Annotated in this window: 107 protein-coding genes, 6 tRNA genes, 3 rRNA genes and 1 riboswitch (1 of these 117 running past the window's edge); of the genes, 71 read left to right on the top strand and 45 right to left on the bottom strand. The window is 33.8% G+C overall.

Features of this window, described 5'->3' with window-relative positions; genetic code table 11:
* The 12 genes from dnaA to scpA all read left to right on the top strand — a co-directional run bounded on the left by dnaA (position 1) and on the right by scpA (position 10,790).
* On the top strand, positions 1-1,428 hold the full coding sequence (dnaA, locus tag ABTV69_RS00005; RefSeq protein ID WP_379697162.1) for a chromosomal replication initiator protein DnaA: 1,428 nt from the start codon (positions 1-3) through the stop codon (positions 1,426-1,428).
* An 8-nt stretch (positions 1,429-1,436) separates the two neighbouring features.
* The gene (locus ABTV69_RS00010) at positions 1,437-1,904 is read left to right on the top strand and encodes a low molecular weight protein-tyrosine-phosphatase (RefSeq protein ID WP_433833131.1); all 468 of its coding nucleotides are present in this window, start codon (positions 1,437-1,439) and stop codon (positions 1,902-1,904) included.
* A gap of 62 nt (positions 1,905-1,966) precedes the next feature.
* Positions 1,967-2,680 carry an SAM-dependent methyltransferase gene (locus ABTV69_RS00015; protein WP_433833133.1) on the top strand — a complete coding sequence of 238 codons (714 nt, stop codon included), beginning with the start codon at positions 1,967-1,969 and terminating at the stop codon, positions 2,678-2,680.
* A gap of 23 nt (positions 2,681-2,703) precedes the next feature.
* Positions 2,704-3,156: an energy transducer TonB gene (locus ABTV69_RS00020; protein WP_433833135.1), complete on the top strand. Its 453-nt coding sequence runs from the start codon at positions 2,704-2,706 to the stop codon at positions 3,154-3,156.
* Positions 3,157-3,192: 36 nt separating this feature from the next.
* Positions 3,193-4,320 carry a methionine aminotransferase gene (locus ABTV69_RS00025; RefSeq protein WP_433833137.1) on the top strand — a complete coding sequence of 376 codons (1,128 nt, stop codon included), beginning with the start codon at positions 3,193-3,195 and terminating at the stop codon, positions 4,318-4,320.
* Positions 4,321-4,396: 76 nt separating this feature from the next.
* Positions 4,397-5,278 (top strand): SDR family oxidoreductase, encoded by an 882-nt coding sequence (locus tag ABTV69_RS00030; RefSeq protein WP_433833139.1) that lies wholly within the window; start codon positions 4,397-4,399, stop codon positions 5,276-5,278.
* Positions 5,279-5,541: 263 nt separating this feature from the next.
* On the top strand, positions 5,542-6,150 hold the full coding sequence (gene udk, locus ABTV69_RS00035; RefSeq protein ID WP_433833141.1) for a uridine kinase: 609 nt from the start codon (positions 5,542-5,544) through the stop codon (positions 6,148-6,150).
* 229 nt (positions 6,151-6,379) lie between these two features.
* The gene (locus tag ABTV69_RS00040; protein ID WP_433833143.1) at positions 6,380-6,712 is read left to right on the top strand and encodes an FtsB family cell division protein; all 333 of its coding nucleotides are present in this window, start codon (positions 6,380-6,382) and stop codon (positions 6,710-6,712) included.
* A gap of 14 nt (positions 6,713-6,726) precedes the next feature.
* Positions 6,727-8,091, top strand: coding sequence for a methylmalonyl-CoA mutase subunit beta (locus tag ABTV69_RS00045; protein ID WP_433833145.1), 1,365 nt, complete (start codon positions 6,727-6,729; stop codon positions 8,089-8,091).
* A 41-nt stretch (positions 8,092-8,132) separates the two neighbouring features.
* Positions 8,133-8,369 carry a hypothetical protein gene (locus tag ABTV69_RS00050; protein WP_223703991.1) on the top strand — a complete coding sequence of 79 codons (237 nt, stop codon included), beginning with the start codon at positions 8,133-8,135 and terminating at the stop codon, positions 8,367-8,369.
* On the top strand, positions 8,359-8,523 hold the full coding sequence (locus ABTV69_RS00055) for a hypothetical protein (RefSeq protein WP_433833148.1): 165 nt from the start codon (positions 8,359-8,361) through the stop codon (positions 8,521-8,523). The genes ABTV69_RS00050 and ABTV69_RS00055 overlap by 11 nt, the downstream gene beginning before the upstream one ends.
* A 140-nt stretch (positions 8,524-8,663) precedes the next feature.
* Positions 8,664-10,790 carry a methylmalonyl-CoA mutase gene (scpA, locus tag ABTV69_RS00060; RefSeq protein WP_433833150.1) on the top strand — a complete coding sequence of 709 codons (2,127 nt, stop codon included), beginning with the start codon at positions 8,664-8,666 and terminating at the stop codon, positions 10,788-10,790.
* A 39-nt stretch (positions 10,791-10,829) separates the two neighbouring features.
* Here the strand turns inward: scpA and ABTV69_RS00065 are convergent, their stop codons facing one another.
* The 4 genes from ABTV69_RS00065 to dapF form a co-directional block, all read right to left on the bottom strand.
* The gene (locus ABTV69_RS00065) at positions 10,830-11,468 is read right to left on the bottom strand and encodes a peptidoglycan-binding protein LysM (RefSeq protein WP_433833152.1); all 639 of its coding nucleotides are present in this window, start codon (positions 11,466-11,468) and stop codon (positions 10,830-10,832) included.
* Positions 11,469-11,953: 485 nt separating this feature from the next.
* Positions 11,954-12,994: an endolytic transglycosylase MltG gene (gene mltG / locus ABTV69_RS00070; RefSeq protein WP_433833154.1), complete on the bottom strand. Its 1,041-nt coding sequence runs from the start codon at positions 12,992-12,994 to the stop codon at positions 11,954-11,956.
* 10 nt (positions 12,995-13,004) lie between these two features.
* Positions 13,005-13,538: a GNAT family N-acetyltransferase gene (locus ABTV69_RS00075; protein WP_433833156.1), complete on the bottom strand. Its 534-nt coding sequence runs from the start codon at positions 13,536-13,538 to the stop codon at positions 13,005-13,007.
* Between the two features lie 83 nt (positions 13,539-13,621).
* A complete protein-coding gene (gene dapF, locus ABTV69_RS00080) occupies positions 13,622-14,404 on the bottom strand; it encodes a diaminopimelate epimerase (RefSeq protein ID WP_433833158.1) in 783 nt (260 codons plus the stop codon).
* A gap of 161 nt (positions 14,405-14,565) precedes the next feature.
* On the opposite strand from dapF, the gene ABTV69_RS00085 reads away from it, so the two are divergent.
* Positions 14,566-15,966, top strand: coding sequence for a trypsin-like peptidase domain-containing protein (locus ABTV69_RS00085; protein ID WP_433833160.1), 1,401 nt, complete (start codon positions 14,566-14,568; stop codon positions 15,964-15,966).
* A gap of 201 nt (positions 15,967-16,167) precedes the next feature.
* A complete protein-coding gene (locus ABTV69_RS00090; RefSeq protein ID WP_433833162.1) occupies positions 16,168-17,616 on the top strand; it encodes a glyceraldehyde-3-phosphate dehydrogenase in 1,449 nt (482 codons plus the stop codon).
* Positions 17,617-17,674: 58 nt separating this feature from the next.
* Here ABTV69_RS00090 and ABTV69_RS00095 read toward each other — a convergent pair whose 3' ends face one another.
* Positions 17,675-18,133 carry an Lrp/AsnC family transcriptional regulator gene (locus ABTV69_RS00095; protein ID WP_207294966.1) on the bottom strand — a complete coding sequence of 153 codons (459 nt, stop codon included), beginning with the start codon at positions 18,131-18,133 and terminating at the stop codon, positions 17,675-17,677.
* A 201-nt stretch (positions 18,134-18,334) separates the two neighbouring features.
* Between ABTV69_RS00095 and ald the strand changes: the two genes are divergently transcribed.
* Complete coding sequence (gene ald, locus ABTV69_RS00100; RefSeq protein WP_433833164.1) at positions 18,335-19,453, top strand: alanine dehydrogenase; 1,119 nt, start codon at positions 18,335-18,337, stop codon at positions 19,451-19,453.
* 127 nt (positions 19,454-19,580) lie between these two features.
* Here ald and pafA read toward each other — a convergent pair whose 3' ends face one another.
* The 6 genes from pafA to ABTV69_RS00130 all read right to left on the bottom strand — a co-directional run bounded on the left by pafA (position 19,581) and on the right by ABTV69_RS00130 (position 26,717).
* Positions 19,581-21,200: an alkaline phosphatase PafA gene (gene pafA / locus ABTV69_RS00105; RefSeq protein ID WP_433833166.1), complete on the bottom strand. Its 1,620-nt coding sequence runs from the start codon at positions 21,198-21,200 to the stop codon at positions 19,581-19,583.
* A gap of 367 nt (positions 21,201-21,567) precedes the next feature.
* Positions 21,568-21,677: ribosomal RNA gene (gene rrf, locus ABTV69_RS00110) — 5S ribosomal RNA — on the bottom strand.
* A 152-nt stretch (positions 21,678-21,829) separates the two neighbouring features.
* Positions 21,830-24,712 (bottom strand): 23S ribosomal RNA (locus ABTV69_RS00115).
* 130 nt (positions 24,713-24,842) lie between these two features.
* A tRNA-Ala gene (locus tag ABTV69_RS00120) sits at positions 24,843-24,916 on the bottom strand.
* An 87-nt stretch (positions 24,917-25,003) separates the two neighbouring features.
* Positions 25,004-25,077: transfer RNA gene (locus tag ABTV69_RS00125), tRNA-Ile, on the bottom strand.
* Between the two features lie 126 nt (positions 25,078-25,203).
* Positions 25,204-26,717: ribosomal RNA gene (locus ABTV69_RS00130) — 16S ribosomal RNA — on the bottom strand.
* The 16S, 23S and 5S rRNA genes sit together here with 2 tRNA genes alongside, the layout of an rRNA operon.
* A 1,049-nt stretch (positions 26,718-27,766) precedes the next feature.
* On the opposite strand from ABTV69_RS00130, the gene thrS reads away from it, so the two are divergent.
* From thrS to ABTV69_RS00190, 12 genes are all read left to right on the top strand, one after another.
* Positions 27,767-29,713 carry a threonine--tRNA ligase gene (gene thrS / locus ABTV69_RS00135; RefSeq protein ID WP_433833168.1) on the top strand — a complete coding sequence of 649 codons (1,947 nt, stop codon included), beginning with the start codon at positions 27,767-27,769 and terminating at the stop codon, positions 29,711-29,713.
* 16 nt (positions 29,714-29,729) lie between these two features.
* Positions 29,730-30,284: a translation initiation factor IF-3 gene (gene infC / locus ABTV69_RS00140; protein ID WP_095931668.1), complete on the top strand. Its 555-nt coding sequence runs from the start codon at positions 29,730-29,732 to the stop codon at positions 30,282-30,284.
* 98 nt (positions 30,285-30,382) lie between these two features.
* Positions 30,383-30,580: a 50S ribosomal protein L35 gene (gene rpmI / locus ABTV69_RS00145; protein ID WP_008464950.1), complete on the top strand. Its 198-nt coding sequence runs from the start codon at positions 30,383-30,385 to the stop codon at positions 30,578-30,580.
* A 180-nt stretch (positions 30,581-30,760) separates the two neighbouring features.
* Positions 30,761-31,105, top strand: coding sequence for a 50S ribosomal protein L20 (rplT, locus tag ABTV69_RS00150; protein WP_008464948.1), 345 nt, complete (start codon positions 30,761-30,763; stop codon positions 31,103-31,105).
* Between the two features lie 109 nt (positions 31,106-31,214).
* Positions 31,215-32,024 (top strand): hypothetical protein, encoded by an 810-nt coding sequence (locus ABTV69_RS00155; RefSeq protein ID WP_433833170.1) that lies wholly within the window; start codon positions 31,215-31,217, stop codon positions 32,022-32,024.
* Between the two features lie 52 nt (positions 32,025-32,076).
* Positions 32,077-32,649: a Crp/Fnr family transcriptional regulator gene (locus ABTV69_RS00160; RefSeq protein WP_433833172.1), complete on the top strand. Its 573-nt coding sequence runs from the start codon at positions 32,077-32,079 to the stop codon at positions 32,647-32,649.
* Positions 32,650-32,728: 79 nt separating this feature from the next.
* Positions 32,729-33,163, top strand: coding sequence for a carboxymuconolactone decarboxylase family protein (locus ABTV69_RS00165; RefSeq protein ID WP_433833174.1), 435 nt, complete (start codon positions 32,729-32,731; stop codon positions 33,161-33,163).
* Between the two features lie 422 nt (positions 33,164-33,585).
* Complete coding sequence (locus ABTV69_RS00170; RefSeq protein WP_433833176.1) at positions 33,586-35,058, top strand: tetratricopeptide repeat-containing sensor histidine kinase; 1,473 nt, start codon at positions 33,586-33,588, stop codon at positions 35,056-35,058.
* Positions 35,055-36,839 (top strand): hypothetical protein, encoded by a 1,785-nt coding sequence (locus ABTV69_RS00175; RefSeq protein ID WP_433833178.1) that lies wholly within the window; start codon positions 35,055-35,057, stop codon positions 36,837-36,839. The genes ABTV69_RS00170 and ABTV69_RS00175 overlap by 4 nt, the downstream gene beginning before the upstream one ends.
* Before the next feature lie 25 nt (positions 36,840-36,864).
* Positions 36,865-38,610: a hypothetical protein gene (locus tag ABTV69_RS00180; RefSeq protein ID WP_433833180.1), complete on the top strand. Its 1,746-nt coding sequence runs from the start codon at positions 36,865-36,867 to the stop codon at positions 38,608-38,610.
* Positions 38,611-38,618: 8 nt separating this feature from the next.
* Positions 38,619-39,287, top strand: a complete 669-nt coding sequence (locus ABTV69_RS00185) for a response regulator (RefSeq protein WP_433833182.1) — start codon at positions 38,619-38,621, stop codon at positions 39,285-39,287.
* A gap of 380 nt (positions 39,288-39,667) precedes the next feature.
* A complete protein-coding gene (locus ABTV69_RS00190; RefSeq protein ID WP_433833184.1) occupies positions 39,668-40,471 on the top strand; it encodes an endonuclease/exonuclease/phosphatase family protein in 804 nt (267 codons plus the stop codon).
* Position 40,472: 1 nt separating this feature from the next.
* Here the strand turns inward: ABTV69_RS00190 and ABTV69_RS00195 are convergent, their stop codons facing one another.
* From ABTV69_RS00195 to tgt, 10 genes are all read right to left on the bottom strand, one after another.
* Positions 40,473-41,732 carry an asparagine synthetase B gene (locus ABTV69_RS00195; RefSeq protein WP_433833186.1) on the bottom strand — a complete coding sequence of 420 codons (1,260 nt, stop codon included), beginning with the start codon at positions 41,730-41,732 and terminating at the stop codon, positions 40,473-40,475.
* A 344-nt stretch (positions 41,733-42,076) separates the two neighbouring features.
* Positions 42,077-42,742, bottom strand: a complete 666-nt coding sequence (locus ABTV69_RS00200) for a response regulator transcription factor (protein WP_433833188.1) — start codon at positions 42,740-42,742, stop codon at positions 42,077-42,079.
* Between the two features lie 114 nt (positions 42,743-42,856).
* Positions 42,857-43,648 carry a sensor histidine kinase gene (locus tag ABTV69_RS00205; RefSeq protein ID WP_433833190.1) on the bottom strand — a complete coding sequence of 264 codons (792 nt, stop codon included), beginning with the start codon at positions 43,646-43,648 and terminating at the stop codon, positions 42,857-42,859.
* Between the two features lie 30 nt (positions 43,649-43,678).
* The gene (locus ABTV69_RS00210) at positions 43,679-44,314 is read right to left on the bottom strand and encodes a hypothetical protein (RefSeq protein WP_433833192.1); all 636 of its coding nucleotides are present in this window, start codon (positions 44,312-44,314) and stop codon (positions 43,679-43,681) included.
* A 16-nt stretch (positions 44,315-44,330) separates the two neighbouring features.
* A complete protein-coding gene (locus tag ABTV69_RS00215) occupies positions 44,331-44,681 on the bottom strand; it encodes a hypothetical protein (RefSeq protein WP_433833194.1) in 351 nt (116 codons plus the stop codon).
* A 129-nt stretch (positions 44,682-44,810) separates the two neighbouring features.
* A complete protein-coding gene (dnaB, locus tag ABTV69_RS00220; protein ID WP_433833196.1) occupies positions 44,811-46,355 on the bottom strand; it encodes a replicative DNA helicase in 1,545 nt (514 codons plus the stop codon).
* 140 nt (positions 46,356-46,495) lie between these two features.
* Positions 46,496-47,449 carry an acetyl-CoA carboxylase carboxyltransferase subunit alpha gene (locus ABTV69_RS00225; RefSeq protein WP_433833198.1) on the bottom strand — a complete coding sequence of 318 codons (954 nt, stop codon included), beginning with the start codon at positions 47,447-47,449 and terminating at the stop codon, positions 46,496-46,498.
* A gap of 112 nt (positions 47,450-47,561) precedes the next feature.
* Complete coding sequence (locus ABTV69_RS00230; protein WP_433833200.1) at positions 47,562-48,452, bottom strand: DMT family transporter; 891 nt, start codon at positions 48,450-48,452, stop codon at positions 47,562-47,564.
* Positions 48,439-49,527 (bottom strand): LptF/LptG family permease, encoded by a 1,089-nt coding sequence (locus tag ABTV69_RS00235; protein WP_433833202.1) that lies wholly within the window; start codon positions 49,525-49,527, stop codon positions 48,439-48,441. The genes ABTV69_RS00230 and ABTV69_RS00235 overlap by 14 nt, the downstream gene beginning before the upstream one ends.
* Positions 49,528-49,630: 103 nt before the next feature.
* On the bottom strand, positions 49,631-50,761 hold the full coding sequence (gene tgt, locus ABTV69_RS00240) for a tRNA guanosine(34) transglycosylase Tgt (RefSeq protein WP_109190358.1): 1,131 nt from the start codon (positions 50,759-50,761) through the stop codon (positions 49,631-49,633).
* Between the two features lie 394 nt (positions 50,762-51,155).
* On the opposite strand from tgt, the gene ABTV69_RS00245 reads away from it, so the two are divergent.
* From ABTV69_RS00245 to ABTV69_RS00255, 3 genes are all read left to right on the top strand, one after another.
* Entirely contained in the window at positions 51,156-51,458 is a 303-nt protein-coding gene (locus tag ABTV69_RS00245) for a hypothetical protein (RefSeq protein ID WP_433833204.1), read from the top strand.
* 248 nt (positions 51,459-51,706) lie between these two features.
* Positions 51,707-52,558, top strand: a complete 852-nt coding sequence (locus ABTV69_RS00250) for a transketolase (RefSeq protein ID WP_433833206.1) — start codon at positions 51,707-51,709, stop codon at positions 52,556-52,558.
* A gap of 74 nt (positions 52,559-52,632) precedes the next feature.
* Complete coding sequence (locus ABTV69_RS00255) at positions 52,633-53,586, top strand: transketolase family protein (RefSeq protein ID WP_433833208.1); 954 nt, start codon at positions 52,633-52,635, stop codon at positions 53,584-53,586.
* A gap of 214 nt (positions 53,587-53,800) precedes the next feature.
* On the opposite strand, the gene ABTV69_RS00260 is transcribed toward ABTV69_RS00255, so the two are convergent.
* Positions 53,801-54,997: an FKBP-type peptidyl-prolyl cis-trans isomerase gene (locus ABTV69_RS00260; protein WP_433833210.1), complete on the bottom strand. Its 1,197-nt coding sequence runs from the start codon at positions 54,995-54,997 to the stop codon at positions 53,801-53,803.
* A gap of 79 nt (positions 54,998-55,076) precedes the next feature.
* Between ABTV69_RS00260 and ABTV69_RS00265 the strand changes: the two genes are divergently transcribed.
* On the top strand, positions 55,077-55,472 hold the full coding sequence (locus ABTV69_RS00265; protein WP_433833212.1) for an RNA-binding S4 domain-containing protein: 396 nt from the start codon (positions 55,077-55,079) through the stop codon (positions 55,470-55,472).
* Between the two features lie 132 nt (positions 55,473-55,604).
* Positions 55,605-56,105: a phosphoribosyltransferase domain-containing protein gene (locus tag ABTV69_RS00270; protein ID WP_433833214.1), complete on the top strand. Its 501-nt coding sequence runs from the start codon at positions 55,605-55,607 to the stop codon at positions 56,103-56,105.
* On the opposite strand, the gene ABTV69_RS00275 is transcribed toward ABTV69_RS00270, so the two are convergent.
* Entirely contained in the window at positions 56,097-56,615 is a 519-nt protein-coding gene (locus tag ABTV69_RS00275; protein WP_433833216.1) for a shikimate kinase, read from the bottom strand. The genes ABTV69_RS00270 and ABTV69_RS00275 overlap by 9 nt on opposite strands.
* Before the next feature lie 126 nt (positions 56,616-56,741).
* Here ABTV69_RS00275 and ABTV69_RS00280 point away from each other — a divergent pair.
* The 3 genes from ABTV69_RS00280 (at position 56,742) to ABTV69_RS00290 (ending at position 57,054) form a co-directional block, all read left to right on the top strand.
* Positions 56,742-56,814: transfer RNA gene (locus tag ABTV69_RS00280), tRNA-Lys, on the top strand.
* Positions 56,815-56,854: 40 nt separating this feature from the next.
* A tRNA-Lys gene (locus tag ABTV69_RS00285) sits at positions 56,855-56,927 on the top strand.
* 44 nt (positions 56,928-56,971) lie between these two features.
* Positions 56,972-57,054: transfer RNA gene (locus ABTV69_RS00290), tRNA-Leu, on the top strand.
* A 93-nt stretch (positions 57,055-57,147) separates the two neighbouring features.
* Here the strand turns inward: ABTV69_RS00290 and ABTV69_RS00295 are convergent.
* Positions 57,148-57,912, bottom strand: a complete 765-nt coding sequence (locus ABTV69_RS00295) for a hypothetical protein (RefSeq protein ID WP_433833218.1) — start codon at positions 57,910-57,912, stop codon at positions 57,148-57,150.
* 308 nt (positions 57,913-58,220) lie between these two features.
* Here ABTV69_RS00295 and ABTV69_RS00300 point away from each other — a divergent pair.
* The 9 genes from ABTV69_RS00300 (at position 58,221) to ABTV69_RS00340 (ending at position 65,905) form a co-directional block, all read left to right on the top strand.
* Positions 58,221-58,293: transfer RNA gene (locus ABTV69_RS00300), tRNA-Lys, on the top strand.
* Positions 58,294-58,421: 128 nt separating this feature from the next.
* Complete coding sequence (locus ABTV69_RS00305) at positions 58,422-59,138, top strand: hypothetical protein (protein ID WP_433833220.1); 717 nt, start codon at positions 58,422-58,424, stop codon at positions 59,136-59,138.
* Between the two features lie 131 nt (positions 59,139-59,269).
* Entirely contained in the window at positions 59,270-59,770 is a 501-nt protein-coding gene (locus ABTV69_RS00310; RefSeq protein WP_433833222.1) for a tetratricopeptide repeat protein, read from the top strand.
* Positions 59,771-59,985: 215 nt separating this feature from the next.
* Positions 59,986-60,885, top strand: coding sequence for a MerR family transcriptional regulator (locus tag ABTV69_RS00315; protein ID WP_433833224.1), 900 nt, complete (start codon positions 59,986-59,988; stop codon positions 60,883-60,885).
* 39 nt (positions 60,886-60,924) lie between these two features.
* Entirely contained in the window at positions 60,925-62,391 is a 1,467-nt protein-coding gene (locus ABTV69_RS00320; protein WP_433833226.1) for a phytoene desaturase family protein, read from the top strand.
* 3 nt (positions 62,392-62,394) lie between these two features.
* Entirely contained in the window at positions 62,395-63,234 is an 840-nt protein-coding gene (locus tag ABTV69_RS00325; protein WP_433833228.1) for a phytoene/squalene synthase family protein, read from the top strand.
* A 119-nt stretch (positions 63,235-63,353) separates the two neighbouring features.
* Complete coding sequence (locus ABTV69_RS00330) at positions 63,354-63,794, top strand: sterol desaturase family protein (protein WP_433833230.1); 441 nt, start codon at positions 63,354-63,356, stop codon at positions 63,792-63,794.
* A 58-nt stretch (positions 63,795-63,852) separates the two neighbouring features.
* On the top strand, positions 63,853-64,320 hold the full coding sequence (locus tag ABTV69_RS00335) for an SRPBCC family protein (RefSeq protein WP_433833232.1): 468 nt from the start codon (positions 63,853-63,855) through the stop codon (positions 64,318-64,320).
* A 289-nt stretch (positions 64,321-64,609) separates the two neighbouring features.
* The gene (locus tag ABTV69_RS00340; protein ID WP_433833234.1) at positions 64,610-65,905 is read left to right on the top strand and encodes a cryptochrome/photolyase family protein; all 1,296 of its coding nucleotides are present in this window, start codon (positions 64,610-64,612) and stop codon (positions 65,903-65,905) included.
* Positions 65,906-66,204: 299 nt separating this feature from the next.
* Here the strand turns inward: ABTV69_RS00340 and ABTV69_RS00345 are convergent, their stop codons facing one another.
* Positions 66,205-67,509 carry an ABC1 kinase family protein gene (locus ABTV69_RS00345; protein ID WP_433833236.1) on the bottom strand — a complete coding sequence of 435 codons (1,305 nt, stop codon included), beginning with the start codon at positions 67,507-67,509 and terminating at the stop codon, positions 66,205-66,207.
* Complete coding sequence (locus ABTV69_RS00350; RefSeq protein ID WP_433833238.1) at positions 67,506-68,168, bottom strand: TetR family transcriptional regulator C-terminal domain-containing protein; 663 nt, start codon at positions 68,166-68,168, stop codon at positions 67,506-67,508. Before ABTV69_RS00350 ends, ABTV69_RS00345 begins: the two co-directional genes overlap by 4 nt.
* Before the next feature lie 98 nt (positions 68,169-68,266).
* Between ABTV69_RS00350 and ABTV69_RS00355 the strand changes: the two genes are divergently transcribed.
* Positions 68,267-69,178 carry a TIGR01777 family oxidoreductase gene (locus ABTV69_RS00355; RefSeq protein WP_433833240.1) on the top strand — a complete coding sequence of 304 codons (912 nt, stop codon included), beginning with the start codon at positions 68,267-68,269 and terminating at the stop codon, positions 69,176-69,178.
* A gap of 3 nt (positions 69,179-69,181) precedes the next feature.
* Here the strand turns inward: ABTV69_RS00355 and ABTV69_RS00360 are convergent, their stop codons facing one another.
* The 4 genes from ABTV69_RS00360 to rmuC all read right to left on the bottom strand — a co-directional run bounded on the left by ABTV69_RS00360 (position 69,182) and on the right by rmuC (position 72,633).
* Entirely contained in the window at positions 69,182-69,748 is a 567-nt protein-coding gene (locus ABTV69_RS00360) for a YceI family protein (protein WP_433833242.1), read from the bottom strand.
* Between the two features lie 242 nt (positions 69,749-69,990).
* Complete coding sequence (locus ABTV69_RS00365) at positions 69,991-70,386, bottom strand: VOC family protein (RefSeq protein ID WP_433833244.1); 396 nt, start codon at positions 70,384-70,386, stop codon at positions 69,991-69,993.
* A 42-nt stretch (positions 70,387-70,428) separates the two neighbouring features.
* Entirely contained in the window at positions 70,429-70,977 is a 549-nt protein-coding gene (locus ABTV69_RS00370) for an acyl-CoA thioesterase (protein WP_433833246.1), read from the bottom strand.
* Between the two features lie 282 nt (positions 70,978-71,259).
* Positions 71,260-72,633, bottom strand: coding sequence for a DNA recombination protein RmuC (gene rmuC / locus ABTV69_RS00375; protein ID WP_433833248.1), 1,374 nt, complete (start codon positions 72,631-72,633; stop codon positions 71,260-71,262).
* Between the two features lie 184 nt (positions 72,634-72,817).
* Here rmuC and ABTV69_RS00380 point away from each other — a divergent pair, with 184 nt between their 5' ends.
* The 5 genes from ABTV69_RS00380 (at position 72,818) to ABTV69_RS00400 (ending at position 76,927) form a co-directional block, all read left to right on the top strand.
* Positions 72,818-73,693 (top strand): protease complex subunit PrcB family protein, encoded by an 876-nt coding sequence (locus ABTV69_RS00380; RefSeq protein WP_433833250.1) that lies wholly within the window; start codon positions 72,818-72,820, stop codon positions 73,691-73,693.
* A gap of 7 nt (positions 73,694-73,700) precedes the next feature.
* Positions 73,701-74,102, top strand: coding sequence for a hypothetical protein (locus tag ABTV69_RS00385; RefSeq protein ID WP_433833252.1), 402 nt, complete (start codon positions 73,701-73,703; stop codon positions 74,100-74,102).
* A gap of 126 nt (positions 74,103-74,228) precedes the next feature.
* Positions 74,229-74,705 carry an RNA polymerase sigma factor gene (locus ABTV69_RS00390; protein WP_433836648.1) on the top strand — a complete coding sequence of 159 codons (477 nt, stop codon included), beginning with the start codon at positions 74,229-74,231 and terminating at the stop codon, positions 74,703-74,705.
* Entirely contained in the window at positions 74,702-76,372 is a 1,671-nt protein-coding gene (locus ABTV69_RS00395) for a hypothetical protein (RefSeq protein ID WP_433833254.1), read from the top strand. Before ABTV69_RS00390 ends, ABTV69_RS00395 begins: the two co-directional genes overlap by 4 nt.
* Positions 76,373-76,417: 45 nt before the next feature.
* A complete protein-coding gene (locus ABTV69_RS00400) occupies positions 76,418-76,927 on the top strand; it encodes a MepB family protein (RefSeq protein ID WP_433833256.1) in 510 nt (169 codons plus the stop codon).
* Between the two features lie 46 nt (positions 76,928-76,973).
* Here the strand turns inward: ABTV69_RS00400 and ABTV69_RS00405 are convergent, their stop codons facing one another.
* From ABTV69_RS00405 to ABTV69_RS00415, 3 genes are all read right to left on the bottom strand, one after another.
* Complete coding sequence (locus ABTV69_RS00405; protein WP_433833258.1) at positions 76,974-80,411, bottom strand: choice-of-anchor J domain-containing protein; 3,438 nt, start codon at positions 80,409-80,411, stop codon at positions 76,974-76,976.
* 308 nt (positions 80,412-80,719) lie between these two features.
* The gene (locus tag ABTV69_RS00410) at positions 80,720-81,472 is read right to left on the bottom strand and encodes an SDR family NAD(P)-dependent oxidoreductase (RefSeq protein ID WP_433833260.1); all 753 of its coding nucleotides are present in this window, start codon (positions 81,470-81,472) and stop codon (positions 80,720-80,722) included.
* A 155-nt stretch (positions 81,473-81,627) separates the two neighbouring features.
* Positions 81,628-82,002: a hypothetical protein gene (locus tag ABTV69_RS00415; protein WP_433833262.1), complete on the bottom strand. Its 375-nt coding sequence runs from the start codon at positions 82,000-82,002 to the stop codon at positions 81,628-81,630.
* A 394-nt stretch (positions 82,003-82,396) separates the two neighbouring features.
* Here ABTV69_RS00415 and ABTV69_RS00420 point away from each other — a divergent pair, with 394 nt between their 5' ends.
* Together ABTV69_RS00420 and ABTV69_RS00425 are read left to right on the top strand one after the other, a co-directional pair.
* Complete coding sequence (locus tag ABTV69_RS00420; RefSeq protein WP_433833264.1) at positions 82,397-82,969, top strand: pseudouridine synthase; 573 nt, start codon at positions 82,397-82,399, stop codon at positions 82,967-82,969.
* A 60-nt stretch (positions 82,970-83,029) separates the two neighbouring features.
* Positions 83,030-83,488 (top strand): tRNA (cytidine(34)-2'-O)-methyltransferase, encoded by a 459-nt coding sequence (locus tag ABTV69_RS00425; protein ID WP_433833266.1) that lies wholly within the window; start codon positions 83,030-83,032, stop codon positions 83,486-83,488.
* A gap of 160 nt (positions 83,489-83,648) precedes the next feature.
* Here ABTV69_RS00425 and ABTV69_RS00430 read toward each other — a convergent pair whose 3' ends face one another.
* From ABTV69_RS00430 to ABTV69_RS00440, 3 genes are all read right to left on the bottom strand, one after another.
* Positions 83,649-84,425, bottom strand: coding sequence for an ABC transporter ATP-binding protein (locus ABTV69_RS00430; protein WP_433833268.1), 777 nt, complete (start codon positions 84,423-84,425; stop codon positions 83,649-83,651).
* A gap of 126 nt (positions 84,426-84,551) precedes the next feature.
* Positions 84,552-85,517: an iron chelate uptake ABC transporter family permease subunit gene (locus ABTV69_RS00435; RefSeq protein WP_433836650.1), complete on the bottom strand. Its 966-nt coding sequence runs from the start codon at positions 85,515-85,517 to the stop codon at positions 84,552-84,554.
* A 62-nt stretch (positions 85,518-85,579) separates the two neighbouring features.
* Positions 85,580-86,722, bottom strand: coding sequence for an ABC transporter substrate-binding protein (locus ABTV69_RS00440; RefSeq protein ID WP_433833270.1), 1,143 nt, complete (start codon positions 86,720-86,722; stop codon positions 85,580-85,582).
* Positions 86,723-86,816: 94 nt separating this feature from the next.
* Between ABTV69_RS00440 and ABTV69_RS00445 the strand changes: the two genes are divergently transcribed.
* From ABTV69_RS00445 to ABTV69_RS00480, 8 genes are all read left to right on the top strand, one after another.
* Complete coding sequence (locus ABTV69_RS00445; RefSeq protein ID WP_433833272.1) at positions 86,817-87,179, top strand: DUF5522 domain-containing protein; 363 nt, start codon at positions 86,817-86,819, stop codon at positions 87,177-87,179.
* A gap of 102 nt (positions 87,180-87,281) precedes the next feature.
* Entirely contained in the window at positions 87,282-87,791 is a 510-nt protein-coding gene (gene cobU / locus ABTV69_RS00450; RefSeq protein WP_433833274.1) for a bifunctional adenosylcobinamide kinase/adenosylcobinamide-phosphate guanylyltransferase, read from the top strand.
* Between the two features lie 149 nt (positions 87,792-87,940).
* Positions 87,941-89,620, top strand: coding sequence for a nicotinate-nucleotide--dimethylbenzimidazole phosphoribosyltransferase (gene cobT / locus ABTV69_RS00455; RefSeq protein WP_433833276.1), 1,680 nt, complete (start codon positions 87,941-87,943; stop codon positions 89,618-89,620).
* 65 nt (positions 89,621-89,685) lie between these two features.
* Complete coding sequence (locus ABTV69_RS00460; protein WP_433833278.1) at positions 89,686-90,117, top strand: transposase; 432 nt, start codon at positions 89,686-89,688, stop codon at positions 90,115-90,117.
* Positions 90,118-90,525: 408 nt separating this feature from the next.
* On the top strand, positions 90,526-91,323 hold the full coding sequence (locus ABTV69_RS00465) for an adenosylcobinamide-GDP ribazoletransferase (protein ID WP_433833280.1): 798 nt from the start codon (positions 90,526-90,528) through the stop codon (positions 91,321-91,323).
* A complete protein-coding gene (gene cobC, locus ABTV69_RS00470) occupies positions 91,308-91,838 on the top strand; it encodes an alpha-ribazole phosphatase (protein ID WP_433833282.1) in 531 nt (176 codons plus the stop codon). Before ABTV69_RS00465 ends, cobC begins: the two co-directional genes overlap by 16 nt.
* A gap of 69 nt (positions 91,839-91,907) precedes the next feature.
* Positions 91,908-92,114: riboswitch (cobalamin riboswitch) on the top strand.
* A gap of 27 nt (positions 92,115-92,141) precedes the next feature.
* Positions 92,142-93,995 (top strand): TonB-dependent receptor plug domain-containing protein, encoded by a 1,854-nt coding sequence (locus ABTV69_RS00475; RefSeq protein WP_433833284.1) that lies wholly within the window; start codon positions 92,142-92,144, stop codon positions 93,993-93,995.
* A 4-nt stretch (positions 93,996-93,999) separates the two neighbouring features.
* Positions 94,000-95,058 (top strand): YncE family protein, encoded by a 1,059-nt coding sequence (locus tag ABTV69_RS00480; RefSeq protein ID WP_433833286.1) that lies wholly within the window; start codon positions 94,000-94,002, stop codon positions 95,056-95,058.
* An 83-nt stretch (positions 95,059-95,141) separates the two neighbouring features.
* On the opposite strand, the gene ABTV69_RS00485 is transcribed toward ABTV69_RS00480, so the two are convergent.
* Positions 95,142-96,602 (bottom strand): S41 family peptidase, encoded by a 1,461-nt coding sequence (locus tag ABTV69_RS00485; RefSeq protein WP_433833288.1) that lies wholly within the window; start codon positions 96,600-96,602, stop codon positions 95,142-95,144.
* Positions 96,603-96,769: 167 nt separating this feature from the next.
* On the opposite strand from ABTV69_RS00485, the gene ABTV69_RS00490 reads away from it, so the two are divergent.
* From ABTV69_RS00490 to ABTV69_RS00510, 5 genes are all read left to right on the top strand, one after another.
* Positions 96,770-97,279: an RNA polymerase sigma factor gene (locus ABTV69_RS00490; RefSeq protein WP_177212268.1), complete on the top strand. Its 510-nt coding sequence runs from the start codon at positions 96,770-96,772 to the stop codon at positions 97,277-97,279.
* Positions 97,266-97,727 (top strand): hypothetical protein, encoded by a 462-nt coding sequence (locus ABTV69_RS00495; RefSeq protein WP_433833290.1) that lies wholly within the window; start codon positions 97,266-97,268, stop codon positions 97,725-97,727. The genes ABTV69_RS00490 and ABTV69_RS00495 overlap by 14 nt, the downstream gene beginning before the upstream one ends.
* Before the next feature lie 15 nt (positions 97,728-97,742).
* Complete coding sequence (locus tag ABTV69_RS00500; protein ID WP_433833292.1) at positions 97,743-98,270, top strand: DUF4252 domain-containing protein; 528 nt, start codon at positions 97,743-97,745, stop codon at positions 98,268-98,270.
* Positions 98,271-98,272: 2 nt separating this feature from the next.
* Positions 98,273-98,812 carry a DUF4252 domain-containing protein gene (locus tag ABTV69_RS00505; RefSeq protein WP_433833294.1) on the top strand — a complete coding sequence of 180 codons (540 nt, stop codon included), beginning with the start codon at positions 98,273-98,275 and terminating at the stop codon, positions 98,810-98,812.
* A gap of 308 nt (positions 98,813-99,120) precedes the next feature.
* Entirely contained in the window at positions 99,121-99,648 is a 528-nt protein-coding gene (locus ABTV69_RS00510; protein ID WP_433833296.1) for a hypothetical protein, read from the top strand.
* Positions 99,649-99,718: 70 nt separating this feature from the next.
* Here ABTV69_RS00510 and carB read toward each other — a convergent pair whose 3' ends face one another.
* Entirely contained in the window at positions 99,719-102,574 is a 2,856-nt protein-coding gene (carB, locus tag ABTV69_RS00515; protein WP_433833298.1) for a carbamoyl-phosphate synthase large subunit, read from the bottom strand.
* 145 nt (positions 102,575-102,719) lie between these two features.
* Positions 102,720-102,881, bottom strand: coding sequence for a 50S ribosomal protein L34 (rpmH, locus tag ABTV69_RS00520; RefSeq protein ID WP_008464848.1), 162 nt, complete (start codon positions 102,879-102,881; stop codon positions 102,720-102,722).
* Positions 102,882-103,050: 169 nt separating this feature from the next.
* On the opposite strand from rpmH, the gene ABTV69_RS00525 reads away from it, so the two are divergent.
* On the top strand, positions 103,051-103,566 hold the full coding sequence (locus tag ABTV69_RS00525) for a DUF2892 domain-containing protein (protein WP_111424580.1): 516 nt from the start codon (positions 103,051-103,053) through the stop codon (positions 103,564-103,566).
* A 319-nt stretch (positions 103,567-103,885) separates the two neighbouring features.
* On the opposite strand, the gene ABTV69_RS00530 is transcribed toward ABTV69_RS00525, so the two are convergent.
* The gene (locus ABTV69_RS00530) at positions 103,886-104,545 is read right to left on the bottom strand and encodes an alpha/beta hydrolase (RefSeq protein ID WP_433833300.1); all 660 of its coding nucleotides are present in this window, start codon (positions 104,543-104,545) and stop codon (positions 103,886-103,888) included.
* A 291-nt stretch (positions 104,546-104,836) separates the two neighbouring features.
* Between ABTV69_RS00530 and ABTV69_RS00535 the strand changes: the two genes are divergently transcribed.
* The gene (locus tag ABTV69_RS00535; RefSeq protein ID WP_433833302.1) at positions 104,837-105,139 is read left to right on the top strand and encodes a GNAT family N-acetyltransferase; all 303 of its coding nucleotides are present in this window, start codon (positions 104,837-104,839) and stop codon (positions 105,137-105,139) included.
* On the opposite strand, the gene ABTV69_RS00540 is transcribed toward ABTV69_RS00535, so the two are convergent.
* The 3 genes from ABTV69_RS00540 to ABTV69_RS00550 all read right to left on the bottom strand — a co-directional run bounded on the left by ABTV69_RS00540 (position 105,136) and on the right by ABTV69_RS00550 (position 109,623).
* Positions 105,136-106,566 (bottom strand): anion permease, encoded by a 1,431-nt coding sequence (locus ABTV69_RS00540; RefSeq protein ID WP_433833304.1) that lies wholly within the window; start codon positions 106,564-106,566, stop codon positions 105,136-105,138. The two genes, ABTV69_RS00535 and ABTV69_RS00540, sit on opposite strands and share 4 nt — an antisense overlap.
* 21 nt (positions 106,567-106,587) lie before the next feature.
* Positions 106,588-107,757, bottom strand: coding sequence for a porin (locus ABTV69_RS00545; protein ID WP_433833306.1), 1,170 nt, complete (start codon positions 107,755-107,757; stop codon positions 106,588-106,590).
* Positions 107,758-107,988: 231 nt separating this feature from the next.
* Positions 107,989-109,623, bottom strand: a complete 1,635-nt coding sequence (locus ABTV69_RS00550; protein ID WP_433833308.1) for an ABC-F family ATP-binding cassette domain-containing protein — start codon at positions 109,621-109,623, stop codon at positions 107,989-107,991.
* 243 nt (positions 109,624-109,866) lie between these two features.
* Between ABTV69_RS00550 and ABTV69_RS00555 the strand changes: the two genes are divergently transcribed.
* Positions 109,867-110,316, top strand: a complete 450-nt coding sequence (locus ABTV69_RS00555; protein WP_433833310.1) for a PepSY-like domain-containing protein — start codon at positions 109,867-109,869, stop codon at positions 110,314-110,316.
* Between the two features lie 246 nt (positions 110,317-110,562).
* On the opposite strand, the gene ABTV69_RS00560 is transcribed toward ABTV69_RS00555, so the two are convergent.
* Together ABTV69_RS00560 and ABTV69_RS00565 are read right to left on the bottom strand one after the other, a co-directional pair.
* Positions 110,563-111,738: a GlmU family protein gene (locus ABTV69_RS00560; RefSeq protein ID WP_433833312.1), complete on the bottom strand. Its 1,176-nt coding sequence runs from the start codon at positions 111,736-111,738 to the stop codon at positions 110,563-110,565.
* Positions 111,739-111,898: 160 nt separating this feature from the next.
* Positions 111,899-112,153, bottom strand: a complete 255-nt coding sequence (locus ABTV69_RS00565; RefSeq protein WP_007804523.1) for a type B 50S ribosomal protein L31 — start codon at positions 112,151-112,153, stop codon at positions 111,899-111,901.
* Between the two features lie 250 nt (positions 112,154-112,403).
* Here ABTV69_RS00565 and ABTV69_RS00570 point away from each other — a divergent pair, with 250 nt between their 5' ends.
* The 3 genes from ABTV69_RS00570 to ABTV69_RS00580 form a co-directional block, all read left to right on the top strand.
* On the top strand, positions 112,404-112,934 hold the full coding sequence (locus tag ABTV69_RS00570; protein WP_433833315.1) for a DUF4199 domain-containing protein: 531 nt from the start codon (positions 112,404-112,406) through the stop codon (positions 112,932-112,934).
* An 8-nt stretch (positions 112,935-112,942) separates the two neighbouring features.
* A complete protein-coding gene (locus ABTV69_RS00575) occupies positions 112,943-113,899 on the top strand; it encodes a glycosyltransferase family 2 protein (protein ID WP_433833317.1) in 957 nt (318 codons plus the stop codon).
* Positions 113,900-114,011: 112 nt separating this feature from the next.
* A protein-coding gene (locus tag ABTV69_RS00580) for a phospho-sugar mutase (protein ID WP_433833319.1) crosses the window boundary here: on the top strand, positions 114,012-115,343 show its 5' portion. The gene runs 396 nt beyond the window's last position; the window shows 1,332 of its 1,728 coding nt (coding positions 1-1,332); it begins with the start codon at positions 114,012-114,014; the stop codon falls past the right edge of the window.

Consider the following 115,343-nt stretch of genomic DNA (forward strand, 5'->3'; position numbering starts at 1 on the left):
ATGACTAAAACTGCTCAATCGGTATGGGAAAACTGTTTGTCCTTTATAAAGGATAATATTCAAGACCAAGCATATAAAACTTGGTTCGAACCAATCAAATCAGTTGAGCTAACCGATAACGCATTATACATTCAGGTTCCAAGTAAATTTTTCTACGAGTGGCTAGAAGAACACTACGTAAAATTATTGAAAGTTGCGCTTACCAAAGAACTGGGAAAAAACGCAAAGTTACTCTATAAAATTAAAATGGAGAACACTTATGGCAACAAACAGCCGTTTACCGAGCAGCTGCCAAGTGCCAACAGAGTGCCAATGAAACCGCAAGAGGTTGATGCTCCGTTTAAAAACCTAAATCCTGAGCTAAAAAATCCGTTTGTAATTCCTGGAATTAGAAATTTAAAAATTGAGTCTCAGTTAAATCCGAATTACAGTTTTGACAATTTCTTAGAAGGAGACTCTAACCGTTTGGCTCGTTCTGCAGGTATGGCAGTTGCTAACAAGCCAGGAGGAACTTCTTTTAATCCACTATTGATTTTTGGAGGAGTTGGTTTAGGAAAAACACACTTAGCACATGCTATAGGTGTAGAAGTAAAAGATAAGTATCCAGAAAAGACCGTTTTATATATTTCTGCTGAGATTTTTACACAGCAATACATTGATTCTGTTAAAAAGAATAATCGTAATGATTTTATTCATTTTTATCAGTTAATCGATGTTTTAATTATTGATGATGTTCAGTTCTTATCTGGAAAATCAGGAACGCAAGATGTATTCTTCCATATTTTCAACTATTTGCACCAAAACGGAAAGCAAGTAATCTTAACTTCAGACAAAGCTCCTGTTGACATGCAGGATATCGAACAAAGATTATTGTCTCGTTTCAAATGGGGATTATCTGCAGAATTGCACCAACCTGATTACGAAACTCGTATCTCAATCTTAAAAAACATTTTGTATCGAGATGGCGTAGAAATGCCAGAAGATATTTTAGAATATGTTGCTCGTAACATCAAATCTAATGTTAGAGAACTTGAAGGTGCCATTATCTCTTTAATCGCTCAGTCTTCTTTCAACAAAAAAGAAGTTACAATTGATTTGGCAAAAAGCGTTGTAGAGAAATTCGTTAAAAACGTAAAAAGAGAAATTTCAATCGATTATATTCAAAAAATCGTTTCAGATTATTTCCAGTTAGATATTGAAACACTTCAATCTAAAACCAGAAAGAGGCACGTTGTACAAGCAAGACAATTAGCAATGTTCTTTGCTAAAAAATTCACAAAAGCTTCTTTGGCCAATATTGGTTCGCAAATTGGAGATCGCGATCACGCAACTGTTCTTCATGCATGCAAAACAGTCGACAATTTAGTTTCTACAGACAAACAATTCAAAAAGTTTGTTGAAGACATCAATAAAAAACTAACGCTTTAAGACGCGCCATGCCTGTAAAAATCTTAATGGTTTGTTTAGGGAATATCTGTAGATCTCCTTTAGCAGAAGGAATTTTAGCTTCTAAATTACCTAAAGATAAATTCTTAGTCGATTCGGCTGGAACAGGTTCTTGGCATATTGGACATTGTCCTGACAAACGCTCTATCGAAGTCGCTAAAAAAAATGGCATTAACATCAGCGCACAAAAAGGAAGACAAATTCAGGTTTCTGATTTTGATAAATTTGATTATATCTATGTAATGGACAATTCAAATTTTCGCGATGTTATTCATTTAGCCAAAACTCCAGAACATAAAAACAAAGTCCGTTTGATTTTAAACGACTTATTTCCAAACGAAAATGTTGACGTTCCCGATCCCTATTATGGTTCTGCAAACGGTTTTGACAACGTTTACCAAATGTTGGACGAAGTAACGAATCTAATTGCAGATCAACTTCTTAAAAAACACTCCTAATTCGATTCAATTGTTTCTAAAAAAGAAATAATTGAATTTTTTAATTTTAAACAAAACACATTATGAAATCTTTCGGAAAACTATATTTAATTCCAACTACAATGGGCGAAAGCGATCCGATGGATGTTTTACCACAATCCGTTAGAAGAACGATAGAAGTTATCGACCATTATATTGTTGAAAACGACAAAACGGCTAGAAAATCTATAAAAGCAGTTTATCCAGAAAAAAAACAATCTGAATTGGTTCTTTTTACTTTAAACAAAAGAACCGAAACCAGCGAACACAATGATTTCATAAAACCTTTATTAGAAGGAATAAATATGGGATTAATGAGTGAAGCTGGCTGCCCAGGCGTTGCAGATCCAGGTGCTGCGATTGTAAAATTGGCTCACGAAAAAGGAATTCAAGTTGTGCCTTTAGTTGGGCCTTCTTCTATCCTACTAGCCATGATGGCTTCTGGAATGAATGGTCAAAGCTTTACTTTCAACGGATATTTACCAATTGACAAAGACGAGAAAAAATCTGCAATTCGTCATTTTGAGAAATTATCTTATGATAAAAATCAATCGCAATTATTCATTGAAACTCCATACAGAAACAATAAACTGATTGAAGATCTTTTACAAATTTTAAGTCCTTCAACTCATCTTTGCATTGCGGCAGATATTACACTTCCAACAGAATTCATTAAAACCATGAAAGTTTCGGATTGGAAAAAGTTAAAAATTGACATTGATAAGCGTCCTGCGATTTTTATTATTCATAAAATGTAAACCAAATTAAAATCATCATTATTATGAAAAAACTTTTAATTCTGATTTTAATCTGCATTACTCAGAGCACAATTTCTCAATCTAAAGAAAACAAGAAAGCGCCTGATAATTTAAAAGATAATCTAAAAAATTATGAAGAGGAAGAAATCATTTTTGATGAAAATCACGTTTATAATAGTTTCGGATTAGAAATTACTCCTAGCTTTCCGGGAGGAAAAGCAAAACTCTATCAATTTATAGATGACAACTATAAAAAATCAAATAAAAAGCCAACTCATCAAGGAAAACTATTTGCTACATTTATTATCGAAAAGGATGGATCATTAAGTGATATAAAAGTTCTCCGCGATATTGGATTTGGCACCGGAGAAGAATTAATAAGAGTTTTGAAATTATCTCCTAAATGGAAACCTGGAAAACAAAACGATAAAGAAGTTAGAACGTTATATTCAATTGTAATTCCTGTACAACTATAAGATTTAATTCTTGTCTTTCCCTAATCACACTTTATCATGAGCAAACTCCCAAACGTAACCACAAGCATTTTTACGGTAATGTCAAAAATGGCAGCCGAATACAATGCGATAAATCTTTCTCAAGGATTTCCAAACTTCCCTGTTGATGAAAGATTGACTGATATTGTAGCGAGATTAGCTAAAGAAAACGTTCACCAATATACACCAATGGCAGGTTATCCTCCGTTGATGAACAAAATTGCGACGTTAACTCAGAGTTCTTATAATCGAACAATAAATCCTGACACAGAACTTTTGGTTACGGCTGGAGCTACACAAGGAATTTTTACCACTATTTTGGCTTTAGTAAAAGAAAATGACGAAGTAATTATTCTTGATCCGAGTTACGATTCTTATGAATCTCCCGTTTTACTTTGCAAAGCTAAACCTGTTAGAGTACCGCTGAATGACGATTACACCCCAAATTGGGAACGAATTGAAAAAGCATGTTCTGCTAAAACCAGAATGATGATTATCAATAATCCGCATAATCCTACTGGCAAAATTTTAACTGAAAATGATTTTGTTCAGTTAAAAAATTTGCTTGAAAAATACCCTGACATTATTATTCTGTCTGATGAAGTTTACGAATACATCACTTTCGAAGAAAAACATATTTCTGCGCATACCAAAGATTTTCTTTTAGATCGTTGCGTGATGGTTTCTTCTTTTGGAAAATCGTTTCACATCACAGGCTGGAAAATTGGCTATACTATTGCACCAGAACATTTAATGAAAGAAATCAAGAAAGTGCATCAATTTTTGGTTTTCAGTGTAAACAGCATTTCACAATTTGCTATTAGCGAATATTTAGATGTTGTTGATGTGACTCTTCTTGGGAAATTCTATCAAGAAAAAAGAGATTATTTTCAGAAATTGCTTCAAAACAGCCGTTTCGAACTAAAACCTTGCGAAGGAACTTATTTTCAAGTTGCTTCGTATGCGAACATTTCAAATGATGATGATGTTATTTTCTGCAAAAATCTAATTATAAATCACGGAGTGGCTGCAATACCAATTTCTACCTTCTACTCCGATCATAAGGATCAAAAATTAATTCGCTTTTGTTTCGCTAAAGACAATTTCACTTTAGAAGCTGCAGCTAAAAAATTATGTGAAATATAAAATTTTTCAAAATTTTATAACATTATTATGCGCGCATCCTATTTTATTTAACTAATATTGCAAAAAAAGAAAAAGTATGAGCTACACAGATAAAATGTTACGTGATGATGCTTTAAAAGGCAAAGTCATTGTCGTTACAGGCGGCGGAAGTGGTTTAGGTAAAGCTATGACTAAATATTTTCTCGAATTAGGAGCTCAAGTAGCGATAACTTCTAGAGATCTAGAAAAGTTAAAAACTACAGCTGCCGAATTAGAAAGCGAAACTGACGGAAAATGTTTGCCGCTTCAATGTGATGTTCGTCATTACGAAGAAGTAGAAAACATGCTTCAGGAAACTTTAAAAGTTTTCGGCAAAGTAGATGTTCTTTTAAATAATGCGGCAGGAAATTTTATTTCTCCAACAGAGAGATTATCTGCAAATGCATTTGATACTGTGATTGATATCGTACTTAAAGGTTCTAAAAACTGTACGCTAGCTTTTGGAAAACACTGGATTGATACCAAACAAACTTCAGCAACGATTTTAAATATTGTAACAACTTATGCTTGGACAGGATCTGCTTATGTTGTTCCTAGTGCTACGGCAAAAGCGGGAGTTTTAGCAATGACAAGAAGTCTTGCGGTAGAATGGGCAAAATACGGAATTCGTTCGAATGCTATTGCTCCAGGACCATTTCCAACAAAAGGAGCTTGGGACAGATTATTGCCGGGAGATCTTTCAGAAAAATTTGACATGGCTAAAAAAGTGCCATTAAAAAGAGTTGGAGATCACCAAGAATTGGCAAATTTAGCTGCTTATTTAGTTTCTGATTTTTCATCTTATATCAATGGAGATGTAATCACGATTGACGGAGGCGAATGGCTAAAAGGCGCTGGACAATTCAACTTATTAGAAGCAATTCCAGAAGAACTTTGGGATCAGCTTGAAATGATGATAAAAGCAAAAAAGAATAAATAATTACAAGTGCTTACTAAATTCAGAATATTTTTTAAAACTATACTGATTGCACGAAATCCCGAAGGTTTACTTTCGGGATTTTTTTTAAAATAAAAACAAACATTTTAACCATATAAGCAATATAAGTTCAGTTAAATAGCGTTTTACTTAAAAATTTTTCCGCTTAAATTTACTTATATTACTTATATGGTTTAAAACAGATAATATGTTTAGCGATTCAGTTAAATTATTATTTTTGCGAAACAAATTATAACATCAAATTTATGCTCATTATAGGAATTGCAGGAGGAACAGGTAGTGGAAAAACAACAGTAGTACACCAAATCATGAACGAATTGCCACATACAGAAGTTGGGGTAATTTCTCAAGATTCTTATTATAAAGAAACTACCAATTTGTCTTTTGACGAAAGAGCATTAATCAATTTTGATCACCCGAGAGCTATTGATTTTGAATTGTTGGTAAAACATTTAAAAGCGTTAAAAGCAGGCGAAACTATCGACCAGCCTGTTTATTCTTTTATTCAGCATAATAGAACTGACGACACCGTTTCGACACATCCGAGAAAAGTAATGATTGTAGAAGGAATTCTAATCCTAACCAATCCAGAATTAAGAGATATGTTCGACATTAAAGTCTTCGTTCACGCAGATTCTGATGAAAGATTAATTCGTCGTTTAAAAAGAGATATTTCAGAACGCGGACGCGATATTGATGAAGTTTTAAACCGTTATCAAAGTACTTTAAAGCCTATGCACGAGCAATTTATCGAGCCATCAAAAGCTTTTGCAGACATTATAATACCAAACGACAAATACAATACGGTAGCAATTGATGTAGTTCGGGCTGTAATTAATCAGAGAATTTCATAATTTTTATCGTAAATTTAAACCATAATAATTAGGAGCTGATTGCTTCGCCAGTTCGCTTCGCTTGTGTCCCGCTTTCGCCTTTATCTTTTTATGGTCTCGTTAAAGGAACGAGACCATAAAAAGGATATCGGCTCAAACGAAGTTCACTGAACACAAATAAAAAATAAAATCAGTGAAGTAATCGACGCTAGAGACAACACTCAAATTCAAAAAGATATATTCGTTTAAAATGAAATTTAAAAATCCATACAAAGACAAAAAATGGTTCAAATACCTAGGAAACAAATACGTTTGGGTTTTGCTTTTTTTTATAGTTTGGATGTTATTTCTAGACAATTACTCCTATTTTGATCATCGCTTTTTAGATGAACAAATTCATGAGCTTCAGGATAATAAAAAGTATTATCAGGAAGAAATCAGAAAAGATCAAGAGCAGATCAAACAGCTCAAAAATCCAGAACAAATTGAGAAATACGCCCGCGAAAAGTATTTCATGAAAAAAGATAGTGAAGATATTTACATCATACAATTTGAAGGAGACACCATTCAAAACAAAGAATAATCAAACAAAATACAATGGCCACTAACCTATTCGACGATTTTAATCCGATTTCATCCAAACAATGGAAACAAAAAATTCAGTTTGAATTGGATGGAGCCGATTACAATCAGACTGTTATTTGGAATTCTCCAGAAGATATTCAGGTAAAACCTTTTTATCATATTGACGAATTTACAAAAGCAGCAAATGTAAATACGCAAGCCTCAGATTTTAAAATCTGCCAAAATATTTTTGTTTTCGATGTCGAAAAATCTATCGAACGCGCTTTAAACACTTTAGAAAGAGGTGCAGAAAGTCTTCGCTTTACGATTCAAAATAATAAAATTGATATTGAAAAATTATTAAACAATCTTCCTTTAGAAAACAAAACCGTTTACTTTAATTTCAGTTTTATCTCAATCGATTTCGTTAAAAAATTAGATACAATTTCGATTCGAAAAAAAGCTAATTTTTATTGCGATTTTGATCCTATTGGCCAATTAGCAAGAGAAGGAAATTGGTTTACAACTTCAGAAAAAAACAATTTTGAAACTCTAGATTTACTTTTTAAAAATACAACTAATTTACATTTACTATCTGTAGATTTAGGATTGTATCAAAATTCGGGTGCAAATATCACACAACAAATTGCTTACAGTTTAGCTCATGCAAACGAATATCTAAACCGTTTCTCTGGCACTGCAAAATCTATAGTTTTTCAAGTTTCTGTTGGAACCAATTATTTCTTCGAAATTGCTAAACTTCGTGCGCTTAGAATGCTTTTTGATTTAATTGCTTCTGAATACAATTCAAAAATCAAATGTCATTTATTAGCAACGCCAACCAAACGCAATAAAACCATTTACGATTACAATGTAAATATGTTGCGTACGACAACAGAATGTATGTCAGCAATTTTGGGAGGTGCAGATGCAATTGCCAATTTACCTTATGATGCTTTATACCACAAAGACAATGAATTTGGAGATCGAATTTCCAGAAACCAGCTTTTGATTTTAAAACATGAAAGTTATTTCGATAAAGTAAATAATCCAGCAGACGGAAGTTATTATATTGAAAGCCTAACCATGCAATTGGCTGAAAAAGCTTTGGCTTTATTTAAAGATATCGAAGCAAACGGAGGTTTCTTGAAACTTTTGAATGACGGAACAATCAAAAAGAAAATTCAAGAAAGCGCCAATAAAGAACAAGAGTTATTCGATTCTAAAAAAGAAATTTTATTAGGCACCAATAAATATCCGAACAAAGAAGACAGAATGAAACACGATTTAGAATTGTTTCCTTTTGTAAAAATAAAACCAAGAAAAACATTAATTACGCCAATAATTGAAAAAAGATTGGCAGAGAAAATGGAGCAAGAGCGATTAGAATTGGAATAAAACCAACTCCTATCACTATATTTAATACAAACTAAATAATTATGGAAGCCATTAGACAAATTATATCCGTTAAAAATCATTCTGTAACTGTTGTCTTGCCAGATGATTTTACGGCAGATAAAGTAGAAGTAATTATCTTACCAGTTCAAAATGATGAATATCAAGTTCCTCAATGGCAAATTGATCAAGTTAGAGAAAGAACGGAAAACTATTTAAAAAATCCAAAGAATGTTACAGACATTGATGATTTTTTAAAAGAAATTGAAGATGAGTTATAAAATAGTTATTCTTGAAGAAGCTAAAGCGGATTATAAAGAGTCATTATTATTTTATAAAGATTTAAATCCAAAATTAGCTATCAGATTTAATGATTCTTTTAAGAGAAGTATTGCATTTATTTCAAAGATCCATTCTATTTCAAATAAAATATGATAATACTAGAATCATCTTTTTTAAAACTTTTCCTTACGCTATACACTACACTATTTATGAAGATACAATAGTTATCAAATCTATTTATCATACATTTAGGAACAGTGAATTGAACCAATTTTAAACAATAATATTTACAATTGAGAAAAGACCTTAAACATATTACACTTCAAAATCAAAAGCCGAAAGATGAAAGTCAAGAAAACTTGACAGATAACTTTACGACCGCTGAAGGAATTGAAATCAAAAGAAATTATTCGGAGAAAGATATCGAAGACTTAGAATTTCTTGATTTCGGGGCTGGTTTTGCACCAAACTTACGTGGACCTTACGCTACAATGTATGTGAGACGCCCGTGGACTATTCGTCAATATGCAGGATTTTCTACAGCAGAAGAAAGTAATGCTTTTTATAGAAAAAATTTAGCGGCGGGTCAAAAAGGACTTTCTATTGCTTTTGATCTTCCAACACATCGCGGTTACGATTCAGATCATGAAAGAGTTGTCGGCGATGTTGGAAAAGCAGGAGTTGCGATTGATTCTGTTGAAGATATGAAAGTGCTTTTCGATCAGATTCCGTTAGACGAAATGTCAGTTTCTATGACCATGAATGGCGCTGTTTTACCTATCATGGCTTTTTATATTGTTGCAGCTGAAGAACAAGGCGTTGCTCCAGAAAAATTAGCAGGAACAATACAAAATGACATTTTAAAGGAGTTTATGGTACGAAATACTTATATCTACCCTCCAACTCCTTCGATGAAAATTATCGCCGATATATTTGAATTTACGAGCAAAAAAATGCCAAAATTCAATTCGATCTCTATCTCTGGTTATCACATGCAGGAAGCAGGCGCAACGGCAGATATTGAATTGGCATACACCTTGGCAGATGGTTTAGAATACATTAGAACCGGATTATCGACTGGAATGACGATTGACGATTTTGCTCCTAGATTATCTTTCTTCTGGGCAATCGGGATGAATCATTTTATGGAAATTGCCAAAATGAGAGCTGGACGTATGATTTGGGCTAAATTGCTAAAACAATTCAATCCAAAAAGTGATAAATCTCTTGCTCTAAGAACGCATTGCCAAACTAGCGGATGGAGTTTGACCGAACAGGATCCTTTTAATAATGTGGCAAGAACTTGTATTGAAGCTTCAGCAGCAGTTTTTGGAGGAACTCAATCTCTTCACACCAATGCTTTAGACGAAGCCATTGCACTTCCGACAGATTTCTCTGCAAGAATTGCCAGAAATACTCAAATATTCCTTCAGGAAGAAACCAAAATGACTAAAACGGTAGATCCTTGGGCTGGTAGTTATTATGTTGAAAGTTTGACCAATGACATCGTTGAAAAAACATGGAAGCTAATTGAAGAAGTAGAAGAGTTGGGCGGAATGACAAAGGCAATTGAAGCTGGAATTCCGAAACTTCGAATTGAAGAAGCTGCGGCGAGAAAACAAGCCAGAATAGACAGCGGACAAGACATTATTGTCGGCGTAAATAAATATCGTTTAGAAAAAGAAGATCCATTAGACATTTTAGATGTAGACAATCAATTGGTTCGCAAGCAACAAATTGAACGTCTTGAAGAAATAAAACGAACAAGAGATTCTGAAAAAGTAAATAAGTCACTAGAAAAATTAATCTATTGTGCGCAAACGGGAGAAGGAAACTTATTAGAAAATGCAATTGAAGCTGCCAGAAACAGAGCAACATTAGGCGAAATCAGCAATGCATTGGAAACTGTTTTCGGCCGTTTTAAAGCACAAATTAAATCTTTTAGCGGAGTGTATAGTGCAGCAATAAAAAATGACGAGAATTTTGAAAAGGCAAAACAACTAGCAGATGTTTTTGCTAAACAAGAAGGAAGACGCCCTAGAATTATGATTGCTAAAATGGGACAAGACGGTCACGACCGAGGCGCAAAAATAGTCGCAACAGGTTACGCCGACGTAGGTTTTGATGTTGATATAGGTCCATTATTTCAAACTCCAGCAGAAGCTGCAAAACAAGCAGTAGAAAATGATGTTCACATCTTAGGAGTTTCCTCTCTTGCCGCTGGACACAAAACTTTGGTTCCGCAAGTTATAGAAGAACTTAAAAAACACGGACGAGAAGATATTATGGTAATTGTAGGCGGTGTAATTCCGTCTCAGGACTATCAATTCCTATTTGATGCAGGAGCAGCCGCTGTCTTCGGACCTGGAACTAAAATAAGCGAAGCTGCTATAAAAATTTTAGAAGCTTTAATAGATTAAAAAGAAAATCCCTTTTGTAAGGGATTTTTCTTTTTTCATTTAGTCGTTTACTGTTGCGTTACTATCTGCTTCTATAAAAGATAGATCGTAACCTGCAAAATCTCTCATATAGCTTTTCAAAGAAGTTCCAAAAGCATCTCTAAAATGTCTGCTTCCTTTGTTTTTGAAAAAATTCTTTACAGAACCTGCACCACCTAAATGCGCCGCAGCTAAAATTCCAGATTCGGTAATTTCAATACCACTGATGATTTTGCCTTCATACTTTTGAATTTCGTAACGTAAAATCCATTTGTTTTTGGCTAACAAAGCCATGAAAGCTTTTTCTTGTAGAGCAGGATCTTTTAAAAAGGCTTTATTATCATTAATTCCGATTGCTCTTAAAGCTTTAGAACCAAATTGATATTTCCCCATATAACCAAGAGAATTTACTAGTCTGTATTGCCCTTGCGATTCTTTAAAAGCTACTGCTTCTTTAAATCCTATAAGATGATTTCCTGTGTATGGGACGTTGGTGTTTGGATAATCATCCTTTTCTTTTGATGGAAAAATATATTCTGATCCATCTGTTTTTTCAATTAAAAACCAAGGTTTGGTTTCTTTTTCTGAGGGAATAAATCCCAAACTTAAAAATGTAATAATAACGACTAAACTCGCATAAAAATACCATTTCTTTATCATAAATTGTTTTTCTTCAAGACACTGTCACTCTCTTGAAATTTCTACGGTGCAAAGATAAGGCTTTTTCGAAATATGCTAAAAACCAGCTATTTAACATTTTTAGAGAAAAATATAGATTCGCTTTAATCCCAATTATACCAATGGATTCGGAAAGATTTTAAGTCCATTTTTTTTGTTCTAAAAACTGAAAAATGAGTTCAAAAAAAATCGCATTTTATATAAATTTTAAGCAAATTTCACTAAAAAGAAAGAATAAACTTACTCAAAAATCATCATTTTTCATGCAAATCTTGGAAAGCTCTTTTTGAATTTTATAAAATTCATCATTAAAAAATGTTTATTTTTTTATTAAGCTAAACCGAAAATCATACAAAATAGCAATTCAATAATTTTTCATTTTTGAGCACATTTTTAAATTTAAAAAGAAACAAAAAACCGAAGTTAAATGTACTTCGGTTTTAAATATTTTAAAGTGTTTAAAAATTTTATCTTGTTACTCCTTGACTAGCGATCCAATCTGAGTATTTTTTTGCATTTACATTATGTTCTGCCAATGTTGCCGCAAATTCGTGATATCCGAAACGGTCAACACTTGCGCAGAAATAAATAAAATCGTTTTTCTCTGGGTTTAAAACTGCTTCCAAAGCCGTAATATCAGGCATCGCAATTGGCCCAGGAGGAAGTCCTTTATTTACATAAGTATTATACGGAGATCTCATTACCAAATCGTTATAAAAAACTCTTTTTATCACTTGATCAAAATCGTTGTCTCTTAATTTTAAAGCATAAATAACTGTTGGATCTGCTTGCAAAGGCATTTCTAAACGTAAACGGTTTAAATAAACACCGGCAATACGAGGTCTTTCGTCTTTTTTAACTGATTCTTTATGAACAATTGAAGCTAAAATAGTAGCTTGAACTGGAGTTAAACCTTGTTTTTTTGCTTTTTCAATTCTTTCAGGCGTCCAGAAATTGTGATACTCTTTAATCATTTTATCACGGAATTTCTCTGCAGAAGTATTCCAATAAATTTCGTACGTATTCGGAATAAACATTGCAAAAACGTTTTCTTCATTGAATCCGTTTGCTGCTAAGAAAGTCGAATCTTTGATTGCTTTCATTAATGATAAACTATCGGCTTCGATTTCTTTACCAATTCTTCCAGCAAAATTCTCTAAACGCTCCTGATTATTGAAGACTAATTTTACAGGAATATTGGAACGCATTGCTCGCACTAAGTCGATGTTGTTCATGTCTTTCTTTAAAAGAAAACGACCCGATTTTACATTTTCTGGATAATCTCTTTTTTCTGCAACCATTTCAAAGTTGTCGAAATTCTTTACGTAAGGTGCTAAAATCTTTTTTACATCTGCATAACTAGCATCTGTTGGCACATAAACATATACCTCTTTTTCTTCAAATTTAGTATTAGAACTAAAAATTTTACTGATTAAAATAAAACCATAAACCAGCAAAACTGAAATTATGGCTACGGCACTTATTGTGATTATTTTTTTTAGACTCAAAGCTTAAGTTTTAAATTTGTTTATTAATTAGCTGAAAAATTGCTTCATCATGATAGTGGTTATGATACAAAATCCAGTCTTTTTTTATTCCGATTTTCTTAAAACCAAATTTAGTAAAAAGTGCAATACTCGCTACATTTTGTACGCCAATATTTGCATACAATTGATGGAGATTTAAATTGGTAAAAGAATAGTTAATTAAAAGCTCTAAAGCCTCAGAACCAATATTTTTCCCTTGATTTTCTTCTTTCTGAATTACAATGCCAATCCCTGCCCTATTATTTCTAGGGTCAAATTCAAACAAATCAATCAACCCAATCGCAGGAAAATCTTCATCTTGACAAATAGCCAAACGAAGCTGTTTTGCCTCATAAATATCTTGATGTGCATTTTCTAAATATTGTTTAATCAAAAAACGGCTGTAAGGAGTTTGCGTATTGCTAACTTCCCAGATATTCTCATCATTTTCTATAGAATAGATGAACTCTAAATCTTGAGGTTCAAGTGCACGCAAATAAATCGATTCGCCTTTTAATGTTATCATTTACAATTTTAGATTTTTGATTGCAGATTTTAGATTTCGTTTGGATTTTGGATTTTGGGATTTAAAAACTTGGGATTTAATTACTAAATCTCAATTGTTCCCTTAAATACAAATTTTGCAGGTCCTGTCAAGAAAACATTAGTGTAACCGTCATTATCTTTATCAAAAGAAACAACTAATTTTCCGCCTTCAACATTTAAGTTTATTGAAGTCTTATCGGTTTCACCAATTGCATTCATAGCAATTGCAACGGCTGTAGCACCAGTTCCGCAAGCAAGAGTTTCGTCTTCAACACCTCTTTCGTAAGTTCTTAAAGAAAAAGTATCGTTATCCACTTTTTTCACAAAATTGATGTTGCTTCCTTTTTCTCCATACAATTCTCCGTAACGAATTGCGGCTCCGTTTTCTTTTACATTATAATGTTCCAAATCGTCTACAATTTGAACATGGTGAGGCGAACCTGTATTTAGGAAAGTATAAGAATCTTTTTTCTGGATTTCGTTTACATCAATCATTTGCAACGAAACAATCGAATCGGCATTTACAGAAGCATGGTGTAATCCGTCAGTTGCTATAAAAGTCGTTTTATCATCAATAACTCCCAATTGATTGGCAAAAGCAACTAGACAGCGACCGCCATTTCCGCACATCGAACTTTGATTTCCGTCAGAGTTGTAATACACCATTCTAAAATCGGTTTCAGAATCATTTTCTAGAAGAATTAATCCGTCAGCTCCAATTCCGAAACGTCTGTCACACAGACGCTCAATAAGTTTCACATTCTCTTTTGGAAAGAAATTAGAACGGTTATCAATCATTACAAAATCGTTTCCGGTACCTTGATATTTATAAAATTCTATTTGCATTTTTTAGTTGTTAGAAATACAAAAGTACGAACTATTAATTAATGAAATGTTAATCATTGTTAAAGAGCGTTAAACCATTTTTACAAATAATTTTTTGAAGTATTTTTACGTTAAATAAAACATGAAACATAAATTCTAATAACTTAATTACAAATTCTAATATGAAAAGATTTTCAGCCTTATTTTTAGTGTCATTGTTAAGTGGTGCTATTACTCTTGGTGCTTACAAGTTATTATTTGAAAGCAACAATTCTTTTTTTGGAAAAGGAAATTCTGTTGTAACTCTTGCCCCTAACTCTTACGGAAAAAATGTTGGTTTAGGAGCTGAAATACTAGATTTTACCGAAGCCGCAGACAAAACAATTCATACCGTTGTTCACGTAAAAAATGTTTCGAGAAGAACTGTCAGTAACCCAATGCTGGAGTTTTTCTACGGATATGGCGGACAACAACAGCAAGAACAAGTAGGAACTGGTTCTGGAGTAATTATTTCTGAAGACGGATATATCGTGACTAACAATCACGTAATCAAGGATGCTACAGATATCGAAATTACTTTAAACAACAAAAAATCATACAAAGCGAAGTTAATTGGTACTGATTCTAAAATGGACATCGCCCTTTTAAAAATCAATGCCGACGAGAAACTTCCTTACACTGCCTTTGCAAACTCTGACAATGTGAAAGTTGGCGAATGGGTATTGGCGGTTGGAAATCCTTACAATTTGACTTCGACCGTAACTGCGGGAATTGTTTCGGCGAAAGCCAGAAATTTAGACCAAAGCGGAATCCAATCTTTTATTCAAACTGATGCTGCTGTAAACCCAGGTAATAGTGGCGGAGCGTTAGTAAATGCAAGAGGTGAATTAATTGGAATCAACACCATGATTTCTTCTATGACCGGTTCTTATGTTGGATATTCTTTTGCAGTTCCTTCTAATATTGCTCGAAAAATTATTGAGGACATTATGGAATACGGAAATGTTCAAAGAGGTATTCTTGGTGTTGAAGGTGGCGAACTGAACAGCACAGCATCTAAAGAATTAGGAATTACAGAAACACAAGGATTTTATATTAATAGAGTTTCTAAAAATTCTGGTGCAGAAAAAGCCGGTTTGACTAAAGGAGATATTATTGTAAAACTTGATGAACAAAATATCGCGACTTATGCAGATTTATCAGGATACATTAATACAAAACGTCCAAATGATGTTGTGAAAGTAACTTACATTAAAGATGGAAAAACTAAAACAGTTCCGGTTACTTTGAGTAAAAACGAATTTTACAGTGCTGAAGTTAAAGGAATTGAATTAGAAAATATCGATGCTGCTGACAAGAAAAAATTCAGAATTGATTATGGTGTTAAAATTAAAAACATCACAAACGAGAATTTAATGCAATATCAAAACGAATTGCTAGGAAATATTATACTTAGTATTGATAATGTAAAAGCAACAAACGTTGAAACAGTTTCGAAACTTTTAAGTAAAAAAGACGAAGGACAAAGCGTTCGAATTGAAATGATCAACAGAAATGGAGAGATTTTCAGAATTATAATTTAAGACGTAGTTTTTGGTCACAGTTTTCAGTTAGCAAAAACTGAGAAATGTGACTGCGGCTGAGAACTTCAAGAGAAGCCATCTTAATAAATTTAAGGTGGCTTTTTATTTTCAAAAATAAATGCTAAAATAGTTTACGAAATCGATTGAAATAGATACTTTTGCGCAAAATTTTAAAATAGTGAGCATTTTATTTTTTCAATTATGAGTAACAAATCATTGTACCAAAAAGAGGTAACATTACAAGTCGACCGCAGAAAAGCAGGTGTCGAATTAATCAAAGTCATAAGTGATTTATGGTATGACAAATCAATCGAAATGGTTTTATTCAAAAATCAGTTATTGGATAAAAACGTAAGCGACATTATCAATCTTCATCAATATGCTGGCGAATTTGTTGGTAAGCCAATCACCATTTTTGATTCTGTCGAAATCGCAAAAGTGGTTTTGTCTTTGGATCTTCCACCAGCAAAAATAGATCTTGGAAAATTAACTTACGAGTATCGATTAGAAGATGAAAAATATCCTGATGCAAGATATTTTGTTATTGAAAAATTGAAAAAAGCAAAATCTTCAAAAGAGATTCAACCTAAAGATGTTGTTTTATATGGTTTCGGAAGAATTGGCCGTTTATTGGCACGAGAGCTGATGTCTAAAACGGGTAAAGGAAACCAATTACGTTTGAGAGCAATTGTAACCCGTGATAAAAACGATGCCTCAATTTTAGAGAAACGAGCTTCTCTACTACGATACGATTCAATTCACGGAGATTTTCAAGGATCAGTAATAGCCGATTCAAAAAATAATGCCCTAATAATTAACGGAACGACAGTTCACATTATTACTGCAAATTCACCGGAAGAAATAGATTATACAGAATACGGAATCAATGATGCTTTGGTAATTGACAATACTGGAGCTTTTACAACTGAAGAAGCATTAAAAAGACATTTAACCTCAAACGGAGCTAATAAAGTTTTATTGACTGCTCCCGGAAAAGGTGTTCCGAATATTGTGCATGGTGTAAATCATAACGATTTTAATCCTGATGAAGTAAATATTTTCTCTGCAGCTTCTTGTACAACAAATGCTATTACTCCGATTTTAAAAGTCGTTGAAGAAACTCTTGGTGTTGTAAAAGGACATTTAGAAACCATTCACGCTTATACCAACGACCAGAATCTGGTTGATAATATGCACAAAAAATACCGTCGTGGAAGAGCTGCTGCCTTAAATATGGTTATTACAGAAACTGGAGCAGGAAGTGCAGTGGCGAAAGCTTTACCATCATTAGAAGGAAAATTAACTTCAAATGCTATTCGAGTTCCTGTTCCAAACGGATCTCTTGTAGTTTTAAATTTAGAAGTTAAGAAAGCAACTTCAATCGCTGCAATCAATAAGATTATGAAGAAATATGCTCTTGAAGGAGAGTTAGTAGAACAAATAAAATACTCTTTGAATAACGAATTAGTTTCTTCTGATATTGTGGGAACATCTGCACCATCTATTTATGACAGCAATGCTACAATTGTTTCAAAAGACGGAAAAAATATAGTACTATACATTTGGTATGATAACGAATACGGATACAGTCATCAAGTTATTCGTTTAGCAAAATATATTGCCAAAGTAAGACGTTATACTTATTATTAATTCAACTAAACTAACTTTTTTGCTAAAACCATCGGGATTTCCTGATGGTTTTTTTTATTTAAATTGGAAGAACAGTCGTACTCTTCACTTCTGAAATAACAAAAACAGTATTTATTAAAGAGACCTCAGGCAAAACCGATAATTTTTTCTGATGGAAATGATGGTAGCTTTCCATGTCTGGAATTATAATCTTCAACATATAATCAAAGTTCCCTGAAACATAGTTGCACTCCACAACTTCAGGCAGATTTAAAATCGATTGATTAAACCCTTCTGATGTATCATAAGTTTGTTTGACCAATGTTACCTGACAATAAACCGTCAAATTATTCCCAAGTTTTTTCTTGTCCAAGAGCGTTACATATTTCTCTATAATGCCGTCTTTCTCAAGACGTTTTACACGGTCATGAACGGGCGTTAAAGATAAATTTATTTTGTTTGCGATGTCTTTTAAAGTGTAGTGTGCATCTTCTTGCAAAAGACGTAGTATTTTTTTGTCAATTTCATCTAAAGCCATAACGAAAACGTTTTATTAAAATTGGTCTGATTTAGTCTTTTTTTCTTTTTGAAGAATAAATTTCATCTCAGAACAGAATATTTTTCTGTAAAAGTAAAAAATAAAATAATATTTTCTTATTTATCATGCGCTAAACCATAATTTATTCTCTATCTGTAGATTTGTAAAACAATTTGAATAAAAACATAAAAATATAACAAAATGATAATAGGTGTTCCTAAAGAAATAAAAAATAACGAAAACAGAGTTGCCTTAACTCCTGCTGGCGTTTCTGAAATGAAAAAACATGGACATACAGTTTATGTTCAAGCTACAGCTGGTTTAGGAAGTGGTTTTGCTGATGCCGAATATGCTGAAGCTGGTGCAGTTGTTTTAGCAACAATTGAAGAAGTTTATGCTATTGCAGAAATGATCATCAAAGTAAAAGAGCCAATTGCTTCTGAGTATCCATTGATCAAAAAAGACCAATTATTATTTACTTATTTCCACTTTGCTTCTTCTGAAGAATTAACACATGCAATGTTGGAAAAAGGAGCGGTTTGTTTAGCTTACGAAACGGTAGAAAAAACAGACAGAAGTTTACCATTATTAGTTCCAATGTCTGAAGTTGCAGGTCGTATGGCTATCCAACAAGGAGCAAAATACCTTGAAAAACCATTAAAAGGAAGAGGAATTCTTTTAGGAGGTGTTCCAGGTGTACCGCCAGCAAAAGTATTAGTTTTAGGTGGAGGAATTGTAGGAACTCAAGCTGCTAAAATGGCTGCTGGATTAGGCGCTCAAGTAACTATCATGGACTTAAGCTTGCCACGTTTGCGTCAATTAGACGATATCATGCCTGCTAACGTAAACACAGAAATGTCTAACCACTACAATATCACAAGAGCTATTAAAGATGCTGACTTAATTGTTGGAGCTGTTTTAATTCCAGGAGCAAAAGCACCTCACTTAATCACTCGTGATATGCTTAAATTAATGCGTCCGGGAACTGTTGTTGTTGACGTAGCTGTGGACCAAGGTGGATGTATCGAGACTTGTACTCCTACAACTCACGAAAATCCAACTTTCATCATCGATGATATCGTTCACTATTGTGTAGCTAATATGCCTGGAGCTGTTCCTTACACTTCTACTTTAGCTTTAACTAACGCAACTTTACCATATGCTGTACAATTAGCAAACAAAGGATGGGAAAAAGCTTGTGCTGAAAATGAAGAATTGAAAAAAGGATTAAATGTAGCTAATGGAAAAATCCTTTACAAAGGAGTTGCAGAAGCTTGGAATCTTCCTTTTAACGAAGAAATAGTATTAGCAAACGCATAGTGCTGATACTTGTATAAGTGCTTACTAAATCACTATTACAAAAGGCTTTTCTTAACTGAAAAGCCTTTTTTTTTACGCCATAAAAAAACCTGTCACGAAGACAGGTTTTTCAAAATAATCTTTTACATTATTTCTTGTTATCAAGAACTTCACTCATCACTTTAGCTTCAGTTCCGTTTGGAAAAGTAACTTTAATTTTCTGAGCTATAGTTGGAGCAATCTCTGTAATTGCTTTTTTATCATGAGATTCTCCTTTTTTGATGTGCCATCCATAAAAAATTGCGGGAACATGTGTATCATAACTATAAATTGTTCCGTGAGATGTTCCTGTTGGAGTATATTCAATCATACCAGGTTTATCAACAATAACTAAATCTCCATTTTGCGTTACATCGTAACCTTTAGCAACAAAATTAAGAGCATAATCATTACCCGCATTCGCTAAAATTTCCTCTTCTGTGTAAACTTTTTTAACTTGTGGCTGCGCAATTAAAAAGTCTTTAAAAGCCTGTTTTACCTTAACAAGATCAAGCTTTTTATCTTTTATAATCTGTTTATTAAAGAAAATATTAAAGTTTGAATAGTTCTGAATCAAATCAACTCCAAAAGTCTTAGTTGAAAAATCCTGTAAGCTTTTCTTAACCTCTTTAGAAGGATAATTATCAACATTATATTTACGATCTTTCAAATAAATTACATTTTCTGCTCCAGCATGATCTGCCGTTAAGAAAAGTAAATAATTGCCTTTCCCAACTGTTTTATCAAGATAAGCCAAGAAATCAGCAATTGTTTGATCCAATCTCAAATAAGTATCCTGAAGCTCCATAGAACGAGGCCCAAGTAAATGACCAACATAATCTGTAGAAGAAAAACTAACAGTCAAGAAATCTGTAACATTATCCTTTCCTAATTCTTCTTTCTCAATAGCTCTTTTAGCAAACTCAGCTAACAAATCATTTCCAAAAGGTGTTGCACGGATAACACCTGCATCATTCTTCTCATACATTGATTTCAAGTCATATGGAAAAACGGGAGCAGCACTTCCATACAACTTCCCTTCATAAGGATTATTATCAGGAAGACTTTCATTGTAAACCGAAGCTGGCTTATATAAATCCCAACCTTTATTAATATATTTTAAGTAGTTTTTCTCATTGTTAAACTCTGTAACCCAATCAGGTAATTTATCACCGTAAAAAGTACTAGAAATAAAAGAACCCGTTTTGCTGTACCAAAATGCCCAATTCGCAAAATGACCTGCTGGCAATATAGCACCACGGTCTTTTAAACTCATTCCGATAACTTTACCATTAAAATTAGTAGCCATTCTCACTTCATCTGTAATCGTAGTACTTTGAAGATTTTTAGGTGACATTGCACCCTCTTCTGCTGTACCGTCACCTACGGTCTTAACACTAGCGTCATCTGTACAATACGTTTCTTTTCCAAGAGTTCTACTGAACCACTCATTACCAACAATTCCGTGAGTAGCAGGGGTTGTACCTGTATAAATTGAAGCATGTCCTGGAGCTGTATAAGTTGGCATGTAGTTATAATGCATATTCTGGAAAGTAAATCCATCATTCATTAATCTCTTAAAGCCGTTTGGAGAAAAATCATCTGAAAAACGATATAAATACTCCATTTTCATTTGATCGACAACTATGCCCACAACTAACTTTGGACGTTGTTGAGCACTTAAACCTGTAACAGCAAGAAGTGCTAACAATAAAATACTTTTCTTCATGTTTAAAATAAAATAATTGAAACACAAAAATACTCATTCAAATCCAAAAAGTCTAAAGTATCAATATTTAACCACAAACAATTGACTATAATTTAACACTTTTACAGATAATGGCGTTTCCCTCCGGGCCGTGCTGTCCGCTGTATCTTTTGCGGAAGTTTTTTTGGGGAAAAGAGGAAGCCTTGGGTTCCCGCAAAAGAATGCCGCTCCCATCACTAACGCGGATCCGGGCCTGCCGGAGCCAAGGTTTCCATCCGGAAAACAGAAAAGCCCATCCGATTTCCTTTTTTTTCAAATCCGGATTGGAAGTTTCCAAAACCGGCATAAAACAGAAAACCCCGTCCGATTCGGACAGGGTTTTTCAAAAGAAAGGCGACGACATACTCTCCCACATAACTGCAGTACCATCTGCGCAGGCGGGCTTAACTTCTCTGTTCGGGATGGGAAGAGGTGAGCCCCGCCGCAATAACCACCTTAAGAAGTTATAATTGCTTTGGGCAATCTTTTTAATTGTTAATTATAAATTATTAATTATCAATCAAACAATATTTTAACATACTGGGATAAAGAAACATAAAAGCTTTTTTTTAGAAAGTTCTCTCCTCCCGATTGCTCGGGAGGAAAAGGGTGTGCATAAGCTTACGGATTATTAGTACTACTCGACTATGACATTACTGCCTTTACATCTGTAGCCTATCAACGTGGTCATCTTCCACGATCCTTAAAAGAAATCTCATCTTGTGGTGGGTTTCGCGCTTATATGCTTTCAGCGCTTATCCCTTCCAAACGTAGCTACTCTGCGGTGCCCCTGGCGGGACAACAGATACACTAGAGGTTTGTCCAATTCGGTCCTCTCGTACTAGAATCAGATCCACTCAAATTTCTAACGCCCGCAGTAGATAGAGACCGAACTGTCTCACGACGTTCTGAACCCAGCTCGCGTGCCACTTTAATGGGCGAACAGCCCAACCCTTGGGACCTTCTCCAGCCCCAGGATGTGACGAGCCGACATCGAGGTGCCAAACCCCCCCGTCGATATGAGCTCTTGGGGGAGATCAGCCTGTTATCCCCGGCGTACCTTTTATCCTTTGAGCGATGGCCCTTCCATGCGGAACCACCGGATCACTATGCTCTACTTTCGTACCTGATCGACCTGTATGTCTCTCAGTCAAGCTCCCTTATGCCATTGCACTCTACGCACGGTTACCAAGCGTGCTGAGGGAACCTTTAGAAGCCTCCGTTACTCTTTTGGAGGCGACCACCCCAGTCAAACTACCCACCAAGCACTGTCCCCCACATCGCGGGGTTAGGCCTCAGATAAACAAAGGGTTGTATTTCAACAATGACTCCAAAGCGCCTGGCGACGCCCCTTCACAGTCTCCAACCTATCCTACACATCATTTATCCAAGGTCAATACTAAGCTATAGTAAAGGTGCACAGGGTCTTTTCGTCCCACTGCGGGTAAACGGCATCTTCACCGTTACTACAATTTCACCGAGCTCATGGCTGAGACAGTGTCCAGATCGTTACACCATTCGTGCAGGTCGGAACTTACCCGACAAGGAATTTCGCTACCTTAGGACCGTTATAGTTACGGCCGCCGTTTACTGGGGCTTCAATTCAATGCTTCTCCGAAGATAACATCTCCTCTTAACCTTCCAGCACCGGGCAGGTGTCAGGCCCTATACTTCATCTTGCGATTTTGCAGAGCCCTGTGTTTTTGATAAACAGTCGCCTGGACCTCTTCACTGCGGCCCCGATTGCTCGGGGCGACCTTTCTCCCGAAGTTACAGGTCTATTTTGCCTAATTCCTTAGCCATGAATCTCTCGAGCACCTTAGGATTCTCTCCTCAACTACCTGTGTCGGTTTACGGTACTGGTTCTTACTGCCTGAAGTTTAGAGGTTTTTCTTGGAAGCCCTTAGGCGCACTATCTCTTTGTCCGAAGACTCCGAGTACTATCGTATTTCCCCAAAAGATGTGGATTTGCCTGCATCTCTTATAGGTAGGTACTTCAACGAACTATTCCGTCAGTTCGCGGCGCTTTCATCACTCCGTCACCCCATCACAGCAATAAGAAGTACGGGAATATTAACCCGTTGGCCATCGACTGTCCCTTTCGGGTTCGCCTTAGGTCCAGACTAACCCACAGCTGATTAGCATAGCTGTGGAAACCTTAGTTTTTCGGTGTGCGGGTTTCTCGCCCGCATTATCGTTACTTATGCCTACATTTTCTTTTCTGACCGGTCCAGCATACCTTACGATACACCTTCTGCCCTGTCAGAATGCTCCCCTACCACTTTGCATCACTGCAAAATCCATAGCTTCGGTAATATGCTTATGCCCGATTATTATCCATGCTCGTCCGCTCGACTAGTGAGCTGTTACGCACTCTTTAAATGAATGGCTGCTTCCAAGCCAACATCCTAGCTGTCTGGGCAGACAAACCTCGTTCTTTCAACTTAGCATATATTTGGGGACCTTAGCTGATGGTCTGGGTTCTTTCCCTCTCGGACTTGGACCTTAGCACCCAAGCCCTCACTGCTGGGAAACATTATATAGCATTCGGAGTTTGTCAGGAATTGGTAGGCGGTGAAGCCCCCGCATCCAATCAGTAGCTCTACCTCTATATAACTATCCTCAGCGCTGCACCTAAATGCATTTCGGGGAGTACGAGCTATTTCCGAGTTTGATTGGCCTTTCACCCCTACCCACAGGTCATCCGAAGACTTTTCAACGTCAACCGGTTCGGTCCTCCACTGTGTGTTACCACAGCTTCAACCTGCCCATGGGTAGATCACACGGTTTCGCGTCTAACACTACTGACTAAAGCGCCCTATTCAGACTCGCTTTCGCTGCGGATCCATGGCTTAACCACTTATCCTTGCCAGCAGCGTTAACTCGTAGGCTCATTATGCAAAAGGCACGCCGTCACCCCACGAAAGGGCTCCGACCGCTTGTAAGCGCATGGTTTCAGGATCTATTTCACTCCGTTATTCACGGTTCTTTTCACCTTTCCCTCACGGTACTGGTTCACTATCGGTCTCTCAGGAGTATTTAGCCTTAGCGGATGGTCCCGCCGAATTCAGACAGGGTTTCACGTGCCCCGCCCTACTCAGGATACCGCTATCCATTACGCTCGTTGCCCATACGGGGCTGTCACCCTCTATGGCGCTCCTTTCCAGAAGCTTCCGGTTCCTTGCGCATGAAATATCGCGGTCCTACAACCCCAGCAAGGCCGTAACAATGCTGGTTTGGGCTAATCCGCGTTCGCTCGCCACTACTTACGGAATCACTTTTGTTTTCTTCTCCTCCGCCTACTTAGATGTTTCAGTTCAGCGGGTTTGCCCACCTATCGGTGTGCTATATCTTCAATATAGCGGGTTGCCCCATTCGGATACCTGCGGATCGATCGGTGTGTGCCCGTCCCCGCAGCTTTTCGCAGCTTATCACGTCCTTCATCGCCTCTGAGAGCCTAGGCATTCCCCATGCGCCCTTATTTTGCTTATTGCACCAAATCATAATTTAATATGATCCGTTTTGTTTTGTTTTCCTTATGCTTTCGCTTAAGAAAAACGCTTTCTACTTTCTTATTATTTTCTTATCCCAATATGTCAATGAACTTTAAAGCTTACGCTTCCGTGGAGAATAACGGAGTCGAACCGTTGACCTCCTGCGTGCAAGGCAGGCGCTCTAGCCAGCTGAGCTAATCCCCCATTTTTTTTAAAATTCCAAATTTTTAAATTCCAAATTCCAAAAAATAAGGATTATAACCTCTAGAATTTCCTGAATCAGGTTTTTAGTAGTCCCGGGCAGACTCGAACTGCCGACCCCTACATTATCAGTGTAGTACTCTAACCAGCTGAGCTACGAGACTCTGTCTTCTTGATTCCTTATCATTTTTTTTTAAATTAACAGCAAGAGCAATACAATTTCGGGATTCCGAACCTCTGTCGGCATCTTATTTCCCAAGCGTGCCCAACGGCTAACACTCGGGCTCTAGAAAGGAGGTGTTCCAGCCGCACCTTCCGGTACGGCTACCTTGTTACGACTTAGCCCTAGTTACCAGTTTTACCCTAGGCAGCTCCTTGCGGTCACCGACTTCAGGCACCCCCAGCTTCCATGGCTTGACGGGCGGTGTGTACAAGGCCCGGGAACGTATTCACCGGATCATGGCTGATATCCGATTACTAGCGATTCCAGCTTCACGGAGTCGAGTTGCAGACTCCGATCCGAACTGTGACCGGCTTTATAGATTCGCTCCCCCTCGCGGGGTGGCTGCTCTCTGTACCGGCCATTGTAGCACGTGTGTAGCCCAAGGCGTAAGGGCCGTGATGATTTGACGTCATCCCCACCTTCCTCACAGTTTGCACTGGCAGTCTTGTTAGAGTTCCCGACACTACTCGCTGGCAACTAACAACAGGGGTTGCGCTCGTTATAGGACTTAACCTGACACCTCACGGCACGAGCTGACGACAACCATGCAGCACCTTGTAAACTGTCTTGCGAAAGATCTGTTTCCAAATCGGTCAGTCTGCATTTAAGCCTTGGTAAGGTTCCTCGCGTATCATCGAATTAAACCACATGCTCCACCGCTTGTGCGGGCCCCCGTCAATTCCTTTGAGTTTCAAACTTGCGTTCGTACTCCCCAGGTGGGATACTTATCACTTTCGCTTAGCCACTGAACTTGCGCCCAACAGCTAGTATCCATCGTTTACGGCGTGGACTACCAGGGTATCTAATCCTGTTCGCTACCCACGCTTTCGTCCATCAGCGTCAATCCACCGGTAGCAACCTGCCTTCGCAATTGGTATTCCATGTAATCTCTAAGCATTTCACCGCTACACTACATATTCTAGTTGCTTCCCAGTAATTCAAGTCCTGCAGTATCAATGGCCGTTCCACCGTTGAGCGATGGGCTTTCACCACTGACTTACAAGACCGCCTACGGACCCTTTAAACCCAATGATTCCGGATAACGCTTGGATCCTCCGTATTACCGCGGCTGCTGGCACGGAGTTAGCCGATCCTTATTCTTACGGTACCGTCAAGCTCCCTCACGAGGGAGTGTTTCTTCCCGTACAAAAGCAGTTTACAATCCATAGGACCGTCATCCTGCACGCGGCATGGCTGGTTCAGGCTTGCGCCCATTGACCAATATTCCTCACTGCTGCCTCCCGTAGGAGTCTGGTCCGTGTCTCAGTACCAGTGTGGGGGATCTCCCTCTCAGGACCCCTACCCATCGTCGCCTTGGTAAGCCGTTACCTTACCAACTAGCTAATGGGACGCATGCTCATCTTTCACCGTTGTGACTTTAATTGGAAAAGGATGCCCTTATCCAATGCTATGAGGCATTAATCCAAATTTCTCTGGGCTATTCCTCTGTGAAAGGCAGATTGCATACGCGTTACGCACCCGTGCGCCGGTCTCAGGTTCCGAAGAACCCTACCCCTCGACTTGCATGTGTTAAGCCTGCCGCTAGCGTTCATCCTGAGCCAGGATCAAACTCTTCATCGTATATTTTAATATTATATATTCGACGCTTTCTATCGGTTCTTTTTCGAATCTCTCGATTCTACTGCTCTTATTTCTTTTGTCCCGCTGTTAAGCGGGACGGCTGTCAATTCAATATGTCTACGAACGTGTCTTTTATTCCTTCATCGCTTGTTTCTCAAAGCGGGTGCAAAACTAAAAATTCTTTTTGTTTCCTGCAAGCAAAACCCGAAAAATTTTGAAACTTTTTTTTTCGCTTCCTTTCTCCGTTTTCCTTCCAATCTTCCAATGAACTTTCCGTGTTTTGCGGGGTGCAAATGTAAAAAGCTTTTTCAATTCCCGCAAGCTTTTCCGAATCTTTTTTTGAAAATTTCTTTCCTTTCGATTCTTGCCTGCTATCGGAATTTCTAAGAGCGTTTTTCGCTGTTGCGGGTGCAAAAGTAGAACCTTTTTCCGCTTTTCCAAGCTTTTTATCACGCTTTTTTTTGCTTTTTTTTGATCTTTTTCTTAACTAACTGGTAACAGCTTCTTTACAGATCAATTATTTTTTATTGCTTGTAAGGTTTTTCTTCCTTTGACTGTGTTTTTCTTATTTTACCCATCGTTTAGATTCTCTTTTCTGAGGATTTTTTATTCTTTACAACCGTTTTCCGCTCTTTTATTATGGTTCTGAGAACATCTTTATCCAAAAGCTTTCTTCTGAAATCTGGATTTCTAGCCCCGATAGAAGCGGAAATCCTTTTTGGGGCGGGGTTCGCCCCAAAAAGATTGAAGCGGATAGCGGGAAATTGCTCCTAATTATTAAAATTCAAATCTTAAAATTCCAAATGCCCAAAAGGCTTCTCCCGATTCCGAAACTTCGGGACGTTCAGCCGAACAAGCTGTACTTACATATAATATGTATAAAAAAAACAAACCCGACAGGTTTTATAAACCTGTCCGACTGGAAATGAGAATTACTCTTATATATAATAGAGCAAAAAGCTATACTATATATAATAGAGTAAACTTCTACATATATATTGTATGTATTTTTGTAATCATGTATATTTGCATTCAAAAAATTATAAACAATGATCAAGATTACTTTACCCGATGGGTCAATTAGAGAGTTCGCTTCGGGCGTAACTCCAATGGAGGTCGCTAAAAACATTAGCGAAGGTTTTGCTAGAAACGTGATTTCAGCATCTTTTAATGGTACAACTATTGAAACCGAAACTCCATTGACGACCGACGGTAATCTTATACTATATACATGGAATGATGCAGAAGGTAAAAAAGCCTTTTGGCATTCGACTTCTCACGTAATGGCACAAGCTCTTGAGGAATTGTATCCAGGAATTAAATTAACTCTTGGGCCTGCAATTGCAAATGGTTTCTATTATGATGTAGATTTTGAAGATCAAAAAATTTCTGAAGCTGATTTCAAAAAGATTGAAGATCGTATTCTTGAAATTGCAAGAGGAAAATTTGATTTCAAAATGCGTCCTGTAACTAAAGCGGAAGCTTTGGAAATGTATAAAGACAATGTTTACAAAACAGAATTGATCTCGAACCTTGAAGACGGAACTATCACTTTCTGCGACCATGCTACTTTTACTGATTTATGCCGTGGTGGACATATCCCAAACACTGGAATTATCAAAGCCGTAAAAATCATGAGTGTTGCCGGTGCTTACTGGAGAGGTGACGAGAAAAACAAACAGTTGACTCGTGTTTATGGAACTTCATTCCCTAAACAAAAAGATTTAACCGAATATCTTGAATTACTAGAAGAAGCGAAGCGTCGTGATCACCGTAAATTAGGAAAAGAACTTGAATTGTTCGCTTTCTCTCAAAAGGTTGGCCAAGGGTTACCTTTATGGTTACCTAAAGGAGCAGCTTTAAGAGATCGTTTAGAGCAATTCTTAAAAAGAGCACAAAAGAAGGCTGGTTACGAGCAAGTTGTTAGTCCACATATTGGTCAAAAGGAACTTTATGTAACTTCTGGTCACTATGCCAAATATGGTGCTGATAGCTTCCAACCAATTCATACGCCCGCTGAAGGTGAAGAGTTTTTATTGAAACCAATGAACTGTCCTCACCACTGCGAGATTTATAATGTAAGACCTTGGTCATACAAAGATTTACCTAAGCGTTATGCTGAATTCGGTACCGTTTACAGATATGAGCAATCTGGAGAATTACATGGTTTAACTCGTGTTAGAGGTTTTACTCAGGATGATGCGCATATTTTTTGTACCCCAGAGCAATTGGATGAAGAGTTCAAAAAAGTAATTGACCTTGTATTGTATGTATTTGGTTCTTTAGGCTTTGAAAACTTTACTGCTCAAATCTCATTGAGAGATCAAGAGGATAGAGAAAAATATATTGGTACTGATGAAAACTGGGAAAAGGCAGAAAATGCAATTATCAACGCAGCAAAAGACAAAGGCCTTAATACTGTTGTAGAATATGGCGAAGCTGCATTTTATGGTCCGAAACTGGATTTCATGGTAAAGGATGCTTTAGGAAGACAATGGCAGTTAGGAACAATTCAGGTAGATTACAATTTACCTGAGCGTTTTGATTTGACATACAAAGGAGCTGATAATGAATTACATCGCCCTGTTATGATTCACAGAGCTCCTTTTGGATCTATGGAACGATTTATAGCAATTTTACTAGAACACACAGCAGGAAATTTCCCACTTTGGCTTATGCCTGAACAGGCTATTATCTTGTCTTTGAGCGAGAAATACGAAAATTATGCTAAAAAAGTTTTAGATTTGCTAGAAAATCACGAAATTCGCGCCCTAATTGACAACCGAAATGAAACTATCGGTAAGAAAATTAGAGATGCAGAAATGCAAAAGATTCCATTTATGCTTATCGTTGGGGAGGAAGAAGAGAAAAACGGTACTATTTCTATTCGTCGTCACGGTCAGGAAGGAAAAGGAAACATCACAGTTTCTATCGAAGAATTTGCTTCGATTGTAGACGAAGAAATAAAAAAGACATTAAAAGTATTTACAGTTTAACTTAAATTAGAAAGTCATAGCAATAAAAAGTAACAGAGGTTTTCAACCTCGAGTAGAGAAAAAAGATGCGCACAGAATAAACAATCTTATTCGTGTTCCTGAAGTACGTCTTGTAGGTGAAAACATTGAACCTGGGGTTTTTAAAATCGCTGACGCGTTACGTTTAGCTGATCAATTTGAATTGGATTTAGTTGAAATTTCGCCAAATGCTGAACCGCCGGTTTGCAAAATCATGGATTACAAGAAATTTGTTTACGAGCAAAAGAAAAGAGACAAGGCTTTAAAAGCTAAATCTTCTCAAGTGGTTGTAAAGGAGATTCGATTTGGTCCTCAGACAGACGAGCATGATTATGAATTTAAAAGAAAGAACGCTGAAAAATTCTTGAAAGAAGGAGCTAAATTAAAAGCTTTCGTTTTCTTTAAAGGACGTTCTATCATTTATAAAGATCAAGGTCAGATTCTATTATTACGTCTTGCTCAAGATTTAGAGGAACATGGTAAAGTTGAAGCTATGCCTGTTTTAGAAGGAAAGAGAATGATTATGTTCATTGCTCCTAAGAAGAAAAAATAGTCTCAGTTTACAGTTTCAATATTCAGTTTGAACCTGAAACTGTAAAACCTGAAACAAAAAACATAAGTAAGTAAGAATAAATTAAAACACTAGGAAAAATGCCTAAAATGAAAACAAAATCTAGCGCTAAGAAACGTTTTAAAGTTACTGGCTCTGGAAAAATTAAAAGAAAGCATGCTTTTAAAAGTCACATCTTGACTAAAAAATCTAAAAAACGTAAATTAGCTTTGACACACTCAGCGCTAGTTCACCAAACAGATATGAGAAGCATTAAACAACAATTAAGAATTATCTAATTAGTCAAAAGTTAGAAAGTCATAAAGTTTAAAAGTCAATTCCTGACTTTAGACATTTGACTTTAAGACATCAGACTAGAGATTTCTTTAGGTTAAAAAATTATTTATATAACCTTGGAGTATGGCTTTAAGTTCCTTTGATTCAATTCAGGACGCCTGCTACAAAAAAACATTAAAATTATGCCAAGATCGGTAAATTCAGTTGCTAAAAGAGCAAGAAGAAAAAAAATAATGAAGCAAGCCAAAGGTTTCTTTGGAAGACGTAAAAACGTTTGGACAGTTGCTAAGAATGCAGTAGAGAAAGCGATGAGCTACGCTTACCGCGATAGAAAACAAAACAAAAGAAATTTCCGTTCATTATGGATTCAACGTATCAACGCTGGAGCTAGATTAGAAGGAATGTCTTATTCTCAATTCATGGGGAAAGTTAAAGCTAACGGAATCGAATTGAACAGAAAAGTTCTTGCAGATTTAGCTATGAACCACCCAGAAGCTTTCAAAGCTATTCTTAATAAAGTAAAATAAAACGTTTTATAAACTCAATTTAAGATTACTTACTTATTATAAAAAAACCATTCGTTTATTCGAATGGTTTTTTGTTTTTATTATCTTTCGATCCCTACAGCATAAAGAAATGAAGAAACTCTTTGCAATTTTATTTATAATACATATCGTTTTTATGAAAGCTCAAGAGAGAAAATTGGACAAATATTCTATCAAGACCATAATCGGGCGAATTGATAAACGTGATGTAAACTGTCTCTCCGAAATCAAACGAGCAAAAATTGATTTTAAAAAACAAGAAGTCCTCTACGAACTAATCCCCGAAGGATATCTTGACAGCGATTATAATAGGCATTATTCTCATTTAATAGGTTTGCTAAAAGAAAAAGGAATTAACTTTTCAGAATCTCGTGATTTAGATCCATCTTGGATTTTAGATGATGAAACTAAATATCCATTACTATCAAATTGTTATTGCAAAGCATCTAATGAACTACTGAAGGAAAAATACGGGCAAAACTTCATTAAAAACATTACCAAAACTGCAGACAGTTTGTATGTAATGAGCAGAATAGAAATTCCTTTTGAATATCCATTTGGAGTGGATGATTATTGTTTGGTCTATCCAAAAGCCGGAGACTTTGTAGAGCAAAAGATTGAAATTCAAAAAGACTTTTTCTCTTCTTTTATATTCCCAAAAAATTTCATTCAAAGCAGTGAAAGAAGAGATTTTTATGCTAAAACTACATTTACAATCAACAGAAACAATACAATATCTAAAATTTCTGTAAAGATTAAATTTAAAAATTCAAAGAATGAAGAGTTTAATAACTTCTTAATTAATCAAATTAGTGAATTTGTTAAACATGCAAATTGGCAAGCTGCAGTTAGTGATGGTATAAAAGTAAATTGTAACTTTAATATAACCTTCTACAATTAAAAATTTTCACTAAAAAAAGTAGAGGATTTTAAAATCTAATAACAAGCAAAATATGAAGGACACTATTATAAATCATATTCAAAAGTTTATCGATCTTGAACCTTCGGAAATTGATATTCTAGAATCATGCTTTTTTTCTTCGCAAATTAAAAGGAAAGATCATGTTTTACAGGAAGGTCAAATTTGCAATACCATGTATTTTATTGTAAAAGGCTGCATGCGACAATATATTATTAATCCGAAAGGAACAGAACAAACCTTGCAATTTGGAGTTGAAAATTGGTGGATCACTGATTATTTAAGTTATCACAACCATACTCCTTCTCATTTTTACATTCAAGCTGTTGAAACAACTGAAGTTATTGCTCTTGAAAAATCTGTTCTAGAATCTGTTTTAATTCAAATTCCTAAACTGGAAAAGTACTTTAGAATTGTGGCTCAAAAAGCTTTTGGCGCTGCACAAATGCGCATTAAATTTCTATTTACAATGTCTGCGGAAGAAAGGTACCACCATTTCCACAACCAACAGCCAGACTTTGTACAGCGTGTTCCACAATACATGCTTGCCTCCTATTTAGATTTTTCTGCAGAATTTATGAGCAAAATTAGAGCTGGAAAAGTCTAATCTGAATTTCTTGAAGTAGTTCAAGTTTTTAGGAGTATACATTACTGACCTTTGTAATGAACTTTTAAACGCATAAAAAATGAAATCAAGAATTGTTATCCCGAATGTTGCTCCAGAAGCTTATAATGCTTTACTAAATTTAGAAAAATATATTTCTTCAACTGCATTAACGCCTGTTCATAAAGAACTAATCAAAATTCGCGCTTCTCAAATTAATGGTTGTGCTTACTGCATTAATATGCATACAGCAGACGCAAGGAAATATGGAATATCTGAACAAAGAATTTATTTAATAAGCGCTTGGCGTGAAGCTGATGTTTACAGCGAAGAAGAAAAAGCAATCTTAGCTTTAACAGAACAAGTAACTTTAATTAACAACCACGTTTCTGACGAAGTTTACGAAAATGCCGCAAAATTCTTTGATGAAAAATACCTTGCTGAAATCATTTTAGCGATTATCACAATTAACTCTTGGAATAGACTTGCAATTACAACTGGATTACGAGCTGTATAATTTTATAAGGATAAAAATTACAACCTTTTTAAACTTTAACACCTCCTCACTTTGAGGGGGTGTTTGTATGTTGTTGTAAATGAATAGTCAAATAATAAAAAACATCCTTTTAATGTAAAAACAGGTATTTATACTCTTTCACAGGAACAGAGTTTTTTTATTTTTGGCGCATGATACCAAAAAGAATACAATTTTTACTATATACACTTCTAATTTTCACTGTCTTTTTTGCCTGCAAAAACAAAAAAAAGGATACGGCAAAAATTACAAGTAACAAGATTAAAATAGAAAAGCTAATACATGAAGCTGATTCATTTTACAAGAATAAACAGTTAGATAGCGCCTTTTACTTTTACAACAAAGCGAGAACGAAATGCGATCCAAACGAGGATGCCAAAAACTATGTTTATTGCATGTATTATATGTCCGAAATTCAACAGGACCACGAAGATTTTATTGGAAGTATTACTAGTGCAACAGAAGCAATCCCCTATTTAAATAAAATAAAAGACCCCAATTATGTATGGAATATTTATAGTGTTTTAGGGAGAAACTATTACTACACTTATGACTACCCAACTGCTATTTCCTATTATTCTAAAGCATTTATTTTAAATACAGACAGAATAAACAAACTTGAAGCAAAAAATAATATAGCCGCAATTTATATTAAACAACACGAATACAATAAGGCACTTCAATTATTTTTGTCCATAAGCAACGAAAGAGTTGTACAGCAAAACCCAATATATTATTCAAAAACACTGGATTATATTGGCATTTGTTATCTCAAACTCAAGAATCCAAAAGCTTTGGATTTTTTTAAAAAGAGCATACAAATAAAATCTAAAGTAAAATATATTGATGGTTTAGGCAAAACGTATTATAATCTTGTTGAATATTATGATAACAATAAGCCTTTATCGATGATGTATGCCAAATTGAGTTATGAAAACTACACATTGTCTGGCAATACCGATGATCGTTTGCTTGCTTTGAAATTCATCATAGAGAACACTAGTTCAGCTACAGAGTCTAAAGAAAAATCTCTTCTTTATATAAAAGTGGTTGATAGCATCTATGAAGTAAGGCAAAAAGCAAAAAATCAATTTGCGAAAATGAAATATGATTCTAAAACAGAAAAAGAGGAAAATTTAAAGCTTAAGGCCCAAAAAATTAAAAATGAACTTCAATTAGAAAAACAGAAAAGTAAAAATATTATTTCGTACATCATAATTATAATAGCATTAGGATTAATTGTATTGGTTTATTTTTATTTAACTGCACGCACAAATCGCCAAAAAATTGAGGCTACCTATAGAAGTGAAACCCGAATTTCAAAAAAATTACATGACGAGCTAGCCAATGATGTCTACCATACGCTTGTATTTGCCGAAAACAGAAATCTATCTATCGGAGAAAACAGAAGCCATTTACTTAAAAAGTTAGACGATATTTATTCCAGAACAAGAGATGTATCTAAGGAAAACAATTCGGTTTTTAGCAATCAAAATTTCGCAATTTCGTTAAAAGAGATGATTTCTGGATTTAATACCTCTAGTCTAAACCTATTGATTAATGGTCTAAATGAGGTTTCATGGTATCAACTTGATAAAACTAAAAAAACATCAGTTTACAGAGCCATCCAAGAATTACTTGTAAACATGAAAAAACATAGTGACGCTACTTTAGTCGCAATAACTTTTAAAGAGATAAACAATAGCATTGTAATCAATTATACAGATAACGGAAAAGGAATTGATTCCAATAAAATGGTTTTAAAAAATGGCTTGCATAATATTGAGAATCAAATTCACGCCATCAAAGGTGAAGTTGAAATTCATTCAGAATCTGGAAAAGGTTTTAAAGTTCTAATTAAATTTCCTGTATCATGATTCAGAACTTAATTCCTTTTTTTCGAAAAAGAATTCTTTTTTTATTGCCCATTATTTGTTTCATTGTGGTAACCATTTTTTCAGTACAGTATTCTGAAGCAGAAAAACAGCAAAAAAAACGCATTAAAGATAATCGCTCTGCTGAGATAAAAAAAATATTGGACAAAGGAATCATTATGTGGGATTCTGAAAAAAATGACAGTGCCTATTTTTATTTTAATAAAGCTCAATCATTATGCGAGCCAAAAGAGGATTATGCCGATTATTATGTAGAATCGCTAAATTATATTACAGAAATCTTACAGAGACATGGCGATTATTATGAAGTAGAAACTACACTTGTAAAAGCTTTACCATACTTAGATAAAACAACAAGTGCAAAGTATGCCATTAATACTTATACATTTATGGCCTATAATTATCATTATATTTATGACAATGAAAAAGCATTATTTTATCACAAAAAAGCTTTAAAAAAGGCCGTCTCTACATTTAGAAAATCACGTATAATATCTGAAATTGCTTTTGTTTACACAGAACAAGGAAAATATCAAGAGGCGATAGATCTCCTAGGGCCTATAGCATGGCTGAATATCGAAGACAAGATTACTCCTTCAAATACAGCTTATCAGCGTACAGCTAAATTATATAATTTGGGACTTTCTTATCTCTATCTCGGAAATCATAAGCAAGAAACTTTTGACTGTTTTAATGAAAGTCTAAAAGTAGCTCTTACTTTAAATGACGACTACGAATTAATTACCAACTATTATGCTTTTTATAAATATTATCAAAAATACAATAATCCTGAGCTGAAAAAACTTAATATTGAAAAGGCTTATTATTATGCTAAAAAAACAAAATCAAAACCTAACGAGATTACAATGCTAGGTCATCTAATTGAGGCCGATAATGCAGCAAATTCAAAAAAGCATTTTAAAGTTTACAGCAGAATGCTTGACAGTCTTATAGTAAGCCGCAAAAAATCAAAAAATCAATTTGCAAACTTAATATACGATTCCAAAAAAGACAAAGCGGAAAACTTAGAGCTTAAAAATCAAAAAGCGCAAAAAGAATTACAATTACAGAGACAAAAAAACAGAAGCTATATCTCTTATGTTATAATTTCTATTAGCATTTTAAGCTTAGTTTTTATATTTTTTTACGTCACTACGAAAGGAAAAAAAGAAAGTAACAATGAAGTTTTTAAGAATGAAATGCGCATTTCTGAAAAATTACATTTTGAACTTGAAAAAGACATTGACAAAATTTTACAGTTTACCGAAAACTTTGAACTCGAAAAAGAAAACAACAAAGAAGAATTTCTATCTCATTTAAATAATATCTATTTAAAAACCAGAAATATCTCTCGAGCAAATAGTGAAATAGTTACCGATGAAAATTTTGAAAAGGCGCTTAAAGAAATGATTTCTGGATATTCTAATCAAAAACTGAACATAATAATAAATGGCCTCAATACTTATTCGTGGTGCAAAATTGATCGAGTTAAAAAAATCACTGTTTTTCGTGTTCTTCAAGAAATTTTCGAAAATATGAAAACATCAAACAATTCTTCACTAGCAAGCATAACATTCAAAAGAGATGACAAAAACATCTTAATAACATACGCTGATAATAGTAATACAGAAACCGAAGTCGACGACAGTTTTATTAAAAGATTTGCTAACATTGACAATCGACTAAAATCGGTAAAAGGGAGTTACGATGTTTCATTAAATCCAAATCAAGGATTTAAATTTTTTATAAAACTGCCACTGTAAACCTATCTAATTCTAAAATCTTCAAATGAATATTTCTTCTTTTGTCAAAATTTTGTTTCTGCTATCTGTTTCACTTTTTCTAATCACTTCTTGTGAAAAGAAAAAGAAAACTGTAGCACAAAATATTGATAACTCAGCTGAAATAAAAAGGCTGATAGATAAGGGATCTTATTATTTTGACCTTTTTAAAAATGATAGTGCCATTTATTGTTTCGATAAATCTATCTCACTATGCAAGCCTATAGAAAAATATGTAGATCACTATGTATACGCATTAACGCTTAAAGCAAATATTTTACAGAATAATGGCGACTATTATGGCAGTGAAGAAGAGATTACAAAAACGTTGCCTTATTTAAAAAAGACCTCAAAACCTAAATTTACCTATAACGTTTATACAATTACCGCTTACAATTATTCCGCTAATTATGATTATAAAAATGCTCTTTTATATCATCAAAAAGCACTCGAGCTTGCTAAAACGCCTTTCAAAAAGTCAGTTATAAAAGCAGATATAGCAATTTTATATTTGAACCAAAAAAAATATAATGAGGCAATACAGCTATTAGAAACACTGCTTCAAAAAAAAGTAAAACACGAAAAAGATACTACACGAACTATAAATCATTATTCTCTTTTACTTAATAATTTGGGGTATTGCTATATGCAGACCAAAAACCCTAAAGCTCTAGGCTGTTTAGAAAAAAGTCTAGAACTGATACTTCCTTTTAATGACTATTTTGAGTTAGTAGGAACATATAATATACTTGCAGATTATCACATAAGAAATAAAAACTATAAACTCGCTAAATTTTACGCAGAAAAAGCTTATTACTGCGCCATAAAAGGAAAAGCTTCAAGTATGAAAGCTTATTGTTTAGCCATATTAGTAAGCTTGAACGAAGGCAAAGCTTCAAAAAAATATTCTCAACTATACATTAATCTTATTGACAGCATTACTACTGCACGAAAAATCCACAAAAATCAATCTTCTAATATAAAATATAATTTCAATCGGGATAAAGAAGAAAACTTAGAGCTCAAAACTCAAAAAGCAGGAGATGAGCTTGAAATACAGAGACAAAAAAATAGAAGCTATATCTCTTATATAGTAATTTCTATTAGCATTATAAGTTTAGTGTTTATATATTTTTATATCACCACAAGAGGAAAAAAAGAAAGCGACGAGGAAGTTTTTAAGAACGAAATACGCATTTCCGAGAAATTAAAGAATGAACTTGAAAAAGATATTCATGAAACGTTAGCATTTGCTGGAAACAAAAATCTCGAAAACCTTGAAAATAAAAGTGAATTTCTAAATAAACTCAATCGGATTTATTGCAAAACACGCAATATCTCTCGAGAAAATAGTGAAATCGTTACCAACGAAAACTTTGAACAACACCTTAGAGAAATGATTTCAGGTCATACCGACCAAAAGCTAAATATAATTGTAAATGGTTTAAATACTTTTTCTTGGATCAAAATCAATCGGGTAAAAAAGATCACAGTTTCTCGCGTGTTACAGGAAATTCTCGATCAAATGAAAATGTTGAATAATGCGTCTCTTGCGAGCATAACGTTTAAAAAAGAAGAAAAAAATATCCAAATAACGTATGTCGATAATGGTAATAAAATCAATCTAGAAAATATTATTTTACAAAAAAGACTACAAAATGTGGAAAACCGTATTAAAACAATAAAAGGAACTCTTAATTTTGACAAACAATCAGAAAGTAGTTTTAAAATAAATTTCAAATTTCCAATATAAGAGAATATATGTTTAAAAAAGTTTTAGTTGCCGAAGATTTAGACAGTATCAGCATCGCAGTTGTTCAAGTACTTGAAGAATTACAGGTTCCCGTAATTCATCATGTAAAATATTGCGACGAAGGCTTGCTTAAAGTTAAAAAGGCATTAGCTGATAATGAACCTTATGATTTACTAATTACAGATTTATCTTTTAAGTCTGATCATAGAAAAGTAGATTTAACTTGTGGAGATGAACTTATTGAGGCTATAAACAAAGTGCAACCAAAACTTAAAAAAATTGTTTTTTCTATAGAAGACAAAAGTTACCGTATTAAAACACTTTTTAATGATTTAGGTATTAACGCTTATGTTAGCAAAGGAAGAAATAGTATCCAAGAACTTAGAAATGCTATTGAAAGTACATTTAATAATGAAGAAAAAATACTTTCATCAGATTTGTCTTTTAATTTTAATGATAAAGCATTAATTGAAATCGAGTCCTATGATATTTCAATTTTACAGCTCTTATCTAAAGGATATATTTTAGAAAGCATTTCTAAAGAGTTTAAAGATTTATCTATTACTCCTAACGGAACAAGCAGTATCGAAAAAAGAATCAATAAGCTGAAAATCTATTTTAAAGCCAACAATAATGTGCATTTAATTGCAATTGCAAAAGATTTCGGTCTAGTGTAATTTTTATGGCGCTTTACGGATTTCCGTAAGGATTACACTTATTATACCGCTAAATTTGTGATAATCTATTAATTTACTATGATACCAAGAAGTAAAGCGAGTATTATATTCTCTAAAATTAATACTACTCAAAATAAAATAATTATGAAAACAATGTTACTTTGCCTTTTTTTATCCATAAGCTTTGCATTTGTTTCTGAAAAAACGGGCTGGCTAGAAATTGATTGGAAAATAATATGCATTCCCGCCTTATTAGTTTTGCAAATCATAATCATTGGAACAGCCTTAAAAAATAGATACAAAAAACATTAAATCATTTTAAGAAAGGCTTGATTATTGCTGAAAGAGAAGATTCACATCTTAGCTTCATTACATTTTACATGAAAAAAAAATTCAGCCTTGTCTTCCTATTTGTTGTTTTTATATCTTTTGCGCAAACCAAAGTGCTATCATGGAATATCCAAAACTTTGGAAAATCTAAATCTGATATCCATTTAAGTTATATTGTCAAAACAATATCCAATTACGATATCATTGCAATTCAAGAAGTTGTAGCCGGAAATGGTGGCGCTCAAACGGTTGCTAAACTTGCAACATTACTTAATCAAAAGGGAAGTAAATGGGATTATGCAATAAGCGATCCAACTTCTGGCAGCAGTTACAAAACCGAACGGTATGCCTTTATTTGGAAAACGCACAAAGCAAAATTGCGAACTAAACCTTGGCTAGAGAAAAAATATAGTTTAGAAATTGATCGTGAACCATATTTTGCCACGTTTGAAATTAGCAAAAAGACCATCACGCTTGTCAATTTCCATGCTATAACGCAGAAAAAACAACCCGAAACGGAAATCAAATATTTCAAGTTTTTACCAAATGAATACCCTGATTTAAATTTAGTCTTCTTGGGCGACTTTAATTGTCCCGAAAAACACTCTGTTTTTAATCCGTTGAAAAAAATGGGATATGATTCGGTATTAAAAAATCAGAAAACAACTTTAAAGCATACCTGCAAAAACAACCTTTGCCTTGCGTCAGAATTTGACAATATACTTTATAAGACCTCTAATTTAAAAGTGAGCAATTCGGGAGTTATTAAATTCTATGAAAATTTTGATTCTTTACCCAATGCTAGAAAAATATCAGATCATATTCCAATTTGGTTTGAGTTTTCTTTAAACTAATTTATGTTTTTAGTTTCTTTTTTCTCGCTGCAGGAAACAAAACATTATTTAAAATCAGCCTATATCCTGGCGAATTCGGATGCAAATCTAAAACCGTTGGCGGATCTCCAACTTGATGTTGAAAATCTTCTGGATCATGCCCACCAAAAAAAGTAAACATCCCCTTGCCTTTTTCTCCATGAATATATCTTGACTCACCATTTACTTCGCATGTTCCCATAATTAAAACATTCGATTTTACTAATGAAGCATCAAATGAAGTAGTTTGCCCCATAAAGCCTTTTACCAATTGCGTATGATTTTGGCATAACATACTCGGAATTGGATCCCATTTTGCAGAAAATTCCATTAAAGTAAAATAGTCCTTATCCATCATTACTCGTCTTTTCGTGGTCATATCAATATCTGAAAACTCGTAAACTTCTGGTCTTCTTTCTAAAGTAAAATTTTTAAAAGCAAAAGAATTATTATAATTTAATTTGGATTGATAATTCGATTCACTTGGATCACCATCAAACATAGTTTCGCAGATATCAACTCCATCTGCTGCAAGCGCAATATCAAAACTATCTGTTGCAGAGCACATTGCAAACATAAAACCTCCTCCAATTACAAAATCTCTAATTTTTTTTGCAACAGCACCTTTTTCTTGAGATACTTTTGCATAACCCAATTTTGCAGCCAGAGCTTCAGCATCTTTTTTTTGATCAATATACCAAGGTGTATTTTTGTATGCTGCATAAAATTTTCCGTATTGTCCAGTAAAATCTTCATGATGCAAGTGAAGCCAATCGTACATTAATAACTGATCGCTTAAAACTTCTTCATCATAGATTGGAGTAAAAGGAATTTCGGCATAAGTTAAAACTAAAGTTACAGCATCATCCCAAGGCTGTTTTCCTTTTGGAGTATAAACAGCAATTTTAGGCGCTTTTTCTAAAATTACAGATTCCATATTTTGAGAAGGGCTTGAAATTTCGTTTAAAATCGAAGCTTGCTCACTATCTGAAATCACTTCAAAACTTACGCCTCTAATTTTACACTCTTTTCTAATTTCATCAGCATCGGGAAGTAAAAAGGAACCTCCGCGATAATTTAAAAGCCAACTTGCCTTATAGTCTCTGCTCAAACACCAGTATGTAATTCCGTACGCTTTTAAATGATTTTGTTGCGTTGTTTCATCCATCGGAAGTAAGATAAACGAAGCTTTAGCATTAAAAGAAATTAATACTATAAAAAAGTAGAACAAACTTTTATTCATCAGAAAATTATTTTAGTAAAGATATAAAAGCCATTTGCAAAAAAAGAACACTTAGAACCTTTTCTAAGCTAATAGAATGTTAAATAAAAAGTCAAGAAAATTTACGTCTCAAACAATAAAAACAGGTAAAAACACCTATAATTAGGAAGAATATTCTCTATACATTTGCTATCCCAGGTTCATAAAACTAATCGCTGTAAAAAATAACCAACTATGAAGTTTAATGAAAGTAATAACCAACAAAAGGGTTTAAATATTATTCAGAAAATAGGATTATGTGTTCTTGTCATTACAATCATATTATATTACGTATTGTCAATTCAATTTTTGACAGCGTAATTTTTTTAAATTGTTAAAACTGCCAAGTCATTTTGGATAGCATAAACAACCAGACCGGCAATATTACGCGATTCTGTTTTAAGCAATAAATTATTTCTATGTCCTTCAATGGTTCTTGGGCTCAAAAAAAGATGTTCTGCAATTTCTGCAGTAGTTTTCTGCTGACAAATTAATTGCAAAATTTCAATCTCACGAGGCGAAAGGAAATTCGTTTCTAGACCGCCTTTTGTATTTTTAGGAGAAACTATTGTTTCCTGAATTGTTTTTAAAACATTCTCATTATAATAGAATCCTTTTTTTGCTACCTCGTTAATTGTATGAATTAAATCTTTGGGAGTTGTATTTTTAATTAAGTACGCTACTGCTCCAACTTGAATCATATTGGCAATAAAAGATTTGGTATCGTAACTGGTCAATGCAATAATCTTAATTTCAGGAAATAGTTTTCTAATGATTTTAGTGGCTTCGACTCCGTTTAAGATAGGCATCTTTAAGTCCATTATGATGATATCTGGTTTTATTTCTCTTTCATTTAATTGAGAAACAAGTTCGTCTCCATTTGAGGCCTCGAAAATAACGTCAATATTTTCTTCCCTCTGTAGTAAAAAAGAAATTCCTTTTCGAAACAAAATTTCATCATCGACTAGAGCAATTTTAATAGCAGCATTCATCTTATTTGATTTTGGTCGTTTATTTGGTTTTTCGAAATTACAAAATATGATTTAGAAAAAGTCTAAATACGTTGTTTTATTGACTAAAAACCTTAATAAAATGGCTATTTTGGTCTAGAAAGTAAATTGCACAGCTATTCCGTTATTAATTTCAGAGTTAATTTCAATGGTTCCGTTCAAAAATGATATTCGGCTATCAATATTTTTCATCCCTAAGCCTTTTTGATTTTCGACATTTGAATTATCAAAACCAACACCATTATCTTCATAATCGCAAGTATTTATTCCACCTTTATTGGTAAACGAAATCCAAATTTCTGTTGCTTTTCCATGACGCAACGAATTATTCATAAGTTCCTGAAGGATTCTAAAAACATGTAAATGCCGATCGATATCATTATCATCAAAATCAATCCCATTTTTATAATGTGTTTTTACCGACTTGCTGCTTTCAAACTCTTCGCACAATTCTTCAACACCTGCATTTAAACCAAATTTTTCAAAAACTGGCGGCAATAGATTATGAGCAATTTTTCTAGAATTTTCTAAAGCCTTTGTAGTTAAATTAATTATATTTTCAGTAATCTCTGCAGTTTCCGCTTCAGTAAGATTAGGAGCTGTAAGCAAATGACTGTTCAAGGAGACAATATTTAATTTTGAACTAATATCGTCATGAAGATCTTGTGCTATTCTTTTTCGCTCTTCCTCTTGCGTTACGATAATAGCATGCAATTGCTCTTTCTGATAACGGAGAATTAAATCTATTTTCTCTAATTCTTTTTGAATGATCTTTTTTCTAGAAAAATAAAAGAATATAATTAAAGCCACTGCAACAATTATAAAAAACAAAGAGATATATAATATTATGGCTACGAGTTCTTTTTCAGGAATATGACCTGTATTCATATCTGATTATTTAAATTATACTTTTACAAATTAGCTTTGCAAACTTTCTTTTTTTGAAAAACTTACTTTCCATTCAAACAAAATAATCAAGTAATAGATTATTAACAAAAATGCATTTAATTGCCAGCTCAAATATCTTAAATCTGCACTTAATCCAGTAGAAAGATTACCAATTAAAAATAATACTGTACTAGCTAAAAGATAAAAAACTATACTTGCAGTTATGTAATAATACTTTTTGTTTTCTGTGAGCATATTATAAAAATGAAGTAGTGCAAAAACTACAATAAGTAATGATGTTAAAGTAATACCAAATAGATTAAACTTTAAAAATTGACTTGAATCCATTATAAATTGTACGGATAAAATCAACAAAGCAATTATTAAACTACTCTTGACAAATGTTTTTTGCGCTTTAATTTCAAATAACGAATTATAAAAAAGCCCCAGTATGATCATTTGCCCTATAAAAAAGATATTGACGAGAAATAAATTACTCATTCCTAAATGATACACCAACTCCATTGAAAATTGCAACAAAGTAGAAAAAGCCAGATAAGAAACAAAAAAAACATTAGCTTTTCCCTCTCGGAAAAAGCTAAATGAATATAATATAAGATTAATCAATAAAATCAAATAACTTGAATATATTAAAAAATCATCCATTCTAAAACTTATTTAATTAATATGGAGGACTTGGACGGGCACCATCGTATACTACTTCTTCAGGAGCTTCGTCACCGCTTACTCCATCTTTTGTACCATATACATTAACCCATTTGTCAGCTTCTTTATCGTATTTAGCACCACAAAAAAGCAATGTTTTTTCTTTCTGTTCGTTTATTCCTAGATACGCCCAAACAGCTTCTGTATCTAGTTCTAGCACTTTTTTCAAACTTTCTCTTGGCACTAAAAAAGCTTTTACTTTTTTCTTAGAGTCTTCAATCTCTGTATCATCCTGATACCTTTTTTCCCACTCGTTTGCAGTATTTACAGAAACCTGAATAGGTTCTGGAAAAGTTTCTTCATTCATAATTTAAATTTGTTAATTGGTTAATAAAAAATTTAATTGTTTATAATTGGTTTCGCTAAACTACTGATTTTTATTAGACAATTAACATAAAAACATAAAAAAAGCCTTAATAATAAGGCTTTTTAACTTTTAAAATGGAACATCACTATCGTCGTCGTCGTCATTTAAATTACTTCCAAAAGCTTCGTTAGCCGAAGGCAGATTACTAGTGATAAACGGATTATCATCATGATTCATTTTTGATGGCAAATCATCATAACTACCCGAAAATTCATCAAGATTATCAAATTTTCCTAAATGTCCTAAAAATTTAAGACGAATGTTTTCGATCCCCCCGTTACGGTGTTTCGCGATCATAATTTCAGCCTGACCTGCAGTAGGTGAAGCCTCTTCATCATCCCATTCTTCAATTTTGTAATATTCCGGTCGGTATAAAAACGAAACGATATCGGCATCCTGCTCAATTGCTCCAGATTCACGAAGATCCGAAAGCAAAGGTCTTTTACTAGATCCACGTGTTTCAACGGCACGCGACAACTGAGAAAGTGCGATAACCGGAACGTTAAGTTCTTTTGCCAATGCTTTTAAGTTTCGAGAAATTGTTGAAATCTCCTGCTCACGATTTCCTCCTCCTTTAGCATTTCCTCCAGCAGTCATCAGCTGCAAATAGTCAATAATGATGATTTTAATACCGTGTTGCGACGCTAAACGACGGCATTTTGCTCTTAAATCGAAAATAGAAAGTGAGGGTGTATCATCAATAAACAAAGGTGCTTTTTCTAAGTCCTTTACTTTAGTGCTCAACATTGTCCATTCATGGGCCTCCAATTTACCGGTACGCAATTTTTCTGACGACAATCCTGTTTCAGACGAAATTAACCTGGTAATCAACTGTACAGATGCCATCTCTAGAGAGAATAATGCTACTCCGTGCCCATACTGGATCGCAATATTTCGAGCCATAGAAAGTACGAATGCCGTTTTTCCCATCGCTGGTCTGGCTGCAATAATAATTAAATCACTTGGCTGCCATCCAGAAGTTAATTTATCCAGATTGTGAAAACCAGTTTCTACACCACTTAATCCCTCTTTTTTAGAGATCTCCTCAATTTTCTTTTTAGCTTGTAATACTAAACTTTGTGCTGTTTCAGAACTACGCTTAATATTTCCTTGTGTTACTTCGTATAATTTAGATTCGGCTTTATCTAACAAATCAAAAACATCAGCACTTTCATCATATGATTCTTCAATAATTTCTGAAGAAATCCTAATCAAACTTCTTTGAATAAATTTTTGAAGAATGATACGAGAGTGGAATTCGATATGCGCAGAAGATGCTATTTTTTGAGTAAGCTGAATTAAATAAAAATCACCTCCAGCTATATCCAATTTTCCGTTTTTCTTTAACTGAGTTGAAACGGTTAAGATATCGATTGGCTGCGTTTCGGTAAAAAGTTGTAAAATCGCTTCAAAAATATGTTTGTGTGCATCTTTATAAAAAGCGTCTGGTTGCAAAATATCAATTACATCATCTACCCCTTTTTTATCAATCATCATTGCACCCAGCACAGCCTCTTCTAACTCAATAGCTTGTGGTGGCAATTTTCCTTTTTCTAAATTGATAATTGTAGTTTTGTCGACCTTTACAGGGTTTAAGTTTTTGAAATTTTCCATATAGCGAAAGTAGCAAAATTTAAAAAAATTCTACTATCGAGTTATAACTATTCTGTTGTTTATAAATTTGTTTTTTTGTTCATAACCAAAAAAAAATCCGAAACCGCAGGGCTTCGGATTTTTAAATATCAAATATGAATTTACTCTTTAAACTCGCCCATATTACTGTATTTGTCCATTCTCTGGGCAATTAAATCGGCTGTTGATAAGTCTTTCAATTCGTTATATCCTTTTGTAATATATTCCGCTACTGTTTTAAAAGTAGTTTCTCTGTCATAATGCGCTCCACCTAGCGGTTCTGGAATTACATCATCAACTAATTTTTGTTTTTTCATATCAGAAGAAGTCAATTTTAATGCTTCAGCTGCACGCTCTTTGTATTCCCAGCTTTTCCATAAAATAGAAGAGCAAGATTCTGGAGAAATTACAGAATACCAAGTATTTTCCAACATATAAACACGATCTCCAACACCAATTCCTAAAGCTCCACCTGAAGCACCTTCACCCACAATAATGGTAATGATAGGCACTTGCAAACGTACCATTTCGAATATATTTCTAGCAATAGCTTCACCTTGTCCTCTTTCCTCTGCTTCTAGTCCTGGATAAGCGCCTGGAGTATCTACTAAAGTAAGAACTGGAATTCCGAATTTTTCTGCCATTTTCATCAAACGCAAAGCTTTACGGTATCCTTCTGGATTAGCCATACCAAAATTACGGTATTGACGTGTTTTAGTATTAAAACCTTTTTGCTGACCGATAATCATAAACGACTGTCCGTTTATTTTACCAAGTCCGCCAACCATTGCTTTATCATCTTTAAAGCTTCTGTCTCCATGAAGTTCTAAGAAAGTATCTCCGCAAATTGCTTTGATATAATCTAAAGTATAAGGTCTATTTGGGTGTCTTGACAATTGTACCCTTTGCCAAGCCGTAAGGTTTTTGTATATATCTTTCTTCGTTTGTTCTAATTTCTTGTTGATTTCCTTGCACGTTGGCGTCACGTCAACGTCAGATTCTTTTCCAATAATAACGCACTTTTCTAACTGTTCTTCAAGTTCTTTAATTGGAAGCTCAAAATCTAAATATTCCATGGATTTTTGAATTTTGTTTGTAAATCGAACCGCAAATATAAAAATATTATATCATTGGCGAAGTTAATTTGTTATTTAAAGTATAAAATGCAATTTAAAAATAAGGAAACTATTACAAGTTTTCTTTCTTGTTCTGATAATGTTTGAAAACACCGTTGAGAATCACTGTAATGATAATTATAACTGCTCCGATATAAAATTCGACACTCATTTTCTCCTTTCCTCCCAAGATAAAATAAGCCAAAACGATCCCATAAACTGGCTCTAAATTAGTGGTTAACATTACGGTATAAGGCGTTAATTTCTGCATAACTTTTACAGAAGCTGTAAATGCATAAGCTGTACAGATCGAGGCCAAAATCAATAATAACACCCAATTATTTAAAGACATTTCGAAGAAATCTGCTGTAAATTTTCCTTGAAATAAAAAATAAATCGTGATAAAGAAAACGCCCGCTCCAAATTCGTAAAATGTAATCACCGAAGGTTCGTGATCTGATATTAATTTTCCATTCATTAAAGTAAATAAAACCCCTAAAATGATGGCTGCTAAGGCATAATAAACACCCGTAAGATATTTTATTTCTACTTGAAGGATCAATCCTAAACCTGCAATAATAACAAGTCCGAAGAAAACTTCATACCAAAGCACTTTTCTTCCATAAAACAAAGGTTCTAATAAAGAAGCAAAAAAAGCTCCTAAAGAAAATATGGAAAGTGTAATGGAAACATTAGAAACATGAATTGCCTTAAAGAAGAAAATCCAATGCAAGGCTATTAATAATCCGACGAAAATCAATTTAAAAAATTCTTTTATCGGAACCTGAAAAGATTGTTTTTTAACTACTATAAATCCACCAAGAAAAATCATGGCGATTAACATTCTATACCAAACCAGATTATCGGCATCAATTGTAATTAAAGCGCCCAAAATAGCTGTAAAACCCCAGATAAAAACAATTAAGTGAAGATTTAAATAACTTTTTAAATTATCGTTTCGCATTACGTAATAAGTAAACTGCTAAAATCCCGAAAACAATATTCGGAAACCAAACAGCTAATAAAGGTGAGAAGGTAGATTTTTCGGCAAGTGTGCCAAAGATTTTATCAAAAAACACAAATGAAAAGGCAATTGCAATTCCAATAGCAAGGTTCATTCCCATTCCGCCACGGCGTTTCATAGAAGAAACAGAAACCGCAATGATCGTCAAAATAAATGCTGATACAGGAATACTGTATTTCTTATAAAGAACAACCAAATACGTATTAATATTTCCTGAACCTCTTTTTCTTTCCTTTTCAATAAAATCAATCAGTTTGCCTAAAGTCAGCGTTTCGGCAATATAAACTACCGGCGTTAAATCGGCCAATTCGAATTTAAAAGGAACATTTTTTTCAGGAGACTTTTCAATTACATCATTCAATTCCCCTACCGTTCTTTTAGTATAATCATATAAAACGTAAATCTTCTTTTTAGGATCCCATTTAATACGGCTTGCCGTAATTTTATAAGTCAATTTTTCTTTTTCAAAATGCTCTAAAGAAAAATTGAAAGCCGTTTTAGATTCTTCATTAAAACTGTTTACAAAAATAAAATCGTGATCGTTAATTTGTCTGAAAACATTCGTGTTTTCCCCTCGCATGAGTTCCTTTCCGTTTCCTTTCAGATACGTGTATCTAAAATTATTATAACCTTCACTCGCCGCAGGAACAATAAAAAATCCCATCAGCAAAACAAAAATTGAAACGATCGTTGCACCAATAATATAAGGACGCAAGAAACGGGTAAATGAAATTCCGGAACTTAAAATTGCGATAATTTCTGTATTATTGGCCAGTTTTGAAGTAAACCAAATCACCGATAAAAACAAGAATATCGGAAACAGCGAATTGATAAAGTAAATCGTAAAATTGTAATAATAGAAAGCAATATCTCCAAACGGAATCTTGTTTTCCAGCATTTTATTTACTTTTTCAGAAACGTCAATTACGATTCCGATTGGCGCAAATAAAAGAAGCATCACAGAAAACGTTCCGAGGTATCTTTTTAAAATGTATTTATCTATTATTGAAAGCATAGAATATTTTTGTTTCAAGTTTTAAAAGTTTCACGTTCCATGTTTCAAGTTTCAGGTTGCGCTAAGCAACTTGAAACTTGAAACATGGAACGTGAAACTCTTTTTATAGTCTTTGGCTCATATTTTTAACCATCATTTCTTTCCATGGTCTAAAATCTCCGGCTAAGATATGTTTTCTAGCTTCACGAACCAACCACATATAAAAACCAAGATTATGAATGGTTGCAATTTGTTTTCCTAAATATTCATTTGCAGCAAACAAGTGGCGTAAATAAGCTTTTGTATATTCTGTATCCACAAAAGTATGTCCCATTTCGTCAATTGGAGAAAAATCTGCTTCCCATTTTTTGTTCTTAATATTGATTGTCCCGTTGGCTGTAAACAACATACCGTTTCTTGCATTACGAGTTGGCATAACGCAATCAAACATATCAATACCTAACGCGATATTTTCTAAAATATTAATTGGAGTACCAACTCCCATTAAATAACGAGGTTTATCTTCTGGAAGAATTTCGCAAACCACTTCGGTCATTGCGTACATTTCTTCAGCTGGTTCTCCAACTGAAAGTCCACCAATTGCATTTCCTTGCTGACCAGCATTTGCAATGTATTCAGCTGATTGGCGACGCAAATCTTTATATGTACTTCCCTGAACTATAGGAAAAAACGTTTGTTCATAACCGTATTTATAAGGAACTTTTTCCAAATGATTGATACAACGATCCAACCAACGGTGCGTCATGTGCATAGAACGCTGTGCATAACGATAATCGCAAGGATAAGGCGTACATTCATCAAATGCCATGATAATGTCGGCACCAATAGTACGCTGAATTTCCATTACATTTTCTGGTGTAAAAAAGTGGTAAGAACCGTCAATATGCGATTTAAATTTCACTCCTTCTTCTTTAATTTTTCTGTTTGAAGAAAGAGAATACACTTGATATCCTCCAGAATCAGTTAAAATATTACGATCCCAGTTCATAAATTTATGAAGACCGCCCGCTTTCTCTAAAATTTCGGTCTGCGGACGCAGGTATAAATGATAGGTATTTCCTAGAATAATATCTGGATTTATCTCTTCTTTAAGTTCACGCTGATGCACTCCTTTTACAGACGCAACAGTACCAACAGGCATAAAAATAGGAGTTTCTATAACTCCGTGATCTGTAGTAATACTACCCGCTCTAGCTTTAGACTGCGGATCTTTTTGTAATAAATCAAACTTCATCTGTTTCTTTTTTCAGAGCGCAAAGATAGTTTAATTTCAGGGAAATTTTATTAATTAGAAAATTTGTCAATTAGAAAATTAGCTAATGTTTTCTTAATTTCAGATTCTACGTTTTGGAATTCTTATTTTCACATTTGAAATTAGATTTATTTGGACGTTCTCCGTGACGGCGGATGGGGCTATCCGCTATATCTTTTGCTCAAAAGCATTCACTTTAAATTTAAGAAGAAGCACTATTCGTAAAGGATGTCGCTCCTATCCCTAACGCTAACGGTTTTTTCAAGAAAATTTATCGTTATAAGAATGTAAAAAGTACAACGATCAGATTATTAAAGTATAACAGTTTCAGTAATTCTTTTTTGTAACTTTAATATTTAACTAAAAATTTAGAATCATGATAAACGCAGATGAGAAATTAGACCAAATCAAGGATGACCAAATCGAAAAAAACCTTGAAAACATGAATTATAATGCAAACGAAGACATCTACAATCAAGAAGAAAGATTAGAAGACATTGACCCACAAGATATTTCTGGAGAAAGAATAATCAATAATGACAATCACGAATGGAAACAAAACAGTGATAAAATTGGAAATGATTTGGATGTTCCAGGATCTGAGTTAGACGATCAACAAGAAGAAGTAGGTTCTGAAGACGAAGAAAATAATTATTATAGCGAAGGTGACACCGAATAGAAAATAGAAGAACCTAACTTTTCTTAAATATAAAATCTTGCAAAACGCAAGATTTTTTTATTTTCAAAATTAAAATTGTAAAAAATACACTTATAAAAATTCAAAAAGCAAAACAGCCGTTATATTTTTTTACATAATGCAAAAAAAAGAGCAAAATTTAACAATTGCAATAAAACTAAAGCAAAAAATCATTTGTCTGCCCACAAAATAACGTTTACTTTTGCTTCAGTTTAACTTTTACATATAAAATGAAGCCTAACACACAACAATTAAGCGATTTAACGATCCAAGTAAGAAGAGATATTCTTAGAATGGTACATGCTGTAAACTCTGGACACCCAGGTGGTTCTTTAGGTTGTACTGAATTTTTGGTTACACTATATCAAAATATAATGGACCGCAAAGAAGGTTTTGATATGGACGGAATTGGAGAAGATTTATTTTTCCTTTCAAATGGTCATATCTCACCAGTATTTTATAGCGTTTTAGCACGCAGCGGATATTTCCCTATTTCAGAACTTGCAACTTTTAGATTATTAGATTCTCGTTTACAAGGACATCCTACAACTCACGAAGGCTTACCTGGAGTTCGTATTGCATCTGGTTCATTAGGACAAGGTTTATCTGTAGCTCTTGGAGCGGCGCAAGCTAAAAAATTAAACGGCGACAAACACATCATTTATACTTTACACGGAGACGGAGAACTGCAAGAAGGTCAAAACTGGGAAGCAATTATGTACGCATCTGCAAAAAAAGTAGACAACTTAATCGCAACAGTTGACGTAAACGGAAAACAAATTGACGGAACAACTGACGAAGTTTTACCAATGGGAAGCCTTAAAGCAAAATTTGAAGCTTTTGACTGGGATGTTTTAGAAATCAAAGAAGGAAACAACATCGATGCCATCATCGCTGGATTGACTGATGCTAAATCAAGAACAGGAAAAGGAAAACCGGTTTGTATTTTATTATATACTGAGATGGGTAATGGTGTAGATTTCATGATGCACACACACGCTTGGCATGGTAAAGCTCCAAACAATGAGCAATTAGAAAATGCATTAGCTCAAAACTACTCTAAAGATCAAGTTGATTACTAAAAAACAGCTTTAAGCTTTAAGCCATAAGCAATACGCTTATTGCCTAATGCCTATTGCATACAGCAAAAATAGAAATGAAAAAATATACAAATACAGGAAGTAAAGACACTCGTTCTGGTTTTGGAGCGGGAATGACTGAATTAGGTCAAAAAAACGAAAACGTTGTTGCATTATGTGCTGACTTAATTGGATCATTAAAATTTGATGAATTCAAGAAAAATCACCCAGAGCGTTTTTTCCAAATTGGAATCGCTGAAGCAAACATGATCGGAATCGCTGCAGGTTTAACCATTGGTGGCAAAATTCCTTTCACAGGAACTTTCGCAAACTTTTCTACAGGTAGAGTTTACGACCAAATCCGTCAATCGGTTGCTTATTCAGATAAGAATGTAAAAATCTGTGCTTCTCACGCTGGTTTAACTTTAGGAGAAGACGGAGCGACGCACCAAATCTTAGAAGATATTGGTTTAATGAAAATGTTGCCAGGAATGACTGTAATCAACACTTGCGATTACAACCAAACTAAAGCTGCAACTTTGGCATTAGCAGACCACCATGGTCCAGCTTATTTACGTTTCGGTCGTCCAGTTGTTGCTAACTTTACTCCTGCTGACGAACCTTTCGTAATTGGAAAAGCTATTATGTTAAACGAAGGAACAGACGTTACCATCATTGCAACAGGACACTTAGTTTGGGAAGCGCTTATTGCTGCTGAAAAATTAGAAGAAAAAGGAATTTCTGCTGAAGTAATTAACATTCATACTATTAAACCTCTTGACGAAGAAGCTATTTTAAAATCTGTTGCTAAAACAAAATGTGTAGTGACTGCAGAAGAGCACAACTACCTTGGAGGTCTTGGAGAAAGCGTTTCTGGCGTATTAGCTTTAAACAATCCAACTCCACAAGAATTTGTAGCAGTTAAAGATAGTTTCGGAGAATCTGGAACTCCAGAACAATTAATGGAAAAATACAAACTAAACAATCAAGCAATTGTTGAAGCTGTAGAAAGAGTTATCAAAAGAAAATAATTTTCAGTTTTCTTACTTTATAAAAAAAGCCTTGGAATTAAATTTTCAAGGCTTTTTTTTAGTTACTGTCTTTTAATATCCATATAGCTAAATTAGTTTTTCTTACACAGAGTCAAAGCTTTAATCAAGTCTCAAAGCGATCACAAATTGCAACTTAAAAAATAAAAAAGCCTCGAAATATTCATTTCGAGGCTTTATATTTATAATACGTTTTTTAATTCTTTTGATAAGGATATGATTTATCAAGATGAATTCTTAATCGTCCCGGCGTTGTATAATCTTCAGGAACAAATTTACGAGGATTTGTTATCGATTCTGGCTTAGTAGGATCTGTCAGTTCTCCTGTTGGTCTACTTGGAATACCCCAAAGCTCTGTTTCATCTACATTTGGTGTATCAGGATTATCACCAATTGGATCATAAGGATAATACAAAGCAATACCTGTTACTGGAGCCCCTGTTGGTTTTTCAATCTCTAATCTGGTAGTATAACCATCTCCATCATCATCGTGATCTAGAAAATCTGGAATACCATCTTTATCCGTATCGTCTGGATTAACAGCTGGAGGATTAGGATACAATGTTGTACTTCTATAATCACGAACATAACCATCGCCATCAAGATCTTCTTGATAATCAAAAACACCATCAGGATTTGCAATCAGTTCACCAGCACTACTATATCCATTGTTTTCATGATCCATTCTCCTAAAATCATATAATTTGATAGTAAAAATCAATGGAGAATAAGCCGGAATAGAACCAGAAGAAGATCCACCAGCATAATAACCTAAGCCTGATGGAATAAATAAAACTCCAGCTCCAAAATCGTTGTAAGTAGCAGATCCATCCTCATTATAAGTAGTTGTTCCTGTTTTAAACTGAGGAAAAATTTCGCTCCAACCCAAAATTGTCCCGTACAAATCTAAACTAGTTTTTGGATAAACTACCTGCTCAAATAATGTAGTTGTCAAGTATGATGGTACAGTTTCTGTTGCTGCAACACGCTTCAAGTACTCTCCTCTATAAGCTGTCACCACCCCATCTGTATTCATAGGAGAAGCGCCAACCCCTTCTCTTAGCACCAAATAATACATTTTATAAGTTATTCCGTGCACATAGGGTATTTCTCTTAAAATTAGCTTAGGAAAACTAGGGCTATTGAGATATGACATTATAGAAGGCTGCGTTGCTGGATCGGTTATCTTCGTAAAAGTAACATCCATATCCGCAGAAACTGTAATATAATTAGTTTTCAAATATTCTTCAATATCTGCATTGTCCGTATTAAATTGCTCTTGATAATCTCTTAATGGAACAGTCTCTCCATCATCATCATTATTACTTTTATTACAAGAAACGATAGCAATACCAGCAAGTAACAAAACAAAATAATATTTAAATTTATTCATTATTATCATAATTTTAGGTGCGCAAGATACAATATTGATTTATTTTTGTAAAGAATTTAACTTGGAATTTAGAAAAATTATGAGAATAGATAAGTACTTGTGGTGCGTACGATATTACAAGACCAGAAACATGGTTACTGAAGCTTGTAAAAAGAATCAGATCACTGTAAATGGGCAAGTTGCAAAACCTTCAAAAGAAGTTTTTCCTACAGACCGAATTACCTTTAGAAAAGATCAAATTACACAGATTATAACGGTTTTAGATATTCCGCAAAACCGTGTTGGAGCAAAGTTGGTAGATATCTATCAAAAAAACGAAACTCCGCCAGAAGCTTTTGCTCATTTAGAAATGCTAAAACTATCTAAAGAACATTCTAGAAGAACTGGAGCCGGGCGTCCAACTAAAAAAGACAGAAGAGACATTGACGATTATGGAGATGATTTTTATGATGATGAAGAAGAAGATGAAATTTAAAAAATTGCAAATTCCAAAATTGTACACCTAACCTTTATAATTCTCTTTTTCAAATTGGAATTTGGAATTTGAGATTTGGAATTTTTAAAATTGGAGTTTTAAATTATTTATCTTAGCAAAAAAAATTACATTATGAGCAATAATATTATCTTAACCCACCAAGAAATCGAACATAAAATAAAACGTATCGCTTACCAAATTTACGAGACTTTTGTAGACGAAGAAGAAGTTATTATTGCAGGAATTGCTTCTAACGGATTTGTTTTTGCCGAAAAAGTTGCTTCAGCACTTAGCAGCATTTCTACCTTAAAGGTTTCGATCTGCGAAGTCAAAATAAACAAACAAAATCCGCAAGAAGCGATACAAACTTCATTAAGCCCTGAAGAATACAAAAACAAAGGATTAGTTCTAGTTGACGATGTTTTGAACTCAGGAACTACATTAATCTATGCTGTTCGTCATTTCTTAGACGTTCCGCTTAAGAAATTCAAAACAGCAGTACTTGTTGACCGAAATCATAAAAAATATCCAGTAAAAGCAGATTTCAAAGGAATTTCGCTTTCAACTTCTTTATTAGAACATGTTCAAGTTGTTTTCAATTCTGAAAATGGCGATTACGCTTCTTTAAGCTAATATTTCTAAAATATCCTGAACCGTTTCTTCGACAGATTTATCATCAACTGAAACCTTATGTTTCGCTTGATTGTAATAAAAACTTCTGTCGAATAAATGTTTCGCGATAAACTCTTTCATTTCTTCCTCATTCATATTTGCAATCAAAGGGCGTTTGCTTTTATTATGCACCAATCTATTATATAAGGTATCAATAGATGCTTTTAAATATATAGACACAACATCATCTTCTTTTAATAATTCATGATTATTAGCATAACATGGAGTACCTCCGCCAAGACCGATAATATTATTTTCTGAAGATTGCAGCAATTCAACGAACATTTCGTGTTCTAATTTTCGAAAATACACTTCTCCATGCTTCTCAAAAATCTCATTTATGGATAAATTTGCTCTTTCTTCGATACATTTATCTAAATCTAAGAACGGAATATTTGTAATTTTTGACAAATTTTGGGCAATCGTAGACTTTCCGCAGCCCATATAACCTAACAACACAATTTTTTTCATATTAATAAAACCTTATAAACTAAGCATTTGGAAACTTTTCCAAAAAAAAGACAAATTTATGATAAAATAGCTTGGAAACTTCAAAAAAAACTCCTTATATTTGCACCCGCATTCAAGAAATTAAATGACTCGATAGCTCAGTCGGTAGAGCACATCACTTTTAATGATGGGGTCCTGGGTTCGAGCCCCAGTCGGGTCACAAATTTTGTGATTAACAAATTAAATTTCTTGAAAGCAATGACTCGATAGCTCAGTCGGTAGAGCACATCACTTTTAATGATGGGGTCCTGGGTTCGAGCCCCAGTCGGGTCACAAAAGGTCGGGTAATTTATTTTACTCGACCTTTTTTCTTTTAAGGCCATGTGGAGAAACGGTAGACTCGCCATCTTGAGGGGGTGGTGCTCGCAAGGGCGTGAGGGTTCAAATCCCTCCATGGTCACTATAGAATTTAAAAAGCCCGAGAACGTATATTCTCAGGCTTTTTTTTTATGCTCCACAAATCATTTCTGTTTTTTTTTATATAAAAAGCATCTTAATAGATTATTTCTCTATAATACACATCTGGACTTTCTTTTCTATTACTTTTTTTGACGATCCAGTTACCAGACTTATCTCTTTTATATGAATAATTCTGTTTATCTTCATTCCACACATTAGATTTACTTGTCGTGAATTTTTCTACAGCCGTATTCTTTAAGCTATCTACATCATATTGCTTATTAAAATATTCTTTTCTCCATGTAGTTTTTGTATTATCGCTATTATATTTATAGACTTCCAATCTACGATTTTCATTGATGGCTACTGTTCTATCTTTTTGAATTTCTTTCCAAGTACTATTCGTTACTTTTTTTACAATATTCCCCATTTCATCATATTTGTTAAGACAGCCAAAATAAACCGTATCAGATTTAATTTTTCTTAACTCATCAATTAACTTATTATCAATTTTATCTTTAAAATAAATAAACTTTTGCACAAATTTTTCTCCAAGAAAGTTTTCGCTTGCATTTAACACCAATTGATCAGCACGAAATTTGTAAACATGACCATTGGCATCTACTTTAATAGAATCGTTTCCAATAATTTGATAACAAGTTTGATTAATGCCTTTTGGATTACCCCGCAAAGTATCATCTTGAAAAACTAACATTTTAGGCTTGTCATAAACTTTCCCTACGATTAATGAATCTAAAGAATTATCAAATTTTTCTAGCGCAACATATATTTCTTCTTTTGAGTTTTGACAACTAGCCAAAGTCACCACAAAAAGTAAGGGGATTAAGAATCTATTCATTCGATTTTTTACTATTAAAAATTTACTTTATACAAAACCTTCTATTTTCTTCTATTTAAAAAAAGGCAATTTACACAGCTAATATAAAACTATTTTTGAGCTATAATAATGCCCTTCTCTTTAAAGTATACTCAATCTTTCTAGAAGGATTCTTTTTCGTTATCGAATTCATTAAAAAAGACAAAAACATATTTCACTACAAAACAAACACTTACAGCTATAATTAAAATTTATTGAAAAATTCATTAAAAAAAGGCTTGTCAACCTAAAATAAGTCCTTATATTTGCACCCTCATTGAAGAAATGAAGACTCGATAGCTCAGTCGGTAGAGCACATCACTTTTAATGATGGGGTCCTGGGTTCGAGCCCCAGTCGGGTCACAAAAGGTCAAGTAATTTTTTTACTTGGCCTTTTTTGTTTTAGAGTTGTTGCTTTTTAGAATTAGCATCTATATGCACAATTAACAACAAAATAAACTACATTAGCTTAATGTACTAATTAAGCATTTATGAAAACCAAAGCTTTATTACTCCTCATTTTCTGCATTCTGTTTTTCTCTTGTCAAGAAAAAACAAAAAGCATCGAAAAAAAGGCGACTAACATCATTATTGATAAAAACAATTCTCAAATCAATAAAAAAAGGATCGCACCAGAAAGAGATACAATAACTATCGAATACCTTAACAAACACAATCCGTACGATTTTGAATCCCAATTAAGCAATGGATATCATTTAGAATTTAAATATTTTCAAGAAGACAAAAACAGTCCAATTGAAATGTGCTTAAACCTAAAAAAAGGGACAAAAACCATTGATACATTAAATATTATGGGATATGGCGCTCCTCATAAAAATTTAGGATACATTGGCGCAGACTACAACGAATATTTTGCTTTTGTAAATTCATTTGGAAGTGGAAATCCACACGATTTTAAACTTATTGAAAAACGAAATGGCATAGTAATAAAATCAGGATTTATTGTAGATAGTTTTAAAAACCCAGAACTTCTTTTATACGCAAAAGGTTACGATTCTTTGATGCTCTACGATCTTAAGAAGAAGAAAGATTATTTTTTAGAAGATCTAAACCAATCAAAAATAATTGATTGCATGGTAAGCGAACTAAATCAAGTTGTGAAAATAAAAAAAGCCACTGCAAAATATATTTTTATAGAAATTGAAAATCATGAAAATAAAATAATCACAAAAAAATACGCTCGCTAGAAATAAACATTAAAGTTAAAACTTCGTATTAAATTTCACCAACTTTTATTAGAAAATAAAATCACTTACAAAATAAAAACTTTCTTAAATTCGTTGACAAATAATTAAATCACTAATCCCAAATTAGTATTATGAAAAACCTACTATTAGCATCATTAATGATGATGACTTGCTCTATCTGGGCACAATCTGCAACCGGCTATTTCGACAAAGCCATGAAAAAGGCTGAAGCTGGAAACACCAAAGGCGCCATCGCCGATTACACGAAAGCCATTAGTATGAATTCTAAATTTGTCGAAGCGTATCAGAACCGAGGCGTTGCAAAATTTAAATTGAACGACCTGAAAGGCGCTCAAGCAGATTTTAGCAAAACAATCGAATTGGACAATATGAACGCCGATGCTTTTACCGGCAGAGCCAATGTTAACTACAAATTGCAAAACTACCAAGGAACAATTGACGATTGCACTTCTTCCTTAGGATTAAATCCGAAAGATTATATTGCTTACAATTTAAGAGGTTTGGCCTACAACAAAATCGGCGACAAAAAGAATTCTTGCAAAGATTTTACAAAGGCAATTGAACTAGGAAGTCAAAGCGCTGCAAAAAACAAAGCTACTTTCTGCAAATAATAAAAAACTAAAAAAAGAAGAACAGTCTGTCAAAATTTTAATTTGGCGGACTGTTTCGTTTTTATCAAAGTAATATATTTCTTAAGAAAAATATACCTGATTTTAGGTAAAAAATATATTCTGAATACGTAAACCTCTAATTCTCTATCTTTTTAATGTAGTTTTAAGGTCGAATCTAAGATTTTATTTTACATTTGTTGACCTAATTGTGAAAAATGATAAACAATATTAAAACTGTTTTCAGCATTAAAGATCTTGAGAACTTATCTGGAATAAAAGCGCATACCATACGCATCTGGGAAAAGAGATACAATATCCTTGAACCCATGCGAACCGATACTAATATTAGATTTTACAATCTCCAAAATTTGCAGAAACTTTTAAATATAACGTTACTGCACGAATACGGCTATAAGATTTCTAAAATTGCAACCTATCCTGAAGAAAGGATTCCACAATTGGTACGTGAAATAATTTCGAAGAAAAACTCTCAAAACTACGCCATTACTTCTTTTAAAATGGCGATGATGAATTTTGACCAAGAATTATTCTTCAACACATTTGATTGGCTTATTACAGAGAAAACATTTAAAGAAGTTTTTAAAGAACATTTTTTACCTCTTTTAAAAGAGTTGGGATTATTATGGCAATCTGAAACAATCACTCCTGCAAATGAACATTTCATGAGTCATTTGATCAAGCAGAAAATATTGATTTACACCGAAAGTCTTCAAATTAGAAAACCAATCAAAACCGACCGAATTTTTGTTTTATCACTTCCGTTAAATGAAATTCACCAAATCGGATTGTTATACCTGCAATACGAAATTTTGGATAAAGGCTACAAAACCATTTATCTAGGCGAAAGCATGCCAATCGAAAATTTGCAGGATTTAACCAAACATTTTGAAAACATTACGTTCATTTCTTTCATGACCGTTCAACCTGACAGAAGCGTAATTAATCAATACGTAAAATCCATGGGACAGAAATTATTGCAAAAAAACAACGAGATCTGGCTGATGGGAAAAATGGTTGAATACATAGACGAGAAAGTCTTAACAGACAGAATAAGAATTTTCGATTCGATGGAAGAAACTATTAACATGCTTTAATTTATTTTTGTTTAAGTTTTTCTTATATTTGTTAAACAAATGAGAAAAACTATCCAAATAATAGGCTCAGGCTTCTCTTCTTTGGCGGCCGCATGTTACCTTGCTCAACAAGGAAACAATGTTACTATTTACGAAAAGAACAGTGCAATTGGCGGTCGTGCCAGACAATTCAAAGAAGATGGCTTTACTTTTGACATGGGACCAAGCTGGTACTGGATGCCAGATGTTTTTGAACGCTTTTTTCAAGATTTCAACAAAAAACCTTCTGATTATTACGAACTGATAAAATTAAATCCAGCCTACCGAGTTTATTTCGGCATAGATGATTTTATCAGTATTTACGATAATCTGGAAGAAATAAAATATACTTTTGAAACTATCGAAAAAGGAAGCGGTCAACAACTGCAAAACTTTATTGATCAAGCCAAAAGCAATTATGATATTGCCATTAAAGATTTAGTATATCGTCCAGGAGTTTCTCCACTAGAATTAATTACAAAAGAAACTGCCTTAAAACTCAATCAATTTTTTAAGAATGTAAGTACCGATATCAGGACGAATTTCAAGAATGAAAGATTAATTCAGATTCTCGAATTTCCGGTTTTGTTTCTCGGAGCAAAACCGAGTAAAACGCCTTCGTTTTACAATTTCATGAATTACGCCGATTTCGGTTTGGGAACTTGGCATCCTAAAACCGGAATGTTTGATGTCATTCGAGGAATCGAAAAATTGGCATTAGAACTTGGCGTTACTATAAAAACCAACTCACCAATCGATAAAATAATTGTCGAAAATAAAACAGCAAAAGGAATTGTCATTAATGGCGAAATTTTAAAAGCTGACGTTGTTTTAAGCGGTGCTGATTATCATCATTCTGAAACTTTACTCGAAAAAGAACACCGAATGTATTCTGAGAAATATTGGGATAGTAGAGTTTTTGCCCCTTCTTCTCTCCTATTTTTTGTGGGTTTCAATAAAAAAATAGAAAACATTTCGCATCACGCTTTATTTTTTGATGTCGATTTCAATCAGCATGCTGCCGATATCTATGACAATCCAAAATGGCCAAATGCTCCGTTATTTTATGCCAATTTCCCATCTAAAACAGATGCGACCGCAGCGCCTGACGGAATGGAATCTGGATTTTTCTTGATTCCGCTTGCACCTGGAATTGAAGATAACGAAACTTTACGAGAAGAATATTTCCAAAAGATAATTGCTCGTTTTGAGCAACTTACGCAACAAAAAATAAAAAATAGCATTATCTTTAAGAAATCATTCTGCAAAAATGACTTTGTAGCCGATTATAACGCTTACAAAGGAAATGCTTACGGAATGGCCAATACCCTATTGCAAACGGCTTTTTTAAGACCAAAATTAAAAAGCAAAAAAGTCAAGAATCTATATTTTACAGGACAATTAACTGTTCCTGGTCCAGGTGTTCCGCCTGCTTTAATTTCAGGAAAACTCGCAGCTGAATTAATTCAAAAATCTTTTAGATCTTAAAAAATGAAATCACTATTCGACGCCGTTTCTTTCAAATGCAGCAAACTGGTAACCAAAAATTACAGTACTTCATTTTCGCTTGCCGTAAAAATGCTTTCACCAAGTATTCGCGATGCTATTTACAGCATTTACGGATTTGTTCGTTTTGCTGACGAAATTGTAGATTCTTTTCATGATTATGAAAAAGAATATTTAATTGAAGATTTCGAAAAAGAATATTACAAAGCAATGCAATTGGGCATTAGCTTAAATCCGATATTGAATTCGTTTCAGCAAACCGTAAAAGAATACAATATTACAGACGACTTGGTCCAAGCATTTTTAAAAAGTATGAAAATGGATTTGATAAAATCCAATTATCAAACACAATCTGAATACATTGACTACATATATGGTTCTGCCGATGTTGTAGGTTTAATGTGTTTGAAAGTTTTTGTTTCTGGAAAAGAGCACAAATACGAACAATTGAAAAATGAAGCCATGCGTCTGGGGTCTGCTTTTCAGAAAGTAAATTTCTTGAGAGATTTAAAAGATGATAATACAATTCTGAATCGAACTTATTTTCCAGGTGTAAATCTGAATAATTTCAACGAAGATTCAAAAAACCAAATCATTAAAGAAATTGAAGAAGATTTTAGAATTGCTTACCAAGGAATTGTAAAACTGCCAATCGAAGCTAAATTTGGGGTTTATACCGCCTATATTTACTATAAAAAATTACTTCAAAAGCTAAAAAACACGCCATATTATGAAATTGGAAATTCCAGAATTCGAGTTTCTAATTATACAAAAGCGGGACTTTTAGCGCAGTCTTTTGTGACATATAAATTGAAGTTAGTATAAGTTTGTCATTCTGAGGAACGAAGAATGACAAAACAAAAATCATTTGAGTCAAACTTTTATAATTTAAAGCTAAACTCAAAACCAATAAAACGATAATTTTAAAACCTCAACATTTATAAATGATTTCCTTTTTGATCTTTTTAGGCGTTTTTCTGTTTATGGAATGTGTGACGTGGTTAACACACAAATACGTGATGCATGGATTTATGTGGTATTTTCATGCCGATCACCATCAGCCAAAATACGAAAACACCTTTGAGCGCAACGATATTTTCTTCGTCATTTTTGCCACTCCAAGTATAATTTTATTCTATTTTGGCGTTCATGGCGGATTCAACTATTTGTTTTTCATTGCTTGCGGCATCACACTTTATGGCGTTTGCTACTTTTTAATTCACGATGTCTTGATACATCAGCGTTTTAAATGGTTTAAAAATACCAAAAACAAATACCTCATCGGACTTAGAAAAGCCCATAAAATTCATCACAAACACCTCAACAAAGAAAAAGGAGAATGTTTCGGAATGTTGTTCGTACCCTTTAAATATTATAAAATGTAAAATATTTTGGGCGTTTTCCACTGCGGCGGATCGGATGTCTCAAGAAACATTTGTGATTATGAAATTATATAAGATAGTTACCGTACAAAATATCAATGCAAGCGTAGAAGATTGCTGGGATTTTTTCTCGAGTCCGAAAAATCTGCAAACCATTACACTAGACAATATGAATTTCCAAATTCAAGATTACGACGGCAAACGCATGTATCACGGACAAATAATTACCTACACTTTAAAACCGCTTTTCGGAATCAAAGTCTCTTGGGTTACCGAAATCACAGCTTGCCAAGAAAACGAGTATTTTGTGGACATTCAACAATCTGGACCTTATAAATTGTGGCATCACAAGCATTTTTTTGAGCCAACACCAGATGGCGGAACCAAAATGACCGACATTGTTCATTATGCTTTACCTTTCGGAATACTCGGAAGAATCATAAATCGTTTAATCGTAAAAAACAAACTGAAAAGTATTTTCGATTACCGATATAACAAAATCGAAGAATTATTTAATTCGAAAAAGTAAGCCACAGATTTCACAGATTAACACAGATTAGCAATTCTTTATAATTCTATAATTGTGGCAAAAAACATAAAATTTAAACACATAGAAAAATAGTCCCGAAGCGTCGCGGTAGATTGAGAAGAAAGGCGTTTCAATCACATAAATACATATAGCTATGTGCTAGAAACGAGTTTCTTTCTTTTTCCTTATTTAATCAAAAGAAAATCTTGGTACTATGTGTTTAACAAAACAGTCCAGAGAATAAAAAAATCATTTGAAATCCATTAATCTGGCAAAAAAACCAACAACAATGACAAAACAAAAAGTTACTTTATTCTGGTTTAGACGCGATTTGCGTCTAGAAGACAATACAGGATTATTTCACGCCTTACAATCTGATTTTCCTGTAATTCCTTTATTCATTTTTGACGATGATATTTTAGAACATCTTCCAAAAAACGATGCCAGAGTAACTTTTATTTACGATTCATTAGAAAAAATAAACTCAGAATTAAACAAACTAGATTCTTCCATTTTAATCAAAAAAGGAAAAACAAAAGACGTTTGGAAATCTCTTATCGAAGAATTTGACATTCAAAGCGTTTTCTTCAATAAAGATTATGAACCTTTTGCCATTAAACGTGATATTGCAATTTCATCATTATTAAAAGAGAATAACATCGAATCTTTCTCTTTTAAAGACCATGTAATTTTCGAAGAAAAGGAAATCACAAAAGCAGACGGACTTCCGTACACGGTTTACACACCTTACAAAAACAAATGGTTGGAGAAATATCATCTTTCAGGATCAGCTCCAGAATACGATTCGACGCCATTTCAATCTAATTTCGCGAAAAATAAATTCAAATTTCCAGATTTAACCGAAATAGGTTTTGAAAGAAGCGCCATAAAAGTCCTTCCGCATAATTTAACACAAATTACAAACTATAAAGAAACCAGAGATTTTCCAGCTTTAGACAGCACATCATATCTTTCTCCCCATTTACGTTTCGGAACGGTAAGCATCCGAAAATTGGTAAATTGGGCAAATAGAAAAAATCAGACGTTTTTAAGCGAATTAATCTGGAGAGAATTCTTTATTCAAATTCTATTCAGTTTTCCGAATTGTGTGAATCATAATTTCAAGTCTAATTATGATGGAATTCAATGGCGAAATAACGAAGATGATTTCAAACGCTGGTGTTCTGGAACAACAGGATATCCGATGGTCGATGCAGGAATGCGTCAGTTAAACGAAACTGGATACATGCACAATCGCGTGCGTATGGTTGTCGCGAGTTTTCTTTGCAAACATTTACTAATCAACTGGCAATGGGGCGAAGCGTATTTCGCAGAAAAACTATTAGATTTTGAATTGGCGTCCAACGTAGGAAACTGGCAATGGGCAGCAGGAACAGGTTGTGACGCTGCGCCTTATTTCAGAGTTTTCAATCCCGAAATTCAACAAAAGAAATTTGACGAAAAAGGAGAATACATCCGCAAATGGATTCCTGAATTTGATTTTGGTTATAGTGAGCCAATGGTAGATCATGCTTTTGCAAGAGATCGGGCGATTGCGACTTATAAAAAGGGAATTGTTAAATGAAATTCCAAATTTTTAAATTCCAAATTCCAATTACGCGCAATATTGTCATTGCGAGGAACGAAGGATCACACACGGAACTCTACAAAGATTGGCAATTCACTTAGCGGAGCTTCTTGTGTGATCCTTCGTTCCTCAGGAGGGCAAACGTTGTGGCTACTTTGTGGTGAAACTTGAAACTTGAAACAATCTAAAAAATCCCAAATCCCAATTATACTTCAATTGGAATTTGGAATTTTCAACATTGTAATTTTGACCTTTTTATTGGAATTTGGAATTTAAAAATTTGGAATTTTCTACAACTAGTATTTCAAATAATTATCCACCACAATTTTAGCTTTCAAATCAAACATTAAATTGTACAAACCGAAGAAAGTACGGTTCATGTAAATAAAGTGCTTAGAACCACGATTTCCGTTCATTTTTTTAAGATTTGTATCTTCTGAGAAACGTTTTCCTAATTCGGCAATTGCGTTGAAGAATTTTTCATCGGCAAAATCGAAAGTTTCGTTTTGGAAAGGTTTCGTAAAAAGTGACAATAAATCATGAAACATTTCGGTGAAATATTCAATTTCTGCCGGAGTATCATCTTTACGAAGAATCTCTAATTCGAATAATTTTTCGTTAAAAAGCTTTTCGTCAGTAATTACATTTTTATTGATCAATTCGAAATAAGGCGTATAAAAATCTTCTGGAATTTGTTTCATACAACCAAAATCTAAAGCAATCAATTGATTTTGATCGTCAACCAGAAAATTTCCCGGATGCGGATCTGCGTGTACTTTTCTTAAAACATGAATTTGATACATATAGAAATCCCAAAGCGCTTGGCCTAATTGATCACCAACTGCTTGATCAGTATTTTTAGCAGTGAATTCTGAAAGGTGAATTCCCGTCATCCAATCCATCGTAATGATTTTTTCTGATGAAAACTCTGGATAGTAATTCGGGAAATTGATGTTTTCGATTTTGCTGCAAGCATCAACGACTTCTTGGCTTTGTTTCAATTCTAACAAATAGTTTGTTTCTTCAATCAATTTGTCTTCAACTTCCTTGAAATATTTATCAGAATCTTTTCCTTGCAGATTAAACATGCGAATTGCAATGGGTTTTACCAAAGCCAAATCTGAAGAAATGCTATTGGCAACGCCAGGATACTGAATTTTAACGGCTAGTTTTTTATCGCCTTTTTTAGCCAAATGCACTTGACCAATACTCGCTGCATTAACAGAATTCGGATTGAAATCGTCGAAAATTTCATAAGGCGTTTTACCAAAATTGCTCTTGAAAGTTTTTAAAACCAAAGGAGCAGAAAGCGGCGGAACAGAAAATTGCGACAAAGAAAATTTCTCTACATAAGCTTGAGGCAAAAAATTCTTATCCATACTCAGCATTTGAGCTACTTTAAGAGCACTTCCTTTTAAGCTTTTAAGTCCGTCATAAATATCTTCTGCATTATTCTCGTTTAGTTTATCGCGGGTTAAATCGGGATTCACTATTTTCTCAGCATAATGCTTTACGTAGTTTACACCGATTTTAGCACCAGTCTGAACCAATTTTCCCGCTCTTTCTATTTTTGAAGTTGGAATATAGTCTATCGTTTTCATTGTCTGCTGTGTACTTTTTCTTTAAACAAAAATTTTCCGAAATCAATCAAATGATTCATCGGCGCTACATTCATTAACTCAAATGAAGCATTAACCGACTTTTCGATAAAAATATCGGTTTTCTCAAAAGCAGGAGACTCATCTTCCATCCAGAATTTAATTGTCATCATCAGCTGCAACCAAGACGATTCTTGAATGGCTTTTTCCTGAAACTTCTGAAATTTTTCTTGTTCTAGTCTATAATCATCCGTTAAGATTTCTGAAACATATTCTTTAAAACTATTTCGAAGCGTTGTTAACTGCACCAAATTCTTAATTGGATTTTTATCTATTTTAAGCGATTGCAAAACATAACTTCTATTGGCAGTTAGGATTTCGAAGAAAGTAAAATAAAAGCTCAGCATTTTATTCTTCATATCATATCCTTGATATTCTTCATTTTTGTGAAGAAGATTAACCGTGTTTTCAAAAAACAGTCGGAATATTTCTTTTTCTAAACCTTCTAATGTTCCAAAGAAAGCATAAAACTCAGCTTCAGTAAAATCATTTTCTTTGGCAAAATGATAAACCGATTTTGGTTTTTGTCCTTTTTCCAGAACCTCTTCCATATATTTTGAAACGATATCATCTTTGGTAATTACCTTTTTTTTAGTCGCCATTTTATTAAAATTTAGAATTTGCCATAAAGGTAAACATTGTTTAAGTACCTTTACTTATCCTTAAACACTACACACTGTTAAATATATTATAAACTATTATGGCTCAAAATGTTCTATTAACAGGCGGAACCGGTTTCATCGGAAAATATTTGACTGATATTCTGATCGAAGCAGGTTTTTCTGTATCTATTTTGAGTCGTTCTAATAGAGAAGATACTGCAAGAGTTAACTACTATAAGTGGGATCCAAAGAAGAACTACATTGATAAAAATGCGATACTAAATGCCGACTATATTATTCATCTTGCTGGTGAAGGAATTGTCGAGAAAAGATGGACTAAAAGACGCAAAAGAGCGATCGTAGAAAGCCGTGTGCATCCAGTTGAAATGATTCACTCTATTTTAGAAAAAAACAATAAAAAATTGGAAGGATTTGTTTCTGCCTCAGGAATAGGAATTTACGGCGCTATTACAAGCCATAAAATCTGTACAGAAAATACGCCTCCTGCTAATGATTTTTTAGGCACAACTTGTCAGAAATGGGAAAATGCTACAGATAAAATTGGTGCTTTAGGCATTCGCACAGTCAAAATTAGAACCGGAATTGTTTTGGGTAAAAATGAAGGTTTCTTAAAAAAAATGATCCCCACTTTTAAGTCAGGTTTTGGCGCGGTACTAGGTTCTGGCAAACAATACCTGCCTTGGATTCATATTGAAGATTTGTGTCAGATTTATTTAAAAAGCATTGAAGACACCAAACTCGAAGGTGCCTACAATGCTTGTGTAACTGACAATACAACAAATGCCCGATTTTCTAAAATTATGGCCAAACTATACGATTATAGTATCTGGCTGCCAAAAGTTCCACCTTTCGTTTTAAAGATTTTGCTGGGGCAAATGAGTATAGCGGTCTTAACAGGACAGCGTGTTTCTTCTGAGAAAATACAAAAAACGGGATTTGAATTTCAATTTACCGATTTAGAAAAAACGCTTATAAATTGCATCAAGTAACTTTTACTTTAACGTTAGCATTGCCTCATCGCTTCGTACCACACCAGTTAATTCTGTATTGGCGGTTTTGGCAATTTTACCCGCAATAGTAGTTGGAATATTAATATTAAAATCGGATACTGCAATTGGAAAGTCTGAAATAACTTGAATTCCTTCTGGAACTCTTTTAATTAAAGCGTTTACAATAATTTCCTTCGATTTTCCACGTAAATTAAGTTTGCCTTTTATCTGATATTGCTTTTCTACTTCGTTAATATCTTTCAAATCAAATTTTTCAATCTTTCCTTTAAACACAGCTTTAGGATAGCGATTGCTTTGCATGTAATTTTCATTGAAATGCTCTTGCATCAAATCTAATTTAAAACGAAAATCTTTGATAACAACAGTACAGATAAAAGTACTTGTTTTAGGCTCTAAAAGTATGGCAACTTGTCTATTTACGGCTCTCACTTCTTCAAACAAAGGAACAGACGCTTCAAAGTTTATTGTCCCCGTATTCGTAAAAAATTTGTCTTGGGCAATGACAGAAAAGGCGGTAAAAAGTAAAAATAATAAAGTAGTTGTTTTCATAATCGTCTGCATTTAAACAATTATGTCATTCGATTTATCCTGATTAAGAGAAAATAAAAAAATCAGATCTGATTAATCTTAAAAATCGAACGGCAATACTCAGTGAAAAAATTCTGTAACCCAATAATTACACTTAAAGTTACGAAATTTCTTAATGCGAAGTTCTCAGACTAATGCTAAAAAATTGTGAATATTTATTATTTGAAAAATGAGAATTGTAAAATGTAAAATGCACTAAAAAATTACATTTTTACTTCTGTACAAATCTCAATCAAGAACCCATTTAAATCTCTTGCATATGCAACGATCTGCCCCCAAGGTTTTTCTACAGGTTCTGAAACTATAACGGCACCAAAAGAAGTTGCTTTCTGAAGAACCTCTGGTACATTTTCTGCTATAAAACCAATTTCGATTGCAAAAGGCTTGTCTTCTAAACTGCTTTCGACAAAACCGTCAGGCAAGTTTTTTGCCGCTAATTTCTTTGAAGCGAACGAAAGCGTTGTTTCGCCAGTAATTAATTCGCCATAATCATTATCTGGCGAAACAAATTTTCTCGAAAAACCAAATGCATTCTCGTAGAATGAAATTGTTTCTTCGACATTCTCAACATATAATATTGTGTATCCAAACTTGACCATATCTTCTCCTATTTAATGTGTATTAAATAAATATAAGAAAATTTAGCTAATTTCTAAAAGAACATTATATTTTTCTAGGCTTGCCAAATCTTCTATAGAATTGATATTAGCTAATTTTTCATGTTCCGCCACCTCTTTTCGAACTTCAATATGTTTTATGGCTTTTCTAAAACGGCGTATTTCTTCTAAGTTAGATAAAATCAGTCCTGGAACCTGAACGCTTTTTCCTTCTTTATCTTTCGCAACCATTGTAAAATAAGATGAATTACAATGTTTGATTACTCCTGTCTGAATATTTTCTGCTTCTACACGAATTCCGACTACCATAGAACTTCTTCCAACGTAATTTACAGAAGCTTTCATGGTTACTAATTCTCCAACTTCAATTGGCTTAAGAAAGTTTACCGTATCTACAGAAGCAGTTACGCAATAGTTTCCGCTAAATTTTGATGCCGATGCAAAGGCGATTTGATCTAATAATTGTAAAATATATCCTCCGTGAATTTTCCCGCTAAAGTTGGTATGCGAAGGCAACATTAATTCTGATATACTAACTTTTGATGATGAAACGGGCTTAAAATCTGTACTCATGTTTTTGTTTTTGGTATTTTTTTGATTAGTTGTATTCTTTCTATTTTTCTAAACACATAGAAACATAGATTTTATTTTTCTTTAAAAGATATTAGAACGAAACTAGTTTCTAACACATAGTTCTGCGATTTTTTTTTTTTTGCCACTGATTAAAAGATTTTAAAGGATTTCAATCTGCAGCTTTTTTCAACTAAATCTATCCTCTTTCCTCTTTTCTCTTTTCTCTTTCCTCTTTCCTCTTTTCTCTTTCCTCTTTTCTCTTTCCTCTTTTCTCTTTTTACTCTAATTCAATAACTCATTTTCATCTGAACTCGCTGCTCTTGCAATAATATTTTCTGGGAGCGCTTTCTTGGCTTTTGCTCCCATTTTTTTCAATCTTTCTACGCTCGAAATTAAGTTTCCTTTTCCGTCCACCAATTTGTTCATGGCGTTTTCGTATTCTGTCTTGGTGTCTTTTATTTTATTTCCAATTCGGACTAAGTCAGAAACGAAACCTTCAAATTTATCATACAGCGCACCAGCTTGTCTGGCAATCTCTAAGGCATTTTCCTGTTGTTTTTGATTGGTCCACATGCTATCAATTGTTCTTAAGGTTGCCAAAAGCGTACTTGGCGTTACAATTACAATATTTCGATCAAATGCTTTTGTGTACAAAGAAGGATCTTCGTTTAACGCAATGGCAAAAGCCGGCTCCATCGGAATGAAAAGCAAGACAAAATCGGGACTTTCCATTTGATACAAGTCATGATAGTTTTTACTGCCTAATTGATCAACGTGTCTTTTTATAGAAATAACGTGTTCTTTTAGCAATTCAATTTTCAAAAGCTCTGATTCTTCATTGACCCATTTTTCATAAGCCGAAAGCGAAACTTTCGAATCGACAATCATTTTTTTCCCGTCAGGAAGATTAATGACAACATCAGGCAACACACGATTTCCTTCACTATTGGTAAAAGTTTGCTGTACTTCATATTCCCTTCCTTTTTCTAATCCCGATTTTTCTAAAACGCGTTCCAGAACCAATTCGCCCCAATTTCCTTGCATTTTATTGTCGCCTTTTAATGCTTTGGTTAGATTTAAGGTTTCTTTACTCATTTGCGCGTTCATTTCGCTCAAACCAATAATCTGCTGACGAAGCGCCGCATGATAGTCGATACTTTCTTTGTGAGTTTGTTCTACTTTTTGTTCAAACACCAAAATCTTATCCTGTAAAGGCGTCAGGATGTTTTTCATGTTTACGGTATTTTGTTCAGTGAACTTAGCCGATTTTTCTTCTAAGATTTTATTGGCAAGGTTTTCAAATTCTTTGGTAAATTTTTCCTGAAGCTCGTTGATTTCGCTTTTTTGTTCTTTATGGCGTTCCCATAAATTTTCAAAATCAACTTCTTTTTTAGAAAGCTGAATGGCCAGACTGTCTTTTTCTGTTCGAATGTTTTCTTTTTCCGAAATATTGAGTTGCAACTGTTTTTGAAAATTATTTTTTTCGTTTTCAAATTGTTCTTTCAGCATTTGCAACTGGCCATTTAAAGCATTTACTCTCTCCTCAGAAATGGCTTTTTCTGACTGAAATTTTGATGCAGAAAGCATTCTGCCTACGTATATGCCAATAAAAAGCGCGACAACAAAGCCTAATAAAAACGGTATATAATCAGACATATCTAAGTTTATTTTACGTAAAAGTACGCAATAATACGTAGAGCATAGTTTTTAAATTAGAAATTTCACTAATTCATTCTCAATTCAAACTAAACCAACATTTTATTTAAAAAAAAATTAAACCTCAACGCAACCTTTTTTTGAAACCCCTATCTACTAAAATATAAACCTATTAAAATAATTTATGAAAAAATTAATGCTTGGCTTATTTGTAGCCTTCGGATTCAGCGCCTGTTCTCTAAATGATGGAAATAACTATGTAGATTGCGGTTCTAATACAGTTGTAAATTTTACTGGTTTCCCTTTCTCTTGCAATTATAGCGAAAAGACTCTTCAAAATAATCCAGCAGCAATTGTTATTGGGTCTCAAGAATTAATGAATAAATATTTCACCAAACATGATAACAACTGTCCTGTTGCAAGCAATCCTGATATTGATTTTACAAAAGAGTATTTAGTTGGAATTTTTGCTGGTGCGAAACCAACAAGCGGTTACGATATTGTAATTAGCTCTATCGTTGAAAACAACTGCGAAATTGTTGTGAACTATTACGAAAAAGCTCCTGTAACAGGAGAGACAGTAACTCCTAGTCCAACATATCCTACTGATTTTGTTTTGATTCCGAAAACAACAAAAGGAATGATTTTCAACAAAACAACAGAAAGTGCAGACAATATTGTTATTGGAAGCTTCAATAACAAATGTTTAAGTTCAGACTGCCAGAAATTCTTCCAAATCAATGATTACAACACTTTAAAATTCTTAAATGTTGCCGCAAACCAATACGAATTTGGACAATACAGATATACGCCAACAATTAAAAGAGGAGAATATACTTTGTTATTAAAAAGCGTTCCTGCTGAGATTTTAGCCTTAAAAGGACAAACCAAAGTATACGGTACTCCTGATTCTGGAGATCAAGGCGGCGTTTATTTTGAATTGCGTCAAGGAGCAAGCTTAACTAAAGTTTATATCGACAACAATGATACAGAAGATCAGAATTCTGAAATAAAACTTTTCAAAAAAACGATTCAAGAAAAAATTACCAGCTTAAAATAATTCAATCATGAAGAAACTCTTTTTATCTTTTATTGTCTGTTTTCTTTTTACATCAATGATTTCTATTAATGCTTCTAAAGAAGAAGCCACAGGATCGTTAATAAACACTTGGATTTGGGAAAAATCTGTTGGAGGTTCTGATAACCCTTATGTAGCAACACCAAAAACAATCGGATTTACCAAGAAAATTATCTTTACTCAAGACGGAAGGGTTATTACATATAAAAACAATGTAGAGATAAGAAACAGCGCTTATCAGATAGAAAAAGGAAAGGGATTTTTGGACCAGTCAGAACATGATCTTATTACGTTCGAGGGCAAAACTTATGTAATAGAAAACCTTGACAATCAAAACCTAACCATTGTAAGCAATAGTCAAGATGGTGCTCGAACTATTTTCAAAAGATAGTTTTGTAAGCTATTTAAAACTATTTTTGCAAAATCAAATTTGAACCATTTCTTGAAAGACGAGTTAGAAAAATATATCAAACTGTGCATAAAAAATGACAGAGAGGGACAGCTGAAAATTTATCAGTTGTTCTCTCCTGTTTTATATGGTATCTGTTTGAAATATATGAAGAACGAAGATGACGCGAAAGATGTTTTTCAAGAAGCTTTTGTAATTGTGTTTCAGAAAATAAGCCAATACAAATTTGAAGGAAGTTTTGAAGGCTGGCTGAAACGGATTTTTATAAACAAACTCATTGAGGCTTTAAACAAAAAGAAAAAAGAAAGTTTCTTTTTAGACGTTTTTGATCCTGACACCGATTTTATAGAAGAAGAGGAATTAGAAGTGATTCCGATAGAACAGGAAAAACTGCTGGAGTACATTCGAGATTTACCAGATCAATATCGGACGGTTTTTAACTTGTATGTATTTGAAAAAATGAAACACAGAGAAATCGCCGAACTCTTACAGATCTCCGAAGGGACTTCAAAATCAAATCTAAATCGCGCCAAACATATATTACAAAAGCGAATTTTGAGCATAAAAAATTTTAAAACAGCATGAAGAAGCACAAAATAGAAGATATTTTTTCATCAATGGAAGACCTTTCGAGTGTTCCGCCTCCAGAATTATGGAGTCAGATTGAAGAAAAATTAGACAAACCAAAAAAGAAGAAGAGAGTTGTTCTTTGGTGGTCGGCTGCTGCATGCTTATTATTAGGGTTGCTTCTGCCTTCAATATTACATTTTACTGGTTCATCTGAAAATAGAAATCTTAACAATGGCGGTTTAGAAAACAGCACTAATAGCGTAGTTCTTGACAAAAAAACAAATGATCCTTCTAACAGCAAAAATTTAGATCAAAATAAAACTAATAGCAAAATAGCTGATTCTTTAAACGAAAATTCGAACACAAAAAATCAGTTTAATACGCAATCGGGAATTCAAGTTCCAGAAACTTCTGTAGCAGAGGCAAATTCTAAAAACAAAAACAATAAAAAGGATTCTAGATACAATATAACAAATCCGGCTAATACTCCGAATCAATCTGTTGCGTTCCAGAATTATGGTTCATCAAAAGATAAGTCTGTTGCAAAATCTTACAATTCTTCTGCTAAATCTATTTTAGAAAATACGAATTCGAAAACTTCAAATAAAGGAATTTCTGAAGAAAAAATTGCATTTGGAAATCAAAGCAAATTTAATTCGACAGCTAAAAAACAACTTTCAAATTCTATTTTTGACGAACAACTGGCAACTAAAAACAACCAAAATCTTGCTTTCAATAGCCAAAGGTCTTCAACAAATAATAGTTCTTCATTAAATCACGATAGCTATAAATCTAGTGTTGCTGTTTCAGTAAATAATGAAAACAAACGCACCGATAAAGCAGTTATCATAAAAGATGATTTAAAGCTTACTAAAAGTTTGAGCAAAGTAGATTCAATGCAGTTGGCGGAACTTCAGAATCTAGAAAAAGGAATTTTATCTCCAGAAAAGAAAAAAGAAGAAAAAGAGAAAAAAGACAATCTGATCGACAAAAAAGAACGTTGGGCGGTTGCCGTTTTTGCAGGTGTAGCAAGTTCTGAAAATACCAAAAACGAAAAAACGCTGGGCAATGTAAACGATTCTAAACAATCTAATTCTTATGGTGTAAAAACAAAATACAGCATTAACAAAAAATGGGCTGTAGGTTCTGGTTTAAAAATTAATGAATTGGGACAAAGTGTTGCCAATGTATCTTACGTAAGCGCAAAAAGCAATGCGTTTTTTAATCCTGGCAATTCTTTTGCCGATAGTCCCGTTGCTACAACAAATTCATCAAGTCAGGAATACCTTTTAATTTCAAACAGCACAAAAGAAGCAATGAAAAATGAAAACGTACAAACGGGTAAACTGGATCAAAATTTACGATATGTTGAGGTGCCGCTTGAGGTTTCTTATGCTGTTTTTAATAAAAATAAGGCTAGCATTAATTTAAATACGGGAGGTTTTGTAGGAAAGCTGATTTCCAACAATGTGAATTTGGACGGACATTCTATTGGAGAAAACATGAATGCCAACGATTACGTTTATGGTTCTACTTTGAGCAGTACGGTTCAGTACCGCGTATATAAAAAAACTAATGTTTTTGTTGAGCCTGCTATGAATTATTATATCAATCCATTGAATAGCCAATCTTTTAATCAATTCCAATGGGGATTAAATTTTGGCCTAAATGTTTCTTTCTAAATTGGATTTACCGTAATTTTCAAGAATACTTGAGAATTGATTTTTATGGATTTTACTACTGCGTCGGCTGATTTATCATTAAGCAAAGAAATGATCTATGATAAGGCTGAAATGCTTCTGACCTCTTTACAAAAAGAAAGCGAAAGTGAAGAATATAGCGCTTATCGTTTTTTGCTAAACAGTAAACACATTTGTTATCGAGAAGCCAAAATAACTCCAACCAAAACGGGACAGTTTGTTACTTTATGGAAACGAAATCAGACGGGAAGCATTGCACCTTTTGATTATTCTGACACTATTAATCTTGTGATTGTTTCTGTTCGAAAAGATCAAAATTGGGGACACTTTATTTTTCCAAAGAAAATCTTATTGGAGAAAGGTATTTTTTCTACCCAAAATAAAGAAGGAATCAGAGCGACAAGAGTATATCCGCCTTGGGATCAAACGACAAGCAAGCAAGCTCAGAAAACTCAGAAATGGCAATTGGATTATTTCTTTCTTTTTACCAATCCAGATCAAATTAATTTAAACGAAATCAGAAAAATATTGGCATAAAAAAAGGCAGTTTTAAATAACTACCTTTTTTACTTTTATAAAAAATCTATTTCTTGATGACTTTGTCTTTGAAAATGACTTTATTATTTTCTGTAACCGTATAAAAATATACTCCAGAAACAAAATTACCAACAGCGACAACTGCAGTACTAACTTCAGATTCATTTTTAACGTTAATTGGGTTTCCAATTGCACGACCACTAAAGTCATATAGTCTAATTTTCAAATCCCTTCCCTGCGTTGTTTTGATGTCGAAATTTAAAATATCTGTTGCAGGGTTTGGATATGCTTTTACAAAATACTGGTTCTTTCCAAAATCAGGAATAGAAAGCACGTCCTGTTTCAATTCGAAACGAGCAATAACTGGTCCGTGATCTGAAGTTGTAGTTGTATAATTTGCAATATCGTTTCTTGGATCATACACTGAGATTGAATTGGCAATATAATCATCATTCAATTCGCTTGAAATTAAAATATGGTCTAAAAACCCTCCTGAACTTAAGAAACTAAAAGCTCCAGCCTTGCTGATATCCAATGTTAAGGCATTATAATTAACGGTATCATCTACAAATTTCTTGTAAGACGAAGCTGTATTTGCGTTACCAACCCAAGCTTTTACATCATCATTAAAATCTCCCAAAAGAATTAAATTTGCGTCCGGATATTCTGCATCTAATGCATCTTTTAAATAATCAATATCATACTTTCGCTGATTGTATTTTGAAATATCAGTTCCGCTATTTGCACGTGCGTGAAGATCGATCAGGTTAATTTCTTTTTTAATTCCGCCAACATTAGCTTCAACCTGAACTAAATAAGGAAGACGTCCAGATGAGAAAAAACTATCATCATTCGCTTGTGGAGTATCTGTTCCTGGATAACCTGGCAATACTACAGTATTGGCGCGTACTTGATCATACAACTCTTTAAATAATACTTTTGTACTTTTTACACTAGTTGTTTGCGTATTGTAAATCACTACCAATTTTTGAGGTGGAAAATAGGGATCTAAAGCCTGAAATGAGTAGGACCAAGAAGTGGAGATTGTTTTGTCAAATGTTTTTCCGTTAATGCTAATTTTTTGAATTAAAGCATCTAATGCTGGCTCATCTGAAACTTCCTGTACTACATAAACGTCTGCATTTAATTTGTTCATTACTTTGGCGACGTTTTCTATTTGCAAAGCATCATTTGTTGGCCCAAATTCAACACCACTTTTATCTTTAACATCAGTTCCAAAAAACTCTAGGTTATAAGACACTACATCATAAGTATCTGCTTTTAATATAGAAGTTCCTGTAAATGATCCGATTTCTTTATTCAAAGACGTTCCTGTAATGGTTAATACACCAGAAATAGTCGGTTTTTTTTCTGTTGGAGCAAATCTCGCATAAATTGTTTTTCCTGCTAATGCATCGGCAGAAGAGACAATAATGCTTGATGCAAATGAAATATTATCTAATGATAATTCATAAGAAGCTGGAGCTGCAATTGTAATATCGCCGTAGCCTGCTGCATTAAAAACAAAAGACTGACTAGCAGAAACCGAGTTTGGACTTACATCCGCAAAATCTAAACGTGGGTTAGAATCTACAAATTTTGATTCATCGATAATAGCGAAATCATCAAAAGACCATTCCGCAGCATTATCCAGTCCACCAGAAGTTGTTTCGTAAACCCAAGCCAAATAAGTATGATCTGTTTTATACGCTGCTAAATTTATAAACTCAGATTTTGCATAACTTCCTGTAGTTTCTGGAAATTTACCATTTAATGGTGTCCATGTTGCGGTATTAGGATTGCTTACTCCGTCATAGTTTGTAGAAACTACTAATTTTAAAGATGGTCCATCATAATATTGACGAGAGTAGAAAGATAATAACGGAATTTGAGTAAAACCATCTAAACGTAATCGTGGAGAAATTAACCAATCTTTGCTAGCTCCTGCATCTGAATATCCGTTCATCAAAACCGCTCCGGTTCCAGAGTTAACATTGCGCGCTTGATTAGTGTAAGTCCACTGGTTTAGAGATCCTGCTTCATTGTATTGTTGCCATTTACTGTTTACAAAAACATTGGCATCGTCAAAATTTTGTACAAAAGGATTTACTCCAAAAGCAGTCAAGCTAACTGTTTTTGCCACACCTCCTGTTGTTTCATGAGCTATTGAACCCGTAAAACTTCCAACTGAAGTTGGTACGATTTTTACATAAACTGTAGGCGTTGCATTAGAAGCAAAATCAGCAGGAACAAATGATAAGGTTGATGAAAATGCAGCATTATCTTTTGAAATAGTAAAACCTCCTGCGGCAGTAACTATTACATTGGCAGTAAGATCGGAAGCTCCTATTTGGTAGCTTTTTATTAAGGGATCAAAATTTGGTTCAGTACCTCCCAAATTCAATACAGCAACAGATGGAGTTATAGCAGGAGGCATCACACTTAGTGTTGTCACATCTACTTTATTAACCGATGCCTGAACATTTCCAACAACATCTTCTGAGACAGAAAAAACAGAAAATGCTGTACTTAAAGGCAATCCTGTAAAACTTTTTACATATTCTTGATCGGAATTTGTCACGTCAAAAACTCCTGATTGTAAAGCTGCAGCTCCATTTGCGTCCTGTCCTGCCTTTATTTGTGCAACCGTTGGTTCTGCACTACCTGCTGGAAGCAAAACATAATATGTTTTTCCTATTTCATTTATTTTACTAACAAAATCAAAACTTAATCCTAAAATATTCGCTGCTTTCGGATAACCAGAACTATAAACTGGAGCAAGAATATCTTTGTCAATCGTAATATTATCTATTGCATAAGATTGGCGAGAACCTGAAGAACCTGAAGCTAATCTTGCAATCCATCTTATTTGAACCACTGCTTGGTTATCACAGTCACTTGGCAACGTAACACCAATTCTTTTAACAGCATTATCTAACGGGGTAGTAACTGCTGTAATTTGTGGTGTTGTACTATTATTAATATAAGCTGTAGAAGGCAAAGTGATAAAAGGTCCAGTAACTCCAACTCGATATTGTAAAGCCATTTCCTGAAGACGATAATTGGCTGTTCCATCATAAGGATTTCGTATAACCATAGCATCGTATTCAACTCTAACACCTGTCACACCAGTACTCGAGAATGCAAAACCAATTGCAAAATCTGCGCTAGTAGTATTTAGAAAACCTATCTTACCATCGAAGTTATGAATATTTCCACTAGTAGTATTTGCTGTACTGCTAGCTATTAAAGCTCTATCGCCAGACAATGCTGTACTATAAGTTGATGTGTTCTGACTTGAACTTACCAACCAACCTTGAAAACCAGCTGGATAAGTAGTAGAGTTTGCGGCCAATCCTGTAAATTTTTGATCGATAGGCAGTGCCTGCACCGCTGGCATTGTCTGGGCAAAAAGATCTCCAGAAAAGCAAGCAAAAAAACATAAAAGAGCCAAAAGATGGCGCGAAAAGTAATTGTTTTTCATACGTTAAAGAATAGAGTTTTTAGAGTTCAAATTTATAGTCTTTAAAGTTAAGCGAATATTACAAAATCATAAACTTAATACCTGCATATTTATCAATTTAATTCAATAAAGCTTAACATTAACTTAAAGATAATAAAATAAAATCAACAAAAAAGACTTAGTACAAAACATTATTCAAAACATACGATAGATCAAAAACCTTTAAAAACCTTGCATTTCCTACAAATCCAGTATATTTTTAAACAAAAAAAGCAGTAAGCTTTCGCTTACTGCCTTTTCATTAGTGATGTTATTTACTCTAAAAAATATTAGACTGCGGTATAACCTCCATCGGCTATAATATAACTTCCTGTCGTGAAAGAAGATTTTTCAGAACTTAAAAAAATAACCAATTCGGCAATTTCTTCTGCTGTTCCTAATCGGTTCATGGCAGATTTTGCCGCAACGGCCTGCATCATTTCTTTATTCAAATTATCTTTCAAAAGTGCTGTTTCAATATAACCAGGTCCAACAGCATTACAGCGAATATTTTTTTGTGCATATTCAACCGCTATATTTTTCGTTAAACCAACAACGGCATGTTTAGAAGCTGTGTAAGCTGGACTAAGTGGAGCGGCAACTTGTCCATGAATTGAAGCTATGTTTACAATGCTCCCTCCACCGTTTTTCTCCATTTGTTCCAATTGGTAACGGCAGGCATAAAAAACACCATTTAAATTTAACCCAATCACTTTATCCCAAGCTTCGGGATCGTATTCTCTAGTTGGTTTAGCCGGACCTCCCATTCCTGCATTATTACATGCAATATCCAGTCTGCCATATTTTGAAACCGCAACCTCAACCATATGTTTATTGTCACTGGCACTCGACGAATCACCTTTTACAAAAAAAGCTTCTCCGCCTTTGTCTTTTATATTTTTTACGGTTTCTTCACCGTGCTCTACATTTATATCAGATACTACTACTTTTGCTCCTTCTCGAGCGTATGCTTCTGCCACTGCACGTCCAATTCCTGAACCGCCGCCAGATACAAAAGCTACTTTATTTTCTAAAAGTGCCATTTTATATATGTTTTTAAATTGATTCTTCTAATTTACGAAGATCCTGAGCATTAGCGAAGCTTTTAAAAGAGTTTAAAATAACATTAACGCTTACCGCTAATGTTATGTTATTTGATATTAAATTGACGAGATTTTGCTTAAAATTTCGTATTGTATTATTCCTCTTCATCCAACTTCATATTTCCGCGATCCTCATGATTATCTGGATGTGAGTTCGGATATCGATTAGGAGTGATGTCAGAATTATGATCTTTATTCTCGACCGTTTTCTTGGCTTCTTCTTCTGTTTCTACGCCACGGTTTGCATTTGGATTTTGCAGATTTGTTTGGTGGAGTTTTTCTTTAATATCCTCATTTTCATTTCGGGCTCTTTCCACAATCTTTTTATCGCCATCTGCATCTGTAACCAATTCCTTATTTAGTTTTGCATCTTTTAGTTCTTTATCATGCGAAACGTTTTTTCCTTTAGATTCATCAATATTCTTCTGCGTTCCGTTTATCTTTTTTGTTCCTAAGTCATTCGTTTCCATAGCAATATTATTTTAGATTTAAATTATAATATTACGAATTCTAAGTTCAATAAAATTATGACTTAAATGTGCTTTTCTTTTATAATTGCCACCTATTCTTAATTTTATTACCTTTATCTAAAGCAACTTAAAGAATTAATCATTATGAATTTCTTCAAAATGAAAACCACTTGGTCAAATTCCGAGTTTATCTTGATCAAACTTTGTATGGCTTCAATTTATATTATGGTTGGAAGTTATTTTCACGATTTTTTCGAAAACTATTATTCTATTTTAATAGTCATTTTTATTGTTACCGTAATTTGGTTTGTCTACCAATGGATAAAAAAAATAAAATCGCAAAACCCGTAACTAGGTTTTAATTTTAAGAAACTATCTTTGCAAAAAATTAAAAATGCACCGACACTTCCTTCTTTTTAAACCTTACGGCTACTTAAGCCAATTTATTTATGAACTAAAAAGAAAGAAAAAGCTTTTGGGCGAATTGCACAATTTTCCTGAAGAAACAATGGCAATTGGAAGACTCGACGAAGATTCTGAAGGCTTGCTTTTACTGACAACTGACGGAAAAGTTAGCGAACAAATAAGAAGCAAAAAAGTGGACAAAGAATATTATGTTCAAGTTGACGGCGTGATTACTCCAGAAGCCATCGAACAATTGCAAAAAGGTGTCGAAATTGGTTTTGATGGCGGAAAGTATAAAACCAAACCTTGTACTGCTTTTATCATTACCGAAATTCCTGATTTTGGACCAAGAGCAAAAAAAATTAGAGACGAACGTCATGGCCCTACTTCTTGGGCATCTATTACCATAAACGAGGGAAAGTTTCGCCAAGTTCGAAAAATGACTGCTGCTGTTGGTTTTCCTACCCTACGTCTGGTTCGCGTTCGAATAGGAAATGTATATTTGCAAAATCTAAAAGCAGGCGAAGTTCTTGAAGTTTCTGATTTTCAATTAGATAATTAGATAATGTGGCAATTAGATAATTTGCGATAACTCATAACTTATAATTCATAACTCAAAAAGATGTTAAACATAGTTCTTGTAGAACCAGAAATACCAAATAATACTGGAAATATTGGCAGATTGTGCGTTGGCACAGAAAGCCGTCTTCATTTAATTCACCCTTTTGGATTTGTCATTAACGACAAAAACTTAAAACGTTCAGGATTGGATTATTGGGTTCATCTTGATGTTACCGAATATCAAAATGTAGAAGAATGGATTGCACAAATTCCAGATCAATCACGTGTATTTTTAATGAGTTCGCATTCTGATAAATCATATTTGGAAAATGAATTTCAAGATGGCGATTGGCTGGTTTTCGGAAAAGAAAGCGTTGGTTTAAGCAAAGAATTTATGGCTAGATTCGAAAATCATTTAACAATTCCGATGTCTCCGCTTATTCGCAGTTTTAATATTGCCAATTCAGTTGCTTTTGTGGTTGGTGAAGCGAAGAGACAAATTGGGTTGAAGAAAGTTTAATCGTTTATTTGTTTAACTGTTTAATCGGAAAAGATGTAGCGGACAGTTGCTCTATCTCCTGCAAGATTTTCAAAACCTTGTAGGTCTGAATTATTTTTGATCGTTTTATGTAAAATAGCTACAAGGTTTTTTTGAAAACCTTGCAGGAGCGCCGAGAATTCTAACTTACAATAAACTTCCCTTTTTCAGCATCAAAAATAATATGTTCGTCTTTGAACAAATTGCTGAAACTTCCGTTTGAAATTAAATTACAAGGCTCATCTTGCACTATACTTTCTGGCGTCATCATAATCATTTCGTCACTTAACTGAATCGCCAAATCGATATCATGCGTTGAAAATAAAATGCATTTTTGAGTTTCCTGAGTCAGTTTTTTCAATAATTTGAATAAGGAAACTTTATGAAGCAAATCAAGATGCGTTGTTGGTTCGTCCAAAATAATTAAGGGCGTGTCCTGAGCCAAAGCTCGTGCGATTAACACTTTTTGCAATTGCCCATCACTGATTTGAAAATGCTTTTTTTGAGCTAAATGTTCAATTTGGGTCAGACTCATTGCTTCATGAACTTTAGCAATATCTTCATCAGATAATTTATCTACCCAATTGGTGTAAGGCTGGCGGCCTAAGGCAACCAATTCGAAAACGGAAAGATTGCTTGGCGGCAGTTTTTCAGTTAGAACTAGACTTAAATTCTGCGCTAATTCTAAAGGACTATAATCTGAAATCTTTCTTTCGTTCAAATAAACATTTCCTGACAATGGCTTTTGGATTCCAGTAATCGTTCTTAGCAGAGTCGACTTCCCTATTCCGTTGGCTCCTATTAAAGTGATGAGTTTTCCTGAAGCTAAATTTAGATTTAAATTGGCAGCAATAGTTGCAACACCTTTCTTGGATTTGTATCCAATATTTAGATTTGAAGTCTTTAAGATGTCGTTCATTTTTTTAAGATTCTAAGTTACTGAGGTGCTAAGGTTCTAAGTTTTTCCTTTTGCCACAGATTAAAGGATTAAAATGATTTAAAAAAAATCTGTGCTAATCTGTATAATCTGTGGCAAAATAATTTATTAAAAATTTCTTTTTCTCACTAAAAGCCAAATGACAACTGGCGCACCAATTATAGAGGTAACCGCATTTATAGGAAGTGTTACATCAAAACCTGGCATTTGAGAAACAATATCGCAAAACAACATTATGATCGATCCGAAAAATAAAGTGCTCCAAAATAAAACCGTATGATTGCTCGTCTGAAAAGTCAGTTTGGCAATATGCGGCACTGCTAAACCCACAAAAGCAATTGGACCAGCAAAAGCTGTAATCGCGCCAGACAAAATACTGGTTGCAAAAATGATCACTAATCTTGCCTGCTTAAAATTCAACCCCATACTTTTAGCGTAATTTTCGCCAAGAAGCAAGGCATTTAAAGATTTTATACTTTTAGCGCTTAAAAGCAAACCGATTCCAACGCAAATCGTTAAAATTATAATTGTTGTCCAAGAAAGATTTCCTAAATTTCCCATTGACCAAAAAGTAAATTTCTGAAGCTGTTCTGCTGTACTAAAATAAGTAAGCACACTTACAATAGCAGTCGTAAAACTTCCGAACATCAGACCAACAATCAAAATTGCCATTGTATCTCGTAATCGTTGTGAAACAACTAAAACTAAAAAAAGAACCAACGTACTTCCTAAAGTCGATGCCAAGACAATTCCGTAAGAAGACAAAGCGATTGCACTTAAAAAAGAAGGAAGAAACCCTGCACCTAAAATCACAAAAGCAACACCCAAACTTGCGCCAGAACTCAGTCCTAAAACATAAGGTCCTGCAAGCGGATTTCTAAATAAAGTTTGCATCAAAAGTCCGCTTATCGAAAGTCCTGTTCCGACTAAAACTGCGGTGATCGCCTTTGGCAAACGATAATTAATAATAATATATTCCCAAGTTGATTTTGTCGCATGCCCACCTGTTAGACTCGCAAAAACATCTTTTAACGGAATGGTGACCGATCCTAAACTAATGCTCGCAAAAAACATTAATAAAAGACTTAATGCCAGAACGACAAATAAAATGGTATTTCGTGTTTTGTTCACCAAAATTAATTCAATTTAGAAGCAAATGTAAATTCGTAACTCGCCAATAAATCAGGGTGAAAAATCTTGATATAATCTTTCAAAACTAAATCTGGACGGCTTGGCGCTAATTCGTAATAAACTGTTCCGCCCGTTGCTCCTACTTTACCTTCAAAATTGTAAATAGTTTTATTTTTAAAAGCATCGAATTCAGCATAATGCGGATTTGCTTTTTGCAATTCGTCCAAACTTTTAAAAGATCCCGAAGCGATCCAAACATTCGCATCTTTTGCCTTATCCAGCACTTTTTCAAAAGACAAGCCTTCACTTCCTGTTCCTTCCAAATCGGCCCATAAATAATTAGATTTTGCATCTTTCATGAACTGCGCTACCCAGCTATTTCCTTTCGCAACATACCAAACATCTTCATACATTGAGCCATATAAAACTTTTGAAGTGGCAGGTTTATCAGCAACTAATTTTTTCGCCTGATTGTAGCTTTCCACAATTTTATCAAACAATTCTTTTGCTTTTTCTTCTTTACCGAATAAAGTGCCATACAGTTTAATCCACTCTGCTTTTCCTAGCGGAGACTGTTCCATCCAATCGCCTTGAATTAAAACATTCAATCCGCTTTTTTTAAGATTATCTAACATCGGATTATTATTATCAACACCAAACGTTACGATCAAGTTTGGGGCTAATTCTATTAATTGTTCGATGTTCAGTTTTTCATTTTGTCCAACGTTTTTCACAGAACCTTTGTCAATTAATGCTCTGGTTTTTTCCGAAGATATGTAATCTGTATGCGGAAATCCGATCAATTTATTCTCTACTTCCAACATTTCTAAAAAAGGAATATTGGTGGTTGAAGTTACAACAATAGTTTCTAGAGGAACTTTTATCGAAATATATTGCTTTAAACTATCAGGAATTTGTGCGTCTTTTTCTTTTAAAATGTAAGTAAATTTTCCTTTAGCATTTGGCCACGGATTGCTCACATTTACAATCGAATAGCCATCATTTTTTATGATAGAAAGTCCAGTTGCAAATTCAATACTTTCTTTGGCAGGAGCAGATTTTACAGTATCTTGCGCTTCATTCTTTTTACAGCTAATTACTAAAAGAAGTAAAAAAACGACTGGTAATTTATGGAAAAAATATTTCATATTTTATGTTTTGTGTGGCCACAAAGGTAAATGAATTTCTATTTTTTTTGTTTACCTTTATTCGTACAAATTTAAACAAATAGCCTTTTATTTGATGAATGTACCAAAAACAAAAATCTGCTCCAGTTGCGAAACCGCTTTTTCATGCGGCGACACTTCACCCGAAAATAAGTGCTGGTGTAATGATTATCCACCTATTTTCAATCTCTCAGATGGAGGCGACTGCCTTTGTCCTGTGTGTTTTAAGGAAGCTTGCGAAGATAAAATCGATGCTTATGTCGAAACCGTAACTCCGAAAAAAGCGCTTAAAAATAAGGCTATGTTTTTACCTAAAAACGACAATTTAATTGAAGGAATCGATTATTATATCGAAAATGGCAACTATGTTTTTAAAGCTTGGTTTCATCTAAAAAGAGGAACCTGTTGTGGAAATAACTGCCGACATTGCCCCTATTAATTGTTATGAGTTATAAATTATGAATTATGTGTTGGTCTTCATAATTAATTTATAACTTGCCCAAACTCATAATTCATAATTCAAAACTTATAATTAATAAAAATGCTTTATTTAATCACTGGCGGCGAGCGATCTGGAAAAAGCGGATACGCTCAGAAACTAGCTTTAGAACTTTCTGATTCTCCTTTATATGTAGCAACAGCCAGAAAATGGGATACTGATTTTCAAAACCGAATTGATCGCCATCAAAAAGAAAGAGATGAACATTGGACCAATGTTGAAAAAGAAAAATATTTAAGTGAAATTGATTTCTCGGGTAAAACGGCATTAATTGATTGTGTAACGCTTTGGCTGACCAATTTCTTTATCGACACAAAAAATGATGTGGAGCTAAGTTTAGAAGAAGCTAAAAAAGAATTTCTTGCAATCGCGAAACATGAAAATGCCAATATTATCATTGTAACAAACGAAATCGGAATGGGTGTTCATGCTGAAACACATATCGGTAGAAAATTTGTCGAACTTCAAGGCTGGATGAATCAATTTCTTGCTGCGAATGCTGATCAAGTTGTGCTGATGGTTTCTGGAATTCCAGTTAAAATCAAGGGATAAATTCCAATATAAAAACTTCAAATTCCAATAATTTAAAAGCAAATCCCAAGTTTTAAACTCCAAATTCCAAAGCTATGCTTTATCTTTACTAGAATTTTTCCGTTTTCAGATTTGGAATTTGGAGTTTAAAAAATTTGGAATTTAAAAAAATGAGCCATTTAGACGACATATTAAAATCCCGACGAGATACCCGACATTTTACAACTGATGAAGTTCCAGACGAAGTAATCGAAAAAGCTTTACAGGCTGGACATTGGGCGCCTTCTGTTGGGTTGACAGATGCTACGCGATATTACCTCATTAAATCAAATGAAGTTAAAACGTCTATTAAAAAGCTTTTTTTAGATTATAATAAAAAAGCCGAAGAGCTTACAGACAATCCCGAACAAAAAGAACTTTATAGATCGCTTAAACTTGAAGCTATCGAAGAAGCTCCAATTGGACTTATCATTGCTTATGATCGTTCGGTTCTAAATCAATTTACAATTGGAACCATTGGCAGTAATGAAGCCGTAAAATTCAGTTCGGTTTGTGCAGCACAAAACATCTGGCTTTCGCTTACAGAACAAGGTTACGGAATGGGCTGGGTTTCGATTTTAAATTATTACCAGTTTAAAAAAATCCTTGATTTACCCGAAAATATAGAACCGCTGGGTTATTTCTGCATCGGAAAACCAGCAACCAACTACAACAATCAGCCAATGCTACAGCAATTGCATTGGAAACAAAAATCGGAAGCTCCTGTTTGTAACGAAATCAAAGAAATCCATCAAATAAAAATTCCTGATTTTGATTTAAAATCAGAAAATAAAATTGAAAGCAAATCTGATTTCGATAGACTTTTACAAGAAAAAATAGATTCAAAAACAAAACCTGTCGGATCTTTGGGAACTTTAGAATCTTTAGCTTTTCAAATGGCAACAGTTTTTGAAACTTTAAATCCGAAAATCATCAAACCTAATATCGTTGTTTTTGCTGCCGATCACGGAATTGCCAATCATGGCGTGAGCGATTACCCGCAAGACGTCACACGTCAAATGGTCAATAATTTTTTAGAGGGCGGCGCGGCAATCAACGTTTTCTGCAAACAGAATAATATCGAATTGTCTATTGTAGATGCTGGAGTCAATTATGATTTCCCAACAAGTGCCAAATTAATCGATGCCAAAATTGCCAAAGGCACGCAATCATTTCTGCACGTTCCTGCCATGAGCGAATCTGAAGTCCAATTGTGTTTGGACAAAGGAAAATCAATCGTTCAAAATATTGCAAGATCAGGTTCCAACTGTATTGGTTTTGGCGAAATGGGCATCGGAAATACTTCAACCGCTTCTGTTTTAATGAGTATTCTAACCGATTTCCCTATCGAAGATTGTATTGGAAAAGGAACCGGAGTCGAAAATGAAAAACTGCTCTTGAAACAAAACTTGCTTAAAAAAGCAGTCGATAATTATTCTGGTCAAGCCGAAATACTATCGCAACTTTCCTATTTCGGAGGTTTTGAAATTCTTCAAATGTCTGGTGCAATGCTTGAAGCTTTTGAAAATAAAATGATAATTCTTGTTGATGGTTTTATTTGTACAGTTGCCTATTTAATTGCTTATAAAATAAATCCGAACATCAAACAAAATGCTGTTTTCTGTCATTGCTCTGCTGAAAAAGCACATTCAGAATTGCTTACTTATTTAGGAGCAAAACCTATTTTAAATTTAGATTTACGTTTGGGAGAAGGTACTGGCTGTGCTGTAGCCTTCCCTATCTTAAAATCAGCTGAAACTTTTTTGAATGAAATGGCTAGTTTTGAAAGCGCGGGAGTGAGTAGGAAATAACTTTCTTTTTTGTGGTTGATTTTTATAATTTTGAATATCAAATATTAAATTATAAAATAATATATATGCCTTTTACAAAAGTTTATATCCACTGTGTTTGGAGTACAAAAAATAGACTTCCGTTTTTAAATTCAATCGATCTTCGACAAAAAGTCTGGAATCATATAAAAGAGAATGCTTTAAAAAAAGATACTTATCTTGACTTTATTAGCGGATATTCTGATCATTGCCATTGTCTAATTTCATTAGGAAATAATCAAACTATTCAAAAAACAATACAATTACTTAAAGGAGAATCTTCGTATTGGATCAATAAAAATCAATTAACTCAGCAAAAATTTGAATGGCAAGATGATTATTTTGCTGTTTCAGTTTCAGAATCTATTGTTGATAAAGTAAGAGATTATATTAAAAATCAAGAAGAACATCATAAAAAGAAAACTTTTCAGGAAGAATATGATGAATTCATTACGAGATTTGGATTTAAGCATTTATAAAAAAATTGGCTAAAGCCTTTTTAACTATCAATATAATAACCAACATCTAAAGATGTTGGCAATTCATAAGAATTCATTTAACTTTCTTTCAATTGCCTCCAGATTTATCTGGAGGTCATAAATTTGTTTCTAAAAAAGGCTTTAGCCAAATCAACACATTTTAATTACTTAAAGAAAAGATTAAAACGATATTTACCTTAATTGTTTGGCTAAAACCAATTTATTTGTCATTTTTTCACCCTCCAGATAAATCTGGAGGCAACTCAAAAAATTAAATAATATTTATTTTTCAAAAGAAAAAGCTAAATATATTTAGCTTTACAAACATAAAATGATTAGCCAACATCTCTAGATGTTGATTTAATATTAATAACTAAAATGGGCTTTAGCCAAATTCTCATCTATAAAATGAAAAAAGAACTCCATATTTTCTTTACCTGTTTAATGTTTTACACTAGAATTCCATGTCCAAAAAACATTACACATCATCCAGATTATTTAAATAAAGCCACAAGATACTTTCCTTTTATTGGATGGATTGTTGGAAGCATTTCTTTTTTATCTTATTCCCTATTTGCCCAATTTCTTTCTACCGAAACTGCTGTAATCTTGGCTATCATTGCCTCGATTTTAACAACTGGCGCTTTTCACGAAGACGGATTTGCAGATGTTTGCGATGGTTTTGGCGGAGGCTGGACCAAAGAAAAAATCTTAATGATCATGAAAGACAGTGCCATCGGTGCTTACGGAGCAATTGGATTGGTTTTGCTTTTTTTATTAAAATTTAAATTGCTTTCAGAATCTATTGTACTATTTCAAGTTTACGATTCGATGGCAGTTTTTAAAATCCTCCTTTTGTTTATTTCCGCTCATTCATTAAGCCGTTTAGTGGCGATTAGCATTGTTTTCACTCATCAATATTCTCGCGATGATGCTTCGAGCAAAAGCAAACCTATTGCAAAGCAATATACTTGGAAAGAAGTTTTGGGTTCTTTCTTTTTCGGCTTGATTCCGTTGATTTTATTTTCTTATTTCGATTTAAAAATTCTATACGCTATAATTCCTGTTTTTATAGCGAGATATTTTCTAGCACGCTATTTCCAAAAATGGATTGATGGCTATACGGGAGATTGTCTTGGCGCTACCCAACAAGTGTGTGAGGTGGTTTTTTACTTAAGCATTTTATTTTTATGGAAATTTATCTAGTTCGCCACACCGAAACAATCTGCGAAAAAGGAGTCTGTTACGGACAATCTGATGTAGATATTGTAAAACCTTTTGATGAAGTTTTCAGCAGAATCATTTCAGAATTACCTTCAGAAGCTGTTATTTTTTCCAGCCCATTAAAGCGTTGCGTCATTTTAGCCCAACACATTCAAAAAAACATTTCAACCATTTCTTATCAGGAAGATGAACGTTTAAAAGAAATGAATTTTGGCGATTGGGAATTGAAAACATGGAATGAAATTCCGCCAGAAGAATTGAATCCGTGGATGGAAGATTTCGTGAATATCAAAGTTACAAATGGAGAATCTTTCGATGAATTACATGAAAGAGTTGGCTATTTTTTTAATGAAATCTCAACAATAAAAGAACCTATAATTATTGTTGCTCATGCTGGAATTATTAGAAGTATTTTATGTCACCAGACTTCACTTCCTTTAAAAGATGCATTTAATAATAAAGTTGATTTTGGAGAAGTTATCAGAATTAAATTATAAATTCTTGATTTGTTTGACTATTACGCCTTAAAAGTAAAACAAATTTGATTAATCCATATTTTTAACTTTATCTTTGCTGCAAATTAAGGTTGTGTTTTTAATTTTAAAAATACATTAAAAGGGAATCAAGTATAATTCTTGAGCTGTACCCGCAACTGTAAGCTTAGTTCTAAAACGAATGCTTGCTGTAACTACAAACCACTGTCACGCCTTGCGTGGTGGGAAGGTAAACAGCAAGACGCAAGCCAGGAGACCTGCCTTTATAACCAATATCGAGCTCTCGGGAAAAAGAGTGTAGAAATTATGACTTTAAAAAGACTTTTTACTTTTTGCTTATTTGTATTGTGCCAGATTATTTCGGCGCAGAACGATTCTATTAATAGCCTTAAAGAAGTTTTTGTTTCAGACAAAAATTTAAGAGCTTATTCAACTTCACAGTCTGTTTTAAAATTAAATGATTCCATAATCAACAAAAACGAGGCGCTTCTTACCGATTTATTAAATTTTAATTCGATTATATATTTCAAAGAATACGGGCGTGGTATGCTTTCTACAGTTGCTTTTAGAGGAACGACTTCTTCGCAAACAGCAGTAATTTGGAATGGGATAAATATCAATTCTCAAATGAACGGAAGCACCGATTTTAATACTATCGCAGGATCAGATTATAATTCCGTAAGTGTAAAAGCCGGTGGCGGAAGCGTAATTTACGGAAGCGGTGCAGTTGGCGGAACTGTGCATCTAAATAACGATTTGTTGTTTAATAATCGTTTTGAGAATAATTTACGACTAGATTACGGCAGTTTTAATACAATTGGGATTAACTATAAAACTTCTATTTCCAACAAAAAATGGAGCGCCCAAATTGGTCTTTCAAAAAACAGCTCAACAAACGATTATAAATATTTAAACCAATATAATTGGAAAGGCGAACAACGCTGGAATCAAAACGGACAATATGATGTTATTACGTTGAGTGCCAATATGGGTTATAAATTTAATGCTAAAAACATTTTAAAATTATACTCTCAAACTTCTAATACAGATAGGAATACGTCATTAGTTTCAGAATCTGAAATGAAAAGCAAATATGTTAATGGCTTTAATCGGAACTTACTTGAATATGACGGTAATTTTGGAAAGTTTACAACCAATTTAAAAACCGCTTATATTTTTGAAAATTATCAGTATTACGCAGATAATTCAAGCAATATTTACACTTACGGAAAAACAGAAAACTTAATCACTAAAGCAGATTTCGGATACCAAGTCTTGAAATCAGTACAAGTTAATGGAATATTGGATTATAGCCGAACTAAAGGATACGGAAGTGGTTTTGGCGATAATACAAGAGAAATAAGTTCTGCCGCTTTACTGGTTAAACAAGATGCTTCTGCTAATTGGAAAAACGAATTTGGCGTGCGCAAAGAATTTACAGACAACTATAAATCCCCTGTTTTATTTTCAATTGGCTCTTCTTATCAGTTTGGAAAACTATATAATTTGAAGCTGAATGCCTCACGAAACTTCAGAATTCCAACTTTTAATGACTTGTACTGGGAAGAAGGCGGAAATCCTAATTTAAAGCCTGAAAGTTCCTATCAGGCCGAAATTGGAAATGTTTTTACATTTCAAAACTTCCATGTAACTCAGACCTTTTATTACATCAAAATAAAAGATTTGCTCCGATGGGTTCCTGGCACAAATGGCATTTGGATACCACAAAACACAGACAAGGTTGATAGCTATGGAGCTGAAACATTATTGAGCTGGAAAAAAAGTTTTGGTAAAAACAACCTGACTGCAAATGCAACTTACGCTTACACCGTTTCTGAAAATATTGAAACAAAAAAGCAATTATTTTTTGTTCCTTTTCATAAAGCCACAGCTTCTGTCGCCTATTCAAGGAAAAACATTTCTGCCTACTATCAATTTCTTTATAATGGCTTTGTTTATACACAATCAGACAACGATCCTGATAAAATTGTGGATGCCTATAATGTGTCAAATATTGGGATTGATTACGATTTCAAACTTTTGTCATCTTTTAAAGTTGGGTTTCAGGTCTTAAATCTTTGGAATACATTTTATCAAAGTTTAGAATATAGACCTATGCCAGGAAGAAATTTTAATTTGTACTTAAACCTTAAATTTTAATATAATGAAATTAACTAGATTATTTTTTGCAGCAATTAGCATTTCGCTTCTTGTTTCTTGTTCTAATGACGATGACTCTAATGATCCAAAAGGAGTTTACGATAATGGAATTTTCATCTTAAACGAAGGAAATTCTACTGGTGGAGGTTCTGTTTCTTTCGTTAGTGACGATTTAAATACTTTTACAAAAGATGTATACAATACTGTAAATGGAGCTGATTTTGTTGGAAAATATCTTCAGAATGTATTTTTTGACGGAGACAAAGCCTATATCATTGCTGGCGGTTCTAACGTTATAAATGTAGTAAACCGTTATACATTTAAACTTGAAGCAAAAATTGAAACTGGCTTAATTACTCCAAGATATGGTGTTGTAAAAGACGGAAAAGCGTATGTTACTAACGCAAACACTTATTATTCTGAAAAAAATCCAGCTGGAAATACCGATGATTTTATCGCTGTTATCAATTTGGCGACAAACAAAGTAGAATCTACAATTGCACTAAACGCAACTGCTAATCACATTGAAGTTTACAACAATAACTTGTATGTAACCGAACCATACAACAATGATAAATTATTAGTGGTAAACACTGCAACAAACAAACTTGAAACTCCTGTTACTCTTGGTCTAGGAGCAGATTCAATGGAAATTAAAGATGGTGTTTTGTACACGATTAGAAGTGCTTACGGAGAAAGAAGTGAAATCGTAAAAGTAAAATTATCTGACAATTCTATTAGCAAAATTACCTTTCCTGAATCTCTTGATGGAGTTAAAAACCTAGATATTGAAAACAATAAAATATATTATACTCTAGAGACTGCAGTTTACGCTATAGACTACACTGCAACATCGGCTTCTACAACTCCAATTTTCCAATACAGCTCAACTTCTGAATATGGAAAAATGTATGGTTTTGCAGTAAAAAATAACAGAATCTTTATTGCAGATGGTGGGGATTTTGCTTCAAGCAGTAAAGCTTACATTTATAGTTTAAGCGGAAGCTTAATAAAAGAATTAACTGTTGGTGTAGGTCCAAACGGCTTCTACTTTAACGATTAATTTTATCCTTAGAATTAGTTTTTGTTTTTTATGGAAAAGGCTTTCATTTCTGAAAGCCTTTTCTATTTTTATATTGCATTAGATTAATGTCCCACTGGAGCATTTTGAAAATACATTCCGTGTCTTAATCCGTTTATGATTTTTGAATCTGTTAAATAAGGTGTATTTGGCGCAGAATCATCTAAGACTCTCTTAGCCGTAGCTCCTGTAATTTTTGAAATAGCCAAATTAAGCAAAGGTTCTGAAGTTTCTCCTAAAACACCAAATGTGCTTACTTTTTCGAATTGCTCATAAGTAGGCTGCAAACCTTGTGTATAATCTCCAAAACCTGCAGAATTTGAAATTTTAAAAACCAAAGGCTGCATCGCATATTTATGATTTGGATTGATTCCTTTTTTAGTAAACAAAGTTTCAGAATCATAAATCGTATACGAACCAACATTTTTACCTGTTGTAGTTTCTCCAATCTGCACTACATTGATATAAGGTTTTAATCCGTTAACAACCAATTCGCTTGCAGAAGCTGTACTTTCAGTTGTAATAATATAAACTGTATTTAAATTTAAGCTGTTTAATGCTTTTCCGTCAATATTATTCACAAATCTGTAATTCAAACTTTCCAAATCTTCAGCAGTCATATCTTTCATCCACTTATTGTTAAATTGCGTTTTTGCAAAAATCTGAGTATCGAACTGTCCTGTAATCATACTAGAGAGTCTTATTGAAGAGGTAACAGATCCTCCTCCATTGTATCGTAGATCTAAAACTAAATCTGTTATCCCTTGGGATTTCAATTCGCCAAAAGCTTGATTCAATTTATCATCATAGCCGGGATAAAAACCGTTATACATCAAATAACCAATTTTATGACTTCCAGAAGTAATTACTTTATTGATCAAAATAGGATTTTCTTCTAAAACAGTTTTAGTCAAGTCTACCGATTTTCCATTCAAAGTAAAAGTGCTACCGTTGTAATCGGCCAAGTTTAATGTATAACTATCTTTATTCAACAATAATTCTTCATAATTGGAAACCGTAAGCTTTACTCCATTTACACTTGTAAACAAATCACCACGTTTGATCGCTTTAGTAGAAGCATCTGAATTTGGAATAATATATCGAACAAAACCTACAACATCATTAGATCCATTAGCAACACGGCTTAATCTAAAATCGACGCCATTGTTTTTTGTAACACCACTTAATTCTTGCTCTAGAACAGTGTAATCCTCAACAATCCAGCTAAAACGGTCGATAGCATCACCATTCGGATATTTACTTACAGGCCTATTTAATAAATCTTCAAACAAATCTTCGGGATGAGAATATCCTCCTAAAAACTGATTAAAATCGGGTTGTAAATTACGGCCATCGGCTAGATTTGGAACATCTTGCTGCCATAAGTAAACTTCATTCAGCCCTCTCCAGATAAAATTATTAATCTGCAAGTCTGCTGGGGCTGCAACATCATCCTGATCTTCACAAGACTGCAAAGAAAATGCGAATAAAAAGAGAAAAAGAACGCTCTTTAAAGTTGTTTTCATATCGTGTAGGTTATCTATATTTTGAATAAACGTAAAAGTAGTATCTTTAGTTTTAGCTGCGTCATAAAAGCAGTATTTTTTTACATAAAAAAAATCTCTTTTTTCTTGTAACAAATATAATTGTGCCTCGTCTTGACTATATAAGCTAACGATTAACCATCAGATTAATGAACCAAGTTGTATTTATAGAATTAATAAATCCTTTTAAAGACAAAGTTTTTCGTCTGGCAAAAAGATTGCTTACAAGTACTGAAGAAGCAGAAGATGCTACTCAGGAAGTAATGGTAAAATTATGGAACAAAAAAGACAATCTAGAAAGCTACAATAGTGTTGAAGCACTGGCCATGACGATGACCAAAAACTATTGTCTTGATCAGCTGAAATCTAAAAGAGCTAGCAATCTGCAAATTGTCCATAATAATTTTACCGATCGGCAACCCCAATTAGATAAAAAACTAGAAGACCAAGACAGTTTAGAATGGGTTGAAAAAATTATAAATGAGATGCCCGAACAAATGCAATTATTAATTCAGCTTCGGGATGTTGAACAATATGAATTTGAAGAAATAGCCAAAATCGTAAATATGAACGAAACAGCAATACGAGTGGCCCTTTCTAGAGCAAGAAAAAAAATTAGAGAATCAATGACAAATACACACCTTTATGGAACTAAATAAAATAGAAGATATAATAGAAAAATACTTTCAGGGAGAAACTTCTATTGCTGAGGAAAATCAATTAAAAGAATATTTTTCTTCACCGAATGTTGCGCAGCATTTGGAGCAATACAAACCTATGTTTGGCTATTTCTCTCAAGCAAAAGAACAAAAATCAACGTATGAAATTCCACTACAATCTAAGAAACGAAACGTAGCGTGGTTATCGATTGCGGCATCAGCTGTTCTTTTACTGGGTATCGGAACTTACTTTTTTGTTAGCGAAAAAAACGATACAGCTGTAGTGGCTTCGCAAACAGAATTAGGAACTTACGATGATCCAGAAGAAGCTTTAAAAGCAACTCAAAAGGCTTTGGCTTTATTATCAAACAATGTTAATGTAGGTATTGAAAGTGTACAGTACATTAAAGAATATGAACAATCAAAAAACAAAATTTTTAAACAGTAATTAAAATCAATCAAAATGAAAAATTTCATCATAACTCTAGTTTTTGCATTCGTTACCACCACTTTTTACGCACAAGGCGCTTTTGACAAATTTGATGGTCAAGACGATGTAACCTCTGTAATCGTAAACAAAAAAATGTTTGATCTAATGAGTAAAGTAAAAGTGGATGCTTCTGACAAAGAAACACAACAATACATTGCTCTAATCAAGAAGTTAGATTACTTAAAAGTGTTTACCACTAAAAATCCAAAAATCGAAGCCGACATGAAAGCAACTGCCGACAAGTATGTAAAAACTGCAGGTTTAGAAGAATTAATGCGTGTAAACGATGGCGGGAAAAATGTTAGAATAATGGTTAAATCTGGCGCCTCAGATACTCAGATAAGAGAATTACTAATGTATGTTGACGGTGCAAAAAACGACGAAACTGTTTTATTATCTTTAACTGGTAATTTTGACATCAACGAAATTTCAGTATTAACAGATAAAATGCAGCTTCCTGGCGGTTCTGACTTAAAGAAAGCTTCTAAAGGCAAAAAATAAAAATGAGAACTAATATTTTCATCGTAGCACTTATGGCTCTCCTAACTTTAGGAAGCTGTAATTCTGAACCAACATTGCAAAAGTATTTTGTTGAGAATTCGGAGAAAAAAGATTTTATCGCTCTAGATATTTCGCCAAACATTTTGAATGTTGACAAGGCTAATTTATCAGCAGAACAAAACGAAGCTTTAAATTCGTTTGACAAAATGAATATTCTAGCTTTTAAAGCCGATCAAAATAATCAAGAGCAGTTTGAAACAGAAAGAACGAAAGTAAAAGCCATACTAAAAGATCCGAAATATCAAGAATTGATGAAATTTGGTTCTGGTAAAGACGGTGCTTCTGTAAGTTATGTTGGAAGTGATGATAATATTAAAGAGTTTGTCATTTTTGCCAATAGAAAAGAAAATGGCTTTGCTGTAGTTCGAGTTTTAGGCGAAAACATGAATCCAAACAATATTATGACTTTGATGTCTGTTTTACAAAAATCTAAAATAGACATGGAACAGCTAAAACCTTTAGAACAATTACTTAAAAAATAATATAATCTTACTTTTTTCAATTAAGAAAGCTCCATACCAATTGGAGCTTTTCTTTTTAACAACATTTAAAATTATACTTACTAATTTATTTGGGATATCATTTTACTATTAATCAAATTGATAATATGAATTTTGGCCAAGGCGAATAATTTCAAAATATATTAATCAAAACCGATTCTCAATTAAAAGCTCCGTTACTGGAGCTTTTAATTTTTATAACACTACCTAAAAATTTAGATTGTACCTTAAAATTATGAATTAACAAAAAAATTTTTACATTTACTATCAGTCAACCTAAAACAAACAGAATGAGAACACCAAAAACCATATTAATCTTTTTATTATTAATTTTAAACAGCTGTACAAGTGACAACGCAGAACCAACCAAACATGATTCTGGATACGCAATGACCGCAACTGTTGATGGAATAGAATGGGAAATGAACAATCCATTCAATTCTAATACGGCTACAAAATCTTTATTTAATTATTATCCAACAACAGAATTCATACAATTACAGGGAAGAAAAGGATTAAACGAAATTGTCCTTTTAATCAAAAGAAGTGACCTTAAAAAGGGCGAAATCCCAATAAGATTAGCCACTTATGACGCATCAAAAACTCAAATCGAAATGTATTACACCATTAAAGAAACTTCTCAATATGTAGTTGAAGGCCTATTGGTGATAAACGACATTGATGTAAATGCAAAAATTGTAGCAGGAACATTTGCTTTTAACTGTGCCGCCGAAAACAAACCAATAAGCGCTTCTAATCCTGTCACAACAAAAGTTACTCATGGAATATTTAACTACAAATATGATGTTGCTAATTAATAGCATTAGATCTAAAAATAAAAAAGCTCCAATTTTCATTGGAGCTTTTCTTTTATAATAAAATCTGAGATTATTTACTCAAGTACATTTTTCTTCTAGAGTACAATTCGTAGAATTGATCGTCTTTTAAGTCATCGATAAACAAGATGCTTTCTCCTGTTGACTTCATTTCAGGCCCTAATGCTTTGTTTACGTTCGGGAATTTGCTGAAAGAGAAAACTGGTTGTTTGATTGCAAATCCGTTTAATTGAGGATTGAAATCAAAATCTGTTACTTTATTATGACCTAACATTACTTTTGTAGCGTAGTTTACATAAGGTTCTCCGTAAGCTTTTGCAATAAACGGAACCGTTCTAGAAGCTCTAGGGTTTGCCTCGATAATGTAAACAGTATCATCTTTAATCGCAAATTGAATGTTGATTAATCCAACAGTTTTTAAAGCTCTAGCAATTTTATGTGTATGATCTTTAATTTGCTGCATTACAAATTCCCCTAAGTTGAAAGGAGGCAATGTTGCATTACTATCTCCAGAGTGAACTCCACAAGGCTCGATGTGCTCCATAATTCCGATGATGTAAACATTTCCATCAGCATCACAGATTGCATCAGCTTCAGCTTCGATTGCTCCAGCTAAGTAGTGATCTAGCAATAATTTGTTTCCTGGAATTGCTTTCAACAAATCGATAACATGCTCTTCAAGCTCTTTTTTGTTGATTACAATCTTCATTCCCTGACCTCCTAATACATAAGAAGGACGAATTAAAAGTGGAAAATCTAAAGTATCCGCTAATTTCGAAGCTTCATCAGCTGTTTCAGCGATTCCGAATCTTGGGAAAGGAATGTTTAACTCCGTCAACAAGTCAGAGAAACGTCCTCTGTCTTCTGCTAAGTCAAGTGCATCAAAACTAGTTCCAATGATTTTTACTCCGTATTTAGAAAGTTTGTCTGCCAATTTAAGAGCCGTTTGTCCTCCTAACTGCACGATTACACCTTCTGGTTTTTCGTGTTGGATGATATCATAAATGTGCTCCCAGAAAACTGGCTCGAAGTATAATTTATCAGCTGTATCAAAGTCTGTAGAAACCGTTTCAGGATTACAGTTAATCATGATTGTTTCGTAACCACATTCTTTAGCCGCTAAAACTCCGTGTACACAAGAGTAATCAAACTCGATTCCCTGTCCAATTCTGTTTGGCCCAGAACCTAAAACGATTACTTTCTTTTTCTCTGTTACAATACTTTCGTTGTCAACAAAACGTTCTCCGTTTGCTTTTTCAATTTCAGCTTCAAAAGTTGAGTAATAATATGGAGTCAACGCTTTAAACTCAGCCGCACAAGTATCTACCAATTTAAATACACGGTTGATTTTCTGTTCCATACGTAAAGTGTGAACTTCACTTTCTAAACAACTCATCATGTGAGCCAATTGTCTGTCAGCAAATCCTTTTTGTTTTGCTTCAAGCAACAATTCTTTAGGAAGATCAGCAACTTTGTATTTTGAGATTTCTTTTTCTAAAGTGTAAAGCTCTTCGTATTGTTTCAAGAACCACATGTCGATTCTTGTAATTTCGTGAATTGTGCTCAACGGAATTCCCATTGCAATTGCATCATAGATTACAAAAACACGATCCCAGCTTGCGTGAGTCAGTTTGTCGATAATCAATTCGTAATCTTTGTATCCTTTTCCGTCAGCACCTAAACCATTTCTCTTAATCTCTAAAGATTGAGTTGCTTTATGAAGTGCTTCTTGGAACGAACGTCCGATTCCCATAACCTCACCTACAGATTTCATCTGAAGACCTAAAGTTCTGTCTGAACCTTCAAATTTATCGAAGTTCCAACGTGGTATTTTTACAATTACATAATCTAAAGTTGGTTCGAAAAGAGCCGAAGTCGATTTTGTAATTTGGTTTTGCAATTCATCTAAATTGTATCCTAAAGCTAGTTTAGAAGCGATTTTTGCAATTGGATATCCAGTTGCTTTTGATGCTAAAGCAGAAGAACGAGATACACGAGGGTTGATCTCGATGGCTACGATATCTTCTTTCTCGTCTGGCGAAACTGCGAATTGCACATTACATCCTCCCGCAAAGTTTCCGATGCTTCTCATCATCAAGATTGCGTAGTCACGTAATTTTTGGAAAGTGGTATCCGATAATGTCATCGCTGGCGCTACTGTAATCGAATCTCCTGTGTGGATTCCCATTGGGTCCATATTTTCGATTGAACAGATAATTACCACGTTGTCATTTTTATCTCTTAAAAGCTCCAACTCATATTCTTTCCATCCCATCAAAGCTTTATCAATTAAAACTTCGTGAATTGGAGAAGCTTCAAGTCCGCGAGTCAAAAGCTCATCAAAATCTTCTTTTTTGTAAACCACCGCTGCTCCAGTTCCTCCAAGTGTAAACGAAGGACGAATTACAAGCGGGAAACCAAACTCCTGAGCAATTTCTTTTCCTTCTAAGTAAGAAGTAGCTGTTTTTGCTGGTGCAGTTGGTACATTAATTTTTTCTAAAAGCTGTTTAAACTGTTCTCTATCTTCAGTAATATTAATTGCATTTACGTCAACACCGATTAATCTTACTCCGAAATCTTGCCAGATTCCTTTTTCTTCAGCTTCCAAACACAAGTTCAAAGCTGTTTGTCCTCCCATTGTAGGCAAAACAGCATCAATTTGCGGATGTTCCTTAAGAATTTCAATAATCGATTTTGTCGTTAAAGGTTTCAAATAAACATGATCGGCCATAGATGGGTCGGTCATAATTGTCGCTGGATTCGAGTTAATCAAGATAACCTCAATTCCTTCTTCACGAATCGAACGAGCAGATTGAGATCCTGCATAATCGAATTCGCAAGCTTGGCCAATAACAATAGGTCCTGAACCTATAATTAAAACTGATTTTATTGATGTGTCTTTAGGCATTTTGTATGTATTGTGTAGTTATTTAAGATTTTAAAAAACTGTTCTAGTGTGTTTAAAACTAGAAAGTTGAGAAAATTTTTACCGACAAGGTATAAAAAAAGGCGATACTAAAAAAGTAATCGCCTTATGTATGTTTATACAAACATTATTTTTTGTGTCTAGGCTCGCTAGAAACAGTTAATTTATGTCTTCCTTTTGCTCTTCTACGCGCTAGAACTTTTCTTCCATTCGCAGAAGCCATTCTGTCCATAAATCCGTGCTTATTTCTTCTTTTTCTTTTCGATGGTTGAAATGTTCTTTTGCTCATTGCTTTGTATCTTTAAAAATGGTATCTATTAACTCTTTATTTTGGTTTTGGATATCGTTGTTCAAAAACCGAGTGCAAATATACAAAGACTTTTTTCTCTGGCAAGCACTTTTATAAAAATATTTTTAATTCCTTTTACTATATTTGCAATCACAAATATACATCTATTATGTTTAACAAAAATATTAAACTTATTTTGGCCGGACTTCTAGTAGTGGCGGGCATTTGGCAATTTACAGAAAGCAATATCGGAAATGGTATATTTTTGATTTTATTGACTGCGATTCCGATTTTTCTTTATTTTAAAAACGAATTTATCCTTTTAGCCTTCCTAAAATTAAGAAAACAAGACTTCGAAGGGGCTAATAAATGGTTATCATATATCAAAAATCCAGAAGGAGCATTAGTTAGAAAACAACAAGGATACTTAAATTATTTACAAGGTATCATGTTATCTCAAACCAATATCAACCAAGCAGAAAAACATTTCAAAAAAGCAATCGAACTTGGATTATCAATGGATATGGATTTAGCTGTAGCGAAACTAAACCTTGCAGGAGTTGCAATGTCACGCAGAAGAAAATTGGAAGCAACTAATTTATTAAACGAAGCTAAAAAATTAGACAAGCAAGGAATGCTGAAAGAGCAAATCTCTATGATGAAAGAACAGATGAAGAAAATCTAAACGATTTTAATTTTCAATTTTAAAAATCCCAAATTCCTAAAGAGTTTGGGATTTTTTAATTTTAGATTGTCGAGTTTAGATTTTAGATTCTCATTTTATGATTAGCAGAGATCCTTCGACTTCGCTAGGGAAGACAAAACTATGTGGTTACTTTAATGAGTTACTTGTGGAAATTCTCCGTTTCTCCGAATGACAAACTACGCGGTTAAACTTTACGTTTACTTTACGTTTACTTTGCGCAAATCTTTGTCAAAGTTCGAAACTTTGATAAAAGTCGAAAACTTGAAACCTCAAACTTGAAACTTGAAACTTAAAACCTTTAGTCCTCCAATATAATAGAAGGCAAATTCTCATTCAGCCATTTATACTTATTCAAGATCATAATATGCGTTCCTCCTTTTACTATTATACATTTGTCAATATACTTTATAGGAAAAACATCGTCGTGATCTCCGTGAATATGCACTACATTTTCGTCAATTTTATCGCGATTCCATAGAATTACACTTTCAACGGCCCATTGCAAATAGCCTAAATCGCGAACAGAAAGAAACTTCTCGTACAATTTAATTCTCTTATTAACTTTTTCTCCAAAAGAAAATTTAGCTAGCTTTTCAACATTGAGAATTAATTGCATCGGAATTAGTTTGTACGCTTTTGTGGCCTTCCCTATTTTCATTCTTCTCGGAAACTCCAGATTACTTCTAACACTCGAAATAATAATTACTTTTCGTGTTTTTATATGTTTAGAAATTTCCTGCACTAGAATTCCGCCAAAAGAAACTCCAACCAAAACAGGATTTTCATCTTTTATCTTTTTACTAATTCGAAGGGCATAATCCGACAGAGATTCCTTCGGATTTGGAATTTCCCATTCTAAAAGATGCATTTCAAAAATACCTTCATCCAATTTTATTCTTTCAAAAATAGATGAACTCGCTGCCAAACCTGGCATGAAATAAACTGGAATTTTACTCATAACATTAAAATGAAATTACCAATAGGCTATTTATTCTAAAAAATAAAGTTACTTTTTTTAATATCATGATAATCAAATTTCAGACCTATTTTAAAGCGATTCAAAAAAAATTGTGCTTCGAAACAAAAACTTAAAGTTTACAGCTGCAAAAAATAATTTAATATTGAAAATCAAATGATTACCTTTGCATTTCGAAATATTTTTTGAATTTAAAACTTATAAAGAATTTTCTTTCAATAAAATTTCGAGTCCCAAATTCACTATTTACCAATAACCTAACAAGAAATTACTATGGAAACATCTGTAACTATGGAAATCAAAGACAACACTTTTGCACGCCAATTCGAAACTGTCATCCCTGAAGGTATGTTAGCAGTTGAGTATTCATTTCAAGAAAAAAAAATCTTTTTAACCAAAATCAACAAGCCAGATTCTTACGAGAACGAAGAAGCAATTAATACTTTACTAAAAAATGTATTAGAGTTAAGTTCTGAAAAAAATTACAGAGTAGTCCCTATTCACCCAAAGATTGTTTCGTTTTTCAAAAAAAATCCGCGATATAAAGAATTACTTCCTCCTGGAATTAGAATTTAAAAATACCCAATAAGTCGGAGCCATAAGCCTCCAATTACCATATAGATTAAGAGCATAACCAAACCAGTTATAAGCCCTTTGACCCACCAACTCTTTAGGTCAACATAACCGCTTCCGAAAAATACGGGTGCGGGACCGTGACCATAATGAGTTAAAGTTCCGTAAAGAGATCCGACAAAACCAAGCATAAAAGCTAGTAATAATCCCGGAATTCCGAGCGAAACACCCACTCCAAGCAAGGCTGCGTACATTGCTGCAACGTGCGCAGTTGCACTTGCGAAAAGATAATGACTAAAGAAATACACTAGTATAATAATCGGAAAAGCCATCTGCCAGCTTAATCCGCCAATTTGTGCTTTTACCAAATCACTGAACCACGCTATAAAACCTAATTCGTTAAGCGAACTGGCCATCATTACCAAAACAGAAAACCAAACAATGGTATCCCAAGCTCCTTTTTCGGCTTTAACATCTTCCCAAGTCAAAACTGAAGTTAGAAGCAAAATTACCAATCCGATAAAAGCCGTTGTGGTTGCATCAATAGAAAACAAATCCCCTGTCATCCAAAGAAAAAGAAGAATAAAGAAAGTCAGCAACATCATCCATTCGTCTCTTGTAATAGCGCCCATTTCTTTCAATTTCTGCATGGCAAGCTGTGGAGCATCACCTGTTTTCTTTAATTCTGGCGGATAAATTTTATACAAAACAAAAGGAATTACAAAAAAAGCACATAAACCAGGAACAATCGCTGCTGCTGCCCAAGACATCCAACTGATTTTTATTCCTAAATTAAGCGCAAACTTCTGACACATTGGATTACTTGCCGTTCCCGTTAAAAACATAGAAGAAGCAATTAAATTCATATTATAACTATTTAAAGTTAAATATGCCCCTAATTTCCTGTGCGTTTCCGGCTTATCAGGCATCGAACCAAAACTCATTGACATTGATTTCATAATCGGATAAACGATCCCTCCTCCTCTGGCCGTATTACTCGGTACAGCTGGCGCTAAAACCAAATCTGCCAATCCTAAACCGTAAGCCAGCCCTAAAGAACTTTTTCCGAATATTTTTATGAATAAAAAAGCAATTCTGTTTCCAAGGCCTGTTTTTATGAATCCTCTTGCTATGAAAAACGAAATTCCGATCAGCCAAATTACTTTATCACCAAATCCTTTTAAAGCCAATGTGATCGATTTTCCAGGATCTCCTGGAGCTAAAACCTGAGACATGGCAGTCAATGCAATTGCAATCATACACATAGTTCCCATCGGAGCCGCCTTTAAGATGATCCCCAAAATAGTAGCTACGAAAATGGCAAATAAATGCCATGCTTCTGTCACAACGCCTTCTGGAGCTGGAATAAACCAAATGGCAACTAAAACTGCCAGCGTAATTAAAGTCTGAGGAATTTTTACTTCTTTCATAAAAAACAAAAATTAAGTGAATTAAATTCTAAGCTGTAACTGAATTAAAAACAAATTATCATTGTAGGTTGATGTATCTGGAATACTTTTATCAAATCGATCAATTTCAAACCCCATCTCGATACGGCCTGTGTACGATTTTCCAAATTCTAAACTAACCATTGGCGTGTAAGTGGTACGAACGTTTGAATTAATCTTATAACTTGGATCAAATGTTTCGTAACGACAAGAAATTTCAAGCGCTGTAAGTTTATTGTAATTTATCTCATACCTAAAGTTTGGCAGAAAATAAATACCTCTCATCTGGTAATCGACAACATTATTTGTTCTGTTTTCAACTGGCAAAGAGTAATACAAATTATGGTTTGTTCCCTGTTTGTATTCTATCTGCAAATCAAAACTAAGTTTATCGGTCATTTGGAAATCACTCGTAATATCTGCTCCTAACGCAAAAACATCCTCTTTAAAAACCTTTCCAAAACCTCCATTTAAACCTAAATTAATCTTATATTCTTTTGACAAACCGAAGACCCATCTTGAAGAAAATTGTTTTCCGTTGTCTTTATCCATTTCCGCATTTTTTCCATTTCCATTTAAAACCGAAACCGCATAATTGACCGGAATTTTCCCGATATCGAAAGCTCCTGTTGCCGATGCTCCGATCTGAAAACTTGTCCATCCATTTTTTCCGAATTCATAATACTGATTCGAAAAATCAAAAGACTTTATAATATCAACAGGAACAAGTTCTTCAATACCAAAAGCTGGACGAAACTGCCCTCCTGTCAAGGCTATATATTTATTAAAAGTATATTTACCGTAAGCATTTTCAAGAACTTTCCCTTTAGGGTCTGATTTAAAATCGGCTAAATTGACCAGAATTACAATCTCTGTAGTTTCACTCAATTTGGTATTCAGACCTACACGCATTCTTTTTATATCGAAAGAACTTTGAACAGCATCGCCTGTTGAATGATGAACTCCTAAAACATCTACATTATCCCCAAAACTTTCTATATATCTGGCCTGAAGAAGACCTTTTAATTGAAAATGCGGATATTTTACTTCTTCAGTTACTTTATTATCAGCTTCATGCTTATCAGCTCCCTGATTCAGATCCCCTTGAGCATGTAAAAAAAAGGGCGTAATAAAAAAAAGGCAAAAAATGAACAATAGTAGACTTTTACTCATAGGCTTAAAATAAATGGAATAGTACTATTTATAGCGATTTAAAAACCGGCTTTTATTTTTGAGATCAAAAAAAGTTAACTACTTGTAGTCAACGCGAAATGGGATTACTAAAATAACAAAAAAAGATATTTTATGTAAAAAAAATTGCATTAAAATACTGTTATGAATATTGCAACAAAAAAAAGGCATAAGAATAAAACTTATGCCCTTTGAAATTTATATTTGAAAATACTATTTTTCGATCTCTCTCATAGAATCCATTTTCTTGTGCGCCAAGAAACCAGCAACATCTTCAAAATGTTCTTTTACTCTTTTGTTTCCGAATTCAAAAACTTTAGTAGCCAATCCGTCAAGGAAATCACGGTCGTGAGATACTAAGATTAAAGTTCCGTCAAAATCACGAAGCGCATCTTTAATAATATCCTTGGTTTTCATATCTAAGTGATTCGAAGGCTCATCCAGAATTAACAAGTTTACTGGCTCCAACAATAATTTAATCATTGCCAAACGTGTTTTTTCTCCTCCAGAAAGTACCTTAACTTTTTTCGTAATATCATCACCTTGGAACATGAAAGCTCCTAAAATATTTTTGATTTGAGTTCTAATATCTCCAACGGCAATACTATCAATCGTTTCAAAAATTGTAGCATTTTCATCTAATAAAGCCGCCTGATTTTGAGCAAAATATCCGATTTGAGCATTATGTCCAATTTCAACACTTCCAGAATCAACGCCAATTTCTTTCATAATCGCTTTAATCATAGTCGACTTTCCTTCACCATTTTTTCCAACGAAAGCCACTTTTTGTCCACGCTCGATTACAATGTTTGCATCTTTAAAAACAACGTGATCTCCATACGCTTTAGACATTTCTTTTACAATAACAGGATATTGTCCAGAACGTGCCGCTGGCGGGAATTTTAATCGTAAAGCAGAAGTATCCACTTCATCAACCTGAACAATTTCTAATTTCTCAAGCATTTTTACACGAGACTGAACCGCATCTGTTTTAGAGAATGTTCCTTTGAAACGCTCAATAAAAGCACGGTTTTCAGCAATCATTTTTTGCTGCTCATCGTATGCTTTTTGCTGGTGAATACGACGATCTTTTCTTAATTCTAAGTAATGCGTATATTTTGCTTTGTAATCGTAAATTCTTCCCATCGTAACTTCGATAGTTCTGTTTGTAATATTATCTACAAACGCTCTATCGTGCGAGATTACCACAACCGCTTTCGCTTGATTCAGCAAAAACTCTTCTAACCATTGAATACTTTCAATATCCATATGGTTCGTTGGCTCATCCAGCAAAATCAAATCTGGCTTTCTCAATAAAATTTTAGCCAATTCGATACGCATTCTCCATCCACCAGAAAACTCAGAAGTCTGACGTGTAAAATCTTCACGTTCGAAACCTAAACCAACCAATATTTTTTCAACTTCAGCTTCGTAATTCACTTCTTCAATTGCATAAAACTTCTCACTTAAGTCAGAAACTCTTTCAATTAATTTCATGTATTCATCACTTTCATAATCGGTACGAACAGTCAATTGCTCATTGATATCGTCGATTTCAGCTTTCATTGTAAAAATTTCACTGAAGGCTTTAGACGCTTCTTCCATAACCGTTGCACCATCTTCAGTAAGCAAATGCTGTGGCAAGTAAGCAATTACAGCTTCTTTTGGAGCCGAAATACTTCCTGTAGAAGGTTTGTTTACACCAGCAATTATCTTTAAAAGTGTCGATTTTCCCGCACCATTTTTACCCATAAGGGCAATTTTATCATTTTCATTAATAGCAAAAGAAACATCGCTAAAAAGTGTAGTTCCGCCAAACTGAACCGAAATATCGTTAACTGTAATCATTTGTCTTTGTTAATTTGTTTAAATCGGTTAATCGTTTATCTGACTACCCATTTTTTTCGTGCTGCAAAGATAGATTAATTAGATAATTAGGCAATTTGAAAATTAGATAATTTTGAAAATGTGTCAATTAGATAATTTACTAATTGATAACACCTTAATTACAATAAACGAAACTCAAATGGATTTCTAATATTTTAAAATTTTAACCTTACCTTGTACTATAATTTTAAAAATCAGCAAAATATGAAAACGAAATTAAAACTGACCGTTTACTTATTTGCGGGGTTACTATTTGGACTTTCTGCAAATGCACAAAAAACAGTAATCAAAAAAGAGGCTTTACCCGCAAATGCCCAAACTTTTTTAAAAACACATTTTGGATCAAAAAAACCGAATTATATTTTAGAAGATAAAGAAATTCTTTCTACTGAATATAAAGTTAAGTTTAGCGATGAAATTGAAATTGAAATTGAATTTGATAAAAAAGAAAATTGGAAGGAAGTTGACGGCAATAATGCTAAAATTCCAAAATCGATCGTTCCTAAAAAAATCGCTTCTTATATAAAAACAAATTTTCCAAAAGAAAAAGTTACCAAAATAGAAATCGAAACTTCTGGTTATGAAGTAAAACTTACTAATGGTTTAGAATTAAAATTCAATTTAAAAGAAGATTTCGTTAAGGTGAGCAAATAAATGTGGCAATTAGATAATTAGTCAATTAGATAATTTTAAAAAAACCTTAAACATAAAAATCTGGCGGGTTTGCTATACGAAAATTTTAGCCATAGATTAAAGAATTATCACTGATTATTTTTTAAGGAAAAATCCTTTTTAACCCTATAATCTGTGGCAGAAAAAAACAAACCCGAAAGACAAAAGTCTATCGGGTTTGAAAAAATTATCTAATTGACTAATTTTCTAATTATCTCATTAAAAAACTTAGTCTTTTCTCCATTTTTTAGTTTCTTCGAAAACATGCTCTAAAATAGCCTGTTCTATTTCATCAAAATCGATATTTCTTCTTGACAAAACCAAACGTGCCGTTTCAAACGCTTTTTTAGTTTGATAAGTTGTAAAACCTGCTGCACCACCCCAAGAAAAACTTGGAACAAAATTACGAGGAAAACCAGAACCGAAAATATTAGCGCTTACACCAACCACAGTTCCAGTATTAAACATAGTATTGATTCCGCATTTACTATGATCTCCCATCATTAAACCGCAAAACTGAAGTCCTGTTTTGGCAAAACCTTCTGTTTCATAGCTCCATAATTTTACTTCTTCATAATTATTTTTTAGGTTCGAGTTGTTAGAATCTGCACCGATATTGCACCATTCTCCTAAAACAGAATCACCTAAAAATCCCTCATGTCCTTTATTTGAATTGGCAAAAAGAACAGAATTTTTAACCTCTCCGCCAATTCTAGATCCAGGCCCAACAGTTGTTGCACCATAAACCTTAGCTGACATTTTCACCATTGCATTTTCGCATAAAGCAAATGGCCCGCGAATTACGGTTCCTTCCATAATTTCGGTATTCTTACCTATATATATAGGTCCGTTAGATGCATTTAGAGTTACAAACTCTAATTTTGCCCCTTCTTCAATAAAAATATTTTCCGGAGCAATTACATTAACGCTTTTAGGAATTGGCTGCGATGTACGATCTTCAGTCAAATATTTAAAATCCTGACGAATCGCAGCATCATTTTTAGAGAAAATATCCCAAGTATGCTCAATTGTGATGCAATCTTCATTGTATTGAATAATTTCATACGAATCAAAATCGACTTCTTCCTGATTTTCGCTTGCAAAAAAAGCAATTACATCTTCTCCTTTAAAGATCGCTTGATTTTCTGTTAAATTAGAAACCATCTCCACAAGAGTATCATTTGGCAAATACGCTGCATTGATCATTACGTTTTCTTCCATTTCAACCATTGGGAATTTCTCCGATAAATATTCCTCTGTTATAGTTGTTATAGTAGAACCAAGATATTTTTCCCATTTCTGGCGAATCGTCATAATTCCGACTAAAATATCAGCAACAGGCCTAGTAAAAGTAAAGGGTAATAAAGCATTCCGAACGGGTCCGTCGAAAAGAATGTAGTTCATAAATAATTGAGTGTTTATTAAAAATTAGTTTGGTTACCTGCCCCAAAGTTACAAATATTTTACTGTTTTAATTAATAACCACATTAACGAAAAGTAATATTTAACGCATAAAAAAAGCCTTCCAGAATTTGGAAGGCTTTTATATAATGTAAAACAGCTATTATTTTTTAGCGTGTTTAGCGTATTTAGTTTTGAATTTATCAATACGTCCTGCAGTATCGATAAGTTTAGATTTACCAGTATAAAAAGGGTGAGATGTTCTAGAAATCTCCATTTTTACAACTGGATACTCAACTCCGTCAACTTCAATTGTTTCTTTTGTATCTGCAGTAGATTTAGTGATAAAAACGTCATCATTAGACATGTCTTTAAATGCAACTAATCTGTAATTTTCTGGGTGAACTCCTTTTTTCATCTTTTCTTTTTATTTATTGTTATAGAGCACTTTTATTTTGAAGCTTTTTCATGGTTAGAAAAAGGTATAAACAAACAATACTCTTTTTTGTTTAAAATTTTAATTATTTTTGAGTGTGCAAATTTACAATTCTTTTTTAATAAACAAACAGTTAGCCTACTTTTTTTTAGTTTATTTCGAAAAGCTTTTTTTATATCCGATTATAGTGGGAATTACTATATTTGTGGATTAATTTTAAACAGATCAAAATATGATTAATGAAGTTATAAAAAAGAATGGTGTTACGTATGGTGTAATGATCGGAATTGCATCGGCTTTGGTTACCGCTACAATCTATGCTATTGATTTAAACTTATTTACAGCTTGGTGGATAGGAATACTAGGAATCGTAATAAGCCTTACTATTAGTATTATTTTACTTTCTAAAACTAAGAAAGAATTAAACGGCGTTTTTCCTTTTAAAGATGCTTTTACTACTTATTTTATAGCTGCAGTAATTGGTATTTTAATATCAACAACTTTTAACATTGTACTATTCAATGTAGTTGATCCAGGCGCAAAAGATACTTTGAGCGAAATTATGATTAAATACACTGTTGGCATGATGCAGAAATTTGGCACGCCAGCATCAGCAATTAACGAAACTATTGCTAAAATGAAAGAAAGCAATCCGTATTCTACTTTTGAATTATTAAAAGGATCTGTTTTCGCTATGGTTATCAGCGCAATTTTCGGATTAATTTTCGCAGCATTTTTCAAAAGCAAATCTACACAAGAATAAAAATATAAATGAATTTATCTATACTTATACCGCTTCTAAACGAGGAGGAATCACTTAAAGAGCTCTATACATGGATCATTAAAGTGATGCAATCTAACAATTACTCTTATGAAATCATTTTTGTAGATGATGGTAGTACAGATAATTCTTGGCAGATTATTGAAGGATTCTCTAACGAAAACCCAAATGTAAAAGGGATTCGTTTCATGAAAAACTTTGGAAAATCTCAAGCTTTACATGCTGGTTTTGCAAAAGCAAAAGGTGATGTTATCATTACTATGGATGCCGATTTGCAAGACAGCCCAGATGAAATTCCTGAATTGTATGAAATGATTACAGCTCAGAAATTTGATTTGGTTTCTGGTTGGAAAAAGAAACGTTACGACTCTGTTGTGGCAAAAAATCTTCCTTCAAAATTATTTAATTGGGCGGCTAGAAAAACTTCAGGCGTTGAATTAAACGATTTTAACTGCGGATTGAAAGCTTATAAAAATGTCGTAGTAAAAAACATCGAAGTTTCTGGCGAAATGCACCGTTATATTCCCGTTTTGGCTAAAAATGCCGGTTTCGGAAAAATTGGCGAAAAAGTAGTCATTCACCAAGCTAGAAAATACGGCGAAACTAAATTCGGAATGGAACGTTTTATAAACGGCTTCCTAGATTTGATTACCATTTGGTTTTTATCAAGATTCGGAAAAAGACCTATGCACTTATTTGGCGCAATGGGTTCTTTAATGTTTATCATCGGATTTTTATCTGCAGGATATATTGGCGTTTCTAAACTATACCATATGTATACTGGAATGAAATATAGTTTGGTTACCAATAATCCGTGGTTTTATATCGCTTTAACCACTATGATTCTTGGAACTCAATTATTTTTAGCAGGTTTCTTAGGCGAGATTATTTTAAGAACTAAGAACAACGAAGCTCGTTATAAAGTAGCTCGAGAAGTTAATTTTTAATACAAAACCATTTTTAAAATCTTTTTTTATTTAAGGCACAAAATTATCGAATACAGCACATTTAGACCTTAACAAAAAACTATTTTTAAACAAAAAATAAAACCAAAATACAATGAATATAGCACCAAATATATTAGAAGCTGTAAACGAATGGCTGACACCAACATTTGACCAAGAAACTCAAGCAGCTGTTAAAGAGTTAATGACAACTTCTCCAAAAGAACTTGAAGAGAGTTTTTACAAAAACTTAGAATTCGGAACTGGAGGAATGCGTGGCGTTATGGGTATAGGAAACAACCGCATCAACAAATATACGCTTGGAAAAAACACTCAGGGATTATCTGATTACTTACATAAAGTTTTTCCAAACGAACCGTTAAAAGTAGCTATTGCTTACGATTGCCGCCATAACAGCAATACTTTGGCAAAAGTAGTGGCAGATGTTTTCTCTGCAAACGGAATCCAAGTCTATTTGTTTTCTGATTTAAGACCAACTCCAGAATTATCTTTTGCACTTAAATATTTACAATGCCAGTGCGGAATTGTTTTAACAGCTTCTCACAATCCACCAGAATATAATGGTTATAAAGTATACTGGCAAGATGGCGGACAAATCGTTCCTCCTCAAGACAAAGAAATCGTTAATGTAATCGAGAGTTTAAGCTACGACAAAATCAAATTTAATGCAAACGAAGATTTAATTCAGTACATTGACACTGAAATAGACAAAGCATTTATTAAATCGTCTATCGAAAACGCAAGTTTTAATACTCCAACTGAAGCGAAAGACAATCTTCATATTGTTTTCACTTCATTGCATGGAACTTCTATAAAATCTATTCCAGATACTTTATCGCAAGCTGGATACAAAAATGTTCATATTGTTCCTGAGCAAGCTGTTCCAGACGGGAATTTCCCAACAGTAAAATCCCCAAATCCTGAAGAGCCAGAAGCTTTAACTATGGCTTTGGCTTTGGCAGACAAAACAAATTCTGACATTGTTGTCGGCACTGATCCTGATTGCGACCGTTTAGGAGTTGCCGTTCGCAACAACGATGGCAAAATGATTTTATTGAACGGAAACCAAACTATGGTTTTAATGACTTCTTTCTTATTGAAACAATGGAAAAAAGCAGGTAAACTAAACGGAAAACAATTCGTTGGTTCAACAATTGTTTCTACTCCGATGATGATGGAATTAGCATCAAGCTACGGCGTTGAGTGCAAAGTTGGATTAACTGGTTTCAAATGGATCGCAAAAATGATTGTAGATTTTCCAGAACTGGAATTCATCGGAGGCGGTGAAGAAAGTTTCGGATTTATGGTTGGAGATGCCGTTAGAGATAAAGACGCCGTTGCCGCTACTCTATTAATTTGCGAAGTTGCCGCTCAAGCGAAAGCTGCAGGAAGTTCAGTTTACAAAGAACTTTTACAGCTTTATGTT

This window comes from Flavobacterium anhuiense (genome assembly GCF_050990855.1).
GTDB lineage: Bacteria > Bacteroidota > Bacteroidia > Flavobacteriales > Flavobacteriaceae > Flavobacterium > Flavobacterium anhuiense_C.

Excerpts from the sequence above, each read along its gene's own strand:
- dnaA (WP_379697162.1), top strand. The coding sequence starts at position 1 with ATGACTAAAACTGCTCAATCGGTATGGGAAAACTGTTTGTCCTTTATA.
- ABTV69_RS00010 (WP_433833131.1), top strand. The coding sequence starts at position 1,437 with ATGCCTGTAAAAATCTTAATGGTTTGTTTAGGGAATATCTGTAGATCT.
- ABTV69_RS00015 (WP_433833133.1), top strand. The coding sequence starts at position 1,967 with ATGAAATCTTTCGGAAAACTATATTTAATTCCAACTACAATGGGCGAA.
- ABTV69_RS00020 (WP_433833135.1), top strand. The coding sequence starts at position 2,704 with ATGAAAAAACTTTTAATTCTGATTTTAATCTGCATTACTCAGAGCACA.
- ABTV69_RS00025 (WP_433833137.1), top strand. The coding sequence starts at position 3,193 with ATGAGCAAACTCCCAAACGTAACCACAAGCATTTTTACGGTAATGTCA.
- ABTV69_RS00030 (WP_433833139.1), top strand. The coding sequence starts at position 4,397 with ATGAGCTACACAGATAAAATGTTACGTGATGATGCTTTAAAAGGCAAA.
- udk (WP_433833141.1), top strand. The coding sequence starts at position 5,542 with ATGCTCATTATAGGAATTGCAGGAGGAACAGGTAGTGGAAAAACAACA.
- ABTV69_RS00040 (WP_433833143.1), top strand. The coding sequence starts at position 6,380 with ATGAAATTTAAAAATCCATACAAAGACAAAAAATGGTTCAAATACCTA.
- ABTV69_RS00045 (WP_433833145.1), top strand. The coding sequence starts at position 6,727 with ATGGCCACTAACCTATTCGACGATTTTAATCCGATTTCATCCAAACAA.
- ABTV69_RS00050 (WP_223703991.1), top strand. The coding sequence starts at position 8,133 with ATGGAAGCCATTAGACAAATTATATCCGTTAAAAATCATTCTGTAACT.
- ABTV69_RS00055 (WP_433833148.1), top strand. The coding sequence starts at position 8,359 with ATGAGTTATAAAATAGTTATTCTTGAAGAAGCTAAAGCGGATTATAAA.
- ABTV69_RS00065 (WP_433833152.1), bottom strand. The coding sequence starts at position 11,468 with ATGATAAAGAAATGGTATTTTTATGCGAGTTTAGTCGTTATTATTACA.
- ABTV69_RS00075 (WP_433833156.1), bottom strand. The coding sequence starts at position 13,538 with ATGATAACATTAAAAGGCGAATCGATTTATTTGCGTGCACTTGAACCT.
- dapF (WP_433833158.1), bottom strand. The coding sequence starts at position 14,404 with ATGCAAATAGAATTTTATAAATATCAAGGTACCGGAAACGATTTTGTA.
- ABTV69_RS00085 (WP_433833160.1), top strand. The coding sequence starts at position 14,566 with ATGAAAAGATTTTCAGCCTTATTTTTAGTGTCATTGTTAAGTGGTGCT.
- ABTV69_RS00090 (WP_433833162.1), top strand. The coding sequence starts at position 16,168 with ATGAGTAACAAATCATTGTACCAAAAAGAGGTAACATTACAAGTCGAC.
- ABTV69_RS00095 (WP_207294966.1), bottom strand. The coding sequence starts at position 18,133 with ATGGCTTTAGATGAAATTGACAAAAAAATACTACGTCTTTTGCAAGAA.
- ald (WP_433833164.1), top strand. The coding sequence starts at position 18,335 with ATGATAATAGGTGTTCCTAAAGAAATAAAAAATAACGAAAACAGAGTT.
- pafA (WP_433833166.1), bottom strand. The coding sequence starts at position 21,200 with ATGAAGAAAAGTATTTTATTGTTAGCACTTCTTGCTGTTACAGGTTTA.
- thrS (WP_433833168.1), top strand. The coding sequence starts at position 27,767 with ATGATCAAGATTACTTTACCCGATGGGTCAATTAGAGAGTTCGCTTCG.
- rpmI (WP_008464950.1), top strand. The coding sequence starts at position 30,383 with ATGCCTAAAATGAAAACAAAATCTAGCGCTAAGAAACGTTTTAAAGTT.
- rplT (WP_008464948.1), top strand. The coding sequence starts at position 30,761 with ATGCCAAGATCGGTAAATTCAGTTGCTAAAAGAGCAAGAAGAAAAAAA.
- ABTV69_RS00155 (WP_433833170.1), top strand. The coding sequence starts at position 31,215 with ATGAAGAAACTCTTTGCAATTTTATTTATAATACATATCGTTTTTATG.
- ABTV69_RS00160 (WP_433833172.1), top strand. The coding sequence starts at position 32,077 with ATGAAGGACACTATTATAAATCATATTCAAAAGTTTATCGATCTTGAA.
- ABTV69_RS00165 (WP_433833174.1), top strand. The coding sequence starts at position 32,729 with ATGAAATCAAGAATTGTTATCCCGAATGTTGCTCCAGAAGCTTATAAT.
- ABTV69_RS00170 (WP_433833176.1), top strand. The coding sequence starts at position 33,586 with ATGTCCGAAATTCAACAGGACCACGAAGATTTTATTGGAAGTATTACT.
- ABTV69_RS00175 (WP_433833178.1), top strand. The coding sequence starts at position 35,055 with ATGATTCAGAACTTAATTCCTTTTTTTCGAAAAAGAATTCTTTTTTTA.
- ABTV69_RS00180 (WP_433833180.1), top strand. The coding sequence starts at position 36,865 with ATGAATATTTCTTCTTTTGTCAAAATTTTGTTTCTGCTATCTGTTTCA.
- ABTV69_RS00185 (WP_433833182.1), top strand. The coding sequence starts at position 38,619 with ATGTTTAAAAAAGTTTTAGTTGCCGAAGATTTAGACAGTATCAGCATC.
- ABTV69_RS00190 (WP_433833184.1), top strand. The coding sequence starts at position 39,668 with ATGAAAAAAAAATTCAGCCTTGTCTTCCTATTTGTTGTTTTTATATCT.
- ABTV69_RS00195 (WP_433833186.1), bottom strand. The coding sequence starts at position 41,732 with ATGAATAAAAGTTTGTTCTACTTTTTTATAGTATTAATTTCTTTTAAT.
- ABTV69_RS00200 (WP_433833188.1), bottom strand. The coding sequence starts at position 42,742 with ATGAATGCTGCTATTAAAATTGCTCTAGTCGATGATGAAATTTTGTTT.
- ABTV69_RS00205 (WP_433833190.1), bottom strand. The coding sequence starts at position 43,648 with ATGAATACAGGTCATATTCCTGAAAAAGAACTCGTAGCCATAATATTA.
- ABTV69_RS00210 (WP_433833192.1), bottom strand. The coding sequence starts at position 44,314 with ATGGATGATTTTTTAATATATTCAAGTTATTTGATTTTATTGATTAAT.
- ABTV69_RS00215 (WP_433833194.1), bottom strand. The coding sequence starts at position 44,681 with ATGAATGAAGAAACTTTTCCAGAACCTATTCAGGTTTCTGTAAATACT.
- dnaB (WP_433833196.1), bottom strand. The coding sequence starts at position 46,355 with ATGGAAAATTTCAAAAACTTAAACCCTGTAAAGGTCGACAAAACTACA.
- ABTV69_RS00225 (WP_433833198.1), bottom strand. The coding sequence starts at position 47,449 with ATGGAATATTTAGATTTTGAGCTTCCAATTAAAGAACTTGAAGAACAG.
- ABTV69_RS00230 (WP_433833200.1), bottom strand. The coding sequence starts at position 48,452 with ATGCGAAACGATAATTTAAAAAGTTATTTAAATCTTCACTTAATTGTT.
- ABTV69_RS00235 (WP_433833202.1), bottom strand. The coding sequence starts at position 49,527 with ATGCTTTCAATAATAGATAAATACATTTTAAAAAGATACCTCGGAACG.
- tgt (WP_109190358.1), bottom strand. The coding sequence starts at position 50,761 with ATGAAGTTTGATTTATTACAAAAAGATCCGCAGTCTAAAGCTAGAGCG.
- ABTV69_RS00245 (WP_433833204.1), top strand. The coding sequence starts at position 51,156 with ATGATAAACGCAGATGAGAAATTAGACCAAATCAAGGATGACCAAATC.
- ABTV69_RS00250 (WP_433833206.1), top strand. The coding sequence starts at position 51,707 with ATGAAGCCTAACACACAACAATTAAGCGATTTAACGATCCAAGTAAGA.
- ABTV69_RS00255 (WP_433833208.1), top strand. The coding sequence starts at position 52,633 with ATGAAAAAATATACAAATACAGGAAGTAAAGACACTCGTTCTGGTTTT.
- ABTV69_RS00260 (WP_433833210.1), bottom strand. The coding sequence starts at position 54,997 with ATGAATAAATTTAAATATTATTTTGTTTTGTTACTTGCTGGTATTGCT.
- ABTV69_RS00265 (WP_433833212.1), top strand. The coding sequence starts at position 55,077 with ATGAGAATAGATAAGTACTTGTGGTGCGTACGATATTACAAGACCAGA.
- ABTV69_RS00270 (WP_433833214.1), top strand. The coding sequence starts at position 55,605 with ATGAGCAATAATATTATCTTAACCCACCAAGAAATCGAACATAAAATA.
- ABTV69_RS00275 (WP_433833216.1), bottom strand. The coding sequence starts at position 56,615 with ATGAAAAAAATTGTGTTGTTAGGTTATATGGGCTGCGGAAAGTCTACG.
- ABTV69_RS00295 (WP_433833218.1), bottom strand. The coding sequence starts at position 57,912 with ATGAATAGATTCTTAATCCCCTTACTTTTTGTGGTGACTTTGGCTAGT.
- ABTV69_RS00305 (WP_433833220.1), top strand. The coding sequence starts at position 58,422 with ATGAAAACCAAAGCTTTATTACTCCTCATTTTCTGCATTCTGTTTTTC.
- ABTV69_RS00310 (WP_433833222.1), top strand. The coding sequence starts at position 59,270 with ATGAAAAACCTACTATTAGCATCATTAATGATGATGACTTGCTCTATC.
- ABTV69_RS00315 (WP_433833224.1), top strand. The coding sequence starts at position 59,986 with ATGATAAACAATATTAAAACTGTTTTCAGCATTAAAGATCTTGAGAAC.
- ABTV69_RS00320 (WP_433833226.1), top strand. The coding sequence starts at position 60,925 with ATGAGAAAAACTATCCAAATAATAGGCTCAGGCTTCTCTTCTTTGGCG.
- ABTV69_RS00325 (WP_433833228.1), top strand. The coding sequence starts at position 62,395 with ATGAAATCACTATTCGACGCCGTTTCTTTCAAATGCAGCAAACTGGTA.
- ABTV69_RS00330 (WP_433833230.1), top strand. The coding sequence starts at position 63,354 with ATGATTTCCTTTTTGATCTTTTTAGGCGTTTTTCTGTTTATGGAATGT.
- ABTV69_RS00335 (WP_433833232.1), top strand. The coding sequence starts at position 63,853 with ATGAAATTATATAAGATAGTTACCGTACAAAATATCAATGCAAGCGTA.
- ABTV69_RS00340 (WP_433833234.1), top strand. The coding sequence starts at position 64,610 with ATGACAAAACAAAAAGTTACTTTATTCTGGTTTAGACGCGATTTGCGT.
- ABTV69_RS00345 (WP_433833236.1), bottom strand. The coding sequence starts at position 67,509 with ATGAAAACGATAGACTATATTCCAACTTCAAAAATAGAAAGAGCGGGA.
- ABTV69_RS00350 (WP_433833238.1), bottom strand. The coding sequence starts at position 68,168 with ATGGCGACTAAAAAAAAGGTAATTACCAAAGATGATATCGTTTCAAAA.
- ABTV69_RS00355 (WP_433833240.1), top strand. The coding sequence starts at position 68,267 with ATGGCTCAAAATGTTCTATTAACAGGCGGAACCGGTTTCATCGGAAAA.
- ABTV69_RS00360 (WP_433833242.1), bottom strand. The coding sequence starts at position 69,748 with ATGAAAACAACTACTTTATTATTTTTACTTTTTACCGCCTTTTCTGTC.
- ABTV69_RS00365 (WP_433833244.1), bottom strand. The coding sequence starts at position 70,386 with ATGGTCAAGTTTGGATACACAATATTATATGTTGAGAATGTCGAAGAA.
- ABTV69_RS00370 (WP_433833246.1), bottom strand. The coding sequence starts at position 70,977 with ATGAGTACAGATTTTAAGCCCGTTTCATCATCAAAAGTTAGTATATCA.
- rmuC (WP_433833248.1), bottom strand. The coding sequence starts at position 72,633 with ATGTCTGATTATATACCGTTTTTATTAGGCTTTGTTGTCGCGCTTTTT.
- ABTV69_RS00380 (WP_433833250.1), top strand. The coding sequence starts at position 72,818 with ATGAAAAAATTAATGCTTGGCTTATTTGTAGCCTTCGGATTCAGCGCC.
- ABTV69_RS00385 (WP_433833252.1), top strand. The coding sequence starts at position 73,701 with ATGAAGAAACTCTTTTTATCTTTTATTGTCTGTTTTCTTTTTACATCA.
- ABTV69_RS00395 (WP_433833254.1), top strand. The coding sequence starts at position 74,702 with ATGAAGAAGCACAAAATAGAAGATATTTTTTCATCAATGGAAGACCTT.
- ABTV69_RS00400 (WP_433833256.1), top strand. The coding sequence starts at position 76,418 with ATGGATTTTACTACTGCGTCGGCTGATTTATCATTAAGCAAAGAAATG.
- ABTV69_RS00405 (WP_433833258.1), bottom strand. The coding sequence starts at position 80,411 with ATGAAAAACAATTACTTTTCGCGCCATCTTTTGGCTCTTTTATGTTTT.
- ABTV69_RS00410 (WP_433833260.1), bottom strand. The coding sequence starts at position 81,472 with ATGGCACTTTTAGAAAATAAAGTAGCTTTTGTATCTGGCGGCGGTTCA.
- ABTV69_RS00415 (WP_433833262.1), bottom strand. The coding sequence starts at position 82,002 with ATGGAAACGAATGACTTAGGAACAAAAAAGATAAACGGAACGCAGAAG.
- ABTV69_RS00420 (WP_433833264.1), top strand. The coding sequence starts at position 82,397 with ATGCACCGACACTTCCTTCTTTTTAAACCTTACGGCTACTTAAGCCAA.
- ABTV69_RS00425 (WP_433833266.1), top strand. The coding sequence starts at position 83,030 with ATGTTAAACATAGTTCTTGTAGAACCAGAAATACCAAATAATACTGGA.
- ABTV69_RS00430 (WP_433833268.1), bottom strand. The coding sequence starts at position 84,425 with ATGAACGACATCTTAAAGACTTCAAATCTAAATATTGGATACAAATCC.
- ABTV69_RS00435 (WP_433836650.1), bottom strand. The coding sequence starts at position 85,517 with ATGTTTTTTGCGAGCATTAGTTTAGGATCGGTCACCATTCCGTTAAAA.
- ABTV69_RS00440 (WP_433833270.1), bottom strand. The coding sequence starts at position 86,722 with ATGAAATATTTTTTCCATAAATTACCAGTCGTTTTTTTACTTCTTTTA.
- ABTV69_RS00445 (WP_433833272.1), top strand. The coding sequence starts at position 86,817 with ATGAATGTACCAAAAACAAAAATCTGCTCCAGTTGCGAAACCGCTTTT.
- cobU (WP_433833274.1), top strand. The coding sequence starts at position 87,282 with ATGCTTTATTTAATCACTGGCGGCGAGCGATCTGGAAAAAGCGGATAC.
- cobT (WP_433833276.1), top strand. The coding sequence starts at position 87,941 with ATGAGCCATTTAGACGACATATTAAAATCCCGACGAGATACCCGACAT.
- ABTV69_RS00460 (WP_433833278.1), top strand. The coding sequence starts at position 89,686 with ATGCCTTTTACAAAAGTTTATATCCACTGTGTTTGGAGTACAAAAAAT.
- ABTV69_RS00465 (WP_433833280.1), top strand. The coding sequence starts at position 90,526 with ATGAAAAAAGAACTCCATATTTTCTTTACCTGTTTAATGTTTTACACT.
- cobC (WP_433833282.1), top strand. The coding sequence starts at position 91,308 with ATGGAAATTTATCTAGTTCGCCACACCGAAACAATCTGCGAAAAAGGA.
- ABTV69_RS00475 (WP_433833284.1), top strand. The coding sequence starts at position 92,142 with ATGACTTTAAAAAGACTTTTTACTTTTTGCTTATTTGTATTGTGCCAG.
- ABTV69_RS00480 (WP_433833286.1), top strand. The coding sequence starts at position 94,000 with ATGAAATTAACTAGATTATTTTTTGCAGCAATTAGCATTTCGCTTCTT.
- ABTV69_RS00485 (WP_433833288.1), bottom strand. The coding sequence starts at position 96,602 with ATGAAAACAACTTTAAAGAGCGTTCTTTTTCTCTTTTTATTCGCATTT.
- ABTV69_RS00490 (WP_177212268.1), top strand. The coding sequence starts at position 96,770 with ATGAACCAAGTTGTATTTATAGAATTAATAAATCCTTTTAAAGACAAA.
- ABTV69_RS00495 (WP_433833290.1), top strand. The coding sequence starts at position 97,266 with ATGGAACTAAATAAAATAGAAGATATAATAGAAAAATACTTTCAGGGA.
- ABTV69_RS00500 (WP_433833292.1), top strand. The coding sequence starts at position 97,743 with ATGAAAAATTTCATCATAACTCTAGTTTTTGCATTCGTTACCACCACT.
- ABTV69_RS00505 (WP_433833294.1), top strand. The coding sequence starts at position 98,273 with ATGAGAACTAATATTTTCATCGTAGCACTTATGGCTCTCCTAACTTTA.
- ABTV69_RS00510 (WP_433833296.1), top strand. The coding sequence starts at position 99,121 with ATGAGAACACCAAAAACCATATTAATCTTTTTATTATTAATTTTAAAC.
- carB (WP_433833298.1), bottom strand. The coding sequence starts at position 102,574 with ATGCCTAAAGACACATCAATAAAATCAGTTTTAATTATAGGTTCAGGA.
- rpmH (WP_008464848.1), bottom strand. The coding sequence starts at position 102,881 with ATGAGCAAAAGAACATTTCAACCATCGAAAAGAAAAAGAAGAAATAAG.
- ABTV69_RS00525 (WP_111424580.1), top strand. The coding sequence starts at position 103,051 with ATGTTTAACAAAAATATTAAACTTATTTTGGCCGGACTTCTAGTAGTG.
- ABTV69_RS00530 (WP_433833300.1), bottom strand. The coding sequence starts at position 104,545 with ATGAGTAAAATTCCAGTTTATTTCATGCCAGGTTTGGCAGCGAGTTCA.
- ABTV69_RS00535 (WP_433833302.1), top strand. The coding sequence starts at position 104,837 with ATGGAAACATCTGTAACTATGGAAATCAAAGACAACACTTTTGCACGC.
- ABTV69_RS00540 (WP_433833304.1), bottom strand. The coding sequence starts at position 106,566 with ATGAAAGAAGTAAAAATTCCTCAGACTTTAATTACGCTGGCAGTTTTA.
- ABTV69_RS00545 (WP_433833306.1), bottom strand. The coding sequence starts at position 107,757 with ATGAGTAAAAGTCTACTATTGTTCATTTTTTGCCTTTTTTTTATTACG.
- ABTV69_RS00550 (WP_433833308.1), bottom strand. The coding sequence starts at position 109,623 with ATGATTACAGTTAACGATATTTCGGTTCAGTTTGGCGGAACTACACTT.
- ABTV69_RS00555 (WP_433833310.1), top strand. The coding sequence starts at position 109,867 with ATGAAAACGAAATTAAAACTGACCGTTTACTTATTTGCGGGGTTACTA.
- ABTV69_RS00560 (WP_433833312.1), bottom strand. The coding sequence starts at position 111,738 with ATGAACTACATTCTTTTCGACGGACCCGTTCGGAATGCTTTATTACCC.
- ABTV69_RS00565 (WP_007804523.1), bottom strand. The coding sequence starts at position 112,153 with ATGAAAAAAGGAGTTCACCCAGAAAATTACAGATTAGTTGCATTTAAA.
- ABTV69_RS00570 (WP_433833315.1), top strand. The coding sequence starts at position 112,404 with ATGATTAATGAAGTTATAAAAAAGAATGGTGTTACGTATGGTGTAATG.
- ABTV69_RS00575 (WP_433833317.1), top strand. The coding sequence starts at position 112,943 with ATGAATTTATCTATACTTATACCGCTTCTAAACGAGGAGGAATCACTT.